Below are 98,731 nucleotides of genomic sequence, written 5' to 3' on the forward strand. Positions count from 1 at the left end.
ACCGGAAATAAATAATGGTCAACTGGTTAAAATTATCAGGGATAAATTTATGATACCGGCAATACCCTATAACAAAATACAGGGCATTCCCATACAGAAGACAGAGTTAATAGTAAAGATTAAAGAGCTATTGCAATAAATATTTTCAACAAAAGCAGTTTAGCATTGTACAATATTTAAATCTGAAAAATGGCAGATATACTGATCCCGGATGCATTAGAATTAAAGCTTAGCCCTAAAGATTTTCAAACGGACCAGGATGTACGATGGTGTCCCGGCTGTGGAGATTATTCTATTTTAAAACAAGTGCATACCATTCTTCCTCAATTGGGTTTGAAAAAGGAAAATATTGTTTTTATCAGTGGCATCGGATGCTCTTCCCGATTCCCTTATTATACAAATACCTTCGGAATGCATTCCATTCACGGCAGGGCAACTGCTGTGGCTTCGGGATTAAAGGCTACACGTCCTGAGCTCAGTGTTTGGATAGTTACTGGAGATGGGGATGCAATGTCAATTGGAGGCAACCATTTTATCCATTTATTGCGAAGAAATTTTGATGTTAATATTTTGCTTTTCAATAATCAAATTTATGGTTTAACGAAAGGTCAATACTCCCCCACTTCAGAAGAAAATAAGATAACAAAATCCACTCCTTATGGCTCCGTGGATCATCCTTTTAATCCCATTGCATTGGCATTAGGCGCAGATGCCACATTTGTTGCCCGGTCTATAGATCGAGATCCGGCCCATCTGCAACAAATGCTGTTGCGAACCTGGAAACATAAGGGTGCCTCATTCCTGGAAATATATCAAAACTGCAATATCTATAACGATGGAGCATTTGAAATTTTCACCGAAAAGGCAACCAAAAAAGAGAACGATCTTTTTCTTGTTCACGGTCAGCCGTTAGTGTTCGGTAATCTTGAGGATAAAGGCATCCGGCTTGACGGATTTACACCCCAGGTGGTCAGCCTAACAAACGGATACTCTAAGGATGATCTGATGATTCACGATGAAAACGACATCAATAAATCAATGATACTCTCGCGGCTTTATGAAATGAAGTCTGAAGAGTATATATTTCCAAAACCCTTTGGCGTATTTTTTATCCGTGACCGCTCTACCTATGAGGAAGTGATGAACGAACAAATAAATACATCTGTCGGGAAATTAGGAAAAGGGGACCTTGATAAATTATTGATTGGAAAAGAAAATTGGATAGTTGAATGAATTAATATTTATCGGGGAGAGATTATGGTGAAACTAAATCGACATAAGAACAAATCAGGTTACTCGCTTAGCTTCTAAGAATTTCATCCAGTCGTCTAATTGTTCCTTTTTAAACACCCTGGGAAATTTATGCTGGCCACCCATTTTACCCTGAATCCGCATATAGTCCAGAAAATAGTGTGTAGGGAGAATTTGTACCATAACCTCTTTTAAAGCCGAAGTACGTTCTGTAGCATAGTCGTCATTTAGCTGGCATAAATAATTGTCCAGCTTTTGCCTGAAAGTTTTCGTATCTACAGTATCATCGCATCCGATATACCATTGGTGAGCAAATAATCCTTCGTAAGGAACTCCGCCCACTGTAAACTCACGAATCTCAATATGGAGATCATTGGCAACCATTTCGATCGCGCGGTTCATATTGTCAACGGAAAGATGTTCTCCCGTCAGGCTGAGGTAATGTTTTGTTCTGCCTACAATAATAATCTCTGCCCTGGTTTTTGAAGTAAACTTTATAACATCACCAATCAAATACCGCCATGTGCCTGCACAGGTGGTAAGCAACAATGCATAAGGGATATCTTCTTCCACCTCACCAATATGAAATGCTCTTGCCTCGGGAAGCTGGTTTCCATTGCTGTCAAAATTCGTTTCATTAAAGGGAATAAATTCATAGTAAATTCCATTGTTAAGCAACATACGCATGCCACTGGATTCTGAATTATCCTGGAAAGCAATAAAACCCTCAGAAGCCAGATAGGTATCAATATCCACCATAGCTTTTCCAAAAAGTTTTTTAAATCCATTTTTGTATGGTTCAAATGACACACCGCTGTGTACATACACGGAGAGATTAGGCCAGATGTCGTGAATCGTTTTTGCGTGATTTAATTCAATGATCCGCTCCAGCATAATTTGTATCCATGCCGGGACACCTACTATTATTGATACATCCCATCTGCGCGCCCTCCTCGCAATAATATTTAATTTCCGATCCCAATCTTTTTCTTTGGCTATTTTTTTCCCTGGTCGATAAAAGACCTGGAACCAGAATGGAATCTTCTTTGCACTTATACCGCTCAAGTCTCCTTCAAAATAACTGCCGCGCTTGTTTAGGGTTGTGCTTCCACCAAGCATTACAATGGTTTTTTCAAATGTTGCCGGAGATAAATTAAAATTTTTTCCTGAAAGAATTTGCTTTACAGAAGCTCTCTTAATGGCTGTGATCATATCACCTGTAAGCGGAATTCTTTTACTCGATGACTCACTGGTTCCTGAACTAAGTGCAAAATATTTGGTTTTCCCTGGCCAGCACACATTATCTTCCCCATTTAAAGTGCGATTCCACCATTGATCTAAGATTGAATTATAATCGTAGAGTGGAATTCTTTCCTGGAATGTCTTTAGTATATTTTCTGAATACAGAATATCATGAAAGCGATAATGTATTCCAAACCTGGTATATGCAGCCTTTCTCAACAGCCGTTTAAGCTGCTTTTCCTGCTGCCGCAGTGGAGTTACAGGTAAAAGCCGATTACGCTGGACCTTCAGCCTTTCATTTAAAACAATGGTACGCTTAATCAGCTGACCCAGCAATGGCATAGCTACTGGTTTTATGTAAAGGTAAAATGATTCATCATTAGGGTGGGAAGAACTTACTTTAACTATTGATTATGAAAACCGGGCTGCACCCTTTAATGCATAAATAAATTATAAGCATCTTTGTAATTACAGGTTATCATTTGGAGTCATCTCAATCTATATTAATTCCGGAAAACGAGCTGGTATCCCGGCTCTTTAAGAAAGACGAGCAAGCGTTTTCTTATCTCTACGACAATTATGCTCCGGCTTTGTATGGCGTTATCTATCGAATAGTGCTGGAAGAAGAAACAGCTGAAGATATTCTGCAGGAAGCTTTTATAAAGATCTGGATCAATTTTCTCCAATATGATAAAACAAAGGGAAAGCTCTTTACCTGGATGATAAATATTGTGCGAAATCTTGCTATCGATTCTACCCGTTCAAAGAGCTTTAAAAATTCACAAAAAAACCTTGACCTTGATAAAACCGTAGATTATATCGATAGCAGAAAAAACACCAGTTTTCAGCCGGACCAGATAGGATTAAAATTGTTTCTTAACAAGCTAAGGCCGGAACAACGAATTGTTCTTGATCTCGTTTACTTTAAAGGCTTTACCCAGGCGGAAATAGCGAAAGAATTAAACATTCCTTTAGGAACCGTAAAAACAAGAGTACGAATGGCATTGATTCAATTACGATCTATTATGTAGCTCTGTGAACACGACCGATTACATAGAATCCGGAATACTTGACCTATACGTCTCTGGCTTTCTTTCTACAGAAGAAATGCGGGATGTAGAAGCCAAAGCTTGTCAATACCACGAAATTAAAATCGAGCTCGAATCTTTACAAAACACTCTGGAAAAATTTGTTTTCAAGCATTCCATGGAGATTCGGCCTGAAGTAAAGCAGAAAGTTATAAAAGCTGTTAAAGCGCAAGGCACCAGTGATAAAATGCCTGTAGGCAGACAAGTGAGGGCTATAAATTCAAGAAACACCACATTCAGTAATGTACTTGCAGCAGCGAGTATAGTGTTGCTGATAACCATAGGCGCCGTGGCTATTTATTTTTCCAATCAGAACAAGGACCTGAAAAAAAATATTGCTGACCTACAATCTCAATTTCACAATGCGCAATTATTAGATCAGAAACAATTAAATGAGGCAATAGCAAAAGCTAAAGAGAGTTCGGCCCGACTTAAATTTTTTACAGATACCGGTACTACGAGAATTGCTATGAAAGGCCTGCTAAAACATAGAAACAGCGGTGTTATCGTTTATTGGAATAAGCGAAGCCATGAAGTTTTTCTGAATGTAACATCATTACCTATTCCGGAAGGTGATCAGCAATACCAACTTTGGTATATTGATCCTAAGAAGGGGCCTGTAAGTGCCGGTGTGTTTAGTGTAAAACCTGGTGAAATGCAGAAAATGAAATCCGCTTCTGACGCTGCTGCTTTTGCAGTTACTCTTGAGCCTAAGGGAGGAAGTGACAAACCTACTCTCAGCAATATGTACATGATCGGCACTGTGAGCTCATAGCATACTTGCTGTAATCAGATCCTATTTTTTTCTAATTATGATTGGCTTCAATGTACTTGAGGTTATTTAATTACTGCTTTCTATATTTGAATTGAACTTCCGATGAATTTCCGGTAACTATCACCTGTCGGGATTTGAAAACTCAATGTTGAATGTATGTACTCTTCTGAAGAGCAAAAAAAATTAATTGATAATTCTGCAAAACTTTTGAATGTTGCAAAGGCAGTTTCCAGCAGTTCCAAAAATCAATCTGATGTACTTCAGGATTTGCGTGAAATTATTCGCTATCACGATTGGAGGTATTATGTATTGTCCGAGCCGGTAATTTCAGATTATGAATACGACCAGCTTTTCTCACTGTTAAAAAACATTGAGAAGGGACATCCTGAATTAATAACAAGTGATTCGCCTTCTCAAAGAGTTTCTTTTGGACTTACAAAAGAATTTCCTGAAGTAACTCACCTGGTCCCGATGCTTTCACTCGATAACTCGTATGATGCAACTGATCTGATGGACTGGGATAAAAGAGTTCAAAATATTACCGGCCAGAAAAATATTACGTATTGTATCGAGCCCAAATTTGACGGCGCCGGAATCTCTGTTATCTATGAGAATGATTTTCTTTTACGCGGCGCAACCCGGGGCGATGGCTCCGTGGGCGAAGAGATAACAAACAATATTAAAACGCTTCGTTCCATTCCTTTATCTGCTAAATTTTCTAATTACGGTGTGAGCAAAATTGAAATCCGGGGTGAAGCGCTGATCAATAAAGAATCATTTAAAAAACTAAATGCAAAGCGTGTGGATGAGAGCCTTCCCCCGCTTGCAACCGCGCGAAATGCTGCCTCCGGCGGCATCAGGCAGCAAAATCCTAAAGACGTAGCTGAAAGAACACTGGAAGCATTTCTGTATCATATCAGCTTTGCCGAAGATGCAACAGGCGAAGATCTGTTTGGAACCAGGCTTCGTTCCCATTCTGCAAATATTGATATGCTTTACCAGCTTGGTTTTAAAACACCTCATAACGAACTTCAAAAAGTGACAGGAATAGAAGCCGTTATAGATTTTTGCAAGAAATTTGAAAAGAAAAGGGAAGACCTTACATATGAAATAGACGGACTGGTAATTAAAGTAGATGATTTGAATTTACAGAAGAAATGCGGCTATACGTCACATCATCCCCGCTGGGCAATTGCATATAAATTCAAAGCGAAACAGGCAACTACCATTCTAAAAAAGGTTGATTTCCAGGTAGGAAGAACGGGCGCTGTTACACCTGTTGCAAAGCTGGAGCCTGTACAGCTTGCCGGAGTAACAATTTCTTCTATTTCTATGTTTAATGAAGACTTTATCTCTGAAAAAGATATCCGTCTCGGTGACCGGGTACTGATTGAACGGGCGGGTGAAGTAATACCATACATCGTGATGCCGGTACGTGAAGCGAGGAACGGTAATGAGAAAAAAATCCATTTTCCTAAGGACTGCCCCTCCTGCGGCGAACAATTATACAAGCCGGAAAGTGAAGCAAACTGGCGTTGCGTTAATATTAATTGCCCGGCACAGGTTGTTGAACGCATGATTCATTACGTTTCCAAAGATGCTATGGATATCCGTGGCCTTGGAATATCCAGCATCGTTGAATTTACAGAAGAAGGATACATTAAAACGATTCCAGACATATATCGGCTTCCTTATGATAAAATTTCTGAACGGGAAGGGTGGAGAGAAAAATCAATAAATAATTTAAGAAACGCCATTGAAAGCTCAAAAAAGCAACCTCTTCACCGGCTGATTTACGGCTTGGGAATACGGTTTGTTGGTGAAACAACAGCCAAGAAATTATCCGGACAGATTCATAAACTTTCCGAATTGCAGGAATGGTCCCTTGACCAGCTTATGAGTATGGAAGATATTGGCCCTAAAGTAGCCGACAGCATCTATGAATTTTTTTCAACTCCGGCCAATCTGGAAATGCTGGAAGAGTTACGGTTGCTGGGAGTAACTATGAGTAAAATAAAAAAAGAGCACAACATTGATGGGAAATTGTCTGGTAATACCTTTTTGTTTACAGGATCTCTAAAAATGAAACGTGGCGAAGCAGAGGAACTGGTTGAAAAAAACGGTGGTAAAATATTAGGGTCTGTAAGTTCTAAACTTACTTACCTGGTGGTAGGCGAGGATGCCGGGTCAAAGCTGGAGAAGGCGAAAAAGCTAGGATCGATTACCATTATTGATGAAGACGAATTTATAAAAATGATCCATTAAAATAACTATTCCGGATTGCTAAAAAGTGACTCCTTGCATAATGTACAGGAATTTTAGAAGAAACCCTCTGAATTAAAATGTTTTGTTCTTATAAACCTTTGTGAGTAACCTTTACTTTTGTGACTCAAAAATCCCGGTACCTGGTCCCGTAGTTCAATGGATAGAATAGAAGTTTCCTAAACTTTTGATACAGGTTCGATTCCTGTCGGGACTACCAAACAATCCGGATAAGAAAGGCGCTATCCAATACGATTTCGTATCACCCATAGGGTAAATTAAATTATTTGGCTTTATATTAGGTTTAATAAAAAGGTAAGTGCCAATCAAAAACTCAACTTACTTACCTGAGACGGCCGGTAGAAAAATTTATCAGAAATTGATGAATTGAAATGCACATCGGAGATTATATACTCTTCCAAAAGCTTACCGTTACTTCTGTAAATTTTATTCGAATGACTGATGGTGATCGGTCCCTCCCTCTTATAATCCGACCAAAAAATTTCTTCGGGCTGTTCATTACTTTCCAGTGAAGAGTAATGTTCTATTTTCCTGATCAGGTTATTGTGGGGATTCACATAAAAAACCCATCGGTCACTTCCCGTCTTGGCATCGAATGTTACATCAAGCATTAAAGCTTTTTCTCCGTTTAGTGTAGTAGTGCCGGCAAACTTGGGTTGCACACCAGGATCTGTTAATTTAAAAGGAAGTGAAAAGCGATAGAGCGCCATCTCACATTTACACAAGGGAACGCACTGATCTTCATGGCACATAAATTCAAATTTCTTAGCCTCTGCATGGGCATCCACAATATGATTATCTTCTGTAGCCCAATACCCATCCCCGTCTCTGCTTACAACCACATTTGCTCCATCATCTGTTACCGATTTAATCATTAACTCATGGCCTGAGCTTGTGTTCTTAAAAAAATATGTTTCGTATTCTTTTTTAATTACCGTTCCTTTTTCATTATATAGGAGGTGAGTGCGGACAAAATTTCCGTCGTGAATGGTGTTCCATGCATCTTTTCCTCCTGAGGCCTTAATCATGCCGGTTACGAGTTGCGATCCTGTTGGGGGCTTCATAAATTGTACCCAAAAATAACCACCGGCAATCACAAGCAATATCAAAACCGCTGCCACTTGTGCAATACGAACTCTCCGTAAAACAATCGGTTTCACCAAGTCCTTAACCTCAAGATCAGCATTCCAGGAAAGTCCTTCGTTTTCTTTTGGATCATTCTGATCGTTTGTATTTGTTTTCATGTGCCTGTTAATTAAGAATGCCAATTTAAAAAAAACTTTCCAGCTAATATTATATGCAGATAGTTATTTGTGTGATATATTCTCCATACTGTTATGTTCAACCCAGTCCACTATTTTTTGAAATGCAACAGGTATGGCATTGCTTACAGCCATACTAACACCAATTCCAATTTCTTCATACTCCTCCGATTCGCAACCTAAAAAGAGAACGTGCTTTGGTAAAATATTCATTGCTTTCGCCATCATCAAAGCTTTCAGGGGATTAATATAATGCATATCTGATAGAAATTCATTTCGTTCAGCAGCAGGCAGTTGTGCAATATCTTTTACCTCTACCTCCTTAAAATGAATGGTACCCGCCTGACCTCCCCATTTTACAATGTCGAGTAAAATCAAGACATCATACTGATCAAATAATTGCTGTACCAAATGAATACCTCCCGATCCAATCTCCATAACTTTTATTGACGAGGGAAACGTAGCCTCCTGTTGCAGTTTTTGCGACAGCAAAACACCAAAGGCATCATCCTGCCTTAATTCATTGCCTACACCGGCAATCAATATATTAGGAAGATTATGGTACATCCGGAATATGAAAATAGTCCTCACGAAATCTCTTATCGAAAACAATATGGCTTTGTGTAATTTCTGAAACTTTGCTCAATGGTTTATTCAAAGTATCAGCAGTATAACCTATCCGTTTAACAGGCATCAATAAGCCGCCAGACTTTTCAAATCCTTCGTATCGTGTGTAATCCCAGTAATTGTATTTTCCATTTAGTGAATTTGCAAGCAGCTTCCCTGTGCCAGGTTCAAAAAAATAATACCATACGTTATCCGGATTGCTGCCGGCCCCTTTGACGTATGAAGCCTTTACTACTTGTGCCGGAACACCATCTAACAAGGTTACCATTCCTTCGTATGCGGCTTTTATCCCGGGATCCTTGAGCTTATAGGGCATGCACATGACGTACTGCGAGCCAAAACAAGAATTCCATGCCCCATCAATATCTTTTTGTTTACTGGATAATTTACCGTTATATAACTTCCGGGCTTTCATGCCATCATGAATCAAAGTGATCGCAGTATCATGAAGCACATAAGAAATCTTTGCATGAAATTCCGGCTGGAGGACATAATCAAAATGCTGGTTCAGCTCCCGTACAATTGCACCTGTACTGTCGTAGCTTATAGTTTTCTTATCAAAAGACAGGGATCGCTTTTGTTGCCAGGTATTAAAACCTCCGGCATAGACATTTGCACGGTCAATAATCACACGCGACGAGTCGTCCATTGTAACCGGCAGATCTGCGCGTTCTATAGTATCATGGTGTTTACAAGCTTCTAAAGCAATTATCAAAAAAGCAACGACAAAGCTATTAAGCCTAAAATTCATGGGAAGTGTATTAAAAAAATTTACCTGAGTAAAGGTTTACATATTTAGTCCTATTCTTATCTCTCCTCCATCACTGATTGTCAACGGATAGCTTTTTAACTTTTGAAGAGGATTCGCTTCCATGATTCCATCAGATAAACGGTATTTGCAACCATGCCACGGGCACATAAGAAAACCTTTTTCAATAACTGCTCCATCCAATGGCAGTGCAGTAGATCCGCAGCAATTTTTGACAGCATACACCCCACCTTCCGTTTTACAAATCAATATATTTTCCCCTTCTTCAGAAAATCGGTATGCAATATTTTCTTTAAGCACTTGTAATTTTCCTATAGGCAGCCAAAGGGGAAACTTATCGCTTCTGTTACCATTATTCCCGGCTAATATTTCCTGTGCTAATATTCCATTTTGGATTTCGGTGTGAAACAGGTCGTACAGGCTGAATAATAAATTGACAGCTTTATCACTTTTCATTTTGGTTTGCAGGTCCGGATAATTAATGATTATTTCCTTAAAAAGCCTGGTTAGTGCTTCACGATGAAGCATATCAAAATTCTGTAGCAGCTCCTGAAAATCCTCTTTTGCTTTGGGATAGGGAAGATCATCAACCTGGGCAATCAGGTCTTCCGTTTGTGAAGCGAGCTGTTCATACTCTGTATCCGATAAAAAAATGCTATCCATTTATATTAATGATGGTGATGACTGTCGGCACAGTTATGAACACAGTCTTCCAGTTTTTCACCTTCGTGATAACAAAATTCACAATCTGGTCCGCACTCCCCGTGACCTGCTTTTTGCATTCCTTCAAACGCGTTCCTGAAAATACTTCCGGCTTCCTTTTTCCCAACTGATGTTAATTTAATACAACTGCTTTCACTTAATTTTTCATCTTCAGTTTTCAAGTAACCTGCTTTTATATTTTTTTGAAGATGAAATAACAGATTATCAGCTTTAGTATTTAATAAAACCATTAATCGGTTGAAAGGAACTGCATCGGCTAATCCTTCCCCTTCCATCCAATACAATACCTGGAGAATTTCTTCCCTCCAGAACAGGACATCGACTGCTTGCTGATTTGTATCATTTTTTCTTTCAGGCATTGGCTTCAATTAAAGTATCACCAAATAGCGGTTTAAAATTAATCAATTCTGCACTTTCTGTATTAGAAAGTTGCTGCAGTGTTTCTATCACAAGAGGGACTGCCTGCAGCATTTCTTCTGTAAAACTTTCTCCTGCTTCTTCAGCACCTGGCTCTACATCTACAAAAAAAGTTTCACCCGTCCATATTTTAAAATATTCTCCGATGATCAATAAATTTTCTACGGAAATAACGCCGGTAACAGCATCGCCAATACAGCGTTGTATTAACTCTTCATCGGGCAATTTACCTTTCCATTTAAAAACTGTGATGTCACCGATTTTCCTGCCTGGTCTTTCAATCGCCGAAAGAAGAATTACACGATCGTATTGTGTGGGTAATGATTGGAACTTTTGTACAATAGCAATTGGTCCCCAATTAAGTTCATCCACTTCAACCCCTTTACCCCAATTCATTTTTTGGAGTTTAGGTAATAATGCGGAGCCAATTGAATGATTTGACAGGTTGTGATAACCGACTGTGCCAATAAAGACTTTTTTCATAAATCTAATCTGCATTCTTTTCAATGAAGTTTTTGTTCCTTCACCGTTCACAAGTTCACAAGTTGTTTGAGATGGAGACATTTCGTAGTCCGTAAAAATGATTGAAAGTACTAAAAAGCATTGGAAGATATATCTTATGGAAGCTGCTGGGTTAGGAGGTTTTGTTATCATCGCAGGCCTTTTAACAATCCTTCTTGAACATCCTGATTTGCCTGTTATGCAAAGTGAATTAGGTAATCATGCTGTCCTTCGCAGAATACCATTAGGAATTATCCTCGGTGCATACATTACAATAGTTGTTCTTTTATCCGGCAAAAAATCCGGTGCTCATATTGATCCGGCAGTTACATGGACTTTTTTCAGGCTTGGTAAAATTGATAAGCGTGATGCTATATGGTATACAATTGCTCAATTTGCCGGCGCAAGCGCTGCCGCTCTGCTTTTAAAATTTACGATGGGAAAATTGTTTGCACACCCATTGATAAATTTTGCTATTACCGAACCAAAACCACCGCATGGAACAATGAGTGCTTTAATAGCCGAGTTTATTATTTCTTTTATACTGATGCTTACATTATTAATAGCCGGCAGCTCAAAAAAAATTGAAAAATATGTAGCAATAATATCAGGTGCATTGATTGCTTTGTATATAATTATAGAAATGCCATTTTCAGGTATGAGCCTTAACCCTGCACGGTCATTCGCTGCCGCACTTGCTGGCAATAAATGGGAGCATTTGTGGGTCTATTTTGTTGCGCCGCCAATAGCTATGTTAACCGCAGGAAAATTGTATCAGCAATGGAAAGATAAAAGGATAATGAAGCAAACCGAAGATTATAAAGAGATACCAAAATACCCGGTTGAAGAAACTGAATAGCTACAGAGTATTCAACTTTGGTAAAACTTTTTCTCCGAATACATTAATAAATTCTTCCTGGTTTCTGCCTACATTATGAAGAATTATTTTTTCAAATCCTAATTCGGTATATTCTTTTAAACTATCAATGTGTTGCTGAATATTGGAAGAAACCAATATCTTTTTTTTAATGTTTTCAATTGTTACAAACTCCCCAAGTGCATCAAATTGCTCTACTTTCCATAAATCACCTTTTACCTTACCGGGAAAAATGTTTGTCCGCCATTGATGAAAAACATCTGCTGCAAGTTTCTCTTCATCTTCACCATAGCCCAACTGAACCTGCAGATAAACGGGCTTTTCTTCACCACCGCCTTTCTTAAATGCGTTCACTATTTCTTTTAATTCATTTATTGGCTTATGTGCGGTTAATAATCCTTCCGCCCAACTGCCCATCCATTCCGCAGTTTCAGGGGTAAGCGCAGCACCTAAAAGTAAAGGTTGATATTTTGGTAACGTATATAGTTTTGCATTTTCAATTGTTACATGCCCGGAGTGAGATACCAATTCACCATTCAGCAGGCGTTTAATAATATCAAAGCATTCCAGTAAACGTTGATTACGGATTGATTTTGCAGGCCATTTTTCCCCCGTAATTTTTTCATTAAGCGCCTCGCCTGTGCCTAAGGCCATCCAAAAACGATTGGGAAACATTTCAGAAAGTGTTGCGGCTGCCTGTGCTATAATTGCCGGATGCTGCCTTTGTCCCGGTGCGGTAACAACTCCGCATGGTATTGTAGTTGCTTGTAATGCTGCACCAAGCCAGGAATAAACATAGCCGCTTTGTCCCTGCCTTTCACTCCAGGGATGAAAATGATCTGATGCATTTATTGATGTAAAGCCCGCCTCTTCAGCAAGTTTGGAAAGCACAATTAATTTGCCCGGGGCAAATTGCTCATGCGATGCCTGGTACCCAAAAGTTGTCATTATTAGTTTTATTTATCACAAGTTACCATGCGCCGCTCCATAATAATTCATAAAAACAATAAGCATATAAACGTTATACTCTTGTGATAATTTCATTTTATAATAGCAATACTTTTAATAATTATTAAGATTGATGAAGAGATAAGATGTAAATAAAATGATGATAACATGAAAGAATATTCAAAAGCAAAAGAATTTAAGGGACAAAAACTACCGTATCCTGCTAAACAATCAGAAATGGATCCCTTACCGGAAAGCAGTTTATCTAATTACAAACCTGCAGGAAAGCTTTCAGGCAAAGTTGCAATTATTACCGGAGGAGATTCCGGTGTAGGGCGTGCAGTGGCTATAGGATTTTCAATGGAAGGAGCAAATGTTGCAATTGTATACAATGTAAATGATGATGATGCTAATGAAACAAAAACATTGTGTGAGAAAAATAATACAAAATGTTTATTGATAAAGTGTGATGTCCGCAACTCCTCAGATTGCAAAGAAGCGGTTAGAAAAACAGTAGAAGAATTTGGCAAACTAAATATTCTTGTAAATAATGCAGCTTATCAAATGGCGCAGAAAAAGTTTGAAGATATTACTGAAAAACAATTGCGGCGCACGTTTGAAACAAATATTTTCGGTTACTTTTTTATGGCGCAGGCTGCCTTACCTCATTTACATAAAGGTGATTCCATTATCAATACCGGCAGTATTGTAGGCAAAACCGGAATCGCTATTTTGATTGATTATTCATCAAGTAAAGGCGCTATACATTCTTTTACAAAATCTCTTGCGTTAAATCTTGGAGAAAAAGACATTCGTGTCAATTGTATTGTTGTTGGTCCGGTTTGGACTCCCAATATTCCGGGCACTATGCCAATTGAAGAAGTAGAAAATTTTGGTCATGAAGTGGCTTTGATGCGGCCTGGGCAGCCGGAAGAATTAGCACCTGCTTATATTCTTCTTGCTTCTGATGATGGAAGCTTTATTACCGGCAGTTGCATTGAAGTTACCGGCGGAAAACTATCAAGCGATTAAATATGCGAAACGATTTTTATCCACCGGGTTCTGTACGTGCTCTACTTAATACAGATTCTGTTACACCTCAAACACGTGATATTTTGAATGGACGTCTTCAAAAAAAAGAAATAATAAACCCTTGTTTTTTTAATAAAGAAATGTTCGTAACACTTCGCCACATTTGCGAACGCTTGATACCTCAGCCCAACAGGTTACATAAAGTTGATTTACCGGGTTTTTTAGATGAAATGCTTTTTAAAGGTGAAGGTAATGGATGGCGTTACAATCAAATGCCCCCGGATAATGAAGCATTCATAAAAGGAATGCAGGGTATAGAAGAAACATCAAAGCTAATGTTTGATGCTCCTTTTATTCTACTTGATATAACCAACCAAGACAAGGTTTTACACTCAATACAGAAGGATCTTGCTCCAGGTAAAACCTGGCAGACAATACCTTCAAACCTTTTTTTTGAAGAGCTGCTTGCACAGCTTGTTGAAATATATTACAGCCACCCCCAAGCGAAAGAAGAGATTGGCGAAGTTGCAATGGCTGATGCAAACGGATGGCAAAAGATTGGGTTAAATGAATTGGAACCAAGGGAGCCCAAAGCATTAAATAAATAATGTGATAATAAACAGCACTTCGCAAACAATAATAATATTGAAGCTGATAATCAGGAGAAACGGCTACCTATGAAATTATATTCTGAAAATGAAATAGTGGATGCTGTTGTAATTGGAACAGGCGCAGGCGGCGCACCGCTTTTATCACGTTTGGCAAAAGCAGGATTAAAAGTTGTTGCACTTGAGGCAGGAGAACATTGGGAACCTTCAAAAGATTTTGCTACTGATGAAGTTAGTCAGGCTAAACTTTTTTGGACAGATGAACGGTTAAGTGCCGGGGAAGATCCTCTTCATTTTGGAAATAATAATTCCGGCATTGGAGTGGGTGGTTCAACATTGCATTATACCGCTTATGTGCCCCGTCCTCAACCGGACGATTTTCATTTGTATTCAGATTTTGGTGTAGGTGTAAACTGGCCAATCGGGTATAATGATTTAGAAAAATATTTTGATGAAATAGAACAATTTCTTGGTGTATCGGGTCCGGCTGATTATTTATGGGGAGCCAAACATAAGTCATCATATCCGCTCCCACCATTACCATTAAACGGAGCTGCACAATTAATGAAACGCGGATGTGATAAGCTCAATATTAAAACTTCTCCTGCAGCAAATGCAGCGCTTTCTGCTCCCTATTTTCAAAAAGATATTGGCTGGCGTGCAGCCTGCACTAATCGTGGATTTTGCCAGGCAGGTTGTACAATAGGTGCAAAAGCAAATATGGATGTAACCTATATTCCATTGGCTGTTTATCATGGTTCAGAAGTGCGGTCAAAAAGTTTTGTTACAGAGTTTGAACTTAATAATTCGGATAATATTTCCGCTGTTGTTTATTCATTCAACGGCAAAATGCAAAGACAAAAATGTAAAAATGTTTTTTTATGTGCAGGAGCAATTGAAACGCCCCGTTTGCTTCTCATAAATAACATTGCCAATTCCAGCGGAGAAGTAGGTAAGAATTTTATGGCGCATACCGGCATGCAGGTTTGGGGACAATTTGAAGAAGATATACGACCATATAAAGGTATTCCCGGCGGTTTAATTTCAGAAGATACTCACCGGCCAAAAGATGCAGATTTTGCAGGGGGATATTTGCTCCAGTCAATTGGTGTGATGCCCGTTACTTATGCGTCTCAGGTAGCCCGGGCAAGAGGATTATGGGGAGAAGCGCTGCTGCAATGTATGCGTGGCTATAATCATACAGCCGGCATAAATATTCTTGGCGATTGCCTGCCATATCCAAATAATTATCTTGAGCTTTCTGATGAGATGGATAGCCGCGGGCTTCCTAAACCAAGAATATATTTTTCAATTGAAGAAAATGAACGCCGTTTAAATATTCATGCGGAAAAGATACTGCGTGAAATATGGAGTGCCGCAGGCGCTGATGATATTTGGTCGTACAACAGAAATGCACACACTATTGGTACATGCCGGATGGGGAACGATCAGCAAAAAGCAGTGGTAAACAGCGAGGGGAAAAGCTTTGATATTCCAAATCTTTTCATTGCCGATAATTCTGTTTTTCCGAGCGCTCTCAGCGCTAATCCTGCGCTAACTATTATGGCTCTCTCATTAAGGATTGCTGATTGTTTTTTAGATAAAATGAAACATAGATAAGTTTAGAAAGTTTAGAGGTTTAGCGGAAATGCCATAATCGATAAAATTTTAATTATGAAAAAAAGTAGTTTTCTCAACATCGTTAAAAAGAAGCGGGGTAACAGCAATTATTCCGGAGATGAACATGGTGGCGCAACAGGGCAATCGGGAAGCGGAATGCCTGACGGATTGCCGGGCAATTTTATGTTTGCCACGGGCATTGAATGTTCTTATCCAACAATTGATAACGGAAAAATCCGCCGTGATCAACTGGAAGAATGCGGACATTATAAATACTGGAAAAAAGATTTGCAGCTTGTAAAAAATCTTGGTATAAAAGTATTGCGTTATGGCTTGCCATATTATACAATTCATCGTGGTGAAGGCAGATACGACTGGAGTTTTGCAGATGAAGTAATGAGAGAAATGAAGCGCCTGAAGATCACGCCCATATTGGATCTGCTGCATTTTGGTTTACCTGACTGGTTAGGCAGTTTTCAAAACCCGGAGTTGCCTATTCATTTTTCTAATTATGCAAAAGCTGTTGCCCGGCGTTATCCCTGGGTGCGGTATTATACTCCTGTAAATGAAATTTATGTTACTGCAAAAATGAGTGCAAAAGATGGCGCATGGAATGAGCAATTAAAAACTGATAAAGGTTTTGTAACTGCAATGAAGCACCTTGTTGCAGCAAGTATTTTAGCAACGCACAGTATTGCGCAGCAGAGACCTGATGCCATAATTATTCAAAGCGAGACTGCAGAATTTACACATGAAGCAAAATCTGATCAGTCGCAGGAAGTGAAACTTATGAATAAACAACGGCTCATTTCTTTAGACCTGCTGTATGGCTACCCGCCGGATGCTGATGTATTTATTTATCTTATGGATAACGGGTTAACCAGGGAAGAATATGATTGGTTTATGAAAGGTGAGCCGCCGGGTTACCAGGTGATGGGAAATGATTATTATGGCCGTAATGAAAAAATTATTAAACCTGACAATAGTATTTCTACAGCTGAAGATGTTATGGGCTGGTATCAAATAACACATGATTACTACCAGAGGTACAAAAAGCCGGTGATGCATACTGAAACAAATACTTTCGATTCTGAGGAAGCTCCGAAATGGCTTTGGAAACAATGGATAAACATATTAAAAATGAGAGCCGATGGTGTGCCTGTATTGGGTTTCACCTGGTATAGTTTAATAGATCAGATTGATTGGGACACAGGTTTAGCGCAAAAAAACAATACAGTTAATGCCTGTGGACTTTATGATTTAGACCGTGAGCCACGGCCTGTTGCTGCTGCATATAAAATGCTGCTTGAAGAATATGGGCAGATAACAATATTCCCTCATGGGGAATTGTTTGAAGTTACCGACCGTGAAGCAAGATTAAAAGTGGAGGTATAGATGGCAGATGAATTGTATTATGTTGAAAGCGGAAGATACTTATTGCTCCTTCGCCTGCTACTCCTGAGCCTTTAAAAGATAAGGAACGTAAGCAATTGCAAGAAGCTTATGGAGATAGAACTGCATTAGAAAAAATAATAAACAAAACAGCAGCTAAACCTCTGCCCGATTCAGTCGTTCATAGTTTAATTGCAGATAACCTTAAGGCTTCATCATGCATGGAATGCCTGGATTGATATCGGCAGTCATGAAGATATTTCAGGTAAGATGGTTGATATTGATCTACCTGTTTCAGTGATTAGCGGTGGTGAAGATGCCAGGCTATCAACTGCTTTTCTTCATGCTGAATTTGTTTAGCAATTTCCTTCAGCAAGTTTTGCAGAGGTTCAGGGTACGGGGAATTTGCTTCCGGTGGAATCTCCTGAATTGGTAGCGAAACAAATACGAAAACAATCAAAGGAGGTTAAATAAAATCCGATAAGGCTTGCCAATTACGCCCATGCCTACAGCGGTATCATAAAGTTTATCTGTCAACGGCTCTGTAACTCATTAGAAGTCTCTGCTTCAAATTCTTTACATGTATATTTTTGCAAAGATGATGCGTGAAAAATCTTTTTTCATAAAGTTTCTTACTTACTCCAACCCGCAAGCACAAGTAGTCACCTCCCTCGTTACCATGTAATCGCTGTTCTCCACCTGTATATGTGTAGTGCAAGGCATACACGGATCGAAGCTGCGAATGGCTCGTAAAATATCAATGCCCTTAAATTTTTTGTCTGGATTATTGATATCTGTATTTTCCAGGATGGGTGTATTTAATACAGCTTCTTCATAGGGACCGGGAGTGCCCCAGGGTGTATTAGGAGATGCATTTAATGAGGATGGGGTAAGTATCTGGTAATTGGAAATGGCGCCATCATCAATAATAAGATGATGCGTTAAAAAGCCACGACCGGCACCCCAAAAACCAACGCCTATTTGTGTACCTTTTTTAGGAATTGTGAAAGGTGTGCTCATGCTGGTTTCGCCTTTGCGCATTAGGTCTTGGGCCATGTACCAGTTGTCCAGCGCCACCAAGGCAGAATAAGGAATGCAGAAAGCTCTTGCCCTGTTGCGTTCAAAAGCATTCCATACTTCGGGAATGTGCCATTCCATTTCAGCAGCAGGTAAATTATGCTTGGGCATATGCAGTTTCATACTGTGCCCTGTGGGCTCTACAAATCTCCGGGATACAACTTTATTTGCTTTTGCAGTAATGTACAAACGGGCATAAGCACCTGCCTCTACGCTATTGCGATCCCATGTGGGGCACGTATCCCATGTGTATCTGTCACGCCAGCTTTGTTTGCCAGGCTTGGCAATGGTTTCTTTGTTCCATGGATGATTGGGACTTAATGGTGTTCCTTCTATATCTGTTTTAAAACGTTGTCCTTCCCATTTTTCGTAATAAGAATGTTCTACAAATTCTTCAAGCCCTGCATTAATCTGTTTAAGACTTGTAGTTACTAATTCACCATCAACCAAAACTCCCGGGGTTGACCAGCGTGCATTGCCCCATGTATCACAATTTTTAAAAGTAGCATCATAATAATCAGGGTGATCCCAAACTCCTGTCTCTATCATGGTTGCAGGGCGGGCACCTACCTTTGCATAGTCAGGATTACATTCAAGAAAGAAATCAAATACATCATCCCAAAGCCCAACTACTTTTTGCCCGTAGTCAAAGAATTTTATCAGGCGTTGATATAATTCATTCAATACAGTTATGTTCATAGTCACAGAAAGCCCTCCCGGGATAACCGATTGCGGATGTGGATATTTACCACCGATCAATACATAAGCTTCACGGGCAACACGAGTCATTTCCAAAGCTTCAATATATAACTTCCCTGTAAGGGGATTAAGGTCATGCATAATATCGATCATCTTTTCATAACCATGAACCGCCTTGTTTTTTGCAGGAGTTGTTTTTGCTTTTTCAACAATTTCAGGATTTGTTTCGCTGGTTAATTGCTCAGAATAATCCGGACCAGAAAGAAGAAATAAATGCAATGGATGATCGTATAAATATTCCAATGCAAGCAACATGTTGCGCATTACTATTGCTAATGGCGGCGGCTTTATATCCAGCGCCATTTCAATAGCAAGGGCAGAAACGGTTGAGTGCACACCTCCGCAAACACCACATGCACGGCTGCTGATATAAGCCGCATCAAGTGGGCTTCTTCCTTTTAAAATAATTTCATATCCACGGAATAATGTTGCCATTGAATTGGAAGAAATAACTTTTTTATTTTCAAGATCAACAACACTGTGAAAAGCAAGTGCACCGGCAATACGTGTTACCGGATCATAATCTACGTTTTTTAAATGTCCGTTCTTACCTAAAAGCTCTTTGAGCTTATCCTCATGTTTACCCAGGTCAACAACTTCGTATGAATAAGGATTTGTTACTCCTTCTTTTAAAGTAGCTACGCCATTTTCATCAAATTCTATTGGAAGATTTTTAAAACACATAATTTTTTGTTTACAATTTTAAAACTCCTGCAATAGCAGCAAGATGTTGATTTACTGATGACAAGCCTCCATGCAATGTACCTAATGCACCATTAATAGTCGTTAGCTTTTCTGCCAATGGCGCAGTATCGTTTTCTATTTTTTGTAAGCCGCCAGCCAATGCTTTTAAATGCGCTGCACCCCTAAATAAATAAATGATAACCCCGGTAAGATATATAACCAGTACCAGTACAACAAGTACAACTACAATAATGGTGGCTATGAATAAATAATCTCCCATATCAATTAAATTTTGCGGCTCTTTCGGCCATGGTTACTTCAATGGTTTCGGCGTTACTGTTTATTTTTCCGGCACTGTCCAAAATATCAACAGCCACTTCTATTGTACTGTCTAATGCAGGAATATAACCTGTGTTTCCTGCAATTCCCAAACCCGCTTCTTTCATCTCTCTTAAATATCTTTCTATATTTTTTGCAGCCATAAATGTTTTATGCAGCAGCCTTACAATAAAAGGAAATAAGATAAGCGCCACGGCTAACACAACTATCCAAAGAATATAAACGATGGTTGGCATAATTAAATGATTTTTTGTTTTAGTGCCGCCTGAATGGTTCCTTCTAAATGTCCGTTCACTACTTTTAATCCGGCGCCTGTATTGGTTAATGTTTCATTGAGTTTAGTAACCTGCACAGGCAGGTGACCCGTTTCTGTTTCTATAGCTCGTAATCCTAATCTTAACTTGGCTAAAAAACTGTTTCCATTACCCCCAATATTCACAAGTAAATGATGAATGCCGATAACAAAATAGATTAATGCGCCAACAAAAAGCAAGACAAGTAAAACAGTTAATATCATTAATTGCGTGTACATTTTATTTTGTTTTATTATGCTCTAATACACATGCAGGACAGCCGGGACAATGGCTTGCATGTTGCTCAATAGCTGCCGCGCCTCCAATAATTTTTACAGCGGTGTTATAAATTTTTGAAACCACCTGGTTGGTTACCGTTAAATAAATTGGTATCTGAATGGTGTTGTTTGCAACTAATTTTCCTTCCGTCCATATCATATGTACTCCTGCTAAAATTTTTCTTGCCGTATTGCGAATAAGAATTAACAGGATGGCTACAACAATGGTAACAACCAGTCCCAATACGAGGCTAATTACCCAAACATTTGTGATTGCTTCTTCACTTACATTTTGCATTACGATTGTTTTTCAGTTTCGTGTAATGCAGTTGCTACAGCGCCGGCATTACTTAAAATAGTATCAGCTTCATTCAAAATATCAATAGCTGTATGATTTGTGTTTTGAAGTTCCCAGATGCTTAGGGTATTTTGTTTGATATTGATTACGATGCCCAATGCAGCTTGTGCAAGTTTTAGAATTCGCCTTGCAGCAATCAGTATAAGAATGAGCAGCGTTGCTGCAATTAATACAATGGCACCTGCTATTGCAAGTCCAATGTAAAACTCATTCCAATATGTTGCATCGTTCATACTATTTTTGTTTTACTTCTTTCATAGCTTCTTTGGAAGCCTTTTGAGTTTTTGGTTTAGAACCGGGACGCACACTATTGTGAAACTGAATTTTGCTATAAAAATAATGCGCTACTTTTTGCAATGTGCTTGCTTCTTCCACATGCCCCCAACCTGAAGGTACATGGTTATTTCTATTCCAGATAACACTTCTGTTTGCATACATCATAGAAAATCTCCGCAGGTTACGAATAAAATATCCCGTAGTTTTTGAGGTTGTTGAAGAAACAATAGTGCCCGGCGGCTTTGTATAAAATGGCGAAAAATTATCCGGAAATCCGGGCATGGTGCAACCGATACAGGGCGCACCCACATTCATACAACCACCTACATGATTAAGTGCGCCACGCTTATTAATATTACATTGAACAACGGGACCCCAGCAGCCTATTTCAACCAGGCACTGTTTGTCACCAAAGCTTTTTGCAAATATGCCTTCTTCATAAAAGCCGCCACGTGTACACGTTTGGTGGACGGTATCAGTAAACAGCCAGGCTGGTCTGCCGAGGCTGTCAAACTCCGGTAAAGGACCAATGCCCTGCAAAAACATTAGAACAGCAGCAACAGTTTCTGTAAAATTATCACCCTGTGGTGCACATCCCGGAATGTTTACCACCGGCAATCCAAATGTGCTTCTGTAATTTTCTCCCAAAAAATCCATCAATCCCATTGAGCCGGTTACGTTGCCTGCAGCCGCAGGAATTCCTCCCCAGGTGGCGCAGGTACCAATGGCAATTACAGCGGCGGCATAAGGCGCCAGCAAAGCCATCATATCTGCAGTAGGAAAAGGTTGTTCTTCTCCATCCACCATACGCTTACCCAATGCTACCCAATAACCACCATTCTCATCATTTTTTCTTTCATCAGGAATTGATCCCTCATAAACAACCACAAATTGTTTTCCAAGCTTGCCCTGCATCGCTAAATGAAATGGCTCCATAAACTCATCACCAGCTTCAACTGATAAAACAGGATGATGTAAATTAATTCGTGGCAAACCCGGCATATTGCCCGTCATTAGGGCTTCCGCAGATGGAGCGGTAGCGCCTACAGTAGAAACAGAGCAGCCATCACAACTCATACCCGCCAGCCAGAAAACATGTATTTCATCAAGAGCATCTGCCTGCAATGTTGGCTGTGAAGTGCCATTGGTATTGAATGGAGGCTGTGGAAAGTCTTTACCGTTTGATGCTTGTTGTAAGGAAACCATATTGGTAATTTCAATAAAGCTAAAAGCATATTTTTACTAAAAGCAAGATATTTTTAGAAAAGATTTTCTAAATGTTGTTTACCTTTTAATCGTAAATCAGATATCACCTTTTTAGTAGATAAAAAGTGAAACATACAAAATCATATATAATGAACCGGGCTCTCAAGCTGTTTAACAATAATGGTTTTGTAAATGTACGTCTGCAGCATATTGCTGATTTTGGTGGTATTAGCGTAGGGCACTTAGCTTATCATTTTAAACACAAAGAGAATATTGTCGAAGTTCTGTATGACGAGTTAAAGGAAACTCAGGAAACATCATTATATGAATTCAGAATGGCCTATCTGTTTGAAGATATTAACCGGCAGCTGCGGGGTATTTTTCAATGCCAGAAACACTACCTGTTCTTTTACCTGGATACACTGGAGGTGTTGCGTGCCTATCCTTCCATAAAAGAAAAACATCAGCAACATATTACCTGGCAGATACAGCAGATAGAATGGATGTTCAATTTTAATGTGGACAGAAATACTTTTAAATTACCCGTTAAGGAGGGGCAATACAATCAGCTGGCGTGGCTTTTTTGGATGACGATGGATAATTGGATGTATGCCCGGCAAATAAAAGGGCTTGACCATTTGCGTGAAGAAGATTTTATCACCGATCTCTGGTCGTTGTTGATTCCGTATTTAACAGCAGAGGCTGAAGAGGAAATAAAAATGTTGAGTAATAATTCAAATTTGCATTTCTAATACTTAATTTTTGAATAGAGTCAGCACCTGGCATATACACATCACAGGACAAGTACAGGGTGTTGGATTTCGCCCGTTCATATACCAGCTTGCCAAAAAATTCCAACTATCCGGTTGGGTAAGTAATAAAGATGACGGAGTTCACATGGAGTTCAATGCTGATAATGTGCTTTCAAAAAAATTTTATAAAGAAATATTAATTAATGCCCCGCAGTTATCTCATATTACTTCCCACATCCTTGAGGAAATTTCCCCCTTTACTTTTTCAGGGTTCAAAATTATTTCCAGCGGAAAAGCAGGCAATCCTATTCTTCTGATATCTCCTGACTTTGCTGTGTGTGTGAATTGCAAGAAAGAGATTGAGAATAAAACAAACCGTCGTTACAACTATGCTTTCACAACCTGTACCCAATGCGGCCCCCGTTATTCCATAATGAAAGATCTGCCGTATGATCGTGAAAATACTGTTATGGAAGTTTTTAAAATGTGCCCCACCTGCAATGCGGAGTATAGTGATCCAATGAACCGCAGGCATTTTTCACAAACCAATTCATGTCCGAATTGCGCTGTTGTAATGAAGTTATTCGATAACAGAAAAGCTCCTATTGAGAACGACCAAGAAAATATCATCCAGAAGATATGTGAATACTGGAATGATGGAAAGATTGTGGCGATTAAAGGTATCGGTGGATACCTGCTCACATGTGATGCAACAAATGCAAACACCATAAAAGAATTACGATCCGGGAAACATCGTCCGGCAAAACCATTTGCATTGATGTTTCCTGATATTCTTTCTTTAGAAGAGGAGGTTTACTTGAATGAAGCAGAAATTACTGAGTTAAAAAGTGTAGCAGCACCAATTGTGCTCTTGCACTTAAAAAATAAAAGCCCTTCAACTATTGCAGTACATGAAATTGCGCCGCGTCTTTCAAGAGTTGGAGTGATGCTTCCTTACACTCCCCTGTACGAATTGCTGCTTCAACAATTCAAAAAGCCAATTGTTGCCACTAGTGGAAACATCAGCAATGCACCTATAACTTTTGAAGATGAAAAGGCACTGTTTAATCTGAATTTTATTGCTGATTATATACTGGTTCATAACCGTGAAATTATTGCGCCACAGGATGACAGTGTGGTTACATACAGCCATTACTTCCAACACCGAATAATGCTTCGACGTGCAAGAGGTTTTGCTCCATTTTATCTCAATAAAAAATTGTCACTTACTGAAAAACCTATAATAGCAGCAGGTGCTATGATAAAGAGCACCTTTACTTTACTGCATCAACAAAACATTCATATCAGCCAATACTTGGGCGACACAGATAATTATGATGCACAAAAAAATTATGAAAAAGCACTTCATCATTTTCTGCACCTCTTTCAGGCACAACCCCAAGTTTTTTTAATAGATAAACATCCCGGTTATTTTACTTCACAATTTGGAGAACAACTTGCAACGAAATGGAATAACGAATTGGTCGCAGTGCAGCACCATGAAGCGCATTTTGCTTCGGTATTAGGTGAGCATAATTTAATCAATAAGCAGGCACCCATACTTGGCGTAATATGGGATGGAACAGGCTTTGGAAACGACGGACAAATTTGGGGCGGAGAGTTTTTTGTTTATCATCAACATCGCTTTATAAGGTTCACTCATTTTGATTATTTCAATTATTTCCTTGGTGATATGATGGCAACCGAACCAAGGCTATCAGCTTTTTCTCTTTGTCATGAAATGGAAGAAGCAACATCTATTCTTCAACCAAAATTCTCACCGGAAGAATGGAAGAATTATCATCAACTAGTTAAAAAAAATAAACTCAAAACTTCCAGCATTGGGCGATTATTTGATGCAGTTGCTTCGCTGCTTGGTCTGATTGATAAGGCAAGCTTTGAAGGCGAAGCTGCCATGCTGCTGGAAGAAGAAGCGCATCATTATTTTAAAAGCGGACTAAACATTCCTGACGAATGGTTAGAGGAAGATGTATGGAAGAGCGGTTTATCAACTCAAACATTAATAAAAGAAATTATAAGAAAGATTAATACAGGAAAGGAGAAATCTGAAATAGCTGCATGGTTTCATGTACAACTTATTTTGGCAGTTAAAAAAGTTGCGACGCAAAACCTAACAGTTCTTGAAGACCAGTTAGGTTTACCGTTTCATAAAATCTGTTTCAGCGGAGGCGTTTTTCAAAATGGATTATTGGTTGACCTCTTGATTAGAATACTTGGAGTTCAATATCAACTATATTTCAACAGGGAACTATCTCCAAATGATGAAAACATTTCTTTCGGACAGTTGGTTAGATATGGAATAGGAGATATGAAATATGAATGATGAAATAAAATAGTCAAACTCCCTTAACATGAAAGAAAATATAATCATTACTAAATCTTTTCAATTTGCGATTAAGATTGTTAAGCAATATAAAATACTCTGTGAAATCAAAAGAGATACGTTTTGAGCAAACAAATGCTTCGGTCGGGAACATCAATAGGAGCAAATGTAAGAGAAGCTCATAATGCGGAGAGTAAAATGGATTTTATTCATAAAATGGGAATAGCCCAAAAAGAAGCTTCTGAAGTAATCTACCGGATAGAGCTTTTATACGAAACAGAATATTTAACCAAAGAAGAATACCATTCCCTTTCAAATGATGCTACCGAACTAATAAAGATTATCAGGAGTATAATTCTATCCTCCAAACAAAACCTGAAAAAATAATAAATATGAGTATGAAATAATAAATATGAAATATGAAACAACACCGTTAAAAATTGGTAATTTACATTGATAACATTTCATCATTCATATTTAACCATAACTCATATTTAATCATGACTCAATTTCATAACTCATATTTCATCATTCATATTTAAACAACATGTGCTTAGCCATTCCCGGTAGAATAAAATCAATCGAACCTTTTAAAGAAGGTTATATGAGTATGGGTAAAGTGGAATTGGGTGGAATTATTAAAGAAATTAACTTACAATTGGTACCTGATGCAAAAGAAAACGATTATGTGCTGGTTCACGTAGGTGTAGCCATAAGCATTGTTGATGAAGAAGAAGCCAAAAGCTCTCTCAAATTTTTAGAACAAATGAATGAACTGGATGAATTATATAACACTGCGGAAGATAATGAAATCACAAAAGAAGAAAGAGTAAAACAGGGTGATGATATCATTTCAAAAATGATCCCATGAAATACTTAACCGAATACCGCGACCCGGTCTTGGCAGCACAATACCTGGATGAGATAAAAAAAACAGTCACCCGTCCATGGACGATCATGGAGGTCTGTGGCGGGCAAACGCATAGTCTGGTGAAGTACGGCCTGCTTCAGATGCTGCCTAAAGAAATTACCATGGTTCATGGCCCTGGTTGTCCGGTTTGTGTTACACCAACTCATCTCATTGACAGGGCTGTTTTTTTGGCTAAGCAAAGCAATATCATCATGTGTTCGTTTGGTGATATGCTACGAGTACCAGGTTCTGAAAAAAGCTTGTTGCAGGCAAAAGCCGAAGGTGCTGATGTTCGCATCTTATACTCGCCTCTGGAAGCGGTAAATCTGGCGCAGCAAAATCCGGATAAGGAGGTTGTATTTTTTGCTGTAGGCTTTGAAACCACTGCTCCTGCGAATGCTTTATCGGTTATACAGGCACATCAATTGGGATTAAAAAATTATTCAATCATTGCTTCGCATGTGTTGGTACCACCGGCTATGGAAGCTTTATTAAGCGACCCTGAAACCGTTGTTCAGGCTTTTTTAGCTGCCGGTCATGTTTGCACCATTATGGGCAACAGTGAATACTATCCTATCGTAGAAAAATATAAAGTGCCAATAGTAGTTACCGGTTTTGAACCGATAGATTTGTTGCACGGAATATTAATGGTGGTACGGCAACTTGAAAAAGGCGAATACAAAATGGAGAATCAATACGCAAGAGTAGTTCGTGAAAGAGGTAATCTTTCTGCCCAGGAAGCTATCAAGGAAATTTTTGAAATAAGCAATCGTATGTGGCGTGGCATGGATATTATTCCGCACAGTGGACTGGAAGTAAAAGAAAAGTATGCAGCTTTCGATGCTACCCAAAAATTTAATGTACCATTAAAAGAGACTAAAGAAAATGAAAGTTGTATTGCCGGTGCCATCATGAAAGGATTAAGAAAACCGTTGGACTGCATCAACTTTGGAACTGCCTGCAAGCCTTCCCATCCCCTCGGTGCACCAATGGTTTCATCCGAAGGTTCCTGCGCTACCTACTATCATTTTTATTCCGCGTTAAACGAAGTTGAAAAAGTGGAAGTTTAGAATCTTCAGCGTGTTAAAAAGGACAACACAAATTATTGACAGGAATGTTTCAGGCTTTAGACAGGCAATGTTCAATATCTTCTAAACATATCTATGTTAGAAACAGAACTTCAAAATAGAAAAATAAAAATGCAGCTCCAGTGCCCTATGCCTCCACTGGACTTTGACATTATCACTCTGGGACATGGAAGCGGCGGGGTGTTAACCCATAACCTGCTAAATACGGGTGTATTTGATATTTTAAAAAATGATTACCTGAACCAACATCATGATGGCGCATTTCTGCAATTGAAAAATCCTGTGGCCTTTTCAACCGATAGCTTTGTGATCACACCAATATTTTTCCCTGGTGGAAATATCGGTGACTTAGCAGTGAATGGAACTCTCAACGATCTAGCAATGTGTGGCGCCATGCCGCGCTATTTTTCCTTGAGTTTTATTATTGAAGAAGGATTAACAATGAAAGAATTTTGGGACATTCTGGTTTCTATCAAATTTGCCTGTGAAGAAGCCAATGTAAAAGTGGTGACCGGCGATACCAAAGTAGTAGAAAGGGGAAAGGGTGATAAAATCTTTGTGAATACAAGCGGCATTGGTGAATTACATCCTAAAGCGAAAATTGCAGCGGCAAATATCAGAGCCGGCGACAAAATAATTGTAAGCGGAAATGTGGCTACTCATGGAGTTGCTATCATGTCAGTAAGGGAAGGATTGGTTTTTGAAACAGAATTAGAAAGTGATACCTGCAACCTTGCCCCGGCGGTAAATAATTTATTGGATCTTTTTGGAGAAGAAATTCTTTTTTTGCGTGACCCCACTAGAGGTGGTGTGGCAACGGTTTTAAATGAATTGGCAAAAGATAGTGGGCTTGGTATTGACCTTTTGCAAAATTTAATCCCTTTAAGCGAACAGGTTGAAGGTGCTTGTGAAATGTTAGGACTAGATCCATTATATGTTGCCAATGAAGGGATTTTTATAACCGCAGTTTCAGCAGAAATTGCAGATCGGGTAGTAGATGTTTTAAAGGCTATGGACACAGGTAAAAATGCAGCAATTATTGGTTCAGTAACCGCCGATCATCCGAAGCAGGTAATTTTAACAAGCAGTATAGGGGGAAGAAGAATGCTGAATATGCTTACCGGAGAACAGTTACCACGAATTTGCTGATGTTTTTTCCTAGAGAGATCTGACATACCTATACACACCTACCTCTTGTAACATCGCTGCATCAAATTCACTCATCACAAAAATAACTGAATGAATAAAATTTTAATATTGCCTTTGTGCTGCATTTGTTTCGTTTCCTGCCAGCATAGAAACAGTGTTTCCTATACAGAAAAATTTATTGACAGCTTAATGTCTGAAACATATGCTGCTAATCAACCAGGTGCAGTGATTCTTGTGGCGGATAATGGAAAGCCGGTTTTTCGTAAAGCATACGGTCTTGCGAATTATGAATTAAATATTCCCAATAAGCCGGAATATGATTTTGCCATTGCTGCCATGACAAAACAATTTACAGCCGGAGCTATTCTACAGCTTGCACAAAATGGAAAACTTTCCTTACAGGATGATGTAAGAGAATACCTTCCGGATTATAATACGCATGGCAAAACTGTTACAATCAAAAATCTTCTTACTCATACGAGTGGCATTCCAAGTTTTACTGAGAATAAAGATTTCGAAGCCCGATACACGAAAGACTATACCCATGAAGAGCAAATGGAATATATGATGAAAGACTCACTCCTATTTGATCCAAACACCGATTGGAGTTACAGCAACTCCGGATATTTTCTATGCGGGATGATCATTGAAAAAGTGAGCGGGATGAAATATGAGGAGTACATGCAAAGAAACATTTTCATTCCACTGCAAATGACTCATACCTACTTTGGACAAAACATCACTCCTATTCCCGGCCTGGTCGGCGGCTATTTCACAGGCAATGACAGTGTAATGTATAAATCAAGCTATTACAGCTGGTCGTGGGCATATTCTTCAGAGGGATTGGTTACTTGTGTAGATGATTTACTCAAGTGGGATGAAGCATTGTATTCTGATAAGATTGTAAAGCAGGAATGGCTGGAAAAGGCCTGGACACCGGATACACTAAATGATGGGAGAAGTACCCATTATGGGTTTGGCTGGACAGTAAACGATGTTCAGAACACAAAATTGATAGAGCACGGTGGTGCTATTGATGGATTCCTGTGTGAAGCTATTCGCATTCCATCGAAACACATCTATGTAGTGGTGTTATGCAACAATTATTTCAGAGACCCGGGGGGTGTGGTGCGCGCCGTTGCTATGAAGATGGCAGGGATTTCAACTGCACCTCCCGCTGCTGTAGAAATTTCAACTACTCAGTTAAGGGAGTATGCAGGTGCATATGAAATGCATCGGCACGGATCGAAACTCACCGCTAACTCCACCAAAGAAAAAGTGCTTCGGATAGTAAATTTCAGAAACGATTCTATATACAACAGAATGATGAACGGACGGGAATCAGCACTGACCTATGTCGGAAAAGATTTGTTTATGAACATTCCCGGCGGTCCGTATTTCCAGTTTCACCGCGACACAAATAATAAATTGAGCGCCTTAGAAATTTATTCAGCAACCATCAAATACGGGCCTAATGAGTACGAACCGAAATCCGATTTGCCAATTGCTAAGGAGCCAAAAGAAATTCAGATTGCTCCCGAAGTGTTGAAGCAATACGCCGGCAGATATGATTTGGGTGAAGGAACCTTTCTCACAATAACAACGGAAGTAAATCGCATCTTTGGCCAGGAAACCGGATTCGCGCGATTTGAAATGTTTGCGGAAAGTGAAAACAAATTTTTTTTAAAAGGCAGAGAACGGAAAATTGTTTTTGAAAAAGATGCCGCAGAAAGAGTAACCGGACTGGTTCTAACACAAGGAGGTAACATGAAAGGAAAGAAAGTGGAATGATTGATAATGGTGTCTTCTATGTATTCTTATAGTTATGATTTCATGAAATGTTCTTCAATACAACCTTCAAATTAAAATTGATAAAACGTATCTTTGTAAACTTTAAAGTTGCTTTATAAAAAATCACCACGTATTATGAAAATTGCAGTTTGCGGAAAGGGGGGCGTTGGGAAAACCACGATCAGTGGAATGCTATGTCGACTGCTTGGAAGAAGCGGAATGCCTGTGCTTGCTATAGATGGTGATCCCAATCCGAATCTTGCACTCATTCTTGGAATAGATCCTCTAGCTCCATCCCCTCCTGCACTAAGCACAGATTTATTGGAGGTTACTGAAAAAGAAGATGGAAAAAGATACGCAACCCTTGGAGTATCACTGCAGGAAGTAATGGACACTTATGGATTGAAGGCGCCTGATAATGTCACGCTGCTCGCTGTTGGTCAACCCGAGCATGCGGCCACAGGTTGCATGTGTGGCTTACACACTACTGTAAGGGAAATTGTTCATTCTGCGTTGGAAGAAAGCGATCGTGTTACCGTCCTTGATCTGGAAGCATCCCTGGAGCAGATGAAGCGTGGCACTTCAAAATATGTTGACATACTTTTGTGTGTTGTGGAACCATACTATCGTTCATTAGAGGCTGCTGCAAGGTTTTACCGATTAGGAAAAGAACTCGGAATAAAAAAAATAGTCGCTGTTGCAAACAAGGTAAAAAATGCAGAAGACGAAAAAGCAATCCGCGAATTTTTCGCTCAGATTGATTTGCCAGTTGAAGCTATTATTCCTTATGATGAAGAACTAGCAGCGACCGATGCCAAAGGAATTTCTGTGTTAAATAATAATTATTCTTCTCCCGCAATCGTTGCGTTGACTGAATTGGCTAACAGGTTATTGTTAAATTAAAATATCCGGAAACCAGTCATGGGTTCATTATTTTTGCTTTCCCCGTATTCCAGGAAATGGACTGGTATTAAGCTTTAATTGAAAGCATTCTTGCATTAACAGCGACAACTATGGTGCTTAAACTCATTAAAATTGCACCTGTTGCAGGGCTTAACATTATTCCCCGATTGTATAATACTCCCGCCGCCAAGGGTAAGGCTATGATATTGTATCCTGTTGCCCACGCTAAATTTTGAATCATTTTTTTGTAGGTTGCCTTGCCAAACAAAATTAAGCTTGCAATGTCTTTCGGATTACTGTTAACTAAAATTATTCCCGCTGTTTCGGCGGCTATGTCGCTTCCGCTTCCTACTGCGATACCAATATCAGCTTGCGCAAGTGCAGGTGCATCGTTCACACCGTCACCGGTCATCGCAACAAATTCTCCTTTGGCTTGCAGCTCTTTTATCTTTTCTAATTTCTGATGCGGAAGAACTTCAGCAAAAAATCCGTCCATCTTTAATTGGTCACTTACACTCTTCGCAACTTTTGCATTATCACCTGTGAGAAGAAATGATTTGATGCCGTTCTTATGAAGTGTTTCAATTGCAGGCACTGACTCGTCACGAATTTTATCGGCTAGAGCAATGTATCCGGCTATGGTCTCATTGATGATTAAGAAGACCACTGTTTCCGATTCTGCTGACTGAAAATTTTCTGGCAGGGATAATTTGTTTTCTTTCAGGTAGCCGGGGCTTACCACTTTTACTTGCTTCCCCTCCACTTCTGCCTGCACACCTTTGCCGGTTATGGATTGGAAATTTTCTATTTTGGGAAGAGAAGTTTTTTGCTCTTTCGCTTTCTCTATAATTCCTGTTGCAATTGGGTGTTGCGAATTCTTTTCCAATGCAGCAGCAAGGCGTATGATTTCATTTTCCGGAAGTCCTTTTTGAAATGCTACCACTCTTGCCACTTCAAATTTTCCGAATGTGAGCGTTCCTGTTTTGTCGAAGATGAGCGTGGTAATCTTTCTTGAATTTTCAAATGCAGTTCTATTTTTTATAAGCAATCCGTTTTTTGCAGCAAGCGAAGTGGAGATTGCAACTACTAACGGCACTGCTAGACCGAGGGCATGAGGACAACTAATCACGATCACCGTTACCATTTGTTCAATTGCAAATTGCAGTGATTGTCCTGCGAACATCCAGAATGCAAAAGTTCCGAAATCTAATGTCAATGCGATGATGGTAAGTACAAGTGCCGCTCTGTCAGCAAGCAGTTGTGTCTTTGATTTTGATTTCTGCGCATCGTCAACCAGCTTAATTACTTTCGAAAGATAAGAATCCTTTGAGGCGTGACTTACTTTTAATTTTAATGAACCTTCGCCATTCAATGCACCTGCAATCAGTTTATCGCCAACAGATTTTTTTACCGGAACACTTTCACCCGTAAGCATCGATTCATTTACATAACTTTCTCCTTCACTCAAAACTCCATCGGCAGCAATTTTATCTCCGGGCTTTATGAGGATAATATCACCTTCTTTCAGGGTACCTGTTTTTACATCACTTGTTTCATTTCCTTTTACCAAGTGCGCAACATCGGGATTAATGATGCCATCTCCCAGAAAAAATCTTCTCCCTTTAAATCAAACACGGTTGCTGCGCTGTATATGTAAGCTGCCGAAATAGCAATTGCAATTAGTATCATCATTCCCAGCGAACGGTTTTTTACTTCATTCCAAAATCCTTTCAGAAAAGGAAAACCACCATAGAAGAAAACGATAGAAGAAAGTGCAAAGGCAACATATTGCGAACCCGGAAATTGCCAGTTCACACCAACCAATTTTTGAAGCAATCGGAGATAAAGCCATCACGGGAATGTTGATACCAATAGCAATAAAAAATTTCAATTTAAAATCTGCAATCATTTTGTGATGATCAAAAATCCACCGAGTGAAAGAAATGATGCAGAGTATGGTTTCAACTTAATCGCATCCATCTCGCAGATTGCTTTTCATGCGGGAATGACAGAAATTTTTTTTTCCCAGTCTATTCGCTTTGTCATTGATTGAAGCACTTTTCTTTTGCTAAGGTTACAAATAGTGTTCATCTTCTTTTGCGTGGCATATCTGTTTTGTTCATATCACACATGTTTTGCATTGACTTCTGTACATTTGGTCGTGCCTGAGCCATATTCATCATCATGTTGCATTTAGATTGATCAGCATCGCACATATCCATTGTTTTAGTCATCATCATATTGCACATTGCTGAATCTTTGCTGCACATGCTCATCATATTATCCATCATTCCCATTTGCATGTTCCTATCACCTGTCATCATGGAATTCATTTTCGACATCATTAAGTCATGGCGCTTAATCAACATCGAATCCATCAGTTCTGATGACAGTTGATCATCATTAAGAATAGAAGAGAAAATCTCTCGTTTCTGTGTATCCGTTTTTAGCATTTCCGAACCTTTGGGTTGTGTACATCCTGTGTAAATTAATGTTGCAGCGAGCAAAATCAGTAAGTGTTTCATTTGTTGTAGAATTTTGGTTGAGTTAGAAAATTAATTTGATAAAAAAGAATTTCGTGATCCTAATAAATGTGTTTAAAAAAAAGTTTTATTAACCTATTATTTTTTTATGTTATAATTGTCAGGGATGAGGTGATTAGAAGAGTTTTTTAAGAAGAGGTAAATAAAGCTGCTTCACTTTTTGTTTTGCCAATTATAATATTTTTAAGAACTGTATATTAAGATTATTTATTTGCAGCCATCCAAGATTAAAACTCGGGAATTTCCTTCGTTTGATCCGTTATTTCTTTCTGTGCCATTTGTTTAGCCTAATATAAATACCATTTTTTAATTCCAGGTTTGACATTGAGATATCGTCTTCATAATGAGATATCATCATTGTGGCAAAGTCTTTATTAATGTTACCAATCATTTGAATTGTCTGCATTTTAATCGTCATTTCGGACATTGACTTTCGCAACTCACCCTCACCCATTTTAATACATGAAAGGCTTCATGTTATTTATCATATCTTTTAATTTTTTCTGTTCCTCTGTCTGCTTGGTAATTTGTATTTTTCGCAATACTATCTGTATCGCTGTTTAATTTGCAGTGCCGTTGCTGCAAGCTATTAAATACATACTTGCTGCAACTAAGATTAAACTAATTTCATAATTGGGTCATTAACCCAGCCATGTAGAATTGGTTGATGTTGGGATAAACATAATTAATTTCATTCGCCATTGAATACATAAGAATGTACATGTAGATAAAAGAAAGCACACCCATGATGATAAGTTTCTATATTGTTTCCCGTTCATATTGTGATGTTGTTCCTTATCCATGATGTATGTTTTTATAATTAAAAATGTTGTGCAATAAACCCGGCAGGTTGTGTTTTAAAAAACCTGCCAGGTTTTAAGTTTACTTACGCCATTTCTCTGCATGCCTGTGCACATTGTTTACATACTTCAGCGCATTCTTTACAATGTTCTGTTTTATGTTTACCGCATTCATCAGCACATGCTTCGCAAATGTCTGCACATAGCTGGCAAATCTCTTTTGCTTTGCTGCTGCCTAAGCTCATTAATTGTGCAGACGCATAACAAATAGCTGCACATTCCATATTCAACTGAATGCACTTTGCCATCATTTTTACATCTTCTTCCTGTGTGCAAGACGAAGCGCAGTGATTACATATCGCTGCACATTTTAAACATGCTTCTATACAACTTTTGTACGTGTGATAACCCGTCATGATTTTTAGTTTTTACTTGTTATAAAATGATTGTTATAATAATTCTTTTTGATAAGCCCTTTTAGGAGTTTAGTAAACAAAAGTAACTCCTGCACCCACACCCATATCGCTGTCGAAATGTGATGAAATGGAAATGTATTTGGTGGCGATATATCTTAACCCAACCATGTATTCTTTATCAGTATTAATCATCCAGTTAAAACGCAAACGCGGTGTAACAGATAAATCTTCTCTTGATAACTGAAAACGAAACTTTCCATTTCCATCAACCCTGAAATCAGCAACGGTTAATGTGGGTAAAGTATAGGCAACACCTGCTGTTACAGTATGGCGATTGTCTTTATTGCTTACTTGTCCAAACAAATTTTTTGTCTCGCTGCCAAATATATTTTTTTGAGTGCCGTGTAAATCAAAAATGTTTTTTGCAAATGCCCCTTCCTTTTTATAATGATAATCGAAACCAACATAAGGATACAACCATTGCATTCTTCCAAAGTAGCGCCCAATCATGGTTTCGCTTTCATAGCCGTGTTCATCATGATAGCCTAAATGCCATAGTGTGCTTGCCTTCCAGCGTGTTTGGGCAAGCATAAATTCGCCGTCGCTGCCGTTACTTTCTATACCAACCTTGCCCATAGGATGAAACATTTTGTCGTCAGAATTTAAGCCACGCTTAGCCACTTTGGAGCTGGTAATATCAGTAATTGCCGATGAATCTATACTTGCCGAATCTGCCTTAGTGGGTGAATTTTTGTAGCTGAAAACCCTGCCCATGCCGCTCATCATGTGGTATAAAATATGGCAATGAAAAAACCAGTCGCCGCCAGCTTCACCGGCATAAAATTCAATAGTATCCCGCTCCATCGGCATGATGTCAATAATGTTTTTCATGGGTGCGTAATCACCCTGCCCGTTCAGCACTCTAAAATCATGACCATGCAGGTGCATGGGATGCCGCATCATGCTGTTGTTGAATAAAACTATTCTTATTCTTTCTCCTTTTTTTATAAGAATTTTATCGCTTTCAGAAACTACTTTATTGTCAAGGCTCCATACATAACGGTTCATGTTTCCCGTTAAATCGAATTTCAATTCTTTCCAGGGTCCATCAGGCAAAGTTGTTTTTTCAGTTGAACGCAACATGCCATAATTGAGCGTAACTATATCAGAGCTTTCACTTGCCATATTCATGCCTTGCATACTGTTGTTATTGGGCATTTGCATGTTATGTCCCTGCATATTATCTTTTTTAGATTTACTCATGTCCATCTTTTTCATGCCGTCCATTTTATCCTGCTTCATATCTTTCATGTCATGATCTTGATGCGTTGAATCATTTTTCATCTTATCCATTTCCATATTTTTCATATCATCCATATTCATTTCTTTACCAGGTTTTTCTTCGCCTGTTATTTCAGGATACATTACCGTGTTCATATCCATAACCTGGTTAGCCATTTGCATGCCTTCCATCTCTATCATATTGCCTTTCATATCCATCATGTCATTCATCATTTTCATGCCGGCAAAATATTTAAGCTTAGGCAATCTTGTTGCGGGCACTTTTTCTCCGCTGCCCAACCATAAAGAAGCTGATTTTGTACGGTCTTCAGGCGTTATCAAAAATTCATAACTTTTATTTTCGGGTACTGTTACCACCACATCATAAGTTTCAGAAACTGCAATAAGCAACCTGTCAACTTCTACGGGCTCTACATCATTACCATCACTGGCTACTACCGTAATCTTACCACCCGAATAAGTAAGCCAAAAATAATCTGATGCACCGCCGTTGGCTATGCGTAATCTTACTTTATCACCTGCCTTAAATTGGGGTTGTTCATTTTGATTTTTACCATTAATTAAAAAGTTATCGTAGTACACGTCACTTACATCCATTGCATTCATACGCTTCCACTCATTGGTAAGCTTAGTCTTTAAATTACCGCTTTTTATAGCCTCTGTATAGTTTTGCGTAGTTCCTTTTTCTATGGCAAACCAATCAGTAGCACTGCGCAGGCTGCGGTGAACTTCTTCGGGTTTCATATCCGTCCATTCGCTTAGCACCACCGGTATAGTTGGTATATCCCATTCTTTTCTTTTATTCATGATAAAAGAGCCATACATACCTATCTGTTCCTGTAATTTGCTATGACTATGATACCAATGCGTACCATGCTGAACAATGGGATATTTATAGAGGTAAGTAGAATGAGGCTTAATAGGCATTTGTGTCAAGAAAGGCACTCCATCCATTCGGTTGGGTAAAAACAATCCATGCCAATGCAAGGAAGTTTCTTCATTCAATTCATTATGGACATAAATTTCCGCCGTATCGCCTTCTGTAAACGTAAGGGTTGGCATTGGTATCTGACCATTTACCGCAATAGCCCTTTTAGGCTTTTTGCCATAAGTAACAGTAGTATCCCTTATATATAAATCGTAACGAACAGTACGAGGTGGCAACTTACTTTCAATAAGTTTATACCCCATATTTCTATCTGTTAGTTTTTTACCCGTTTGCATATCATTCATGTTGTCCATCTTCATTGTATCTTTCATCGGCATCTTGATATCCATCTCCGTTTGATTTTTTTGTAAAGGCAATGTGTCTTTCAATATTTGCAGATCATCATGTTTTTCCTGCAGTACATTAGACTTTTCGATTTTTTTTGCATTTGATGGCTTAACCGTCTGTGATTTTGGGCTTTCCATTTTCATTCCCGGCATATTCATATCATTCTGGGCAAATGCAAACAGATATAAGAATAATGTACAGGCTATTAAGAATATTCGTTTCATAAATTTAATTCGGTTGTGAAAGGCTTTCTTTAGTTTTATTGATCCAATCCAATACGGATGTTTTTTGAGTTTTTGTAAGTTTTGCATTCTTGTGAATTATTGCATATGCAGGAATAGGCATTGATTCATCATCGATGCTTCGGGCCATTTCCCGCAATTTGTTTCGTTGCATGCGTTTCGAATAATTTCCAAACTGACTGAAATTCAGATTTTCTTTTCCATTCTTTATATGAGATGCCATCCACCAGCCGCCTGGCTGAATACAGGAGTACCAGGGATAACGGGTATAGTTGCTGTGACAGTCATAACAGGAGTTTTTAAAAATATCCAATATCCCATCAGGCACTGAAACTATTCTGGCAATATCCGTTGATAAAACCTGCCCGTTATTATTATTACGGGCAGGCTGTATAAATTGAACTGCTATAAATAAAATCACTAATGCCAGAATTACTTTTTTTATGCGGCTCATGTTGTTTTATTTCAACTCCTCTTTCACAGCACCGCAATCATGCATTTTTTTCCCCATATATGGATTTCTTATCTCCTTTGTTTCACTTAGCCATATTGCCCCTTTTTTATTGTTATACATGGGACAGAAGTCCTGATAAAGCGTTTGTCCGGCTCCAAATGATTTTACCAGATCATTCATATCCTGGCTCAGCATATCAAAATGTTCACGCTGGTGATCTATTTTATTACTGTTTTCGCTGATATGCTCTGCATTTTCTTTTATATCATCAGCTACATCCTCATAAGCCTTTTTTTGCCCGGCAGATAAAGAGGATTTATCAAACTTTCCCATTGCATCAACCATGGCTTTGCCGCCAGCGGCGGCATCATTCCCATTGTCGCTCACCAATGCATTTTTTATTTGCAGGTAGCTGCTTACTATTTCCTTAACAGAAGCAGCACTGGCAATCGCTTCTCCATTTGTTTGAGTACTGGCTTTAACAGTATCTATTATTTCGCTCTGGCTTGCTACTGGCCTGTTGCTGTTAGTACAGGCTGAAAAAAAGATTGCAAAAATTGCAATACCAAAAATTATGTTTTTCATTTTAGAATATTTATGGTTATAAATGTGACCTGGAATTATTTCAAAGTATCCTTTATACTTCCGCAGGTAAGCATTGCGCTTCCGAAATATGGATTTTTTATAGCGCTTTCTTTGCTTAACCAAACTGCCTTTTTCATAGGACAATAAACCTGATAAACCGGCTCTGAAGTAAGCTTAACCGATTTAGCTAAGGCAAACATATTGGCAGACAGATTTGCAAAATGCTCGCGCTGATGAGTAAGATCTTTAGTGTCTGAAATTTTTCCGGCATCTTTTAATAAGGCATCACGGTTCCCCTCTACGAAATTTCTGTAGCTAATGCCATTGGCAGTCTTAACAAACTGTTCTGCATTTGATGAGGCTGAACCAGCATTTCCGGACACCAAAGCATCTTTAATGTCGTAGTATGAGCGAAGTAATTGTGAAAACTGAGATTGGCTTGTTGTATCCTGAGCAATGCTTTGTTGCACAAATACACTTGCCAAAATAATGGTTATTAAAAGTATTTTTTTAAGCGAAATATATATGGATGAGCCAGTGCTGTCCTGAGTTTTTAATTTCATTTAGAGTTGATTGAAAGTTATAAATAGAAAAATCTTGAACATGGAATGTTGGTACCATGCCTAATTTCAATTATAGCATCAAATCAAATCTGGAAACTCTGAATGGATATTCGGATGTCCGGCTTAATAGGGGGTGGATGAAAGCCGTTGAAAGCAATAACAGTAGTTCTCTCAGAATGTAAAAATAAAATTAATAGAGGGTGAACCGGGCTTTCAAATGATTGAAAAGCTTTTTTTAAGAATTCGGTTTTCTGTAGCTGCGATTGACCTATAGTACTGAAAAATGCCATGTGACCCTGCTGGCAGTCACTATTACTATCATTATGAGTCTTGCTCTGGCAACAGGATTTGTGACATAGTTCTTTTCCATTCATCTCAGTGCAAGAACCCAGCATACCAACACTGCAAACAGCCGTACAGACATGCACAGTCATAAAGACCAAGAGCAATATAAGACGGATGAAAGATGATATATATTTATGGATACTCACGTTACAATTTAAATATCAATGCTTGTTTGGAGGTTTCTGAATTCGTCTAACATCAATCACAACAACTCTTCTTGCGAATAAAGATAGCCTTTAGTATTCTTAAAAAAATGCTGCCAATTTTCTTTGCCATGTTCTACTAAATTATTATTAACATAATGACTGACATTCCAACCATGAGTAAATCTTCAAAGAGCGTGACCGTTCCCAAAGGAAGCTTAAATATAGTGCCAAGACAAGCGCATTCGATTGTTTCCTTTTTACGCAAGCTATTAATTACTCCAAAGGTACTGAAACTCATAGCTATAAAAATAAGAACATAAAGCAATTGATGATTAGTTCCAAAAAGCAGCCATATTCCGAAGGTTAGTTCAATAAAGGGATAAATGAAGGCGTAAAATTTCCATTTTTTTGCCAGGAAGTCATAGGTAGAATATCCATCAGCAAAACCGCTTAAATTAAGTAACTTAAAGAATGAGAAAGTAATAAAGAAAACTGCCATAAAATTGTTCATCCAACTGCTGAGATTCAAAGAATCATTTCTAAATGTCGGTATAAAACTGATTACCGTGATGTAACCGAATATAAGTAAAAGTGGTTTGTATGTAGAAAACCATGATTTGTTTTCAGCTTCACTCATCATCATATGGGAAGAGTCATCACTGTCTTCAGAAATGACGAATTTCCTATCTGCGCTGATTGCTTCCTGCAATGAAGTAATCGGTATATGACTGCTCATTTCAATGATTGCCTTACCAGGATTTAATGAAACTTCTGCAGAAAGCACATCCGGCAGTTTTAGTATTCCGCTTTTCACCTTATCCTGGCAGCCACTGCAGGTCATGCCGGTAACATTATAAGTGTGGGTCATTAATGGTGATATTAAGGACACAAAGTTACCTGCAAGTGTAAATACAATAACTATGGAATTTTAGAAATGATTTATAGGATTTACAGTTTGGCCAATAGTCTTTTGTCTGGTTAGCCGGTAATTGTTAAATTTTAAAGGCGAAAAAGTTTTACCTTAATTTTTAATGAACTTTTCAGTATATATATTTTTACCATCTAAAATTTTTATTAAGTAAATTCCCGTCGGAAGTTCTGATGTAAGGATAGTAAGGTTAGAAGTTACGTTTTCTAAAATCGTTGCCTTTACAACTTTACCAAGTTCATTCTGAATGGAAATTTTCAAATTACCCGATCGTAAATCACTTTTAAGAGAAATATTTATAAAATCACCTGCGGGATTGGGGAACATGCTGAATGAACTGGTAAAAGCATTCAAGCCTGTAATAAAATTCAAAGTCTTGCCTTCAATTCGAATAATTTTTCCTACTGAAGGAATATCATCCACCATAGCAAATAATATGTAATAGCCGTCGGGCATGGTTACAGAATCAGAAGGCAGCGTGGCAGTTATCTGGCTCCCGCTTTTTGTGAAAGCAAGATCGAGATACCTGTTATTACCAGAATTCATGAAATGCGTGTTCAGCGCATTTGACAGGAGTATAACGGAAGTAGGTGTTTTTGTTCGGGACACTTTGAAATTAAAAGAGCTCCCTCTCAAAAGATTGGTTGAGGAAAGATTTTTTATTACCGGGCGAACACCGCGAAGCAAATACGGTGGCGTGAATGCTTCTATCACGCTGAAAGTCGGCTCATTTCCGGGTTCACCTTCACCTCCCACAGCAATAATTCTGCCATCGGGAACCAGCGTTGTAATTGCATGATATTCTCGTGAATAATTCATTGCATCCAATCTTCTCCATGTTCCTGAATATGGATCATACTGATCGGTAATGTTCATGTAGCCATACTGATTAGTGGGGATAGGATCAGATGCTTCTTCCTTATACCCTGCCATTACAAATATCTTTTTGTTTGGAGCAAGAACCGTTTTTGCTCTCGACCGAACGGGAGAAAAATTATTTCCAAGTGACCAGGAATTTTTTAAAGGATCATAGAATTCAACCATGTTACCGGGATCGGAAGTAAATGATTTGAATCCTATTGCCACTGCACGACCATCAGGCAGCAGTACCAGCTCATGATCCGCGTGATCACCATTTGCCATTCGATTGCCCTGCACAAAATCATCAGCCAAATTCCATTGGTTTGTAGCAGGATCAAAAAGTTGCGGAGGGCGATGGGTCATTAAAACTTTGCCGGTGTAAAGCAGAACCACGGGAGATACCTCGTTACCGATCGCAATGTTGTCAACCCATTGCGAAGTACCTGTGGCAGGATCATAAATTTCAGAAGTGTTTGTCCTAACCGGATTATTCAAACCTCCGCCTCCTGCAATTAATATTTTATTATCAGGAAGTTTGGCAACAGTGGGATACCAACGGTATTCCAGCATATTTGGCTGATCTTGCCAGATATTACTTACCGGATCATAAGTCTTAACCAGGCGTGTACCTGGGCCATAAAAGTCCTGATCTGCTCCGCCAATAAAAATTACATTTCCATCAGGAAGTAATACCGGACCCACGCATCCCTGAATCTTGTCATCACCATTTACCAGAATGGTATCATTTGTTGCCGGATCGAACTTGAATGGATCTTTTGTATTATGACAGTAAAAGATTTTCCCATCAGGAAGCAGCACTCCTAAATTCGTACCTCCGAGAGCTTCAGGAGATTGAATAATCACATCCCAGTTTCCTTTCTGGGTTTCGTTGGCAAGAGTAAAATTCAACGCTGAAATGCTGCCCGTTACAATCAGCGAAATCTCTATATATTCCTTACCAAGAGCTTCAATACCCAGCGTGTAATTTCCTGAAGCCACATCCTTAATATTGTATTTACCGGTTGCAGTTGTCCTGTTCTCAATAAAAACCGTGGTATCGCTATTGAATAGCGTCACACGGGTGTTAATTATTGGCAACTGTGCTGAATCCTTCACTTTCCCTTTAATAGAGTACTGACCGTATAGATCAGAGGCATAAAAAATTACAAGAAGGAGGAAAAAGTTTTTCATGTTAAGTTCTTTAATTGACTTTTATATCTCCAATTTATGACTTTTATAATGATTTAGTCAATTGGTCTTAAGGTATTGACTTAGTAGTTTTATTAATTAGGCAAATTAAATAGTATCAAGTGTGCTCCGGGTTTTGTTCTTCAATTTTTTAAATTGAGAAGGAGTCATTCCCGTACCTGTTTTAAATTGTGCAGAAAGGTAGGCAGCACTACTGTAATTTAACTTCTCCGAAATTTCATTTATGGATAGTTCATCATAAATAAGTAACTCTTTTACCTTCTCAATCTTCTGAGATATAAAATACTTTTCAATGGTTATTCCCGTAACCTGAGAAAAAAGATTGCTCAGGTAAGTATAGTCATGCTGGAGAGTCTGGCTTAGGTACCGGGATAAATTGGTTTTAAGTTGCTGATCGGAATAATGCACCAATTCTACGATCGTGGTTTTTATTTTTTCAATGATGCGGCTTTTCCTGTCATCTATTAATTCAAACCCAAAGGGTACCAGGATTTCATTCAACTCACTTTTGCTTTGGGAATCTACTTCTTCAGCCACCTCCACTTCTCCTAATTCCACAGATGCAGGATGTAACCCGAATTTTATTAATTCTGATTTTACTACCATTTTGCAACGGTTGCATACCATATTTTTAATATAAAGCTTCATGGACCAGTTTGCTTAAAGCGTTAAATTATACTGGCATTAAACAATGATTATTGGGTTTAATTGTATATTATCTCATAAGTCAGGCTGCAAAATTGCCTGAACATTTCAGAAACCCCGCAGTATTTTTCCTGTGAAAGGCCAACCGCTTTTTCAATATTGAGCCTTATTTTTTCTCCGGCCAGGAAATAATATATTAAATGAACCTCTTTATAAATCCGCGGATGTGTGTCCGTTTGAGTGGCAGTTACAACAATTTCAAAATCAGAAAACTCAACTTTCATTTTATTCAATATGGAAACAACATCAAAAGCGGTACAAGCCACTAAGGAAACTAACATGAGCTTTTTAGGATTATCTATAGCGCCTGGCTTACCTGGATTTTCTGTTATGTTTAATGGAAAGCCATTTATTTCCGTTTCAAAGCTTTGACCACCTTTCCATTTCAGTACCAATGGATTTTCCATAGTGCATAAGGTTTAAATTTTGTCAGAAAAGCGTTACCTGGAGAGCGTATCAGAAGGTAAAATTATATTGCCGCTTTCATCCTCCCTGATAAATTGAATTGTTTCATCAAAACCGGCTTTATTTACAGGTACACTTTTATAATCTCCATACTTGCTTTCCATGGTTACCATTGAATTAGCATTGTTGGCAGCTTCTTTCATATCTATAAAATATTGCCTGAAATTATCAATAAGGTCATCTCCGCCCGTTTCTCCATGGCCTGGTACCACCAGGTTTATCTCGAAATTGCTGATCATCCAGTCGCAGGCAGACATATATTTATTTATGCTTGCACCAGCTTCCCGCTGTAAATAGGGATGGTAGCGATTGAGAACCACATCGCCGGTAAACAAAACTTTGCGTTTCTTAAGGTAAACAACAACATCATCAAAAGTATGGGCTTCCCCGACATTTTGAATTAATACATCTTCATCCCCTATTGTCAGTTCTTTAGAAGCGGCAATCCATTCATTAGGTTTATCCTCAGCGGAATTAAATTGAAGCCATAAGCTATCGCCGTAATTTCCTGCAATAATTCGGGCATCCGGATATAAATGGTTCCCTCCGGTATGATCGCGGTGAAAGTGGGTATTCACAACAATTTCCTTTTTCCCTTTTGCTTTTTTCTCTACCCAGGTGTGCAATTTTTCAGATCCATCTTTCACTTTTGTATCAATTATAAAAACAATTGAATCCGATAAAAGAACAGCACTGTTACCTCCATCACCAGGAAAAAGATAGAAATTGTTATCAATTTTTGTCATTGACAATCCCGGTACATAGTCTTCACACCCATAAAATAAAATACCGATATGAAGGCAAACTGCTATTCGGAACAATATCTTAACCGGCAATTGCATAGTTAGCTGGTGCTACAGCATAGTTATTATTAAATGGAATTTGATAATCACTTCTTTAATCAGCATATCCAAAAAACTCCATTACCATTTTCATTTTTACCTTTGCAATTCTAAAAAACTTTAAAATGAGAAAATTGTGGTTTGTAATAGGTTGTTTCCTGCTTCTTATTGTGGCCATTACTGTTGCATTTTGCTTCCTCAATTATAACCATAGCTAATTTATATTTATTCAGTCCCGGCAATGGTTGCCGGGTTACCATTCATCTTTTTTAATCTTCTCGCTGGGCATATCCATTCCCTTTTTCAAACCTTTTATCAGTTCCTGGAAAGTTCTATCGGCTTCACTCAAAGTATTGTAGTGATCGGCAACATTAGGATCGTTTTCATCAAATAGCTTTTCTAGTGGGAAATAGCTATCTGCTTTCAGATTTATATCTTTTATTTCGTATCGGTACTTTCCTCCATCTTTAAATCCCAATGTTAAAGTATACCTTATCATAGAGGCCTGTACTTTAATGTCATCCTTAACTCTATAGGTTACAAACTGAGGTTTTAAAATAATTACACCATTAATGGAGTCTGAAAGGTTAATGATTCCTGTAGGGTTTTTATAATAATGGTGGACCCAATTCATTGCCCTTTTCATCAGTTCCGCCCGCTCCACACCATCGGTCTGGCTTATTTCCTTATAGTAAACTTTATTGTCATCGGGGTTGCGTGGCAATACAGGCGGAGATGGTAATGACTTTTGGGCAAAAGCATTGGAAAAGATGAGTAAAATGCCTGAGAAAATCAATAATTGCTTCATTTCTGTGTTACAAAATAAGATGTGAAATTAATTGAAAAACTCCGACCGGAAGTACCGCTTCAATGCCAATTATTTAAAAGGCGAAAACAAATGATTTTCAACATAAGTTTTGTTTATAAATAACGGCTGAAATAGTTGATTTTACTACATTTCCAGCTTCCGAAGACGTATCTTTATGTCTTGATTTTTTAATTAAAAATCTTATCCGGAGATGATTACAGAAGAAGTTAAAATTCCAAGGAAGAAATCAGATTATACTGCAGATAATATCCAGGTTCTTGAAGGCCTGGAGGCTGTGAGAAAAAGGCCTGCAATGTATATCGGGGATGTTAGTTTGCGGGGATTACACCACCTGGTTTATGAAGTAGTTGATAACTCGATTGATGAGGCACTTGTCGGATATGCGAAAAACATTGATGTCTTTATTAATGAAGACAATTCAATTACGGTTATAGATGATGGAAGAGGTATTCCGACAGAAATACATAAAAAAGAAGGCAGGTCTGCGTTAGAAGTAGTAATGACAGTACTTCACGCGGGTGGGAAATTCAATAAGGATACTTACAAGGTTTCGGGAGGGTTGCATGGTGTAGGAGTTTCGTGCGTAAATGCCTTGTCCACTACACTAAAGGCAACTGTCTATCGGGAGGGGAAAATATATCAGCAGGAGTACGACCGCGGTAAACCCCGTTATTCCGTTAAAACCATCGGCACAACGGACCGTACCGGCACAGAGGTTACTTTTATTCCTGATCCAACGATATTTAAGGTAACGGAATACAAGTACGATACTATTGCGGCAAGACTAAAAGAATTATCCTTTTTAAACCGGGGAATCAAGCTTGCTCTTACCGATTACCGGGAAAAGGATGAAAAAGGAAATTTCATTTCGGAAATATTTCTATCCCAGGGTGGCTTAAAGGAATTTGTACAATATCTTGATAATACCCGCGAACCTTTAATTGCTGAACCTATTTATATTGAAGGAAGCCGCGACAATGTAATTGTGGAAATTGCCATTCAATATAATACCGCATATAATGAAAATGTGCACTCCTATGTAAATAACATCAATACCCTGGAGGGAGGCACTCACGTTGCAGGATTCAGAAGGGCCATCACCCGTGTATTTAAAGCATATGGTGAAAAAAATAACCTGTTTTCGAAAATAGATTTTGATATTACCGGCGATGATCTGCGGGAAGGCCTTACCGCTGTGATCTCTGTAAAAGTGCCGGAACCGCAGTTTGAAGGACAAACCAAATCGAAGCTGGGTAATTCTGAAGTAGTGGGCGTAGTAGATACCACCTTAGGGGAAGCATTATCCAATTACCTGGAAGAGCATCCACGGGAATCAAAGATATTGATCAGTAAAGTAGTATTGAGCGCTACTGCAAGAAATGCTGCCCGCAAGGCAAGAGAAATGGTTCAGCGCAAAAATGGCCTCACAGGATCCGGCTTGCCGGGAAAGCTGGCAGACTGTTCTGATAATGACCCGGAGGCTTGTGAACTATACCTGGTGGAAGGTGATTCAGCAGGAGGAACAGCAAAACAGGGCCGTGACCGAAAGTTCCAGGCTATACTTCCTTTAAGGGGGAAAATTCTGAATGTAGAAAAAGCAATGGAACATAAAATATACGACAATGAAGAAATAAAAAATATGTTTACTGCCATGGGAGTAAGCATTGGAACAGCAGAAGATGATAAAGCGCTGAATGTAGAAAAGCTCCGGTATCACAAAATAATTATAATGACCGATGCGGATGTAGATGGAAGCCATATTACCACCCTGATTCTTACTTTCTTTTTCCGGTATATGAAAGAGTTAATTGAAACAGGTAAGATATACATTGCAGCACCCCCATTATACCTGGTAAAAAAAGGAAAAGAGCAGATCTATTGCTGGGATGAAGAAGATCGTAAAGCTGCTGTAAAGCAGCTCGGTGGAGGAAAAGATGATAGTGTAGGCATTCAGCGATATAAGGGTCTCGGAGAGATGAATGCAGAGCAGCTATGGGAAACAACTATGAATCCTGAAACGAGAACGCTTTGGCTCGTTACCATAGAAAGTGCTGCGGAAGCTGATCATATTTTTTCGATGCTAATGGGTGATGATGTACCTCCACGCAGGGCGTTTATAGAATCCCATGCAAAATATGCAAGACTGGATGTTTAGAAAAAATGCAACGCTTTGTATTTGATTAGAAGTTATGTGGGGATATCCTTGAAAAAAATATGAACTAGCCTTCCATTTTCACGGTTGATCTTTAGCGCCTAACTTTTCATGATCAAAATTTATTTTACGATCCATAATATACTCCGGCCTGGATTTTATTTCATCGAATATACTGGCAATATATTCACCCATTAATCCAATACTTAATAATTGAACACCTCCAAAAAATATTATAGCTATTATAATTGAAGACCATCCCCTAACAGTAGTTTCAGGGAAATAGAATTTGGAAATAAGAACATACACCACGAGTCCGATGCTTACAATAAAACAGAACAACCCCAGATTGGTAGCAAGTCTTAGTGGCTTTTTAGTGAAATATACGAGGCCAACACGCGCGAAGCGCAACATATTATTTACCGAAAATTTTGTGATCCCGGCAAATCGCTCTTTGCGTTCATAAAAAATCGGCTTTTGTATAAAACCTACCCAGGCTATCAGGCCTCTTATATACTTTTGTTTTTCCGGCAATTTTAAAAAAGTATCTATCACTTTACGGTCAATCAGCCGAAAATCGCCGGTGTCTTTTGGAATCGATACATCAGAAAGATTACTTAATATTCGATAATACCACCTTGCAGTTAATTTCTTAAACGCAGATTCTTTATCCCTTCTTCTTCGCACAGCATATACCACATTACAATTTTCGAGTTGCCACATTTTTATCATATCAGGAATCAACTCAGGAGGATCTTGCAGGTCAGCATCTATTATAATTGCTACATCACCGGAAGCGTGGTTTATGCCAGCTGATATAGCAGGCTGGTGACCAAAATTTCTGCTTAGTGAAATACATTTAATTTTTTTATTGGTTGCACAAGAGTGCTCGATTATTGAAAGAGTGGCATCAGTACTTCCATCATCAATAAATATTATTTCATAATCTAAATCGATTTCCCGTGCAACTGCAAGTAACCGATAGATTGTTTCTTCTAAAACTTCCTGTTCATTATAACATGGTACTAGAATAGACACTATCATATATTTTGCATGGTAAGCAATGCTGAATAGGTTTTATACCGCTGCTATAAATTAAGGTAATTTAAAAATGGTAAGTGTACATCATTCCAGTTTAAGTTTTAGCCTGATCATATTTATACATGTGGCATAAATAAGCTCAGTTCTGTTAATTTTAACAGGTATGGATTTAGAATTATTGTTTTGATGAAATAATGCGAAAAACCTTTACTTGATTCATAGCGTCAATTATTGATACATTGTATTTTGCCTGAAGATTATTTACAATATTATCAGCAGCCACCATTACAGTATCCCCTTGCTTTATATCCTCTTCTCTGGCAAAGGAGGCCGCCTGATGGTTCTCTTTCAGCATATCAATATAAAACAATATGTTGGCAGGATAATCAGGACAGATGATTTTTACATTATTTAAATTCTTCTGATTTCTGATTGCATTTTGTAAATAGATAGGTATTTCATATTCTATTTGCTCATATGAATAATTTTTAAATGAATAAACTTGATCTATAATATGGCTATACGGAAGTATCAAAATAAAGAACATAAGGATTAAACCCCCAACGGGATATTTAAGATGGTTAGAAAAAGAAATATTTTGGGAAGTCACTTCATATATCCAATTCAAAAAAATCCCTGTTATTAAAGCTAACAAAGGATATATTGGTGCATCGTACCATTTAAGTTTGGTTTGTGCCGAGGAAATTATTAAAATATACTGCAGAACACACAAAACAAGGAACGCTGACAGTCTCCTGATCATCTTTTGCTTGTAGAAGAGGCCAATTACAATTCCGCAGGGTATCAGTAAATACCAGGCGCTATAATGACTATCTATTATTTGATTAATATAGAACCAAAACGGAAATTTGTGATCTTCAATAGTATGAAGGTATCTTCCACCTGCTTCATTTTCCAAAACAGCTTTAAAATATCCTGGGTTTATTATTTCACGGATAAGATAATATCCTCCTCCTATTAGAAAAAATAGAGATATTCCTATATAAAACGATCTATTTCTCAGGATTGAAAAAACTTTGCGTCTTGCAAAAGCATATATTATTAAAGAAGGCAGAAATAGTAAACCGGCTATTCCCTTACACAGGAGGGCGAGTGTTATACCAATAAAAAAAAACAGTAGAAAATTTTTTTGTTGTTGTTCAGATTCAATTAAAATAAAAAAGCACAATAGGTAAAATGTAGTTAAAAATACCAGCATAGCATCATAATCTCCTGTTCTTTCTACGTGAGGCATAATGTATCCTGCAGATGAGACCAGAACTACCGTTGCAATAAAGCCGAGACTATAACTGTGCACATATCTGTCAGCAAATAAAAATAACATAGCACATGTCAACACACCGCATATTGCTGCTGGAAATCTGATAGCCAGTTCATTTAAACCGAAAAGATGGATGCATATAACCTGCATCCAAATCATGAGTGGAGGTTTGGTATTCCACATGTCAGGCGCACCATCGTAAGTGGTTACAATCCAGTTACCTGATTTTGCCATCTCAGCAGCATTCACTGCCAAACGGGACTCATCCCAAAGCCTGATAGGATAAGAAGTAAGGTGAAGAAAAAGAGGAAAATAAATAATTACCGCCAGCAGCCCAATGCCGGTTATTCTTAATCTGCCAGCTGTTAAAACATTAACATTCATAGCTGGCTTATTTCCCCCTGCCTTGTAAGATCGTCCTGAATGTATACAGCAGGATCTTAAGGTCTAATATTAAAGACATATTTTCAATATAAAGCAGGTCGTATTTCATTCGGGAGATCATCTGTTGCACATTTTCGGCATATCCGAATTTCACCATACCTAGTGAAGTGATACCAGGTTGCACGCGATGCAGGTGTTTATAGTCTGTGGTCTGCTGCAGAATTTGATCTATATAATATTTCCTTTCAGGGCGTGGACCCACCATACTCATTTCACCCTTTAATACATTAAAGAACTGCGGTAATTCATCAAGCCGCCATTTCCGCATTATTTTTCCCCATGAGGTTATCCGGGGATCTTCATGAGAAGAAAGTAAAGGTCCATTAGTCTCCGCATTTACATACATGCTTCGGAATTTATAAATACGGAAAGGCTTCCCATGAATGCCTATTCGTTCCTGAGAATAGATTATGGGACCTTTGGAAGAGAACCGCACTTTTAATGCAACAAAGAGATACAATGGCAGGAAAATAATAAGCACAAGCGCCGAAACAATGATGTCTGAAATACGCTTAACGATATATTGCCACTTCGACATCAGCTGTGGGTATATTTCGATAAAAGAAGCACCCAATAAATGGTTCATTCTTACCGAACCTGCCAGAATATCGTACATATCAGGGACAATCTTAATGATCACATTCCTGTCCGCAAGCTGATTTAATATTTCGCGAAGCTGATGATGTTCAGAAGATTCAATAGCCACAACCACCTGCCTTACCTCGTGATTACGGATAACAGGTTCCAGATCTGCCATTACGCCCATCTTTGGCAAATACGTGCTGAGCCCGTTACCGTTACCATTTCCATTAATGTGAACGCTACCATTGCCATTGCCGTGACCATTTGTTTCAATAAAGCCAATAAACTGGTATCCCTGTGCTTTACTTTTTCCGTTTAGTTCTTTATGTACTTCAATAGCTCTCTTATTTCCACCAATAAATAAAGTTGGGAAGTAAACCATGCCCTTATCCATCTGGTATTTACTGCGGTTAAGCACTAAAAGCCTTCCTGACATAGTCAAAAAAAAATGTACGGAAAGCAGGATACCAATAGATTCATAATAATCACGGTAGTTAAAAATCCGGTCATCTATTAATACCGCAAAAAACAGGATTACTACCCCCATAACTGTAACATAAAGGGTTTGGGTAAGCTCATTTACCCGCGATTTTAGATAAATATTAGTATAAGTCCCAGTGAGATAATAGAGCAGAAGCCAACTAAAAGGTATAATTAACAGCCCTTGTACGAATTTGCGATCATTCATAAATAATGAAAATTGCTCATAAGTAAAGTGCTCAATAAAGACTTTTCGGAGTGTGAAAAAGATTGCCCATGAAAATAATGCGGTGAGGTAATCCATTACCGCATACAAACAAATACTTTCTTTTATGTATTTCGTTTGTTGCATCGGGTTAAAAATTTACCAACTTAATGTTGTCGAGATAAATCCGCGATTCGGTTGAAGAAGAATCATAAACAGCCCGTATTAAAATCTGGTAACTGTCTGAACTCAGGTTTGCAATATCATTACCCATATTCAAATAAATTTTATTCCATTCACTTCTGGGATTAATATTCCATTTATATAAAAAAGTGGTTCCTAAAGAAGCACTTCCGTAAAGACCTATCTGAAACATCTGGTTGCATTTGTAATTCATTTCTAAGTACACAGGCTTATCCTTAGGAAGTATATAACCTGCTGTAGTCCTCCCTTCATAAATGGAGTGATCTTTATTGAGAAAAATATATCCTGAATAATTCCCTTCAAGTTTATTTAATAAGTCATTAGTCCGGATCATATTGGTATCACCAGAGATCTTATCAAAAACATTGCCTGCTTCAAAATCTTCTATTAAGGGAAATTTAGTGCCCGGGCTATAAGTAAATTGCGGAGTTATTGAGTAAATTTTACCAGGATTAAGACTTACAGACATGGTATCAGGATAGTAGAAAGGATAAATAGCCCTTGTTTCGGAAATGCCGTTATCCCAAATACCTGCGTTTATAATTATTGAAGTATTTCCGTTGTTTAAGAGTGGAAATGTTTTGGGAATTTCATAAACCCCTTCAGAGGTGTAATTGGCATCGACCCAAACATCGGTTATTCTTTGCGAAGACGACCCCTGCCCGGGGCCTGCATTAAAATTTACTGTATCAACCTGGAGGTATGCAGGTATTACTTCGGCAGGATTTATAAGGGCACAAGATGCAGATGAGAGTATTAAAATAAAGCCTGTAACAGAACATATTTTATTTATAGATATCAAACCGATATGCTTTAGTTTTTTTTATATAATAGAAAACGGTTATGAGGTTGCAATATTATTATATGGAAAGAAATTTTTACTGTCAGTTAAGAAATGTAGGATTATTTCAAAACTGTGACAATCAGCTAAAGGAGTTCACACGATCTATTTTATCAATTATCTCATAGGCAATTTTCATAGCATTATAACCGTCTGATAATGTTACAGCAGTTTCTTTATCCTGCTGAATTGAAGAATAAAAAAGTTCCAGCTCCATCTTAATGGAGTTAATCGGCTTGATTTCCGGACGTTCAAAGTTAATTACCCTGGTTTCGTTATTGCCGGTATTTAATTCAATAGCGAAGGGATTACTATTATCTCTCTTATCGGAAAGCCTGATTATTTCCGCTTTCTTATCAAGAAAATCAATGCTGATGTATCCATCTTTTTGAAACATTCTTGTTTTGCGCATTTGCTTAAGTGAAATTCTGCTGGCTGTAATATTAGCCACACACCCATTGTCGAATTCAAGTCGTGCATTGGCAATATCCGGAGTAGAGGAAACCACTGAAACTCCGCTTGCACTAACTTTTTTTACTGATGATTTAACTACATTCAGCGTTATGTCTATGTCATGAATCATTAAGTCAAGGACAACAGGTACATCTGTACCTCTTGGATTAAATTGTGCAAGCCGATGTGTTTCTATAAACATGGGCTTTAAAAAATAAGGCTTAATTGCAAGAAATGCAGGATTAAATCTTTCTACATGACCTACCTGTGCTTTTATACGGGCCTCTTCTGCAAGCTTTACGAGATTGCGCGCTTCTTCAAGGGTGTTTGTTAGAGGCTTCTCAATAAAAATATGCTTTGATTTTTTTATTGCTTTTACAGCACAGTCATAATGGGACACAGTGTTAGTTACAATATCAATGCAATCTGCTTCATCAATTAATTCATCTATGTTGTCAAATCGTCTAGTACCAAACTCACGTACAGCCTGCATGGCATTCTCATCGTTTGGATCGAAAAAACCTACCAGCTCAAAATCTTTTATCTCCCGGATCAGCTTTAAATGAATTTTACCGAGGTGGCCGGTACCAAGCACACCAATTCTCAACATGCACTTTAATTTGAGACAAAATAAACAATAGAATGTGAGATGAGGAACTAAATAATAGGTAAGTCATTTTTATGAATAATTAAATTCAAAAACATTATTAGACATCATGGGCAGACTTTCAATGTCATGAAAGGTTGCTAACCTGTAAGAACTTAAAGCATTTGCTTTTGTCTACTTTTGCGCGAATGTCTGTGCACAAAAAGATCGCTTTTCATACCCTGGGATGTAAATTAAATTTTGCAGAAACATCGGCTATCTCACGATTGATTTGTGCAGACGGTTTTGAAAAGGTAGATTTTGAAGGCAAAGCAGATATTTATATTATCAATACATGTTCCGTGACAGAAAATGCGGATAAAGAATGCAGGGCTGTAGTGCGTAAAGCATTAAGATATTCGCCCCGGGCCCAAATAGTCATATTAGGATGCTATGCCCAATTAAAACCTTTGGAAATAGCAGAGATACCCGGTGTAGACCTGGTATTAGGCGCCAGAGAAAAGTTTAATATCGGGGAATACCTTAGAAAGCTACCTGAAGAAAAGATAATAAATAGTAAAGCAGCTGTTTACTCTTGTGACATTGATGAAGTAAACTTATTTGAAAGCAGCTATTCATTCGGAGAGCGCACCAGGGCATTCCTAAAAGTTCAGGATGGTTGCAATTACAATTGCACTTACTGCACCATCCCATTAGCCCGTGGAAAAAGCCGTAGTGACACTATAGCACATGTAACGGAGCAATCTCAAATGATTGCACAATCCGGAGTGAAGGAAATTGTTTTAAGCGGCGTGAACCTAGGGGATTTTGGAATCCACGATGCAGTTAGTCGCCACCATGAAGAAACGTTCTATGAACTCTTGCAGAAACTGGAAAATGTAGAAGCAATTTCACGGTTCCGCATTTCTTCAATTGAACCTAACCTGCTGAAGGATGAAATAATTGAATTTGTTGCAAGGTCAACGCGCATCATGCCCCATTTTCATATTCCTCTTCAGTCTGGGTCCGATGAAATCTTAAAACAAATGAAACGCAGGTATTTAACGGGATTGTATAAAGACCGAATTGAAAAGATAAAATACTTAATGCCGCATTCCTGTGTTGGAGCCGATGTTATTGTTGGTTTTCCAGGTGAATTAGAGAAAAATTTTGAAGAAACATATCAGCTTCTCGTGGACCTTGATATAAATTATTTGCACGTATTCACATATTCGGAAAGAGACCATACGGAAGGAGCTGCTATGGAAAAGGTAGTACCCAAATCAATCCGAAACCAAAGGAATAAAATGCTTAGGATCCTTTCTGAAGAAAAAAAACAGGCATTTTATAGACAGCACATAGGCACGACCAGAAAAGTTTTATTTGAAGGAGGAGAAAATCATTATACAGCATCAGGTTATACGGATAACTACATACGGGTTACGGCTGAAGGTTATCCCGGTATTGTTGGCAGCATTGAGGCTGTAACATTAGAAAACGAATCAGCCAATTCTTTAAGAGGAAGATTAATTTCGAAATCAATTACCAATTACGAATTTATTCTGTCTTAATAAACCCAGATAGATTCTGCAAAAACAATTGCAGATGAGAGATTCAATTATAAAAGTTTATTTATAGATTTTACATTCAATTTGTTAGCTATTTAAATTAATGTATCCTACCATTTCCGACCTCATCAAAGATTTGTTTGGCATTTACATACCCTTGCCCATTCAAAGCTTTGGTTTTATGATGGCAGTTTCTTTTTTTTTCGCGGCCTGGACGCTTGCAATGGAATTAAAAAGAAAAGAAAAAGCGGGACTACTTTTTCCTGTCAAAAAAAATGTAATTGAAGGAGCCCCTGCAACAATTTTAGATTTAATATTGAATGCATTGGGAGGCTTTATTGTGGGATATAAATTAGTGGCAATTGTACTTGACTATAAATCTTTTGTAGGTGATCCCCAGAGTTTTTTACTTTCTACACGTGGAAATCTTTTAGGTGGAGCAGCATTGGGTATTATTTTACTGTACCTCAAATACCGCGAAAAAGAGAAGCAAAGATTACCCCAACCGGAAAAAAGACAAATAGAAATTTATCCTCATCAATTAGTGGGTGACATTACAATCGTTGCTGCAGTTTCAGGATTATTGGGTGCCAAAATTTTTGATAACCTCGAACATATTGATTCGTTTATAGCAGATCCGATAACTTCTCTTTTGTCGTTTAGCGGGTTAACATTTTATGGAGGGCTTATATTTGGCGCAATTGCCGTTCTGTATTTTGCCCGAAAAAATAAAATTTCTGTGTTGCATTTAGCAGATGCGGCTGCCCCTGGATTAATTCTGGCTTATGGTATTGGCAGAATAGGCTGCCAGCTTGCAGGCGATGGCGATTGGGGCATTGTTAATTTTAATCCGAAACCGTCGTGGTTTTTTTTTCCGCATTGGGCATGGGCATATAATTATCCCCACAACGTAATTCAGGAAGGAATAGCAATTCCTGATTGTGTCGGAAAATTTTGTTATCAATTAGCCCACCCAGTTTATCCTACTCCATTGTATGAAACCACGGCTGCGTTATTAATTTTCTTTTTTCTCTGGAGCATCCGGAAAAAGATCCGGGTTCCGGGAATGATTTTCAGCATTTACCTGCTCCTTAATGGGATAGAGCGGTTTTTAGTTGAACTGATTCGCGTGAATGTACAATACCATTTTATGGGGATTAATGCCACACAGGCTGAAATTATTGGCGTAGTGATGGTAGTACTGGGGATTACCGGAATATTATTTTTTCAAAAACGCTATGCTCTGAAACAATTGAAGTGAAGGATAGAAAATTTCATTTTAAATTTTCAATAATGGAATTCATTTCTAAATATGTTTTTAATCCACCCTTTAAATTGTACAGGTTTGTAAAACCATATTTATCCTGCAGCTGTGTAATTGCTATTTGGCTTCTGATCCCCGCTTTACAATAGAAAATTACTTTTTTGTCTTTGGATATTTTCGCAACATTCAGCATTATATCGCCTAAAGGAATAAAATCACCACCAATATGCACTTTTGCCCGCTCAAACGGTTCCCGTACATCTATCAGCTGAATATTATCGTTCTGATCCAAGATCTGTTTTAGCTCCCCGGGAGAAATTTCTTTAATGATTTCATTTGATGATACGTTGCAAATATTTTTATATTCCTGCGAATTCAATAATGGTAAGCTCCGGATTTCATCCACTGCATTTTCATCTCTTCTGAATGATACCGTCTGGAATTTCATAGAAAGAAAATCGATGTTCAATATTTTCCCCGAAAGAGCCTCTCCTATTCCGCAAATAATTTTAATAGCTTCATTTGCCATTAGCGTTCCCACTATACCCGGAACAATTCCCATGACTCCGGTCTCTGAACAATCTGGCCTTTGCCCCGGTAAAGGAGGCTTATCAAATAAGCATCTGTAGGTGCCACTCCTGTTGAAATTAAATACTCCAACTTGACCGGTAAATCTATATACTGCCCCGGATACAAAAGGTTTATCCAATTTCACGCATACATCATTTATCAGATACCTGCATTCAAAATTATCAGAGCCATCAATAATCAAATCATAATTTTCCAGAATTGTAAGGGCATTTTCCGGATATAGAAATTCGCTGATAGATACAATATTAATTTCCGGATTTAATACCGATAACTTTTGTTTTGCTATTCCGGCTTTATTTTTTCCAATTTCATTTTTATTAAATAAGACCTGGCGATGAAGATTTGTAACATCTATTGAGTCACCATCGATAATCCCTATTGTACCTGTACCCGCAGCTGCAAGATATGGAAGTAGAGAGCAGCCGAGACCGCCTGCTCCAATAACTATAACTTTTGCTTTTTTTAATTTTATCTGACCTTCTATACCCAGCTCAGACAATGATATCTGCCTTGAATAGCGATGATGTTCTTCCTTTGTTAATTCCACAGCAGAATATCTAATTTCATATAATCAGCTTAACGAACGGTCCCAATCCTTCCAGACTGGTTCATAACCGCTTGATTCAATAATAGCAGCTAATTCCTGAGGAGAACGGTCATCAGAGATTTCAAATTGCTCCAATGCATTCGAGTTGCTGTATCCCCCGGGTTCTGTCTTTGATCCTGCACTAATTGAGGTAATGCCCAGTTTAATGGCATTGTTCCGGAAGCCGCGTGCTTCCCGGGTCGATAGAGATAGTTCCACATTTTCATTATAAATTCTGTAAGCACATATCAGTTGCACCAGCTGTTTTTCACTCATTGGAAACTGAACATGTTGAGAGCCGACCGCTGGCCGAAGCCGCGGGAATGAAATGGAAAATTTTGTTTTCCAAAAGGTCTTTTCGAGATAAGCCAGATGCTGAGCAGTAAAAAAAGAATCGGTTCTCCAATCTTCAAGACCCAGTAAAACACCTAAACCTATTCGATGGACACCTGCCTTCCCCAGCCGGTCAGGTGTATCAAGCCGGTAGATGAAATTTGACTTTTTTCCTTTGGGATGATATTGCTTGTAATTTTCCTTGTGGTAAGTCTCCTGGTAAACAAGAACTGTATTTACTCCGCAAGCAATTAATCTTTCATAATCATGCAGGTCCATTGGTTGAACCTCGAGCATAATATTTGAAAAGTGAGGGCGTATCAATCTTATGGCATGTTCAAAATAATCCGATCCTACCGTTTTAACCGCTTCCCCACTTACAAGCAAAACATGATCATAACCCATTTCTTTGATAATGGCAATTTCGCGGAGGATCTGATTATCATTTAAGGTTAATCTTTCAATCTTATTATTAAAACTAAAGCCGCAATAGGTACAAATGTTCTGACATTCATTGGAAAGATACATCGGGATATACATTTGTATAACATTTCCAAAGCGACGCAAGGTAATATCATGGCTTAGTTGTGCCATGTTCTCTATATGCTTTTCTGCTGCAGGTGATATGAGTGCTTTAAAATCTTCCAGAGTCCTGTTTTCTTTTAAAAATGCTGTTGTTACATCTGTTTCCGTTTTAGCATAAATAGAATCACGTTCAGTATTCCAGTTCAGTTCATCAAAAATTTTTACAAAGCTCATCTCACTTAATGTTTTTATTCGGAAAGGAAGGCGGTAAGAGGACTGCTCGCTTCTGCAAATGCTGAGGTAATACCTAATCTTGATTCATATGCCATTCTGCCTGCTTCAACTGCTAACTTAAAAGCACGTGCCATCTCTGTTGGATCAAGTGCTACTGAAATGGCTGTATTAACTAATACTGCATCAGCTCCCATTTCCATTGCTGCGGCAGCGTGAGAAGGAGCTCCAATTCCTGCATCAATAACAACAGGTATCTTGCTTTCACGAATTATGATCTCCAGCATCTCTTTTGTTTGAAGTCCCTTATTCGATCCAATCGGTGAACCTAACGGCATTACCGCACTTGTACCTGCATCTTCCAAACGCTTGCATAGTACAGGATCCGCATTCACATACGGTAAAACAATAAATCCCATTTTCACTAATTGCTCTGAAGCAATTAAGGTTTCCACAGCATCTGGCAAAAGATACCTTGGGTCCGGATGTATTTCCAGTTTGAGCCAATTCGTTTCCATAGCTTCTCTTCCTAATTGAGCAGCAAGAACCGCCTCTTTCGCATTTCTTGCTCCGCTAGTATTAGGCAGTATTTGCACAGGAAGTGATCTTATTATATTCCCTAAATCATCTTCATTTTTAGAAATGTCTATTCGCTTTAATGCCACAGTAACCATTTGTGTATCCGAGGCTCTTATCGCTTGAGTCATCAATTTTTTCGAACTGAATTTTCCCGTCCCTAAAAACAACCGGGATTGAAAATATTTTCCTGCAATAATTAATTCTTTCATAGTTGTATTACATTAAAATATGTATGAATACCAGAATTAGCTTCTGACACTCCACATTCATTTATAAATTCCCTGATTGACTGACCCGGATTTCCGGAAAGACTTACAGCAGAGGAAACAGCCACTCCATTTGCATTTACGCCAAAGATTGATTCTACATCAGTGAGTTGTATTCCTCCTATGGCAATAACAGGTTTCATCATGCCTGCTTTTCGTGCACCCGAAATAATAGTTTTAATACCTTCCGCTTGTAAAAAGGAATACTGATTTTGTTTAGTCCCGGATAACCGGAATGGCCCAAGGCCCACATAATCAATTTCGGCATTTTTTAAATCCAGTAATTGTTCCATGGTATGGGTGGATAATCCAATAATGCTATCTCTTCCCAGAATTTTTCTTGCTTCAGTCCATGGCATATCATCCTGTCCCAAATGAACTCCATCTGCACCTATTTTTTTAGCTATGTAAGGATGATCATTTATCAGAAGTTTTACATCGAATTGAGCTGTGATGGCTCTGGCGTGTTCGGCAATCTGCAGCCATTCTTCTTCATTTCTATTTTTGATTCTTAGTTGAATCCATTTCACCCCTGCTTCACAAGCAGTTTGAACTTGCTTCTCATGGGAATAATGCGGCAGGTCCTGAGTAAGAAAATGAAATCCGGAAATTTTTTTATTCATGCACCTCTATTTTAATATTTTTATGAATGCCAAGTAGTCCATCGCTGCTTAGCAAAAATTTCCGTGTGTATTCCCTTGCCAGTTTGCAGCTTATTAATAAATTATTTCCTCTGGTAAGAAAAGCTGTTATAGCCGATGACAGGACACAACCCGAACCATGTTTTTTATATCCATTAAGAAAATGTGTTTCAAAATAATATTCGTTTCCTTCGGTAAATAATAAATCGAAAAGTTGATTATCAGCACCGGCAACACTTTTAACAAAAACATTTGTGAAGTTTTTCAATCTTCCAGCTGCTTTTAAATCATTTCCTTCGTTCATTAATTTTTTTATTTCCTCACTATTAGGAGTTATTAAAAATACTTTCTTACAGATTTCAATAAACTCATCATAGCTGAATTCTGAATGAAAATGAAATCCTGAAGAAGAACTAAGGATCGGGTCCCAAATAATCTTAATAAATGGAAAACTTTTTTTCAAAAAATCTATTACCTCTATAACTATGCTAAAGCTTTCAATGAGACCTATTTTAATGTAAGTGAGCGGATACTTTTTCAACAAAATTTCAAGCTGTAAAAAAATAGTATGTGACAAAACCCATTTTACGCTTGAAAGCTGTTCTTCGGTCTGAACCGTATTAGCTGTGCATACGCCCAACCCATACACATTAAGCTGCTCAAAAGTTTTTATATCGGCAACCAGTCCTGCTCCGCCACTGGGATCAAAGCCTGCAATACTTAAAGCGTATTGATGTTGCTTTAGCATAACTTTTTTATTCTGCAAAATTTTTCCACAGGATCAGAAGATTTCCAGATAGAGCCAAGAAGCGCCACACCGCTAAATCCAAAATCCTTTGCTGACTCAATTTTACTTTCATCTATACCTCCTAAAGCAATTACTCTGTATTTAGTACTTCTCAGAGTTTCACGAAGCGACTGCTCATTGAAAGTGCTGCTGTACCCGATCTTCGAGATACTTTCAAACACCGGGCTGAGAAAAACATAAGAATAATCATTCCCGCATGAAAGAATATCTGACTGCGCATGAAAGCCTGTGCTTATTTCGGCATCCTTTTTCCGGAATTTAATAAGCTTTTGCAGCGCTATATTTTTCCAAAAATTTTTCTTTCGATTTGACTCGCTGAAATGAATGCCACATAATTTATATTTAAAAAAAAACTGATAATGTGAATGAATCATTATTCTATTTCGAAACCTCTCATTAATATTTAGAATATAATGCTGCATTTCTTTAGGTGAAAAACGAGGCTTCCGCAAGTGATATGTATCCATGCCTGCCTCAAAAAGATTCTTTACTATTTTTAACTCATCTTTTACTTTTCCGGGGGATGAAAGCACTACAATTTTGAAATCAACATTCATTGCTTTACATATAATTCACTTCCTGATTCTGCAAACTCCCTGGCCTTTTCCGTCAATCCATTATCAATAATTATACTTTCAGCAACCTTAAGCTTTTCAGCATAATCACGAACCTCCTGTGTAATCTTCATAGAACAAAATTTCGGTCCGCACATAGAACAGAAGTGAGCGACCTTTGCATTCTCTGCAGGCAATGTTTCATCATGAAATTCTTTTGCCGTATCCGGATCCAGCGACAGGTTAAACTGATCTTTCCATCTGAAATCAAATCTTGCTTTACTTAGTGCATTGTCTCTGAACTGAGCCCCAGGATGCCCTTTCGCCAGATCAGCTGCATGCGCAGCAATTTTGTAAGCTATCACACCATCCTTTACATCTTTTTTATTAGGAAGGCCGAGATGCTCCTTCGGAGTTACGTAACACAACATGGCGCATCCATACCAGCCAATCATTGCAGCGCCTATTGCAGAAGTAATGTGATCGTAGCCAGGGGCAATATCTGTCGTTAACGGGCCTAAAGTATAGAAAGGAGCTTCGTGACATTCCTCCAATTCTTTCTCCATATTCACTTTTATCAAGTGTATTGGAATATGTCCTGGACCCTCAATCATTACCTGCACATCATGTCTCCAGGCGATTTTTGTCAGTTCACCAAGCGTTTTTAATTCTGCAAATTGTGCGTTATCATTTGCATCGGCAATACTCCCGGGGCGCAGGCCATCGCCCAGTGAAAAAGACACATCATAGGCTTTCATAATTTCACATATCTCTTCGAAATGGGTATAGAGAAAGCTTTCCTTATGGTGAGCAAGACACCATTTTGCCATAATGCTGCCCCCACGTGAAACAATACCTGTTATCCTGTTAGCCGTAAGCGGAATATACCGAAGTAACACACCGGCATGTACCGTAAAATAATCCACACCCTGCTCTGCCTGCTCAATCAAAGTATCGCGGTAGATCTCCCATGTCAAATCTTCGGCAGCACTCACCTTTTCCAGGGCCTGATAAATAGGCACTGTTCCCAGCGGGACGGGGGAATTACGGATTACCCATTCACGTGTTTCATGAATATTTTTGCCGGTCGAAAGATCCATAATCGTATCGGCTCCCCAACGGCATGCCCACACTCCCTTTTCTACCTCTTCTTCTATGGAAGATGTAACTGCACTATTGCCAATATTCGCATTAATCTTAACCAGAAAGTTTCTCCCGATAATCATCGGTTCTGTTTCAGGGTGATTTATATTAGAAGGAATAATGGCACGGCCTCTTGCAATTTCTTCCCTTACAAATTCCGCAGTAATTGCATTAAGAGGAATTGAAGCACCGAATGCTTGACCTGCATGTTGTGTTTTTAATTCTGAAAAATAATTTTTTACTTCATTGGCACGTTGATTTTCCCTGATAGCCACATACTCCATCTCCGGTGTAATGATGCCTTTCTTTGCATAATGCATCTGAGTAACATTCCCGGAACATTTTGCCTTGTAAGGCTTTCGGCTTTGTTCAAAATGGATATCTGCTAATCCCGGATCGGACAATCTATAATTGGCATAGTCCGAAGAAAAACTCCTGAGTTCTTCCGTATCATTTCGATTTAAAATCCAATCTTTTCGAAGTGGCTGCAGGCCTTTATATACATCTATATCTGCTTCAGGATCGGTATAAGGGCCACTGGTATCATAGACTGTGACCTTCATCCTTTCTTTTGTATCGGTTCCATTTTTAATTTCTGCAACATCATCTGTCTCAATTTCACGCATGGCAACCTTTATATCGTGCAGTTTACCTTTCACAAATAGTTTTTTAGACCCGGGAAAGGGAGCGCGGGAAATGGTTTCTGATGTGGGAAGCTTTTTAAAATTACTCATGGAAATATTTGCTTGATGATTAGTTAAATATTTTTTCTAATGCTATTAGCCTCCCTGCGCCGCTTCAATAATGAGCACTTCATCATTTTCTTTTAAGCTGAAATAGCCCCATTCACTTTTTGGAATTACTTCATCATTTACCGCTATCGCTATTCCATTTTTTTCCTGCAGCAATAGTTTTTTCAGGAGCATCTCTAATTGATTGCTGTCCTCTAAAGCAATGATATTATTGTTAACCTTAATGTTCATTAGTTTAAATAGATAGTTCCTTTTTTAAAACATTTAAATATGAAAAATCGAAAACAATAGAAGGAGATCAATTTAACTTTTCCCTTCGCAGGAATTACCCTGATCAGGTTTTGAGGGTTTGATCTCAGTCCGGAAGGACACCCCTAAAGTTTTCGAAAACGAAACTACAATTTTTTAAACACTTGCTTTTCTATTTAGTGCCGCAGAAGCATTGTTAGGTTACCATTCTCAGATCAATTAACTTTTGCAGTTAACGGGTTTCGGATACCTTCATACCGAAACATTTGTGCTTGTACTGCACCAACTACAATAGGCGATTCTACTAGTACGGGAATTTTATTCTCATCATCTGTAACGTGTACGGTCATTTTCTCCCCACCTTTAAAGATAGTCCCTTTGATTAAGAGAGGGCGAAATACAATACAGCGAAATGTGCCCTGGCTCGTAGTTATCTGCTCCTTTCCGATATAGCGGATATAAATAGGATAGATTTTATCATCTAAAAATAAATTTACCGGAATGGTGTCATTTACGTTATACCGCGCAAAATTGATATTACGGGCATAATATATAGCCGATAGAACATCCTGAATACAGTCCGGTATATTGAATGTTCCATGAGTTGAAACAGCCTTTTGCTGATCATGCTTAAAGGTAACATTGTTATAGATGGAATAACCTCCCTCATTTACATTACGTATGAATTTAAGCGGTTGCAATGTTTCCATGTCAACATAGCTTTCATATTGATCACGAACCTTAAAAAACCAATCGTAACTTTTATAGCTGCTGCCATACCCAATCATATGATACACCGGCTTATTTTCAAAAATGCCTGAATTCACTGTAAATGACACTTCACCACCATTAAATTTCAACCCGTGCCAGTTATAGCTAACTTTATAAAACACTTTTTCTCCAATGCTGAAAGCAGTATTATTTACAATACATCTTGAAGAAGTCTGTGCCGCGCCAAAATTAAAGCAGGTAATCAACCAGAAAACTAAAGTGGCCAATACAGTTTTCATTCTTTATATCAGGTAATGTTAATCTCCAGATACCGTGCTATATAATATGTGAATAGATAAACGTTCTTCTAAGATTCATATTTTAAAGTTATTTTATTGCTGATTCTCAATTGCAGAAAACGGCTTCATAAGGTATTTCAATTTTCAATAATTGTAAAAGTAATTCCATCTTTATAATGTCATTGTTTTTTAGTTAAAAAGGCGCCATTGACTGAAACTGGAAATAAGACTGTAGCTTCTAAAATTATTCTTGGTATTGATCCCGGTACTAATGTTATGGGATTCAGCATAATAAAAATTGATGATAAAAGAATGGTGCTCGTTGAAATGGATGTTATAAGAGTAAATAAAGAAAAAGATCATTACCAGAAATTAAAAAAAATATACTCAGGGGTTCAACAGATTATACACCGTTACCGTCCTACTGATTTGGCCATTGAATCGCCATTTTTTGGAAAGAATGTACAATCGATGCTAAAATTGGGAAGGGCTCAGGGAATTGCTATTGCGGTGGCACTATCGGAAAAAATTGAAGTCTTTGAATATTCGCCAAGAAAAATTAAGCAATCCGTTACCGGTAACGGCAACTCATCTAAAGAACAGGTAGCACTTATTTTGTCTCAATTGCTTCGGTTCGACACAAAACATCTTTTACCCGATGCAACGGATGCTTTGGGTGTGGCTGTTTGCCATCATTTTCAAAATAAAATACTTTTTTCAAGGGATTCAAAAGTGTCAGGATGGAAAAAATTTATTGAATTAAATCCTGGAAGAATTATAAAATGAATTTAAAATCCTAAGCAATAAAGTGTGTCTGTACATCATTAGCTATGCTTCTCAGTCTTTCTGCAGGAACCTTTAGTTTAGATTTGCTGAAATTTATATCCTCTACACTTTGCAATGGGATCAAATGAATATGAGCATGGGGCACTTCCAGACCGACTACCGCAACGCCAATTTTTCTGCAATAAATTGATTTTTTAATTGCCTGAGCAACATGCTTTGCGAAAACAACCATATCCGAAAGCATCGTATCTTCTATATCAAAGAAATCATCAATTTCTTTTTTGGGAATTACCAGGGTGTGCCCTTCTGCAAGAGGCATAATATCGAGAAAAGCAATGAATTTATCATCTTCAGCAACAATGTAAGCAGGTATTTCCCGGTTAATGATTTTTGTAAAAATGCTTCCCATAATAATCTATATTGAAATCTCAAGAACTTCCAATTTTAACTTGCCTGAAGGAACATCGATTTCTGCAACTTCTCCAACCGCTTTTCCCAGCAATCCCTTTCCAATCGGAGAAGTAACTGAAATCTTCCCTGTTTTTAGATCTGCTTCTTTTTCCGATACAAGCATAAATTGATTGGTCTGTTTTGTCCCCAGGTTTTTGACTTTTACTTTAGCCATTACTATTACTTTTGAACCATCAAATTTGCTGGTATCGATAATTCGCGCATTTGCAAGTGCCTCTTCTAATTTGGAAATTTTCATTTCAAGCATACCCTGTGCATCTTTTGCCGCGTCATATTCTGCGTTCTCAGAAAGATCACCCTTTTCCCTTGCTTCCTGAATTTGACTTGCAATTTCTGCCCTTCCCTTTGTTCTGAGCTCGATCAGCTCTCTTTTTAATCTTTCTAATCCTTCAATAGTTAGATAGGTAATGTCTGACATAAATTGGCTTTCTTGTTTAATAAATAAAGCAAAAAGAAACGCTTCCTTTTGGCAGAAGCGTTTCTTTAAACAAGTGGTAAAATTACAAATTAATTCGTACTCCCAGAGTATGAGTTCCGTTGAATGGAGTGGTAGTACGATACGCATAATCTATCCCTATGGTGGGCCCATTCTGCTTCAATGGAATTTCAAACGTAATGCCCCCGGCAATACCGGTGAGGGAAGATACCCGTAACTGAGGATCAGTAATATTTTTTTCGTAGTTATAACCTCCGCGAATCATAATCAATTCCTTAAATGCATATTCTAAACCTAAACCAAATTGATCTTCAGAAAAAGAGTTGGAAGTAAAATTAGCAGCAACAGTCAAACGATGCATTTTTTTGCCTGCTGAACCAAACTTGAAGTCGTATGCGCCACCTATATTCAATAAAGAGGGCAGCTGAAATCCCTGGGAACGCTGTTCAACAGTTAATGTATAATCACCTTGCGGTGCCTGGCCTAAAAAAGTCAAACCATCTCCGCCAAACGTCATTGGGGTCCCTACATTTCTAAGTGAAATTCCAAATTTTATTCTTGTTGGGTCAGAAGCAGGACCTGTAACATACTGGACACCTGCATCCACTGATGCTCCTAAAGCATGAACATTCGAAATGCCTTCTGAGATGCCCCGAACTACAATGCCACCATAAATACTATTGGAGAAAACTTTTGAATAGGCTAAAGCAATATTAATGAACTGCGGACTGAAATTCCCCAGGCCTCCTTCCGGTTGATCTTCGGTAGTAATAGGAATATCACCAAAATTAATAGACATGATATCAAGCCCTAAAACTCCTCCGCTTTTACCAAGATTCTGAGAAATGCCAAAAGTATTAAATGAGATTCCAGTGCCTTGTAACCAATTGGTGTGAGAAAAAACAATCTCGGTTTTTTTTGTAAATGCGAGCCCCGCTACATTCAGGTTAAGAGATTCAATGCCTCTTACATTAGCTGTATTTATTCCATTCCAGCCTGAACTTCTCGCCCAGGGATTTATCAATAGTTCAGTAGCTCCGGCTTCACCCTGACGGTCCTTATTTCCTGCCCATACAGAAGAAGACAGAAGAAGAAAAAAAACGAAAGAAAGTTTTAGAAATCTCATCATATTTCGATAGATTAAAAATTAAATTAGTAGTTACTCAAGTCTGTTGGACGCATTACACCGAACCATTTTAATGTCTTTTCTCCTATGCCCGGTGCATCAATATGGATAATGTACAATCCGCTTGCAATAGGAATATTTGCATCATTTGTTAAATCCCAGTTGACCGAGGTTATAGAAGCATCATCACGTTTAATGGTTTTTATCAAGGTTCCATCCAAAGCATAAATAGTAATAGTGCAAACTTTAGGCAGATTAGTAATTTTTATCACATTCTGCACTTTAGTTTGTTCATAGGCTGAATAGGCGTAATATGGATTAGGAACAATCCTTATGGTATCAAGAGCATTCACAGCCGTAAATAAATCTCCGCTCCGGGCCGCAATATTTGCAGTATTGAATAAATATTTAGGGAATCCCGCGCCAGCGGTCACATCCGTAACATATTTTTGATAAGGCTTGGTAACCCTGACTTTTATAGTGGTAGTGGTAGGGATTAAGCCATCCTGAAGGGACCGTAATTGAAATCCATTGGCAAGCAACGGAATCATCGTCCATGCCATGGTATAATATGCTATTCTTTTATCCGCAACTAAACCTGTAGTCAACAGTCTTTGATAATTTGCTCCTTCATCGTATTTTGATCTGGTAATGTATACATACTGCATCCCACCCAGAACATAGCTGGTAAAGGTGTTTGAAACAATACTGCTAGTTGGATCCCATAGCATGTCTCTCCCATTTTCACTGGTAAGCCACGAATTCTCTCCAAATATGATATTCAGCCTCTCTCCTGTTTCGGGATTTATAGCATAACCAGGAAACCAGGAACGTCCGCGGTCATTAGGATTCTCCGATCCGTCTTTATTCCTGGAATTGGCTGCCCTCAGGTCCAGCTTTCCTTTATTGCCTTCAGTGAGGCTAAGGTCGGATTGAGTTTCTACTACTACGCAATGAGTCCATTTTGAAGTATCGGCTGTGAAAACAAGATCAAAGCTAATTAAGCTATCAAGCGGATTGTTAACTCCCTGAGCCAGGTGACTATGCGCCAAAACGTCTGCCCATGCGGGTCCTATTACGTTATCATCCGATGTTAAGCGATAAGGAGCAATAATACCTCCTAACACATTTTCGTATACCTGGTTATCATCAAACCCTGAATAATCTGTAAAGTTTACAAGACCATTGGTTGGATCTGCTGTGCCCGACCTTATCCAGTTGCTGTAGTCCGGGCCTTCAAAATCCGGGAAGCCAGCTAACCAGGGCTCCTGAGGATTCTCGAACTGCATTGTAGCACCAATATAACCGTTGTTATTGTTTGTTTGATCGGCTATGGGGCCTCCCGGATTACGTACTTGTTTTATAAATACAGACAAGCCCCAATCTGGTATAAGCTGCTCATTACTGGCATTTATAGTAGTATCCGAAAATTTGGTTTCCCCTGTGCTTAAGTTAGTAAGATACCAATATGTGGAAGCTCCATTTAATATTTTGGATGATACCAGTGAAGTATCAACCAGACCTAATTCAAAATCTGCGTTGGGTATAATTTTAGGATTATAAACTTTTACACCAACTGGTCCTGCTCCTCCGTTATAAATTTGGTGAAAAATTTGGCCGGAGGGGCTGCTCAAAATTGCTTCTACGCTTTGCTGGGTAAGATCAGTAAATAATTCTCCATTCCCGGTACCTTCCTGTCTCATAATTTGTGGCCCGTCTCCATACGTGGAATTTAAAACCAATCCCCCGTTTTCGGGGCTAATTTTATGAGGAATACCACTATATGGTTTAATGTTTTTACGCCCCGGTAAATAGGGATGGGATTGTTTGGTGGTTACAATATTTACCACGTGTCCCGAAGTGTCTTTTATAGAATCAGTCTTAACAAAATTGTTATATGCATATGAAATCAAACTGAAATAATAGGTTTTGTTATTTACCAGCTGTGTATTTCCAGTAGCAAAAGCATCCGTAGTAACTAATAGCGTATGCTTGATACCCTGATCTGCTCCTTCTACTTCCAGAGTAGGAACGGTAGCATCGAGGTTGGGGTCATAGTCAAGATTTACCAGTTTACTAACTCCATCCTTAACGTCTTCCTGCAGAATTAATCTTGCTTTTGATGGATCGCTGAAATCCTGTGCTGTTACGTTTGAATTAGCGAGCTGATATAATTGATAACCCTGGAAAGCATATATAGAATCCGCTACTCCTAAAATAGCAATTTCAGGATCAGATATTTTAAAGTTCTCAATCTGTTCTGTATTATTAATAGATAAAACCAAAGCTCTGTCCAGTTCAACAATAGAAAGATCAGGTGCAGGCGGGCCTTCTAATAATTGGAAGCAATGATCAAATAAAGCTTGTGCTTTTTTATCAGCCTGTTCTAACAAACCAAAGTTTGGGCAAGGATACGTGCCTATAGGAGGCCGAACCCAAACCACACCTACTATTATATCATTGGATGTTCCCGGATCAAGGCGGAAAGGGCCCGATGCTTCAATTTCACGCCGATCAGCAAATACATCTTTCGCGGAGCATTCCGACCAGCCCGGCCCCGAAGGATCATCTGGAAAAACAAATTTAGTAGGCACGCACGAACCCGATCCATGGCAATATGCATCACCTCCATAAATAAATGGAGTTCCATCTTTCCAGGTACCAGAAAGATATCCATAATAATCTCCTGCATTTTCCGGATTGCCCTGAAGTGTAAAGTCATTATTATAATATAAAAAAGAAGACATACCCAACTCCACACCATACTGATTTAATGGTCCTCTGAAATAATCAATACCAAGATAAGGAGGTTGTCTTCCATAGCTCAATGCACAAACAGAACCTCCATCTACAGCTTCTCCGTTATATATTATCCCGAGCCCGGTTTCAACATTACATCCTACATAATCATCCACATAGCAGCCTAAATCGGGATCCAACCACTGACCCATAAAAGCACTATCCAATGGTGAAGTAGCTTTATTAAGCAGCTGGTATTTATAAAAAGTCATGTTATTTACTTCATCATTGGTTTTAAAACCAAAAGCCAATGCATGTACTTCAAGCCCTATAGCAGTAGCTCCTGTTTCTGTATGTATATTTCCTTTATCATTATAAACCCACCAGATCATCTGATCTGCATAGGTAGCTTTGCTGCATGTTTGATCAATAATCGGATAATCTCCATAAGTAGGGTCATAATAGCCATTATTATCAACATCATAAAAAGGAGCCATATTCCTATTCCCTACATTAGCATTATAAGGATTTCCGTTTCCCGGCCATTTCAAAATATCATCAGGAACCTGTGAGGGGCTGAGTGGAATAGGGTTACTTTTTAAAATGACATTTAAAAAAGAATCAATCTCAGATCCGAACACCTGAAAATGGGTATCCCATAAACGACAGGTAGCTTTATCCACTGTTCCATCATCATTCAATGGCCCGGGAAAAAAATCATTTCCGTTCTGCCTGTAAGTTTGGGCAGCCACTTTAAGCTGGCCCTGCGCATCGAAACCGCCCACCCATACGGCACCAGCAAACATAGAGCTGGGATTTTCAGGCTGGCCCTGCTGGTGTTTGGGCACTTCGTACTTCGCATTATTATCTAAATCCCACCACAGATCTCCACCGTTCTGGATAAGGGCACGAACATTATTTATTTCGAGATTAATAGAATGAGAAGCAGGCGCACAATCTGCTGCGGAAATTTTATCTGATTGCGCTAACCTGCCAGGCATATTTACATTTTCTTTTGCCCAGGAAATAATGGTAAAGAGGCAGAAGAAAGGTAAAAGGGAAATAATCTTTCTTGATTTTATCATGATTTGATCTTTCTTAAATATTAGAAATTAAGTACTGCTCCCAGGCGAATGGTTCTCGGCAAGGAGTAATTCCCCGGATTATTTACAGCAATATTATACAGCAAAGAAAATGATTGGGGATCAAGCTGTCTTGCTGCATAATCCTGACCACCGGCCGATGCCAGATAACCATCATCATTTGGGTTTCCGGTATAGCCATACACGCTGATCACATTATTCGCATTTAACAGGTTTTCCACCAACAGGTATACATTTAAATATAATCCTTTATCAGGCTGCTCGCCTTTTATCTTAAAGTCTTTATCTACCCGTGCATTCATCCGGAAAGTCCAGGGAAGGCGGGAACCATTTGGATTACCCTCAGTAGATGATTGTGTTGCTACACCATTGATTTGGGTTGGAGTAGATGTTGATTGACGGGTATACGGGGTACCGGAACCAGCGATCAGAATTAAATTCAATCCTGTGTTTGCCAGTAACTGTTTATCACTCTGCCCGAACAATGGACCATTATAATTTTTTCCCTCGCCATAACGATAGTCTACCAGGAGGTTTATATTATGCCGCTGATCATAACTGAATGGCAAGATAGTACGGATATTAGGCTCACCCGAATTAATCAGGTTTAGTGATGATGTAGCATCAGAACCGGTACCGTTGGCAAACTGAAGCGTGTAATTTGCATCGAGTTTAACATTTTTAATTCTTCGTAATTCGTAGGTAAGCTGAAATGATTGAACCGTGCCAAAGTCATAATTTCCGTAGGTAGTATAATTAACAGGATAGGCATAAAGTATTTTTACTGCCTGAATATTGTCTTTTAATTCCCGGTAAGTTGCAGAAAGAGTTAAGGCCGAAGAAGAACCTAATGCCTGCTTGAAACCGACCTGAAAATCAATGGTTCGCTCTGGTTTTAAATTCGGATTGTTAATGAAGCTGTTGTTAGTTCCTTTTAAAAAATAATATTGAACCGGTGTAGCACGCAGGCCTACTAATGGTCTCTGCGAGAGTACATCATAATGGGCAAAAAAGAGTGCCTGGTCTGATATTGGAAAAGAAAAAGCAATACGGGGCATTATTGTAAACTGTGGATTATAGTCTGTAAAACCCTCAGGCCCTAAATTCAGGCTTTCTGTATTCGTGTTTACAAGATAGGGCGTGATGGTTTTAGTAGCTGTTAATAATGCTATATCATTAGGATTATTTACTACAGCACCTTGCGCACTGTACCACGTACCATTATGCCGGTAACCTACAATCTTGGTTGGGTCAGGAAGGTCATTTACATAGACATAAAAGTCGTCTCCAATGTTAGAAGGATGGTCTCCGAACTGAGATACCTCTCCCGCTGTGCGTATCGGATATAAAGAATACGGATCCTTTAAAACTTTCTGATTGGCATCAAAACGGTCAACGCGCAAGCCAATATTAAAAATGAGGTCTTTAAAATTAAATTTATCCTGGATATAGGCTGCTGCATATACAGGTCTGAAGGCTGCTGAATTGCGTGTGAAATTGCCGTTTGCATCTTTCTGGTTAAAAAAATCATCAAGCGTAGGCTGTTTTTTTAAAACATTACCTAAATAATCATACCCGTAATAATCGACAAAGCTGCTCCCGCTATTCAATAATTCATCCGGACTAAACATGCTTAAGCTTAATTGACTTGGATCTAGTTCATCAATGTAAATGAAATCGGTACCGTTCACAGGTAACCCTAATGATTGGCGCAATGCCTTATCAAAGTAGGATTGATCCCCTTCCACATACCCGCGGTTATATCTTACGGTGTCAAGAAAAACACCACTATTATCATATACGGGGATTGGATTGGTTTTATCAAGTGAAGCTATTTGATTGTTAGTAAGCTGCCGCGCCTGTTGCCACAATCCTACCGGTAAAACAGTATAGCCGCGGTCAATCCGTTGCTCGTATTCAAATCCAAACTCCAATGCATGTCGTCCCTTTTCTCCTTTAGTAGCATTCACAATGTCAACAGAAGCATTTAATGAGAGGCGCAGTTGATCCCTGTTAAGGATACCATAGCTAAAAATGGGATAGCCCGAACCAGCAAATATGGAATAAGCGCTTGTATTGCTAAAAGGTATAATACCATTTATTATTCCTCCCCCATTAAGAATATCAAATATATTTTGATAAAAACCTGCAGGATCATTTCCAATCAACTGATAATATTCCTTTGTATAATTAGCCAAATAAGGATTCAGGCTACCGGGTTCAAAGGTGGTAAGTGTATCCTGATAGCCCAATAATAACCAACCCGTTAAACCGGTAATCGAATCTTTTCCAAAGCCATAAATCGGTTGATTGTAGGTATTAAACTTTCCAACATAACCATAGTCGAAGGCATTCCGTCCTAAATTTTTATCTCCATTGGTGGAATAGAACTTAGTGTAATCTGTCTGTATGGAATAAAAGGCGTTTTGAAAAATTGTAGCGGATTTATTGGATTCTCCTGAAGCGGTAGGAAACCGCTGGGTAAACCTCACAAATCCTCTGTAGGTGTTATCCTTTTCATAATTATTCCCTTCCTGGGAATTCAAAAGATTTCTCGCAAACGTATTATTATAGAAACGGCTCAAAACTCCATCTGCGCCTACAATTAAATTCAAGTATTTGTTAAGCTGAAAATCCAATTTGCCTGTAAAGCGATAATCATTATTGGCATCATTCTGATAACGGTCAATTTCTTCGAGATCATCCGCTTTAAGAAAGGAAGATGCAGGAACAAAACCTACAGAGCTTGGAGAAGGAGCCAATGGATTCTCATGCAGGTTTTTCAGTACGTCGTCTTTAACTTTGTAAAGCTGTACTGCCGACAATCCTCCAGCAGTATGTTCATATTCACCCGATACAAAAAATCCGACTTTTGTAGATGCACTATCAGTTTTTCGATTCTTTGTAAAAGCCGGGCCTGAAAGATTGAAGCTGGCCAGATTGTATCCGGCTCCATCGAGCAATTCTGAAGTTTCCAGTTCCAGGCCGCCGCTGTATTGCTGAGATGGGCCACGGGTTGTAATGTTAATTACCCCACCTGTTGCATCACCATACCGTGAAGGTATTCCTCCTGTGAGCACCGTTAGCTGCTCTATGGAACTTGCAGGTAAGCTAAGCCCTCCCCGCATCGGAATGCCATCAACATAATACTTATTGGAATAATCCCTGGACCCGTTAATATTAAATCCGGCACCATTATCTTTTTGAAAAACACCCGCAGAAAGCGCTGCATAGTTATTTACTCCCCGTGTACTTATGTTTTTTATTTCATCTTTGGTGATTGTACTTCCGGTAGTGGTTTTATCGGGTTCCACTAATTTTTGTGTCGAAATCACAATATCCGGTAATGTAGAAACACTTGATTTCAATGCTACATCCTGGAATGAAATTCTATCGGAAGTTACAATAATTCCAGTGTATACTTTAGGTTGAAATCCGAGATAGGAAACTTTTACATCATAGGTGCCCGGCACAATGGGCTTAATAGCATAATTTCCATTATCATCAGTTTCTCCATATCCTTTTTGGGCACCATTTTGCTCCAGTACAACATTTGCAAAAGGAACTCCTTGCTTATTAGATTCGTCGTAAACCTTTCCCTGAAGGGAACCGGTTTGAGCGTGAATTTGATTTAAAATAAATAAGGAAAAAACAATAAGGGTGTAGATTTTTCTCATGCGGAAGAATCATTTGGTTTGGTTCAAAATGCTCAAAGTGGCAAATATATAATCTAAATCGGAATTAAATGTAGCACTAAAAATCAAGCTATTATCACTTCAATCTTCTTATGACAAACCTTTGACACTATTGGATAAGGCAGCGATTTTTTCCAGCAATACAAGGGAAATTTTCTTTTTTGACTCGAAACTTTTTCCGGCAATGTGAGGAGTAAATATTACTTTACCCGTATGCACCAATTGCTCAAAAATCATTCTTTCAGATTCAGAATGTGTTTCGAATTTTTCATTTTCATAAACATCGAGGGCTGCACCAAGTACTTTGCCTTGCTTAAGCGCCTGCAATAGATCGGAATGGTTGATTACCCTTCCCCTAGAAGTATTAATAATGTAAATGGGCTTTTTAAATAGATCAAAATATTCTAATGAGATTAAATATTCTGTGTCCGATGCAAGCGGAACATGTAAACTGATTATCTCTGCAGTTTGAAATATTTCCGCCATTGTTTTTTCTGCTCCGTACCGGTCAGAATAATTTTTTAAAAACCTGTCGTACACAAATACATTCATTCCAAATACAGAAAGTTTTTTAGCAAAGGCTTTTCCGGTATTTCCATAACCAATAATTCCAATAGTTTTTCCCTCCAGCTCATGCACCCTGTTTTCTTCTACAAGCCACTTCATCTGTTGTGTTTCGAAGGATGATTTTGTTATGTTGTGAAATATTGACAACAGCAACCCCATTGCATGTTCTCCTACCGAATTAGCATTGCCTTCTGGTGAATTGATGCAAGCGATATTTTTTGACTTTGCAAATTCCGTATCAATATTTTCCATGCCGGATCCTGCACGTGCAATAAATTTTAAGGTGGTTGCCTGTTCTAAAACTTTTTTGTCCAGAAGAATTCGGGTAGCTATTATAATGCCCGTGTAACCATCAATACAATGGAAAAGATCAGCCCTCAAAATTGTAGGCTTGTAATCAACCGTAAATCCCATTTGATGCAATCCTTCAATTAACATTGAATCACAATTATCCGTTATCAATATCTGTGGTGATGCCATTTGGAATTTAATTTTGAATAGTTGTGGTAGCAGCTATTTGGTTGCTTAGTTCGATCCATTCATTAACCGATAACTGTTCAGGACGAAGGCTAAAAACAGGCCGAGCTATAATTTCAGGACTAAGATTCAATTCACCAAGTCCATTGCGAAGCGTTTTTCGCCTTTTTCCAAAAGCGGCCTTTACCATTTTCCGTAATAATTTTTCATTAATAATTTGCTTTTGTTCCGCTTTTCGCCTCATGCAGATTACTGCCGAGGTGACCTTGGGTGGAGGCAAAAAGCTCATTGCAGGAACATCAAATAAATATTCACAATCATAAAAGCTCTGCACCAATACGCTTAAAATTCCATATTCCTTATTACCATGCACAGAGGTAATGCGCTGTGCTACCTCTTTTTGAAACATCCCTACCATTAATGGAATGCGGGATTTATTCTCAAGTATTTTAAAAACAATTTGTGAAGAAATATTGTACGGGAAATTCCCTATAATGTTAAAGGAATTACACTCGATCTTATTAAGATCCATTTCCAAAAAATCATCAAAAAAAATTTTCTTTTGCAGGGACGGAAATTTGGTTTTTAAAAAATTCACCATCCGCTCATCAAATTCCACTGCATAAAAATCAAAATCCCTTTCATCAATAAAATACTTTGTCAGCATACCTGTTCCTGGGCCTATCTCAAGTGTGGCAGATTTATTATTTTTTACAAGGAATGTATCAACAATCTTTTTGGCTATATTTTCGTCCGCCAAAAAGTGCTGACCCAATGATTTTTTCGCAAGCATTTTTTCAATTTACAGTGTTTCATCAAACTGGACTAAAATCATGATCTTTTCGGTTAATTTTTAATTTTTGCAACGTCAGTATACGGTTTACTATTTTTGTCAGATTCTTAGCTATCGATATGAAAATAACCCTTAGTCGAAAAGTTTTACAAAAGGATCATTCTATAATTTTAGCAAATAAAGATTCTGATTTAAACGCAATAGGATTGCCTGAGGAATATATTGATATTATTAAAAATCAATTAAAAAAAGACATAAAGCAAATAGTGATTCCTTCCCCGGCACAAATTATTTATTTTGTATCAGTAGATGAATCAAAAGAAATCTATAAAACAGCCGAAAGTTTCCGGAAAGCAGGGAACAAAGCGCTTGGAATTATACACAAACATAAGCTCGCTGGTATAACTATCAGGAATATCAGCAGCTTCAAAAAAGCAGCTCTTTTTTTTGCTGAGGGAATGGCTCTTGGGAACTATCAATTTATAAGGTATAAAAAAGATGCAGCGAAAGAAAGCTTTGTATTTAACGAAATTAAAATACTGGATCAAAACATTACTGAAGAAGAGGTAAATAAGCTGCAGGCCATAGTGGATTCAGTATATATGGTAAGGGATTGGGTGAACACACCAGCCAATTATTTAAATGCCACCGATCTGGCAGATGCAATCGTGCATGCATCAAAAGAATCAGGTTTTAAAACTGAGGTATTTAATAAGACCAAAATAGCTGCTTTGAAGATGGGTGGATTGCTTGCAGTGAATCAGGGAAGTGTTGACCCACCAACCTTCATTATTATGGAATATAAACCAAAGAATGCTATTAATAAAAAACCAATAATATTGATAGGGAAAGGCGTTGTATATGATACCGGTGGCCTAAGTCTGAAGCCAACCACCTCCATGGACTATATGAAATGTGATATGGCTGGCGCCGCAACCATCACCGGAGCCATAAGTTGCGCTGCCAAAACGAAGTTGCCCCTTCATGTTATCGGCCTGGTGCCTGCTACTGATAACAGGCCCGGTCTGAACGCCTTTGCTCCCGGTGATGTAATCACAATGCATAATGGGATGACTGTTGAAATGCTGAATAGTGATGCAGAAGGAAGAATGATTCTTGGCGATGCATTAAGTTTTGCACGTCAATATAAACCTGAACTGGTTATAGATGTGGCTACTCTTACAGGTGCGGCGCACCGGGCAGTTGGCGATCACGCAATTGTATATATGGGAACAGCTTCCGAACAAGTAAAAGAGGATCTGGAAGATTGCGGAATGCAGGTATATGAACGGTTGGTGGAATTTCCCCTATGGGATGAATATGGTGAAATGCTTAAAAGTGATATCGCAGATATTAAAAATGTAGGCGGTGCTTTAGCAGGCGCTATTACCGCTGGCAAGTTTTTAGAAAGATTTACTGATTATCCCTGGATTCATTTTGATATTGCCGGAGTTGCTTATTTTCAGACATCGATGGGCTATAAAGGCAAAAATGCTTCTGCTATTGGAATGAGATTATTATATAGATTCTTAGAAAAAAGATCTCAACAAAATTCATGAGTGATCACAAAAAATATTTAATTGGTATTTCTGTTGGGGATATTAATGGAATCGGAATTGAAGTCTTTATTAAAACCTTTACAGATACCCGAATGATGGAATGGTGTACACCAGTTGTGTATGGATCTTCCAGGGTAATTGCCCAGCACCGTAAGAATTTAAATCTTGGATCTTTCAATTTTAATGTTGCCTCAGGTATTGATCGCCTCCAGGCTAATACTGTAAACATTATTACAGTATGGGAGGATGATCCTAATGTTCAATTCGGTGCTATTAATGAAAACGGTGGTAAGTATGCTTTTCTTTCCCTTCAGGCGGCAGTAAAGGATTTGAAGGAAGGAAAAATAGATGCATTGGTGACTGCACCTGTAAATAAAAAAAATATTCAATCAGAAAATTTTCCTTTTACAGGCCACACCGGATACCTGGTACAGCAGTCCGGCGAAACGGATCACATAATGATGCTTTGCAGTAATGAAATGCGTGTTGGGTTGTTAACCGAGCACATTGGCCTTTCAGATGTTTACAAATACATAACGAGGGAATCTATATTAAAAAAACTAGCGACCATACAAGGTTCTCTGATACGCGATTTTGGGATCGATAAGCCTAAAATTGCGGTGCTTGGCTTAAACCCTCATGCCGGAGATGATGGGATAATCGGAAGAGAAGAGATTGATATAATTAAGCCAGCCATTGCAGAAGCCATCAGTACGAATATGCTCGCATTTGGACCGTATAGTGCTGATGGATTTTTTGGTTCCGGAAACTATAAAAAATTTGATGCGATTCTGGCAATGTATCACGACCAGGGTTTAATCCCCTTCAAGGCTTTATATTTTGATTCAGGCGTAAACTACACGGCCGGCCTTCCTTTTGTGCGTACTTCTCCCGATCATGGAACTGGTTTCGACATTGCAGGAAAAAATGTGGCCCATGAAGAATCCTTTCGACATGCGGTATTTCTTGCTATTGACATTCTGAGAAACAGGGAAGGATATGCAGAAAGAACTTCAAATCCATTAAAAAAAATAGAAATTCCAAAGGAGCGTTAATCCAGCTGAGGGTTTGGTTTATGAAAGATGAATCGAATCGGATTTAGCAGGAACAAAGCTTACTAAAAAAAGAATGCCCATTTTAAAAAATATGGCATTGCCTTCGCCCAGGTTTTTTGGTTATGATGGCCACCTTTAATTTCCAGATATTCTATGTCCCGGTAAGGACGGTAGCCCTTTTTAACTAATTCAGCAATTAAATCCAGAGTATCGTCAATTGAATCAATAATTTCATTAGCATTCCTGTCTGCCCTTTCATCCTGAGTTCCCGTTTGAAACCAGAATTTCAATCCGGGTCTGAATGCATCCGCTCTTACCTGTGAATGAATAATTCGATCCATCTCATCTGTATATCCTTCATTATATCCTTTGCTTCGCCACCATAATGATCCGGAGAATACGCCTATCTTTTTAAAAACTTCAGGATAATTCCAGCCAATGTCCAATGCAGATAGTCCACCTAATGAATAGCCTGCAATTGCATTGTTGCTTCCGAAAATATCAATTCGGAAGCGGGAGGCAGCCAAAGGCAAAAATTCTTCCATCAGAAATGAGCTGTATGCTTTAGCAAGGCTTCCACGTTTTTTAAAATCACTCTGTGCAGCTACGCCATACTCCTGTATTCGGTTACCCGCATGGATAGAAAAAACCAAAGGCTCGAAAAATTGTTCCTGCCGAATTAGTCTCGATAGTGTGCTTTTCAGCCTGACTGATTCACTGTCCTGGCCATCGTTTAAAACAAGAAAAGGATAATTGTTTGTACCGAAACTATAGGAAGGAGGAATAAAAACATCAACCACCGTGGCACGGTTTAAAATCGGCGAATAAATATCTGAAATATGCTCAACCTGATATAGTGACTGTACTTTTTCTCCTGCTGTCTGCACAATTAATTTTTTCTGCGCAAGTATAAGAATTCTGCCGGGAAAAGTCAGAACCTGTTTTAGTGTTATCATTATATGTGAAAATATTTTCCATCATCATATATTCATATTTATATTTTACATGTTAAATACTTTTATCTGGTTACAGGCTATTATTATATTCCGGTCAATTTTTTACCTTTGCCTTCCTTTATAAATGAGGAAGAATGGATAGGTTGAGGCAATATGAAATTGCATTCGTGGGATTAAAAACAGGAATTCATCAATTCAATTTTGACATTGATGACCGGTTTTTTGCATACTTTAATAATTCATTGGTGAATAAGGGTGACCTGAAGGTTCACTTAAACTTCGATAAAAAACCATCTTTTTTTATTCTTTATTTTCGGATTGAAGGATTTGTTCACCTTCCATGTGACCGGTGTTCAGCAGAATTAGATTTTCCACTGGATGCCGATTTTACTATCGTAGTAAAGTTTGATGATCATTCCGAAAATGAACACGATGATTCTATGGCGGATGTTATTTATATCGATCGAAATGAAACCCATTTAAATACAGGTCAGTTGATTTATGAATTTATAAACTTAAGCATTCCCCTGCATCGAATTAATTGCGATAACTTAAATAACAAAAAGCCATGCGATTACGAAATCTTAAGCCGGTTAGTGGCTCCTGCACCAAAAAAACAAAAGCCTCCAGTGGATCCCCGTTGGAAAGACTTAACAAAAATTAAACTTAATTAACATGCCAAACCCAAAACGTCGCCATTCTTCTACACGACGAGATAAGCGCAGAACACACGATAAAGCACATGTTCCTACTATTAGTATTGATCCCACAACCGGCGCGCCTCACATCCGGCACAGAGCTCATTACCACGAAGGTGAGTTATTTTACAAGGGCAAAAAAATACTTGCCAAAAGTGAATAGAGGTATTCAACAAATCAAATCGTGAATGGTGTGGGCGGTTTGACAAACAACAATTATTAAAGAATCTAAAGACTGCTCTTTGGAAAACATTGATTTTTGCATTTGTAGCGACGCTAACCTTGAAATGAAATGAGAATAGGAATAGACGCTATGGGTGGTGATTATGCTCCTCTTGAATGCATAAAAGGGGCCTTGCGCGTCCGCAGGGAATTAGATACAAATGTGGAATTGGTATTGTTTGGTGATCAACCACTGTTACATAAAATTTGCATTGAACAGGGAGGGGACGGAAATGAATTTACGGTAGTACATTCCCCTGAAGTGATTGGAATGGCAGAATCCCCTACCAAAGCTTTATTACAAAAGCAACAGTCCAGTATTGCTATTGGGTTTCATTTTTTGAAAGAAAAAAAAATTGATGCATTTGCCGGTGCAGGAAATACAGGCGCTATGCTTGTGGGCGCTATGTACTCGGTGAAAACGGTAGAAGGTGTAATCAGACCGGCGATTTCAACCATTTTACCGCATACGGATGATCATCTTGGGTTTTTATTGGATATAGGTGCAAACTCTGATTGCAAACCTGAAGTGCTTTTACAATTTGGTATTCTCGGTTCCCTTTATGCCCAGCATATATATAAAGTAGAAAATCCTAAAGTAGCATTGTTAAGCATTGGCGAAGAGGAAGGAAAGGGAAATCTTCTGATTAAGGATACTTACCCGCTTATGCAGGATTGCAGTAAAATTAATTTTATTGGGAATGTAGAAGGAAGGGATATTTTCGGAGATAAAGCAGATGTAATAGTGTGTGATGGATTTACCGGCAATATCGTACTTAAATTCGGAGAATCCTTTTACGATATGATTAAGAAGCGAAATATGTCAGACCCGTTTTGGGATCGCTTCAACTATGAAAATTATGGAGGCACTGGTATTTTGGGAGCCAATGCGCCTATTGTAATAGCTCATGGTATTTCTAATGCTACCGCTTTTCACAATATGATACTTTTAGCAAAGAGCATGGTTGAAAGCCGTATAATAGAAATTTTTAAAGAGGCATTTATTAATCACCAAAATGGCCATCCCAATTAATGAACGCTACCATAAATGGTAGCCGGCATTTCCTGATAAATAATAATTATGGCAAAAATTACAGCAGCCATTACAGGTATCCACGGATATGTTCCTGATTATGTTCTTACCAACCAGGAACTGGAGGCAATGGTAGATACTACAGATGATTGGATTACTTCCAGAACAGGGATTAAGGAAAGACGTATTCTGAAAGGGGAAGGCAAGGGAACTTCGCAGATTGCTGCTGCAGCTGTAAAAGGACTGCTGAAAAAAACAAACACCAACCCGGATAGCATTGAGCTGCTTATCTGTGCCACTACCACACCCGATATGCAATTTCCTGCCACTGCAAATATTATTTCCGATTTGGTAGGGCTGAAGAAAGCATGGGGTTTTGATCTTCAGGCTGCCTGCTCTGGTTTTTTATACGCAATAACTGTTGCATCAAAGATGATTGAATCGGGCACTATAAGACGGGCCATAGTAGTGGGTGCCGATAAAATGTCATCCATTATTGACTATACTGACCGCGCTACCTGCGTAATATTCGGAGACGGAGGAGGAGCCGTTCTCCTTGAGCCAAATTTGCATGGTTTAGGTATCCTGGACTGCATCATGTATTCTGACGGTGCTGGGATGGTTCATCTTCATCAGAAAGCAGGCGGTTCGGCTATGCCCGCTTCAAAAGAAACAGTGGATAAGCGCTTGCATTACGTCTACCAGGAAGGGCAGGCTGTTTACAAGTTTGCAGTGTCACGCATGGCCGATGTGGGCTATGAAATTATGACTAAAAACGGGTTAACGCCTGATGATATAGCATGGCTAGTGCCTCACCAGGCTAATAAAAGAATTATTGACGCCACAGCACAAAAGATGGGACTGCCGGAAAGTAAAGTGATGATTAATATTCAGAAGTTTGGAAATACCACCAATGGCACCATACCGCTGTGTCTTTGGGAATGGGAAAAAAAATTACATAAAGGAGATAACCTGGTACTTGCCGCATTTGGTGGAGGCTTTACCTGGGGCGCGGTATATATGAAATGGGCCTACGAGTCCTGATAAGCTTAAAATAATTATCTTAAAGAAGCGAAATAATTACTTAAACCAGATATAATGGCAACAACTCAGGATATAAAAAAAGGTTTAACGATTCAATACAAGAACGATCTTTATACCATTGTAGATTTTCAGCATGTGAAACCGGGAAAAGGTGGTGCATTTGTGAGAACAAAATTAAAAAGCGTTACTACCGGTAAAGTGATAGATCAAACCTGGAACTCTGGTGAAGAAATAATCCCGGTTTATGTTCAGCGGAAAAAATACCAGTTTTTATATAAAGATGAAAGTGGGTATAGTTTCATGGATCAAAATACTTTTGACCAGGTTACCCTTGATGAAGAAATGGTGGTAGGCCATGAATTTATAAAAGAAGGGCAGGAAGTGGAAATTGCCTTTCATTCAGAAACAGATAAACCTCTTTCCTGTGAATTACCGGCATTTGTGATTCTTGAAATAACTTATTCAGAGCCTGGAGTAAAAGGAGATACTGCGAATAATCCGATGAAAAAAGCAATACTTGAAACAGGTACTGAAATCAGTGTTCCTTTATTTGTGGACAGCGGTATTAAAATAAAAGTAGATACCCGAACCGGTTCTTACGTAGAGCGGGTTAAAGTATAGCGATCTGTATAGAATGTATAGAAAAAACCCCTCTGCTTGGAAGCAGAGGGGAAAAAATCCTAACTATGGCTACTAGCTCGGTTTTTTTATTGTTGACCTTTTTTGTAATCCGCTAAAAACTTTTCTAATCCAATATCTGTAAGAGGATGTTTTAATAAGCCTGTAATGGATTCCAAAGGTGAGGTACAAATATCAGCTCCCGCTTCTGCACATTTTACAATATGTAGAGGACTGCGGATAGATGCTGCCAGCACTTCTGTTTTTATTCCATAATTGCTGTAAATCAATACAATTTGTTCTATCAGTTGTACTCCATCCCAGTTTGAATCGTCAATTCTACCAATAAATGGTGATACAATATTGGCACCGGCCTTTGAAGCCAGCAACGCCTGGCCTGCCGAAAAAATTAAAGTACAATTGGTTTTAATTCCATTATCTGAGAACCACTTTAATGCCTTTACGCCTTCTTTAATCATTGGCACTTTAACCAGAATAGCGGGATGAAGCGCTGCTAGTTTTTTACCTTCTGCAACTATTCCATCAAAGTCCGTGGAAATCACTTCCGCGCTTATATTCTGCCCGACCATTTCGCAGATAGTAACATAATGCTTCATGATGTTCTCTTCTCCGCGTATGCCTTCCTTTGCCATTAAAGATGGATTGGTAGTTACTCCATCTAAAATGCCTAAATCATTCGCCTCTTTAATCTGATCAAGGTTTGCTGTATCTATAAAAAATTTCATATTGGAGAATTAAAAAATGGGCAAGTTTCTTATATCGCACCGCTACAACCGCTTACCCTTGCTGCCTTCCGACCCTGGGGGAGTTCAGCAGGAGCTGGTCGTATAAGTCTTGCCCGCAACAAAGATAATTTAAATAGCCCCAAAACAATTCGAACAATCTAAAAATAGTTTTTCACAACAGCCTTAAAGAATCTGTGCAAAAGTTTGTTTGAAGTTCACCAAAGCCCCAACCCCGATTCTATCGAATATTTAATTAATACCTACTTAAAGACATTATGTAAATTACATAGAACATTGATTTCGAGATAAGTATCACCTACCATATATATGAAGATAATAGAATAAGTATTATGATTACACCTATAAAACGGTTATACTTCTAATGATTATCCGACATTTATAATAATAATTATTACATATATGTTTAAATGCAGGCAGTTTTTTTCATAATATTTTGCACGTCTGCTTCATACCTTTGTCAAAATATTGCATTTGGATAATATCACTCATGCGGTACTGGGCGCTTCGATAGGAGAACTAACTGCAGGAAAAAAGTTAGGAAAAAAAGCGCTTCTATGGGGTGCTTTAGCGGCAAATCTTCCTGATATAGATGTATTCTTTTCTTCTTTCCAGAAAATTCCGGATTCTTTATTAACCCACCGGGGATTTACTCATTCTATTTTGTTTTGTGCTTTAGCCACATTGCTGCTGGCATGGTGGTTTAATAACATGTTCCGAAGGTATAATGCAGCATTTGAGGACTGGGCCAGGTTGTTCGGATTCAGTTTATTTTCCCACATAATACTCGATTCCCTGACTACATATGGTACGGGATGGTTTGAGCCCTTTAGCCATTACCGGGTTTCATTCAACACCATTTTTGTCCTTGATCCTACTTATACAATTCCTCTTTTAATATCTTTCATCGCATTAGTAATTCTAAAATCTTCTTCACTAAAAAGAAAATACTGGCTATGGGCTGGCCTCATTATAAGCAGTTCTTACCTGCTGTTCGACTTTATCAATAAGATTTCGGTTGATACCCTGTTTGAAAAAACGCTGAAAAAAAATAACATTACCTGGGAATCTTACACTTCCACTCCCACTCCGCTAAATAACTTTTTATGGTACACCATGGCTCATAGTACCAATGGATATTATATAGGTTATCAATCCATATTGGACAAATCGGAATTTATGGATGTATTTTTTATACCAAAAAATGATTCACTGCTCATTCCATTTAATTCAGATGAGCGGGTACAAAAAATGATTCGCTTTGCAGAAGGTTATTATTGTATATCAAAAAATGATTCTGGTGGAATTGATTTTCACGATATGCGATTTGGCCAAATTGGGGGATGGCACGATCCAAATGCTCCCTTTGTCTTTACCTACCATTTATCAAAAGGTAAAAACAGCCAGATGATGATTAACCAGGGAAGATTCCAGGCTTCTACTAAAGAAGAATTTAATTCTTTAATAACCAGGATAAAGGGAATCTAGAATATTCCGATACAGGGTTCACCCCCTGTAACACTTATATCGATTCATGAATTGTAAAATTTTAGAATAGGCGACAAATATATCCTGTAATTATTCCGGACGAAGCACTCCCTGACGTCAGCGTAAAGAATTACAATTTCATTAACAACAATTTGCATTTTATTGTGAAATGGAACCGGCTTCCGAATGATAAATATTTTCTGTAAATGAAATAGGAATAGTTAATAAGGAGTAATTAACTTATCGTTTATCTCACTATAATTTCCCGGATGAAGATGAAAATAACGCTGGTTAAGCCAGCCGTCATCATATACTTCGTTGAGCCGGAGATGAAAGGAATTATTGTTCAGCTTCTGCATTACCTCTTTCTGATTTAATTCACTGAGCGTGGAAATACTTATCGTATGATCTTTATTATATAGAGAAGAAAATAAGATGGTTTCCATTGGCAGGCTCCACTCATACAAACGATCGTTTTCCGGATGTTTGGCATCGTCGATATAAAATTTGGAACCTTTGTTTAGTTGTGCTGCTGCAATTAACTGCTGTAGTTGCGCATTCCGCTGGCTATAAAAATCCGCATGCTGCAAAATAGCCGCACCCCGATAAATGATAATTAGCACAAAAATGATCTGCCAGATTATTTTCTTTGACGAGGTATAAAAGACTTCTTTCACGAATGGCATAAGGCAAAGAGGAACCAGCGTTAAATACATTCGCTCAAAATAATTGGTGCGTATCCAGGGGCCTGGCTGAGTAGTATTAATCAGCAAGATGTATCCTGCAATTACCGAAACAGTTAAAACAGCAAGCCTGTTTTTCTTTCTTTTCACCATATGATAAACAGCGATAAATGCCATGGTTAATAATTCACCGTAGTACAGAACCAGAAACTTTATCAGCGAATAAATATTATTCAGTGAGCCCAGATTGTTTGTTAAAATATTGCCAAGCTGGGATGCAGGCCAGCTTATTTTTCCGTTTTCATAGTCGGAGATAAAAAAATATTTATAGAGAATCCAGAAAAGAAAAATAAAACCCAACTGGATCGATAAGCTGCTGTTGAGTTTCTTCTCTTCGGAAATATGAAATAGAAGAACAAATACCACTCCTATAACCAGGAGCGGATAAGCGAATAAAACCGTGATCAGCATGAAATTAAAAAATAGCTTCTGCGATATTGTTTGATATCTTTTCTTATCGAGCAGGGCTGAAAAAAATATCAGTAACATTCCCCCGTACCAGACCTCGTACATCGGGCAGAAGTATAAAAAATACATCCCGCAAACACCCATGAGCAGCAACGCCCAGCAGGCACCTTCATGCCTTAGCCAGTAAAAGGACAAGCAAAACAGCGTCGCCAGGTACAGTACCGGGTTAATCGAGTTGAGAAATACAATACTGTTAAGAGGGAGGCTGAAAATAGTTCCGAGCCAGGCCAGGAATTGCGAGGCAATAAGAATATAACGCTGATGTTCCACCCGGAAACTCTCCGCGTTTACTACATGAAAAAAGTAATATGATCCATCCAGAAAAATACGCTCCTTAAAGAGACAGGCTGCACTAATAAAATAGGTTAGAAAATAAAAAGCAGCAAAAGCTAAAAGCCGTTTTCTATCAGTAAAGGTTTTATAAAAATATTTTTTACAGAGCAGAAATATGGTTAACACAGTAACCTGTAATTAACTTAAGACATCAAAAATTTATTCAATTTCTATTAATGAAGGAAGCCGTGCCTGGATACCCTTCATGCTCATCAGCGATTTTAGCTGATTAACCATAGGGTAATAGGTGCCGAGCTTTTCTTTTAACACCTTTGTTTCCCTGCTTTCTGTGACCATTTTAGCAAATTGATACCATGCATTTTTCTTCTCCGGATATTCTGATATTCGGTAGGAAGCAAGATGTGCAAGATGCGCTGCAATTTTTATGGCATCATCCAACCCACCAAGCGTATCCACCAGGCCGAGCTGTAATCCCTGAACACCGGTCCATACACGACCTTGTGCAATAGAATCCACTTTTGCGCGATCTATATTTCTGCCTCTGACCACGATACTCTTAAACTGGTCGTAAATGGTATCCACTTCGTTTTGTATAATCAGTTTTTCATCTGCGCGCAAAGGACGGTTCAAATTAGGGAAATCGGAGTACTTACCGGTGCTAACTCCATCTACGGTAATACCAAGCTTATCCTTACATAATTTTTGAAAATTCGGGAAGATCGCGAACACTCCAATAGAGCCTGTTAAGGTATTGGGCTGTGCAACTATTTTAGAGGCAAGCGCCGATATATAATATCCGCCGGAAGCAGCATAATCTCCCATTGAAATAACTACCGGCTTCTTCAATTTAGTTAATTCCACCTCATGTGCAATAACATCCGAAGCCAGGGAACTTCCTCCCGGAGAATTCACACGCAGAACAACTGCCTTTACATTATTATCGTCGCGCAGCTTTTGAAGCTGCTCTGCATATTTTGAAGAGCCAATATAATCATCGCCTCCTTTCCCATCTACTATGTCACCAGCCGCAAAGAGCACGGCGATGCGATCCGTTCCGGCGCCATTGTTTTCTGTCCCGGGGGCCTTCATATATTTCGCTAAAGGGATGAAGGTAATTTTATCTTTCTGCCCGATATGCAACCTCATTTTTATATCGTCAAAAACTTCATCTTCAAATTTTTCACCGTCCACCAGGTTATATCTCTTTGCATCGTGCGTATTGCGAACTGCTAAATTCTTATTGATGCTGTCAAGCCGCATCGGATCGATATTCCTGCTTACTGCTATATTGTTTATGATCCTGTTTTGGATATCATTAATTAATACGCTGGTCATCAACTTATTTTCCTTACTCATGGAATCGAGACGGTATGGCTCCGTTGCGGTCTTGAACTTGCCGTCATAAAATACCTGCGTCTCCACTCCCAGCTTCTGAAGCATTTCTTTATAAAATGGGTATCGTACAGAGATGCCATTAAATTCTATTGCTCCTTTAGGGTTCACATAAATTTTATCGGCAACACTGTTCAGGTAATAGGTTTTTTCCGTGGAAACCTCCGTATAGGCAATCACAAATTTCCCGGACTTTCTGAAATCAATAAGTGCATTTCTTATCTGATCAATGGTGGCCATGCCTGCATTTACAAATCCTGAATTGAGATAGATCCCTTTAATGTCTGCATCACCTTTTGCTTTCTTAATAGTTTTTAAGATATCATAGAGACCGGGAGAAACAGTAGGCTGGAAATCGGTAAATGAAAAACCAGCAAATGGCTGATAGTCGGTTTGCTCAGGAATTTCATAATCGAGTGTCATCTCCAGCACACTATTAGATTTAACCGAAACCGTCTCTTCTTTTGAAAAGGTGGATACGATTCCACTTATTATAATCCCTGAAATAAGGACCAATAAAAAAATACCTACAATTACTCCAAGCAGTGAACCGAAAAAGATTTTCCAGAAACTCATTATTAAATGTTTAATTGAGAAAAAAGTGTGGCAAAGTTATTTTAAAAACAATCAGCTTCTATATTGTTAAAAATTACAGCTTATTTCAACTGATCAACTTTTATCAGTTCCACCTGAATGAGCATGCGGAAAATGAGACAACCGTTTTACAATTTTATATTCAAGGGCTTGCATTCAGGTGTTGATATACCGCTATGAAAGATACCCCTCATCATTATTCTTGTATTTATCTTGTAACCTGAACTATGCCATATAATTTCATAACGATTGAAGGCAACATCGGGGCAGGAAAAACATCCCTTGCTACTATGTTGGCAAACGATTTAAACGGTAACCTGATTTTAGAACAATATGCAGACAATCCTTTCTTGCCATCCTTTTATAAAAACCCAAAGCAATTTGCATTTCCGCTGGAACTATTTTTTATGGCTGAACGATATCAGCAGCTAAAAGACCTCCAGAGTTCATCGAATTTGTTTCAATCATTTACCGTCTCGGATTACCTGTTTGCAAAGTCTATTCTTTTTGCAAGAGTAAATCTTGAACCAGAAGAATTTAAATTGTTTCAGCGGCTTGTAAAGGTTATATCATTTCCATTTCGAGAACCGGACTTATTGCTTTACCTGCATTTACCGGTTGAATTGTTATTAAAGAATATCAGCAAGCGCGGCAGAGATTATGAAAAAAATATCTCGGCAAATTATCTCCTAAAGATTCAAAAAGCATATTTCGATTTCTTTAAAACAAAACCACAGATGCGAATTCTTGTAGTTGATGTAAGTAAGATCGACTTTATAAAAAGCAAAAAAGACTATGATTTAATTCTTCCATTTTTAGATATGCATCTGGAAGCCGGGACTCATTTTGTGACACCCAGATCCTGATGTTTATCTGTTCTTTAAATGAAGTTTTTAATCTTTAATATCCGTGCCCTCAATATCAATATTGAATTAGGAGTTATTATTATTAATAATGCTCCACTACCCTTCAGTTCCCTAAAGGGAAAGAGCTCGCGCTTTAGCAGGTTAAAGTTTGCAACAATTGCGTGTCACAATTAGTATGGTAAAAACGGGATCAGATAAGCACTTCAATTGCGAGAGCCTGCGATTCCAGCCCGGAGGGATTCTGGAAATATAAAAGTTACCGATGCTGTTACTAAAGCTCTGCTTACTGAAAGAGGTCTTCACAGATTACTTTATCTCCGCCGTCCTGTTCAGCAGCCAGAAACCTATAGCCACTGCCAAGCTGAGTACAATGAAAAAATCAAAGGTGGAATCAAATCCGTATTTGCCTGCAAGACCTAAGCCAAGCGATGGCGCTGCAAACGTTGCAATACCAAATGAAATGGAATACAAAGCCGAGTATTGTCCCTGCCGTTCCTTCAGCGGCCTGGATAGGGAAAAGTTCATCATGAAAGGCATTGCAAATATTTCAGATGCAGTGATGATGACAATGTACATAACCGACCATAAGATCAATCCGTGGCCGAATTTCAATATTCCTAATGCAAAAGCAATGAACAGGGCGCCTGTGATGATGAAGGAAAATATATTTTTTCTCTTCTGAAGCACTGCCATCAGCGGCATTTCAATAACGACCACAAGCAAGCCATTGAGTGCCAGCAGCAATCCTATTACCTCTTCATTGTAGTTGCACACCCTATTGAAATACTGTGGTATGGTTGCGAAAATCTGGAAGAATCCGATGCCATATAACGCCACCAGTAAAATAAAAAACAGGTAACGGATGTCGCGGTAGGCGGACGTGCTGTGGTCTTTCAATACCGTGTTTTTATGGCGGTTTCTTTCTGTCTGCTGCTTCGGTAAATAATAATAGAGCATGATGGCTGCGCCAAAGCTCGTAAGCGCATCAATTACGAATAGCCAATGATAGCCGAGGCGCAATGCCACCACACCACCCATGGCAGGACCTACAGAAAATCCTAAGTTAACGGCCAGGCGGACTAAGGAAACGGAGCGTGTCCGGTTTTCAGGAGTGGTGAAGGAGGCGATGGCAGCGCCGTTTGCGGGGCGGAAGAGATCTGCGCTGAAGGCATAGGTGAAGAGGACGATGATAATGAAAATCGTGTGGTAGCTACCAGCATCAGGAACAAGATGAGCCCGCTGCTGATGAGTGAGACGAGCATGATGTAAAAATAATTGGTACGGTCGGTGAGCCAGCCGCCTGCATAGCTTCCGAGAATACTACCCATACCATAGAAGCTCATGATGAAGCCGGCTTCTCCTATAGAAAAATGCAGCTCTTTGGTAAGGTACAGTGAAGTAAACAACAGCACCATGGAGCCGCTCCGGTTGATGAACATCGAGATGGACAATATCCAGATGTTGTGCTGCAGGTTGGAAAAAGCCTGACGGTACAGCGATAGAATATAGAGCATAGCAGGTGGTAAAAATAAAGATTGGCGTGAAAATTTTTTTGAATGCTTTGGATTCAAAAGACAAGAAACAGTAAATTCCTTTATTATATTTGAAAAGGGATAGGTGATTAATTTAAGCTACAATACTATATAATAAGCAAAAGCAAATCTCAAAGATTCAATCACCGTTGTATAGTTATTATGAAAAGCGAACTTTTGGAAGATATAAAGTGACGACAATACGATTGTTGTGCGTCATTCTATGGCGACACTGCAAACTTGAAACTGATTGAATACTGCGAACTTTTTTAAAACGATATTTTCAAATATTTTAAATCATTAAAACTAAACAAATCATGAGTGAATCAAAAATTCAAATCAAAGTGGGAATCGTGGAATTCTCTGGTGAGGGCAATCAAGATTGGTTAGCTACCCAGCTTGATAAAATTTTGGGAAAAGTTCCTGAATTATTAAAGATTGAATTGAACAATCCACCTAATGCTGGAGGAGGAAATTCAAATAACAATGCAGGAGGTGGAAACAATAATTCACAAGCGGGCAAGCCAACAAATCTTCCTGCATTCCTGAAAGAAAAAGCTGCAACGACCAATCAAACTAAAAAATTCTTGGCGACAGCTGCGTTTATTCAATTAGGTGGTAAAGACAGAATGATGACTTCTGATGTTTTTACTTTGTTAAACAAAACAAATCAGACCAAAATAAACAATGCTGCTGATACCTTGAACAAAAATGTTGGCAAAGGACAATGCACAAAAGATGGCAGTTCGTTTTATGTAACTCCCGAAGGATTTACAGAACTATCTATCAATATTGACTAATGAACCTAAACACTTTTCTAAATAGTATTCCAGACGGGCTTAAAAAACCATTGATTGCAGAATACAACAGCATCATTCAGCATTACATGGAGCAACGATGGACTGGTTCTGAATTGAGCGGAGGAAAGTTTTGCGAGATTGTATATACAATTCTTGACGGACATGCAAAAGGTTTATTTGCATTAACACCAACAAAGCCAGCCAATTTTGTTGATGCTTGTAAGCGACTTGAAAATAATCCACATGTCCCGAGAAGTTTTCAAATACTCATTCCAAGAATGTTATCACCTCTGTATGAAATTCGGAACAATAGAAATGTTGGACATGTAGGTGGAGATGTTGACCCAAACTCAATGGATGCTCAAGCTGTAGTAGCAATGTGCAGTTGGATTTTCGGTGAACTCATTCGTGTATTTCATAACAGCACAGTAAAAGAGGCGCAAAAGATGGTTGACTTTATTACCAACAGAAAAATTCCATTAGTTTGGGAAGTAGGAAAAATGAAACGAATCTTGAAACCTTCTATTTCACTTAAAGACCAAGTGCTTTTACTTATTAGTTCTTCATCTGGACAGACAAAAACTGATGAACTTTTTGAATGGATAGAATACGAGAACAAAGGTTATTTTTTAAAGCTCTTAAGACAACTCCATATAGGAAGATTTGTTGAGTTATCGGTAACAGAAACAGAAATTGAAATTCTACCTCCAGGCACAACTTATGTTGAACAAGTAATTGCAAAACTCAAATGACACAGCTTCGTGGAGAGAGTAGAACAAACGCATAACAAAAAGATAAATGCAAATTTTTCCCCGATGCGGTATCTGCAACTCTTGCGCTTCGTAGTAAGCGGTGTAAGAATTTCATAATAACTGTAAGAAAACTTACAATAATAAAACTTCATTCCTATGAAACTTTGGACAATTAGAGCAGGACGCTACGGAGAACAAGAACAAACTTGCATTAATGAAGGACTTGTTACAATTAGTTGGAACGACTTACCAGACTTGAAAAAGTTTAAAACTCGTGATGAACTATTTGAAGAGTTTCAAAAACATTATCCTGATCCGAGCAATGTAAAAACGGGTATCAACGTGGGACAGGTATGGCGTTTTGTAAATGAAATTGCTAATGGTGACCTTGTTGCACTTCCTTCAAAGTCACAACCGACAATTCACATCGGCAAGGTAACGGGCGATTATAAATATGAGAGGAAAGACAAAGACGGAGAAGTTATTCATTGGCGACCTGTCAAATGGCTCAAATCAATTCCACGAGTTGAGTTTGACCAAGACCTACTTTATTCTTTTGGTTCTCTCTTGACGGTTTCGCAAGTGTCCAGAACTCAAGCAGCGGAAAGAGCACTTGCAATGATTGAGGGGAAAAAGGCAACTACCAAAATTGAAAGCGTTTCAATTGAAGAAGTAGAAGAAGAATTTGATATTGAGCGTATCGCCAAAGATCAAATTTCAAAACAACTTGACCGTAAATTTAAAGGACATGGTTTTGCAAAACTTATTGAGCAAATTTTAAAGGCACAAGGCTATACAACCCAACTTTCACCACCAGGCGCAGACGGAGGACTTGATATTCTTGCATCTTCAGGAGCATTGGGTTTTGAACAGCCAAGAATCTGTGTTCAAGTGAAATCAACAACAGGACAAGTTAATGTAAATATTCTTCGGGAACTTCAAGGTGTAATGAAAAATGTAAATGCTGAACATGGACTGCTTGTTTCATGGAGTGGTTTTAATGGGAAAGTAATATCAGAAGCAAAAGAAAAGTTTTTTTTCATTCGCTTGTGGACAGCAGATGACATCATTGAAAATATATTCACCTACTATGATAAGTTCTCTGACGAAATGAAAGCAGATTTATCACTAAAAAGATTTTGGATGTTAGCTAATGAATAAATGGAACACTTCGAACGAACAGTAGAGTATGCCGACAACAAAAAGATAAAAGCAATTTTTTATTTTGGGAGCTTTATTCTTCGCATGAAAATATGTGCGTAAACAACTCAATCGAAGCGTTCACGAATTTCAATAAAAAATAAAGTGAATGAGTAACCATTTGTGCTTCGTATCAACAGTTGTGCATGAATTCCTCCAAAATAAAAAACTTCATTATCCTTGATGCATTATGTGTAAAAACAGACGAATCAACCGCAACAATATTAAAGCAAAAATTTTCCACAAAAAATGAGTTCAATCAAACTAAATGACCTTTTGCAATTAGACAATTTCAAAAATGTAAAAGTCAGATTCAATTTAATGTTTGCAAATAATTGGAATCCAATAGAGATATTCAAAAATAATGAGAGACAAACCTTGCTTGAAGGACAATATTGGAACTACAATAAAAACAAATCTTTCAAAGAAGGGCAAATTACAATTGGTTTTATTCGAATTAAAAGCAATGAAAATTCTTGGCTCTTATTTCATATAGGAAAAGTAACCAAAGACTTAAATATTCTCAATGGAGTTGGTTATGAATATGAAACACTTTCTGAATACGAAAAGTATTTTGGACGCTTAATAATAAAATTTAAAAACACTTCTCAAAATATGATTCGTAATGCAGAATCTGTAATTGAAGATTGTGAAGTAGTTCAAATATTACCCGATATTTTTAACAATGATATCTTTCCAGGTTATGACAAAGTAAATATAACCTGGAATGAACTTTTAAGAGTTTTAGAAAAGGACACTTGGAAGACAGCGTTACAAAATCAAAAAGGAGTTTACTTAATTACAGACACTTCAAATGGTAAGATGTACGTTGGTTCAGCTTATGGAGACGAAATGATTTTAAATCGTTGGAAATCTTATGTAAAAAGTGGACACGGAAACAATAAAGAACTTCAAGTATTAGATTTTAATCACATTAAAGAATATTTCCGTTATTCAATTTTAGACATTTATAAATCGACAACGGATACACAAACAATTATAGAAAGAGAGAATTGGTGGAAAGAGGTACTCTTAAGCCGAAAATTTGGATACAATTCAAATTAAAAAGAAACGAATAGAAATGGTTTCTGCACATAACATCGGCTTGGGCATATGGCGGCTGACGCGCTTCTATGAAAGATTTGTGGTTAAACCAACAATTGAGCATCTAATTAACTTTATTGCTAAAAATCCGCCACATCACCAAGCCGAAAAACTTAGCTGATGCTTGGGGACACTGCTAACATCAAACGGACGACATGAAAATTGACAATTGATTTAAACAAAATAGAATGAGAAAACTAATTGCAGCAATCAATATGACACTTGACGGGTTTTGCGACCATACAGCAGGTATTCCAGATGAAGAAATACATCAGCATTACACTGACCTGTTAAGTAACGCAGACACTATTCTATATGGGAGGATAACATATCAGCTTATGGAATACTGGAGAACTTTGGCAAAAAGTCCTTCAGGCGAAAAATCAATGGACGACTTTGCTGTTGCAATGGATAGCATTCCAAAAATTGTTTTTTCTCACACGTTGAAAAATGTAGACTGGCACAGTGCAAAATTGTCAAATCAACCTATTGAAGAAGTAGTCTCAGAACTCAAGCAACAATCAGGTAAAGACATTTTAGTCGGTAGTCGGAGTTTAATTATACAATTAATGAAACTTAATTTAATTGATGAATTCCAACTTTGTGTTCACCCTGTTATAGCAGGAAACGGTTTGCCATTATTTGAAAAGATAAACGATAGGACTACTCTTAAACTCTTAACTACTAAAACCTTTAGTAGTGGAGCAATAACTCTTTACTATGAACCAACAAACGAAAAAATATGAACATACAAGAACAAATCAAAAAATATATTGACAACCAACCTGAACTAAAACACAGCGACATGCTGGCATTGCACCGCATCATTCTGAAACTTTTGAGCATTGAATAAACAGACAGACAAAAAATCATAACTAAAATGTTAGAATTAAACTTTACTCCATTTCCAAATTTAACAACAGACCGTCTTGTTTTACGACAGCTAAATCTTGACGATGCAAATGAAATTTATTTGCTTCGTTCAGACGAAAGTGTAAACAAATATCTTGACAGAGACAAAGCAACCGTAATTGAAGATGCGACTAACTTCATAAATAAAATCAAAAACACAGTTGCGAAGAATGAATCACTTTATTGGGCAATAACTATTAAAGGCAATAACTCTTTAATTGGAACAATCTGTTTATTTAGCATGGACATTGAAAAACACAGAGCAGAAATTGGTTACGAATTAATACCGAAATTTCAGGGTAAAGGATTTATGCAAGAATCTATTTCAACTGTTATTAAGTTTGCGTTTGACAATTTGAGAATTAAAACAATAACAGCAACTCCAACTGCTGACAATTCTAAATCTGTTACCGTATTAGAACGAAACAACTTTAAGTTAGACAGAAAATTTACCTACGCATCAGAAGAAGAATTAGAAAACTTGACTTGCTATTATTTAGAACAATCAAATCAATGAATTCAAGAAACTTTTTTTTATAGGATACTGCCACGATTGTAAATTGCTTCGGACAAACTTTACTACATGACATCGGAGGACACATCTTCGGACGAACAGCAAGCCAGCAGATAACAAAAAAGATAAATGCAAATTTTCATTTATCCCTGATGCGTTTCAGCCCCTGTTGGTCTTGGCGGATGCATTATAGCAAACCAGACCAACAGCAATTGCGCGTTTTCTGTTGTTGGTCTCCCGACCGCTTATACCTTTTCAAAGACCAACCTTTAGATTTGCAAAGTGATATTTTCAATCACCTTGCAATTATTATTTTTCTTTTTGCTACTTTTTCTTTTGTTAATTAAATACAAAATTGTTGATAATTCTGTAACCTGATTGCAGCAGTGAACTATAAAGACCAATTGACTTAAAGGTCCATCCGTTG

At 38.3% G+C, this 98,731-nt stretch carries 91 protein-coding genes, 1 tRNA gene, 1 other RNA gene, 2 pseudogenes and 1 riboswitch (1 of these 96 running past the window's edge); of the genes and pseudogenes, 39 read left to right on the top strand and 56 right to left on the bottom strand.

Going from position 1 to position 98,731, the window contains the following annotated elements; genetic code table 11:
- Together H0W62_09070 and H0W62_09075 are read left to right on the top strand one after the other, a co-directional pair.
- Window positions 1-139: the 3' end of a 2-oxoacid:acceptor oxidoreductase subunit alpha gene (locus tag H0W62_09070; GenBank protein MBA3648688.1), read on the top strand. Its footprint begins 1,700 nt before the window's first position; only the last 139 of its 1,839 coding nucleotides appear in the window; its start codon lies off the left edge, out of view; the stop codon is at window positions 137-139.
- 50 nt (window positions 140-189) lie between these two features.
- Complete coding sequence (locus H0W62_09075; protein ID MBA3648689.1) at window positions 190-1,233, top strand: 2-oxoacid:ferredoxin oxidoreductase subunit beta; 1,044 nt, start codon at window positions 190-192, stop codon at window positions 1,231-1,233.
- A 54-nt stretch (window positions 1,234-1,287) separates the two neighbouring features.
- Here the strand turns inward: H0W62_09075 and H0W62_09080 are convergent, their stop codons facing one another.
- Window positions 1,288-2,835 carry a GH3 auxin-responsive promoter family protein gene (locus H0W62_09080; GenBank protein MBA3648690.1) on the bottom strand — a complete coding sequence of 516 codons (1,548 nt, stop codon included), beginning with the start codon at window positions 2,833-2,835 and terminating at the stop codon, window positions 1,288-1,290.
- Between the two features lie 140 nt (window positions 2,836-2,975).
- On the opposite strand from H0W62_09080, the gene H0W62_09085 reads away from it, so the two are divergent.
- The 4 genes from H0W62_09085 to H0W62_09100 all read left to right on the top strand — a co-directional run bounded on the left by H0W62_09085 (window position 2,976) and on the right by H0W62_09100 (window position 6,838).
- Window positions 2,976-3,524, top strand: coding sequence for an RNA polymerase sigma factor (locus H0W62_09085; GenBank protein ID MBA3648691.1), 549 nt, complete (start codon window positions 2,976-2,978; stop codon window positions 3,522-3,524).
- A 4-nt stretch (window positions 3,525-3,528) separates the two neighbouring features.
- Entirely contained in the window at window positions 3,529-4,356 is an 828-nt protein-coding gene (locus H0W62_09090; GenBank protein ID MBA3648692.1) for an anti-sigma factor, read from the top strand.
- 156 nt (window positions 4,357-4,512) lie between these two features.
- On the top strand, window positions 4,513-6,621 hold the full coding sequence (gene ligA, locus H0W62_09095; GenBank protein ID MBA3648693.1) for an NAD-dependent DNA ligase LigA: 2,109 nt from the start codon (window positions 4,513-4,515) through the stop codon (window positions 6,619-6,621).
- A 142-nt stretch (window positions 6,622-6,763) separates the two neighbouring features.
- Window positions 6,764-6,838: transfer RNA gene (locus tag H0W62_09100), tRNA-Arg, on the top strand.
- Window positions 6,839-6,944: 106 nt separating this feature from the next.
- On the opposite strand, the gene H0W62_09105 is transcribed toward H0W62_09100, so the two are convergent.
- From H0W62_09105 to H0W62_09130, 6 genes are all read right to left on the bottom strand, one after another.
- Window positions 6,945-7,883, bottom strand: coding sequence for a hypothetical protein (locus H0W62_09105; protein MBA3648694.1), 939 nt, complete (start codon window positions 7,881-7,883; stop codon window positions 6,945-6,947).
- Window positions 7,884-7,946: 63 nt separating this feature from the next.
- Complete coding sequence (locus tag H0W62_09110) at window positions 7,947-8,468, bottom strand: hydrogenase maturation protease (GenBank protein ID MBA3648695.1); 522 nt, start codon at window positions 8,466-8,468, stop codon at window positions 7,947-7,949.
- Window positions 8,458-9,279, bottom strand: a complete 822-nt coding sequence (locus H0W62_09115) for a hypothetical protein (GenBank protein ID MBA3648696.1) — start codon at window positions 9,277-9,279, stop codon at window positions 8,458-8,460. The genes H0W62_09110 and H0W62_09115 overlap by 11 nt, the downstream gene beginning before the upstream one ends.
- A 36-nt stretch (window positions 9,280-9,315) precedes the next feature.
- Window positions 9,316-9,960: a Rieske (2Fe-2S) protein gene (locus tag H0W62_09120; protein ID MBA3648697.1), complete on the bottom strand. Its 645-nt coding sequence runs from the start codon at window positions 9,958-9,960 to the stop codon at window positions 9,316-9,318.
- Between the two features lie 5 nt (window positions 9,961-9,965).
- Entirely contained in the window at window positions 9,966-10,379 is a 414-nt protein-coding gene (locus H0W62_09125) for a hypothetical protein (GenBank protein ID MBA3648698.1), read from the bottom strand.
- The gene (locus H0W62_09130) at window positions 10,372-10,929 is read right to left on the bottom strand and encodes a hypothetical protein (GenBank protein ID MBA3648699.1); all 558 of its coding nucleotides are present in this window, start codon (window positions 10,927-10,929) and stop codon (window positions 10,372-10,374) included. The genes H0W62_09125 and H0W62_09130 overlap by 8 nt, the downstream gene beginning before the upstream one ends.
- Before the next feature lie 127 nt (window positions 10,930-11,056).
- On the opposite strand from H0W62_09130, the gene H0W62_09135 reads away from it, so the two are divergent.
- On the top strand, window positions 11,057-11,797 hold the full coding sequence (locus tag H0W62_09135; GenBank protein MBA3648700.1) for an aquaporin: 741 nt from the start codon (window positions 11,057-11,059) through the stop codon (window positions 11,795-11,797).
- Here the strand turns inward: H0W62_09135 and H0W62_09140 are convergent, their stop codons facing one another.
- Window positions 11,798-12,763, bottom strand: a complete 966-nt coding sequence (locus H0W62_09140; GenBank protein MBA3648701.1) for a TIGR03885 family FMN-dependent LLM class oxidoreductase — start codon at window positions 12,761-12,763, stop codon at window positions 11,798-11,800.
- Window positions 12,764-12,931: 168 nt separating this feature from the next.
- Between H0W62_09140 and H0W62_09145 the strand changes: the two genes are divergently transcribed.
- The 5 genes from H0W62_09145 to H0W62_09165 all read left to right on the top strand — a co-directional run bounded on the left by H0W62_09145 (window position 12,932) and on the right by H0W62_09165 (window position 17,775).
- Entirely contained in the window at window positions 12,932-13,795 is an 864-nt protein-coding gene (locus H0W62_09145) for an SDR family oxidoreductase (GenBank protein ID MBA3648702.1), read from the top strand.
- Window positions 13,796-13,797: 2 nt separating this feature from the next.
- Complete coding sequence (locus H0W62_09150; GenBank protein MBA3648703.1) at window positions 13,798-14,403, top strand: gluconate 2-dehydrogenase subunit 3 family protein; 606 nt, start codon at window positions 13,798-13,800, stop codon at window positions 14,401-14,403.
- A 69-nt stretch (window positions 14,404-14,472) separates the two neighbouring features.
- Entirely contained in the window at window positions 14,473-16,023 is a 1,551-nt protein-coding gene (locus tag H0W62_09155) for a GMC family oxidoreductase (protein ID MBA3648704.1), read from the top strand.
- 54 nt (window positions 16,024-16,077) lie between these two features.
- Window positions 16,078-17,418: a glycoside hydrolase family 1 protein gene (locus H0W62_09160; protein MBA3648705.1), complete on the top strand. Its 1,341-nt coding sequence runs from the start codon at window positions 16,078-16,080 to the stop codon at window positions 17,416-17,418.
- A 189-nt stretch (window positions 17,419-17,607) separates the two neighbouring features.
- Window positions 17,608-17,775, top strand: coding sequence for a hypothetical protein (locus tag H0W62_09165; GenBank protein MBA3648706.1), 168 nt, complete (start codon window positions 17,608-17,610; stop codon window positions 17,773-17,775).
- Window positions 17,776-18,051: 276 nt separating this feature from the next.
- Here H0W62_09165 and H0W62_09170 read toward each other — a convergent pair whose 3' ends face one another.
- Genes H0W62_09170 through H0W62_09200 form a run of 7 tightly spaced genes read right to left on the bottom strand, consistent with a single transcriptional unit; the run spans window position 18,052 to window position 22,685 of the window.
- The gene (locus H0W62_09170; GenBank protein ID MBA3648707.1) at window positions 18,052-19,935 is read right to left on the bottom strand and encodes a nickel-dependent hydrogenase large subunit; all 1,884 of its coding nucleotides are present in this window, start codon (window positions 19,933-19,935) and stop codon (window positions 18,052-18,054) included.
- A 10-nt stretch (window positions 19,936-19,945) separates the two neighbouring features.
- On the bottom strand, window positions 19,946-20,215 hold the full coding sequence (locus H0W62_09175; GenBank protein MBA3648708.1) for a hypothetical protein: 270 nt from the start codon (window positions 20,213-20,215) through the stop codon (window positions 19,946-19,948).
- A gap of 1 nt (window position 20,216) precedes the next feature.
- On the bottom strand, window positions 20,217-20,510 hold the full coding sequence (locus tag H0W62_09180; GenBank protein ID MBA3648709.1) for a hypothetical protein: 294 nt from the start codon (window positions 20,508-20,510) through the stop codon (window positions 20,217-20,219).
- A 2-nt stretch (window positions 20,511-20,512) separates the two neighbouring features.
- Window positions 20,513-20,806: a hypothetical protein gene (locus tag H0W62_09185; protein MBA3648710.1), complete on the bottom strand. Its 294-nt coding sequence runs from the start codon at window positions 20,804-20,806 to the stop codon at window positions 20,513-20,515.
- Window position 20,807: 1 nt separating this feature from the next.
- Window positions 20,808-21,143, bottom strand: coding sequence for a hypothetical protein (locus tag H0W62_09190; GenBank protein MBA3648711.1), 336 nt, complete (start codon window positions 21,141-21,143; stop codon window positions 20,808-20,810).
- Window positions 21,143-21,436 carry a hypothetical protein gene (locus tag H0W62_09195; GenBank protein MBA3648712.1) on the bottom strand — a complete coding sequence of 98 codons (294 nt, stop codon included), beginning with the start codon at window positions 21,434-21,436 and terminating at the stop codon, window positions 21,143-21,145. Before H0W62_09195 ends, H0W62_09190 begins: the two co-directional genes overlap by 1 nt.
- Before the next feature lies 1 nt (window position 21,437).
- Window positions 21,438-22,685, bottom strand: coding sequence for a hydrogenase expression protein HypE (locus H0W62_09200; protein ID MBA3648713.1), 1,248 nt, complete (start codon window positions 22,683-22,685; stop codon window positions 21,438-21,440).
- Window positions 22,686-22,834: 149 nt separating this feature from the next.
- Between H0W62_09200 and H0W62_09205 the strand changes: the two genes are divergently transcribed.
- The 8 genes and pseudogenes from H0W62_09205 to H0W62_09240 all read left to right on the top strand — a co-directional run bounded on the left by H0W62_09205 (window position 22,835) and on the right by H0W62_09240 (window position 31,622).
- The gene (locus H0W62_09205) at window positions 22,835-23,437 is read left to right on the top strand and encodes a TetR family transcriptional regulator (protein MBA3648714.1); all 603 of its coding nucleotides are present in this window, start codon (window positions 22,835-22,837) and stop codon (window positions 23,435-23,437) included.
- A 10-nt stretch (window positions 23,438-23,447) separates the two neighbouring features.
- Window positions 23,448-25,781 (top strand): carbamoyltransferase HypF, encoded by a 2,334-nt coding sequence (gene hypF / locus H0W62_09210; GenBank protein ID MBA3648715.1) that lies wholly within the window; start codon window positions 23,448-23,450, stop codon window positions 25,779-25,781.
- A gap of 28 nt (window positions 25,782-25,809) precedes the next feature.
- A pseudogene (locus H0W62_09215) lies at window positions 25,810-26,168 on the top strand (four helix bundle protein).
- 160 nt (window positions 26,169-26,328) lie between these two features.
- Window positions 26,329-26,652, top strand: coding sequence for a HypC/HybG/HupF family hydrogenase formation chaperone (locus tag H0W62_09220; GenBank protein MBA3648716.1), 324 nt, complete (start codon window positions 26,329-26,331; stop codon window positions 26,650-26,652).
- Window positions 26,649-27,761: a hydrogenase formation protein HypD gene (hypD, locus tag H0W62_09225; protein ID MBA3648717.1), complete on the top strand. Its 1,113-nt coding sequence runs from the start codon at window positions 26,649-26,651 to the stop codon at window positions 27,759-27,761. Before H0W62_09220 ends, hypD begins: the two co-directional genes overlap by 4 nt.
- A gap of 147 nt (window positions 27,762-27,908) precedes the next feature.
- Entirely contained in the window at window positions 27,909-28,928 is a 1,020-nt protein-coding gene (gene hypE, locus H0W62_09230; protein ID MBA3648718.1) for a hydrogenase expression/formation protein HypE, read from the top strand.
- 90 nt (window positions 28,929-29,018) lie between these two features.
- Complete coding sequence (locus tag H0W62_09235; GenBank protein MBA3648719.1) at window positions 29,019-30,719, top strand: serine hydrolase; 1,701 nt, start codon at window positions 29,019-29,021, stop codon at window positions 30,717-30,719.
- A gap of 135 nt (window positions 30,720-30,854) precedes the next feature.
- Entirely contained in the window at window positions 30,855-31,622 is a 768-nt protein-coding gene (locus H0W62_09240) for an AAA family ATPase (protein ID MBA3648720.1), read from the top strand.
- Window positions 31,623-31,689: 67 nt separating this feature from the next.
- On the opposite strand, the pseudogene H0W62_09245 reads toward H0W62_09240, so the two are convergent.
- The 13 genes and pseudogenes from H0W62_09245 to H0W62_09305 all read right to left on the bottom strand — a co-directional run bounded on the left by H0W62_09245 (window position 31,690) and on the right by H0W62_09305 (window position 46,112).
- Window positions 31,690-33,531 (bottom strand): annotated as a pseudogene (locus H0W62_09245) (heavy metal translocating P-type ATPase).
- Between the two features lie 178 nt (window positions 33,532-33,709).
- Window positions 33,710-34,147 (bottom strand): hypothetical protein, encoded by a 438-nt coding sequence (locus tag H0W62_09250; GenBank protein MBA3648721.1) that lies wholly within the window; start codon window positions 34,145-34,147, stop codon window positions 33,710-33,712.
- 904 nt (window positions 34,148-35,051) lie between these two features.
- On the bottom strand, window positions 35,052-35,381 hold the full coding sequence (locus H0W62_09255; GenBank protein MBA3648722.1) for a four-helix bundle copper-binding protein: 330 nt from the start codon (window positions 35,379-35,381) through the stop codon (window positions 35,052-35,054).
- A gap of 69 nt (window positions 35,382-35,450) precedes the next feature.
- Window positions 35,451-37,943 carry a multicopper oxidase domain-containing protein gene (locus tag H0W62_09260; protein MBA3648723.1) on the bottom strand — a complete coding sequence of 831 codons (2,493 nt, stop codon included), beginning with the start codon at window positions 37,941-37,943 and terminating at the stop codon, window positions 35,451-35,453.
- A 244-nt stretch (window positions 37,944-38,187) separates the two neighbouring features.
- Complete coding sequence (locus H0W62_09265; GenBank protein ID MBA3648724.1) at window positions 38,188-38,655, bottom strand: heme-binding domain-containing protein; 468 nt, start codon at window positions 38,653-38,655, stop codon at window positions 38,188-38,190.
- Between the two features lie 6 nt (window positions 38,656-38,661).
- Window positions 38,662-39,240: a DUF3347 domain-containing protein gene (locus H0W62_09270; GenBank protein MBA3648725.1), complete on the bottom strand. Its 579-nt coding sequence runs from the start codon at window positions 39,238-39,240 to the stop codon at window positions 38,662-38,664.
- A gap of 35 nt (window positions 39,241-39,275) precedes the next feature.
- Window positions 39,276-39,803: a DUF3347 domain-containing protein gene (locus H0W62_09275; protein MBA3648726.1), complete on the bottom strand. Its 528-nt coding sequence runs from the start codon at window positions 39,801-39,803 to the stop codon at window positions 39,276-39,278.
- A gap of 627 nt (window positions 39,804-40,430) precedes the next feature.
- A complete protein-coding gene (locus H0W62_09280) occupies window positions 40,431-41,162 on the bottom strand; it encodes a cation transporter (protein MBA3648727.1) in 732 nt (243 codons plus the stop codon).
- Between the two features lie 153 nt (window positions 41,163-41,315).
- Window positions 41,316-43,274, bottom strand: a complete 1,959-nt coding sequence (locus H0W62_09285) for a DUF1929 domain-containing protein (protein MBA3648728.1) — start codon at window positions 43,272-43,274, stop codon at window positions 41,316-41,318.
- Between the two features lie 105 nt (window positions 43,275-43,379).
- Window positions 43,380-43,940 carry a helix-turn-helix transcriptional regulator gene (locus H0W62_09290; protein ID MBA3648729.1) on the bottom strand — a complete coding sequence of 187 codons (561 nt, stop codon included), beginning with the start codon at window positions 43,938-43,940 and terminating at the stop codon, window positions 43,380-43,382.
- A 56-nt stretch (window positions 43,941-43,996) separates the two neighbouring features.
- Window positions 43,997-44,404: an OsmC family protein gene (locus H0W62_09295; GenBank protein ID MBA3648730.1), complete on the bottom strand. Its 408-nt coding sequence runs from the start codon at window positions 44,402-44,404 to the stop codon at window positions 43,997-43,999.
- Between the two features lie 33 nt (window positions 44,405-44,437).
- On the bottom strand, window positions 44,438-45,304 hold the full coding sequence (locus tag H0W62_09300) for an MBL fold metallo-hydrolase (GenBank protein ID MBA3648731.1): 867 nt from the start codon (window positions 45,302-45,304) through the stop codon (window positions 44,438-44,440).
- A 253-nt stretch (window positions 45,305-45,557) separates the two neighbouring features.
- Window positions 45,558-46,112: a DUF4468 domain-containing protein gene (locus H0W62_09305; GenBank protein ID MBA3648732.1), complete on the bottom strand. Its 555-nt coding sequence runs from the start codon at window positions 46,110-46,112 to the stop codon at window positions 45,558-45,560.
- Between the two features lie 211 nt (window positions 46,113-46,323).
- Here H0W62_09305 and gyrB point away from each other — a divergent pair, with 211 nt between their 5' ends.
- Window positions 46,324-48,288 (top strand): DNA topoisomerase (ATP-hydrolyzing) subunit B, encoded by a 1,965-nt coding sequence (gyrB, locus tag H0W62_09310; protein MBA3648733.1) that lies wholly within the window; start codon window positions 46,324-46,326, stop codon window positions 48,286-48,288.
- 78 nt (window positions 48,289-48,366) lie between these two features.
- On the opposite strand, the gene H0W62_09315 is transcribed toward gyrB, so the two are convergent.
- From H0W62_09315 to H0W62_09335, 5 genes are all read right to left on the bottom strand, one after another.
- Window positions 48,367-49,329: a glycosyltransferase family 2 protein gene (locus H0W62_09315; GenBank protein ID MBA3648734.1), complete on the bottom strand. Its 963-nt coding sequence runs from the start codon at window positions 49,327-49,329 to the stop codon at window positions 48,367-48,369.
- 172 nt (window positions 49,330-49,501) lie between these two features.
- Window positions 49,502-50,992 (bottom strand): glycosyltransferase family 39 protein, encoded by a 1,491-nt coding sequence (locus tag H0W62_09320; protein ID MBA3648735.1) that lies wholly within the window; start codon window positions 50,990-50,992, stop codon window positions 49,502-49,504.
- A gap of 7 nt (window positions 50,993-50,999) precedes the next feature.
- Window positions 51,000-52,466 carry a sugar transferase gene (locus tag H0W62_09325; protein MBA3648736.1) on the bottom strand — a complete coding sequence of 489 codons (1,467 nt, stop codon included), beginning with the start codon at window positions 52,464-52,466 and terminating at the stop codon, window positions 51,000-51,002.
- A gap of 4 nt (window positions 52,467-52,470) precedes the next feature.
- Window positions 52,471-53,325 carry a hypothetical protein gene (locus H0W62_09330; protein ID MBA3648737.1) on the bottom strand — a complete coding sequence of 285 codons (855 nt, stop codon included), beginning with the start codon at window positions 53,323-53,325 and terminating at the stop codon, window positions 52,471-52,473.
- A 121-nt stretch (window positions 53,326-53,446) separates the two neighbouring features.
- A complete protein-coding gene (locus H0W62_09335; protein ID MBA3648738.1) occupies window positions 53,447-54,427 on the bottom strand; it encodes a Gfo/Idh/MocA family oxidoreductase in 981 nt (326 codons plus the stop codon).
- 185 nt (window positions 54,428-54,612) lie between these two features.
- On the opposite strand from H0W62_09335, the gene mtaB reads away from it, so the two are divergent.
- On the top strand, window positions 54,613-55,974 hold the full coding sequence (gene mtaB / locus H0W62_09340) for a tRNA (N(6)-L-threonylcarbamoyladenosine(37)-C(2))-methylthiotransferase MtaB (GenBank protein ID MBA3648739.1): 1,362 nt from the start codon (window positions 54,613-54,615) through the stop codon (window positions 55,972-55,974).
- Between the two features lie 100 nt (window positions 55,975-56,074).
- On the top strand, window positions 56,075-57,232 hold the full coding sequence (locus H0W62_09345; GenBank protein MBA3648740.1) for a prolipoprotein diacylglyceryl transferase: 1,158 nt from the start codon (window positions 56,075-56,077) through the stop codon (window positions 57,230-57,232).
- A gap of 13 nt (window positions 57,233-57,245) precedes the next feature.
- On the opposite strand, the gene moeB is transcribed toward H0W62_09345, so the two are convergent.
- The 9 genes from moeB to H0W62_09390 form a co-directional block, all read right to left on the bottom strand.
- Window positions 57,246-58,373 (bottom strand): molybdopterin-synthase adenylyltransferase MoeB, encoded by a 1,128-nt coding sequence (gene moeB / locus H0W62_09350; protein MBA3648741.1) that lies wholly within the window; start codon window positions 58,371-58,373, stop codon window positions 57,246-57,248.
- A 24-nt stretch (window positions 58,374-58,397) separates the two neighbouring features.
- Window positions 58,398-59,504 (bottom strand): 2-iminoacetate synthase ThiH, encoded by a 1,107-nt coding sequence (thiH, locus tag H0W62_09355; GenBank protein ID MBA3648742.1) that lies wholly within the window; start codon window positions 59,502-59,504, stop codon window positions 58,398-58,400.
- 14 nt (window positions 59,505-59,518) lie between these two features.
- A complete protein-coding gene (locus H0W62_09360) occupies window positions 59,519-60,289 on the bottom strand; it encodes a thiazole synthase (GenBank protein ID MBA3648743.1) in 771 nt (256 codons plus the stop codon).
- Entirely contained in the window at window positions 60,286-60,969 is a 684-nt protein-coding gene (gene thiE, locus H0W62_09365; protein MBA3648744.1) for a thiamine phosphate synthase, read from the bottom strand. The genes H0W62_09360 and thiE overlap by 4 nt, the downstream gene beginning before the upstream one ends.
- Window positions 60,962-61,735 (bottom strand): hydroxymethylpyrimidine/phosphomethylpyrimidine kinase, encoded by a 774-nt coding sequence (locus H0W62_09370; protein ID MBA3648745.1) that lies wholly within the window; start codon window positions 61,733-61,735, stop codon window positions 60,962-60,964. Before H0W62_09370 ends, thiE begins: the two co-directional genes overlap by 8 nt.
- A complete protein-coding gene (locus H0W62_09375; protein MBA3648746.1) occupies window positions 61,729-62,352 on the bottom strand; it encodes a thiamine phosphate synthase in 624 nt (207 codons plus the stop codon). Before H0W62_09375 ends, H0W62_09370 begins: the two co-directional genes overlap by 7 nt.
- Window positions 62,349-64,226 (bottom strand): phosphomethylpyrimidine synthase ThiC, encoded by a 1,878-nt coding sequence (gene thiC, locus H0W62_09380; GenBank protein ID MBA3648747.1) that lies wholly within the window; start codon window positions 64,224-64,226, stop codon window positions 62,349-62,351. The genes H0W62_09375 and thiC overlap by 4 nt, the downstream gene beginning before the upstream one ends.
- A 45-nt stretch (window positions 64,227-64,271) precedes the next feature.
- Entirely contained in the window at window positions 64,272-64,475 is a 204-nt protein-coding gene (gene thiS / locus H0W62_09385) for a sulfur carrier protein ThiS (GenBank protein MBA3648748.1), read from the bottom strand.
- A gap of 63 nt (window positions 64,476-64,538) precedes the next feature.
- Window positions 64,539-64,630: riboswitch (TPP riboswitch) on the bottom strand.
- Window positions 64,631-64,708: 78 nt separating this feature from the next.
- Window positions 64,709-65,503: a DUF3108 domain-containing protein gene (locus H0W62_09390; protein ID MBA3648749.1), complete on the bottom strand. Its 795-nt coding sequence runs from the start codon at window positions 65,501-65,503 to the stop codon at window positions 64,709-64,711.
- 276 nt (window positions 65,504-65,779) lie between these two features.
- On the opposite strand from H0W62_09390, the gene ruvC reads away from it, so the two are divergent.
- Entirely contained in the window at window positions 65,780-66,289 is a 510-nt protein-coding gene (gene ruvC / locus H0W62_09395) for a crossover junction endodeoxyribonuclease RuvC (GenBank protein ID MBA3648750.1), read from the top strand.
- A gap of 10 nt (window positions 66,290-66,299) precedes the next feature.
- Here the strand turns inward: ruvC and H0W62_09400 are convergent, their stop codons facing one another.
- From H0W62_09400 to rsmA, 7 genes are all read right to left on the bottom strand, one after another.
- Window positions 66,300-66,698: an HIT domain-containing protein gene (locus H0W62_09400; GenBank protein ID MBA3648751.1), complete on the bottom strand. Its 399-nt coding sequence runs from the start codon at window positions 66,696-66,698 to the stop codon at window positions 66,300-66,302.
- Window positions 66,699-66,704: 6 nt separating this feature from the next.
- Complete coding sequence (gene greA / locus H0W62_09405) at window positions 66,705-67,178, bottom strand: transcription elongation factor GreA (GenBank protein MBA3648752.1); 474 nt, start codon at window positions 67,176-67,178, stop codon at window positions 66,705-66,707.
- Window positions 67,179-67,260: 82 nt separating this feature from the next.
- Entirely contained in the window at window positions 67,261-68,322 is a 1,062-nt protein-coding gene (locus tag H0W62_09410; GenBank protein MBA3648753.1) for a PorV/PorQ family protein, read from the bottom strand.
- Window positions 68,323-68,348: 26 nt separating this feature from the next.
- Entirely contained in the window at window positions 68,349-72,146 is a 3,798-nt protein-coding gene (locus H0W62_09415) for a hypothetical protein (protein MBA3648754.1), read from the bottom strand.
- A gap of 20 nt (window positions 72,147-72,166) precedes the next feature.
- Complete coding sequence (locus tag H0W62_09420) at window positions 72,167-75,841, bottom strand: carboxypeptidase regulatory-like domain-containing protein (GenBank protein MBA3648755.1); 3,675 nt, start codon at window positions 75,839-75,841, stop codon at window positions 72,167-72,169.
- A gap of 108 nt (window positions 75,842-75,949) precedes the next feature.
- On the bottom strand, window positions 75,950-76,906 hold the full coding sequence (locus H0W62_09425) for a hypothetical protein (protein ID MBA3648756.1): 957 nt from the start codon (window positions 76,904-76,906) through the stop codon (window positions 75,950-75,952).
- 7 nt (window positions 76,907-76,913) lie between these two features.
- Entirely contained in the window at window positions 76,914-77,705 is a 792-nt protein-coding gene (gene rsmA, locus H0W62_09430; protein MBA3648757.1) for a 16S rRNA (adenine(1518)-N(6)/adenine(1519)-N(6))-dimethyltransferase RsmA, read from the bottom strand.
- Between the two features lie 110 nt (window positions 77,706-77,815).
- On the opposite strand from rsmA, the gene H0W62_09435 reads away from it, so the two are divergent.
- Together H0W62_09435 and pdxA are read left to right on the top strand one after the other, a co-directional pair.
- Window positions 77,816-79,255 carry a leucyl aminopeptidase family protein gene (locus H0W62_09435; protein ID MBA3648758.1) on the top strand — a complete coding sequence of 480 codons (1,440 nt, stop codon included), beginning with the start codon at window positions 77,816-77,818 and terminating at the stop codon, window positions 79,253-79,255.
- Window positions 79,252-80,310 (top strand): 4-hydroxythreonine-4-phosphate dehydrogenase PdxA, encoded by a 1,059-nt coding sequence (gene pdxA / locus H0W62_09440; protein MBA3648759.1) that lies wholly within the window; start codon window positions 79,252-79,254, stop codon window positions 80,308-80,310. The genes H0W62_09435 and pdxA overlap by 4 nt, the downstream gene beginning before the upstream one ends.
- Before the next feature lie 62 nt (window positions 80,311-80,372).
- Here the strand turns inward: pdxA and H0W62_09445 are convergent, their stop codons facing one another.
- Entirely contained in the window at window positions 80,373-81,266 is an 894-nt protein-coding gene (locus H0W62_09445) for an esterase family protein (GenBank protein MBA3648760.1), read from the bottom strand.
- Between the two features lie 134 nt (window positions 81,267-81,400).
- Here H0W62_09445 and H0W62_09450 point away from each other — a divergent pair, with 134 nt between their 5' ends.
- The 5 genes from H0W62_09450 (at window position 81,401) to efp (ending at window position 84,884) form a co-directional block, all read left to right on the top strand.
- On the top strand, window positions 81,401-81,940 hold the full coding sequence (locus H0W62_09450; protein MBA3648761.1) for a DUF177 domain-containing protein: 540 nt from the start codon (window positions 81,401-81,403) through the stop codon (window positions 81,938-81,940).
- Between the two features lies 1 nt (window position 81,941).
- A complete protein-coding gene (rpmF, locus tag H0W62_09455; GenBank protein MBA3648762.1) occupies window positions 81,942-82,127 on the top strand; it encodes a 50S ribosomal protein L32 in 186 nt (61 codons plus the stop codon).
- Window positions 82,128-82,256: 129 nt separating this feature from the next.
- Entirely contained in the window at window positions 82,257-83,219 is a 963-nt protein-coding gene (plsX, locus tag H0W62_09460) for a phosphate acyltransferase PlsX (protein MBA3648763.1), read from the top strand.
- 48 nt (window positions 83,220-83,267) lie between these two features.
- On the top strand, window positions 83,268-84,263 hold the full coding sequence (locus tag H0W62_09465) for a ketoacyl-ACP synthase III (protein ID MBA3648764.1): 996 nt from the start codon (window positions 83,268-83,270) through the stop codon (window positions 84,261-84,263).
- 54 nt (window positions 84,264-84,317) lie between these two features.
- Window positions 84,318-84,884, top strand: a complete 567-nt coding sequence (gene efp, locus H0W62_09470; protein ID MBA3648765.1) for an elongation factor P — start codon at window positions 84,318-84,320, stop codon at window positions 84,882-84,884.
- Window positions 84,885-84,970: 86 nt separating this feature from the next.
- Here the strand turns inward: efp and fsa are convergent, their stop codons facing one another.
- Window positions 84,971-85,627: a fructose-6-phosphate aldolase gene (fsa, locus tag H0W62_09475; GenBank protein MBA3648766.1), complete on the bottom strand. Its 657-nt coding sequence runs from the start codon at window positions 85,625-85,627 to the stop codon at window positions 84,971-84,973.
- Window positions 85,628-85,642: 15 nt separating this feature from the next.
- Window positions 85,643-85,742, bottom strand: an RNA gene (gene ffs / locus H0W62_09480) — signal recognition particle sRNA small type.
- A gap of 377 nt (window positions 85,743-86,119) precedes the next feature.
- On the opposite strand from ffs, the gene H0W62_09485 reads away from it, so the two are divergent.
- Window positions 86,120-87,133, top strand: a complete 1,014-nt coding sequence (locus H0W62_09485) for a metal-dependent hydrolase (protein ID MBA3648767.1) — start codon at window positions 86,120-86,122, stop codon at window positions 87,131-87,133.
- 221 nt (window positions 87,134-87,354) lie between these two features.
- Here H0W62_09485 and H0W62_09490 read toward each other — a convergent pair whose 3' ends face one another.
- Window positions 87,355-88,803, bottom strand: coding sequence for a hypothetical protein (locus H0W62_09490; protein ID MBA3648768.1), 1,449 nt, complete (start codon window positions 88,801-88,803; stop codon window positions 87,355-87,357).
- A 33-nt stretch (window positions 88,804-88,836) separates the two neighbouring features.
- The gene (gene sppA, locus H0W62_09495; GenBank protein MBA3648769.1) at window positions 88,837-90,606 is read right to left on the bottom strand and encodes a signal peptide peptidase SppA; all 1,770 of its coding nucleotides are present in this window, start codon (window positions 90,604-90,606) and stop codon (window positions 88,837-88,839) included.
- A gap of 245 nt (window positions 90,607-90,851) precedes the next feature.
- On the opposite strand from sppA, the gene H0W62_09500 reads away from it, so the two are divergent.
- Complete coding sequence (locus H0W62_09500) at window positions 90,852-91,490, top strand: deoxynucleoside kinase (GenBank protein MBA3648770.1); 639 nt, start codon at window positions 90,852-90,854, stop codon at window positions 91,488-91,490.
- 306 nt (window positions 91,491-91,796) lie between these two features.
- Here the strand turns inward: H0W62_09500 and H0W62_09505 are convergent, their stop codons facing one another.
- Window positions 91,797-92,528, bottom strand: coding sequence for an MFS transporter (locus H0W62_09505; GenBank protein ID MBA3648771.1), 732 nt, complete (start codon window positions 92,526-92,528; stop codon window positions 91,797-91,799).
- A 41-nt stretch (window positions 92,529-92,569) separates the two neighbouring features.
- Window positions 92,570-93,004: a hypothetical protein gene (locus H0W62_09510; protein MBA3648772.1), complete on the bottom strand. Its 435-nt coding sequence runs from the start codon at window positions 93,002-93,004 to the stop codon at window positions 92,570-92,572.
- Between the two features lie 335 nt (window positions 93,005-93,339).
- Here H0W62_09510 and H0W62_09515 point away from each other — a divergent pair, with 335 nt between their 5' ends.
- The 6 genes from H0W62_09515 to H0W62_09540 all read left to right on the top strand — a co-directional run bounded on the left by H0W62_09515 (window position 93,340) and on the right by H0W62_09540 (window position 98,307).
- Entirely contained in the window at window positions 93,340-93,822 is a 483-nt protein-coding gene (locus H0W62_09515) for a hypothetical protein (GenBank protein MBA3648773.1), read from the top strand.
- Window positions 93,822-94,574 (top strand): hypothetical protein, encoded by a 753-nt coding sequence (locus H0W62_09520; protein ID MBA3648774.1) that lies wholly within the window; start codon window positions 93,822-93,824, stop codon window positions 94,572-94,574. The genes H0W62_09515 and H0W62_09520 overlap by 1 nt, the downstream gene beginning before the upstream one ends.
- Window positions 94,575-94,730: 156 nt before the next feature.
- On the top strand, window positions 94,731-95,735 hold the full coding sequence (locus H0W62_09525; GenBank protein MBA3648775.1) for a restriction endonuclease: 1,005 nt from the start codon (window positions 94,731-94,733) through the stop codon (window positions 95,733-95,735).
- Window positions 95,736-96,023: 288 nt separating this feature from the next.
- Complete coding sequence (locus H0W62_09530) at window positions 96,024-96,839, top strand: GIY-YIG nuclease family protein (protein MBA3648776.1); 816 nt, start codon at window positions 96,024-96,026, stop codon at window positions 96,837-96,839.
- Window positions 96,840-97,066: 227 nt separating this feature from the next.
- Window positions 97,067-97,624: a dihydrofolate reductase family protein gene (locus H0W62_09535; protein ID MBA3648777.1), complete on the top strand. Its 558-nt coding sequence runs from the start codon at window positions 97,067-97,069 to the stop codon at window positions 97,622-97,624.
- 134 nt (window positions 97,625-97,758) lie between these two features.
- Complete coding sequence (locus H0W62_09540; GenBank protein ID MBA3648778.1) at window positions 97,759-98,307, top strand: GNAT family N-acetyltransferase; 549 nt, start codon at window positions 97,759-97,761, stop codon at window positions 98,305-98,307.
- Window positions 98,308-98,731 lie beyond the last annotated feature (424 nt).

The organism is Chitinophagales bacterium (assembly GCA_013816805.1).
GTDB lineage: Bacteria > Bacteroidota > Bacteroidia > Chitinophagales > UBA10324 > MGR-bin340.

Coding starts and splice junctions, on each gene's coding strand:
- H0W62_09075 (MBA3648689.1), top strand. CDS start 190: ATGGCAGATATACTGATCCCGGATGCATTAGAATTAAAGCTTAGCCCT.
- H0W62_09275 (MBA3648726.1), bottom strand. CDS start 39,803: ATGAAATTAAAAACTCAGGACAGCACTGGCTCATCCATATATATTTCG.
- mtaB (MBA3648739.1), top strand. CDS start 54,613: ATGTCTGTGCACAAAAAGATCGCTTTTCATACCCTGGGATGTAAATTA.
- H0W62_09120 (MBA3648697.1), bottom strand. CDS start 9,960: ATGGATAGCATTTTTTTATCGGATACAGAGTATGAACAGCTCGCTTCA.
- H0W62_09345 (MBA3648740.1), top strand. CDS start 56,075: ATGTATCCTACCATTTCCGACCTCATCAAAGATTTGTTTGGCATTTAC.
- H0W62_09525 (MBA3648775.1), top strand. CDS start 94,731: ATGAAACTTTGGACAATTAGAGCAGGACGCTACGGAGAACAAGAACAA.
- H0W62_09425 (MBA3648756.1), bottom strand. CDS start 76,906: ATGGCATCACCACAGATATTGATAACGGATAATTGTGATTCAATGTTA.
- H0W62_09125 (MBA3648698.1), bottom strand. CDS start 10,379: ATGCCTGAAAGAAAAAATGATACAAATCAGCAAGCAGTCGATGTCCTG.
- pdxA (MBA3648759.1), top strand. CDS start 79,252: ATGAGTGATCACAAAAAATATTTAATTGGTATTTCTGTTGGGGATATT.
- H0W62_09375 (MBA3648746.1), bottom strand. CDS start 62,352: ATGAATGTTGATTTCAAAATTGTAGTGCTTTCATCCCCCGGAAAAGTA.
- H0W62_09175 (MBA3648708.1), bottom strand. CDS start 20,215: ATGGGAGATTATTTATTCATAGCCACCATTATTGTAGTTGTACTTGTT.
- thiH (MBA3648742.1), bottom strand. CDS start 59,504: ATGAGCTTTGTAAAAATTTTTGATGAACTGAACTGGAATACTGAACGT.
- H0W62_09505 (MBA3648771.1), bottom strand. CDS start 92,528: ATGGGTGGTGTGGTGGCATTGCGCCTCGGCTATCATTGGCTATTCGTA.
- H0W62_09180 (MBA3648709.1), bottom strand. CDS start 20,510: ATGCCAACCATCGTTTATATTCTTTGGATAGTTGTGTTAGCCGTGGCG.
- H0W62_09190 (MBA3648711.1), bottom strand. CDS start 21,143: ATGCAAAATGTAAGTGAAGAAGCAATCACAAATGTTTGGGTAATTAGC.
- H0W62_09450 (MBA3648761.1), top strand. CDS start 81,401: ATGGATAGGTTGAGGCAATATGAAATTGCATTCGTGGGATTAAAAACA.
- H0W62_09270 (MBA3648725.1), bottom strand. CDS start 39,240: ATGAAAAACATAATTTTTGGTATTGCAATTTTTGCAATCTTTTTTTCA.
- sppA (MBA3648769.1), bottom strand. CDS start 90,606: ATGAGTTTCTGGAAAATCTTTTTCGGTTCACTGCTTGGAGTAATTGTA.
- H0W62_09315 (MBA3648734.1), bottom strand. CDS start 49,329: ATGATAGTGTCTATTCTAGTACCATGTTATAATGAACAGGAAGTTTTA.
- H0W62_09515 (MBA3648773.1), top strand. CDS start 93,340: ATGAGTGAATCAAAAATTCAAATCAAAGTGGGAATCGTGGAATTCTCT.
- H0W62_09445 (MBA3648760.1), bottom strand. CDS start 81,266: ATGATAACACTAAAACAGGTTCTGACTTTTCCCGGCAGAATTCTTATA.
- plsX (MBA3648763.1), top strand. CDS start 82,257: ATGAGAATAGGAATAGACGCTATGGGTGGTGATTATGCTCCTCTTGAA.
- H0W62_09400 (MBA3648751.1), bottom strand. CDS start 66,698: ATGGGAAGCATTTTTACAAAAATCATTAACCGGGAAATACCTGCTTAC.
- H0W62_09285 (MBA3648728.1), bottom strand. CDS start 43,274: ATGAAAAACTTTTTCCTCCTTCTTGTAATTTTTTATGCCTCTGATCTA.
- H0W62_09110 (MBA3648695.1), bottom strand. CDS start 8,468: ATGTACCATAATCTTCCTAATATATTGATTGCCGGTGTAGGCAATGAA.
- H0W62_09255 (MBA3648722.1), bottom strand. CDS start 35,381: ATGACGGGTTATCACACGTACAAAAGTTGTATAGAAGCATGTTTAAAA.
- rpmF (MBA3648762.1), top strand. CDS start 81,942: ATGCCAAACCCAAAACGTCGCCATTCTTCTACACGACGAGATAAGCGC.
- H0W62_09390 (MBA3648749.1), bottom strand. CDS start 65,503: ATGAAAACTGTATTGGCCACTTTAGTTTTCTGGTTGATTACCTGCTTT.
- H0W62_09205 (MBA3648714.1), top strand. CDS start 22,835: ATGAACCGGGCTCTCAAGCTGTTTAACAATAATGGTTTTGTAAATGTA.
- H0W62_09240 (MBA3648720.1), top strand. CDS start 30,855: ATGAAAATTGCAGTTTGCGGAAAGGGGGGCGTTGGGAAAACCACGATC.
- thiE (MBA3648744.1), bottom strand. CDS start 60,969: ATGAATAAAAAAATTTCCGGATTTCATTTTCTTACTCAGGACCTGCCG.
- H0W62_09410 (MBA3648753.1), bottom strand. CDS start 68,322: ATGAGATTTCTAAAACTTTCTTTCGTTTTTTTTCTTCTTCTGTCTTCT.
- H0W62_09280 (MBA3648727.1), bottom strand. CDS start 41,162: ATGACCCACACTTATAATGTTACCGGCATGACCTGCAGTGGCTGCCAG.
- H0W62_09320 (MBA3648735.1), bottom strand. CDS start 50,992: ATGAATGTTAATGTTTTAACAGCTGGCAGATTAAGAATAACCGGCATT.
- H0W62_09500 (MBA3648770.1), top strand. CDS start 90,852: ATGCCATATAATTTCATAACGATTGAAGGCAACATCGGGGCAGGAAAA.
- H0W62_09295 (MBA3648730.1), bottom strand. CDS start 44,404: ATGGAAAATCCATTGGTACTGAAATGGAAAGGTGGTCAAAGCTTTGAA.
- H0W62_09140 (MBA3648701.1), bottom strand. CDS start 12,763: ATGACAACTTTTGGGTACCAGGCATCGCATGAGCAATTTGCCCCGGGC.
- hypE (MBA3648718.1), top strand. CDS start 27,909: ATGCCTCCACTGGACTTTGACATTATCACTCTGGGACATGGAAGCGGC.
- ligA (MBA3648693.1), top strand. CDS start 4,513: ATGTACTCTTCTGAAGAGCAAAAAAAATTAATTGATAATTCTGCAAAA.
- H0W62_09510 (MBA3648772.1), bottom strand. CDS start 93,004: ATGCTCTATATTCTATCGCTGTACCGTCAGGCTTTTTCCAACCTGCAG.
- H0W62_09080 (MBA3648690.1), bottom strand. CDS start 2,835: ATGCCATTGCTGGGTCAGCTGATTAAGCGTACCATTGTTTTAAATGAA.
- H0W62_09200 (MBA3648713.1), bottom strand. CDS start 22,685: ATGGTTTCCTTACAACAAGCATCAAACGGTAAAGACTTTCCACAGCCT.
- H0W62_09195 (MBA3648712.1), bottom strand. CDS start 21,436: ATGAACGATGCAACATATTGGAATGAGTTTTACATTGGACTTGCAATA.
- H0W62_09360 (MBA3648743.1), bottom strand. CDS start 60,289: ATGAAAGAATTAATTATTGCAGGAAAATATTTTCAATCCCGGTTGTTT.
- H0W62_09185 (MBA3648710.1), bottom strand. CDS start 20,806: ATGTACACGCAATTAATGATATTAACTGTTTTACTTGTCTTGCTTTTT.
- H0W62_09235 (MBA3648719.1), top strand. CDS start 29,019: ATGAATAAAATTTTAATATTGCCTTTGTGCTGCATTTGTTTCGTTTCC.
- H0W62_09155 (MBA3648704.1), top strand. CDS start 14,473: ATGAAATTATATTCTGAAAATGAAATAGTGGATGCTGTTGTAATTGGA.
- H0W62_09220 (MBA3648716.1), top strand. CDS start 26,329: ATGTGCTTAGCCATTCCCGGTAGAATAAAATCAATCGAACCTTTTAAA.
- H0W62_09115 (MBA3648696.1), bottom strand. CDS start 9,279: ATGAATTTTAGGCTTAATAGCTTTGTCGTTGCTTTTTTGATAATTGCT.
- H0W62_09170 (MBA3648707.1), bottom strand. CDS start 19,935: ATGTGTTTTAAAAATCTTCCAATAGAATTTGATGAAAATGGCGTAGCT.
- H0W62_09290 (MBA3648729.1), bottom strand. CDS start 43,940: ATGAAGCTTTATATTAAAAATATGGTATGCAACCGTTGCAAAATGGTA.
- fsa (MBA3648766.1), bottom strand. CDS start 85,627: ATGAAATTTTTTATAGATACAGCAAACCTTGATCAGATTAAAGAGGCG.
- H0W62_09305 (MBA3648732.1), bottom strand. CDS start 46,112: ATGAAGCAATTATTGATTTTCTCAGGCATTTTACTCATCTTTTCCAAT.
- H0W62_09150 (MBA3648703.1), top strand. CDS start 13,798: ATGCGAAACGATTTTTATCCACCGGGTTCTGTACGTGCTCTACTTAAT.
- H0W62_09465 (MBA3648764.1), top strand. CDS start 83,268: ATGGCAAAAATTACAGCAGCCATTACAGGTATCCACGGATATGTTCCT.
- ruvC (MBA3648750.1), top strand. CDS start 65,780: ATGGGATTCAGCATAATAAAAATTGATGATAAAAGAATGGTGCTCGTT.
- H0W62_09535 (MBA3648777.1), top strand. CDS start 97,067: ATGAGAAAACTAATTGCAGCAATCAATATGACACTTGACGGGTTTTGC.
- efp (MBA3648765.1), top strand. CDS start 84,318: ATGGCAACAACTCAGGATATAAAAAAAGGTTTAACGATTCAATACAAG.
- H0W62_09135 (MBA3648700.1), top strand. CDS start 11,057: ATGGAAGCTGCTGGGTTAGGAGGTTTTGTTATCATCGCAGGCCTTTTA.
- H0W62_09160 (MBA3648705.1), top strand. CDS start 16,078: ATGAAAAAAAGTAGTTTTCTCAACATCGTTAAAAAGAAGCGGGGTAAC.
- thiS (MBA3648748.1), bottom strand. CDS start 64,475: ATGAACATTAAGGTTAACAATAATATCATTGCTTTAGAGGACAGCAAT.
- H0W62_09530 (MBA3648776.1), top strand. CDS start 96,024: ATGAGTTCAATCAAACTAAATGACCTTTTGCAATTAGACAATTTCAAA.
- H0W62_09325 (MBA3648736.1), bottom strand. CDS start 52,466: ATGCAACAAACGAAATACATAAAAGAAAGTATTTGTTTGTATGCGGTA.
- H0W62_09265 (MBA3648724.1), bottom strand. CDS start 38,655: ATGAGCCGCATAAAAAAAGTAATTCTGGCATTAGTGATTTTATTTATA.
- H0W62_09250 (MBA3648721.1), bottom strand. CDS start 34,147: ATGAAACACTTACTGATTTTGCTCGCTGCAACATTAATTTACACAGGA.
- H0W62_09420 (MBA3648755.1), bottom strand. CDS start 75,841: ATGAGAAAAATCTACACCCTTATTGTTTTTTCCTTATTTATTTTAAAT.
- hypD (MBA3648717.1), top strand. CDS start 26,649: ATGAAATACTTAACCGAATACCGCGACCCGGTCTTGGCAGCACAATAC.
- thiC (MBA3648747.1), bottom strand. CDS start 64,226: ATGAGTAATTTTAAAAAGCTTCCCACATCAGAAACCATTTCCCGCGCT.
- H0W62_09145 (MBA3648702.1), top strand. CDS start 12,932: ATGAAAGAATATTCAAAAGCAAAAGAATTTAAGGGACAAAAACTACCG.
- H0W62_09435 (MBA3648758.1), top strand. CDS start 77,816: ATGAAAATAACCCTTAGTCGAAAAGTTTTACAAAAGGATCATTCTATA.
- H0W62_09520 (MBA3648774.1), top strand. CDS start 93,822: ATGAACCTAAACACTTTTCTAAATAGTATTCCAGACGGGCTTAAAAAA.
- H0W62_09260 (MBA3648723.1), bottom strand. CDS start 37,943: ATGAAAGATACAATGAAGATGGACAACATGAATGATATGCAAACGGGT.
- greA (MBA3648752.1), bottom strand. CDS start 67,178: ATGTCAGACATTACCTATCTAACTATTGAAGGATTAGAAAGATTAAAA.
- H0W62_09105 (MBA3648694.1), bottom strand. CDS start 7,883: ATGAAAACAAATACAAACGATCAGAATGATCCAAAAGAAAACGAAGGA.
- H0W62_09370 (MBA3648745.1), bottom strand. CDS start 61,735: ATGCTAAAGCAACATCAATACGCTTTAAGTATTGCAGGCTTTGATCCC.
- H0W62_09335 (MBA3648738.1), bottom strand. CDS start 54,427: ATGTTGAGAATTGGTGTGCTTGGTACCGGCCACCTCGGTAAAATTCAT.
- H0W62_09415 (MBA3648754.1), bottom strand. CDS start 72,146: ATGATAAAATCAAGAAAGATTATTTCCCTTTTACCTTTCTTCTGCCTC.
- gyrB (MBA3648733.1), top strand. CDS start 46,324: ATGATTACAGAAGAAGTTAAAATTCCAAGGAAGAAATCAGATTATACT.
- H0W62_09540 (MBA3648778.1), top strand. CDS start 97,759: ATGTTAGAATTAAACTTTACTCCATTTCCAAATTTAACAACAGACCGT.
- H0W62_09300 (MBA3648731.1), bottom strand. CDS start 45,304: ATGCAATTGCCGGTTAAGATATTGTTCCGAATAGCAGTTTGCCTTCAT.